General features: G+C 73.1%; 106 protein-coding genes and 1 pseudogene (2 of these 107 cut by a window edge). 39 read left to right on the top strand and 68 right to left on the bottom strand.

Annotation, left to right across the window (positions count from 1 at the left end):
- Positions 1-499, top strand: the 3' portion of a protein-coding gene (locus ACZ514_RS07570) for an NUDIX hydrolase (RefSeq protein WP_468173525.1). 44 nt of this gene lie to the left of the window's left edge; only the last 499 of its 543 coding nucleotides appear in the window; the start codon falls outside the window, past its left edge; the stop codon is at positions 497-499.
- 57 nt (positions 500-556) lie between these two features.
- Here ACZ514_RS07570 and ACZ514_RS07565 read toward each other — a convergent pair whose 3' ends face one another.
- The 4 genes from ACZ514_RS07565 to ACZ514_RS07550 form a co-directional block, all read right to left on the bottom strand.
- Positions 557-1,312: an AIM24 family protein gene (locus ACZ514_RS07565; RefSeq protein WP_468173527.1), complete on the bottom strand. Its 756-nt coding sequence runs from the start codon at positions 1,310-1,312 to the stop codon at positions 557-559.
- Between the two features lie 17 nt (positions 1,313-1,329).
- Positions 1,330-2,010, bottom strand: a complete 681-nt coding sequence (locus tag ACZ514_RS07560) for an AIM24 family protein (protein WP_469124481.1) — start codon at positions 2,008-2,010, stop codon at positions 1,330-1,332.
- A gap of 29 nt (positions 2,011-2,039) precedes the next feature.
- Complete coding sequence (locus tag ACZ514_RS07555; RefSeq protein WP_469124327.1) at positions 2,040-3,770, bottom strand: TerD family protein; 1,731 nt, start codon at positions 3,768-3,770, stop codon at positions 2,040-2,042.
- A 318-nt stretch (positions 3,771-4,088) separates the two neighbouring features.
- On the bottom strand, positions 4,089-4,652 hold the full coding sequence (locus ACZ514_RS07550; RefSeq protein ID WP_469124326.1) for a M48 metallopeptidase family protein: 564 nt from the start codon (positions 4,650-4,652) through the stop codon (positions 4,089-4,091).
- Positions 4,653-4,867: 215 nt separating this feature from the next.
- Here ACZ514_RS07550 and ACZ514_RS07545 point away from each other — a divergent pair, with 215 nt between their 5' ends.
- Positions 4,868-6,019 (top strand): ThiF family adenylyltransferase, encoded by a 1,152-nt coding sequence (locus tag ACZ514_RS07545; RefSeq protein WP_468696242.1) that lies wholly within the window; start codon positions 4,868-4,870, stop codon positions 6,017-6,019.
- 136 nt (positions 6,020-6,155) lie between these two features.
- The gene (locus ACZ514_RS07540) at positions 6,156-7,484 is read left to right on the top strand and encodes an ABC1 kinase family protein (RefSeq protein ID WP_468173535.1); all 1,329 of its coding nucleotides are present in this window, start codon (positions 6,156-6,158) and stop codon (positions 7,482-7,484) included.
- A 28-nt stretch (positions 7,485-7,512) separates the two neighbouring features.
- Here the strand turns inward: ACZ514_RS07540 and ACZ514_RS07535 are convergent, their stop codons facing one another.
- From ACZ514_RS07535 to ACZ514_RS07515, 5 genes are all read right to left on the bottom strand, one after another.
- Positions 7,513-7,725, bottom strand: coding sequence for a hypothetical protein (locus ACZ514_RS07535; protein WP_468173537.1), 213 nt, complete (start codon positions 7,723-7,725; stop codon positions 7,513-7,515).
- A gap of 172 nt (positions 7,726-7,897) precedes the next feature.
- On the bottom strand, positions 7,898-8,230 hold the full coding sequence (locus tag ACZ514_RS07530) for a hypothetical protein (protein ID WP_388933910.1): 333 nt from the start codon (positions 8,228-8,230) through the stop codon (positions 7,898-7,900).
- The gene (locus tag ACZ514_RS07525; RefSeq protein WP_356874535.1) at positions 8,227-8,598 is read right to left on the bottom strand and encodes a WhiB family transcriptional regulator; all 372 of its coding nucleotides are present in this window, start codon (positions 8,596-8,598) and stop codon (positions 8,227-8,229) included. Before ACZ514_RS07525 ends, ACZ514_RS07530 begins: the two co-directional genes overlap by 4 nt.
- A gap of 172 nt (positions 8,599-8,770) precedes the next feature.
- On the bottom strand, positions 8,771-9,076 hold the full coding sequence (locus ACZ514_RS07520; RefSeq protein WP_468173587.1) for a hypothetical protein: 306 nt from the start codon (positions 9,074-9,076) through the stop codon (positions 8,771-8,773).
- Positions 9,077-9,253: 177 nt separating this feature from the next.
- Positions 9,254-11,431, bottom strand: coding sequence for an ATP-dependent DNA helicase UvrD2 (locus tag ACZ514_RS07515; RefSeq protein ID WP_468173539.1), 2,178 nt, complete (start codon positions 11,429-11,431; stop codon positions 9,254-9,256).
- A gap of 244 nt (positions 11,432-11,675) precedes the next feature.
- Here ACZ514_RS07515 and ACZ514_RS07510 point away from each other — a divergent pair, with 244 nt between their 5' ends.
- The 7 genes from ACZ514_RS07510 (at position 11,676) to ACZ514_RS07480 (ending at position 14,868) form a co-directional block, all read left to right on the top strand.
- Positions 11,676-11,936, top strand: coding sequence for a mycoredoxin (locus tag ACZ514_RS07510; protein WP_388933917.1), 261 nt, complete (start codon positions 11,676-11,678; stop codon positions 11,934-11,936).
- Positions 11,937-12,122: 186 nt separating this feature from the next.
- Entirely contained in the window at positions 12,123-12,329 is a 207-nt protein-coding gene (locus ACZ514_RS07505; RefSeq protein WP_385469854.1) for a hypothetical protein, read from the top strand.
- Positions 12,313-12,810 carry a DUF6879 family protein gene (locus ACZ514_RS07500; protein ID WP_469124325.1) on the top strand — a complete coding sequence of 166 codons (498 nt, stop codon included), beginning with the start codon at positions 12,313-12,315 and terminating at the stop codon, positions 12,808-12,810. The genes ACZ514_RS07505 and ACZ514_RS07500 overlap by 17 nt, the downstream gene beginning before the upstream one ends.
- Positions 12,807-13,637, top strand: a complete 831-nt coding sequence (locus ACZ514_RS07495) for a helix-turn-helix domain-containing protein (RefSeq protein ID WP_469124324.1) — start codon at positions 12,807-12,809, stop codon at positions 13,635-13,637. Before ACZ514_RS07500 ends, ACZ514_RS07495 begins: the two co-directional genes overlap by 4 nt.
- Positions 13,638-13,819: 182 nt before the next feature.
- Entirely contained in the window at positions 13,820-14,038 is a 219-nt protein-coding gene (locus ACZ514_RS07490) for a hypothetical protein (RefSeq protein WP_469124323.1), read from the top strand.
- A gap of 49 nt (positions 14,039-14,087) precedes the next feature.
- Positions 14,088-14,312, top strand: coding sequence for a DUF397 domain-containing protein (locus ACZ514_RS07485; protein WP_469124322.1), 225 nt, complete (start codon positions 14,088-14,090; stop codon positions 14,310-14,312).
- 82 nt (positions 14,313-14,394) lie between these two features.
- Positions 14,395-14,868, top strand: coding sequence for a hypothetical protein (locus ACZ514_RS07480; RefSeq protein ID WP_469124480.1), 474 nt, complete (start codon positions 14,395-14,397; stop codon positions 14,866-14,868).
- A gap of 54 nt (positions 14,869-14,922) precedes the next feature.
- On the opposite strand, the gene nudC is transcribed toward ACZ514_RS07480, so the two are convergent.
- From nudC to ACZ514_RS07455, 5 genes are all read right to left on the bottom strand, one after another.
- Complete coding sequence (gene nudC / locus ACZ514_RS07475; protein ID WP_467893982.1) at positions 14,923-15,870, bottom strand: NAD(+) diphosphatase; 948 nt, start codon at positions 15,868-15,870, stop codon at positions 14,923-14,925.
- Between the two features lie 41 nt (positions 15,871-15,911).
- Positions 15,912-17,333, bottom strand: coding sequence for a dipeptidase (locus tag ACZ514_RS07470; RefSeq protein ID WP_469124321.1), 1,422 nt, complete (start codon positions 17,331-17,333; stop codon positions 15,912-15,914).
- Between the two features lie 10 nt (positions 17,334-17,343).
- Positions 17,344-20,916: a UvrD-helicase domain-containing protein gene (locus tag ACZ514_RS07465; RefSeq protein WP_469124320.1), complete on the bottom strand. Its 3,573-nt coding sequence runs from the start codon at positions 20,914-20,916 to the stop codon at positions 17,344-17,346.
- Between the two features lie 43 nt (positions 20,917-20,959).
- Positions 20,960-24,880, bottom strand: a complete 3,921-nt coding sequence (locus tag ACZ514_RS07460) for a UvrD-helicase domain-containing protein (RefSeq protein ID WP_469124479.1) — start codon at positions 24,878-24,880, stop codon at positions 20,960-20,962.
- 285 nt (positions 24,881-25,165) lie between these two features.
- Complete coding sequence (locus tag ACZ514_RS07455) at positions 25,166-25,513, bottom strand: MGMT family protein (protein WP_468696255.1); 348 nt, start codon at positions 25,511-25,513, stop codon at positions 25,166-25,168.
- Positions 25,514-25,632: 119 nt separating this feature from the next.
- On the opposite strand from ACZ514_RS07455, the gene ACZ514_RS07450 reads away from it, so the two are divergent.
- Positions 25,633-28,341, top strand: coding sequence for a lysylphosphatidylglycerol synthase transmembrane domain-containing protein (locus ACZ514_RS07450; protein ID WP_468173549.1), 2,709 nt, complete (start codon positions 25,633-25,635; stop codon positions 28,339-28,341).
- 159 nt (positions 28,342-28,500) lie between these two features.
- On the top strand, positions 28,501-30,051 hold the full coding sequence (locus ACZ514_RS07445; RefSeq protein WP_468173551.1) for an alpha/beta hydrolase: 1,551 nt from the start codon (positions 28,501-28,503) through the stop codon (positions 30,049-30,051).
- Between the two features lie 54 nt (positions 30,052-30,105).
- Here ACZ514_RS07445 and moeZ read toward each other — a convergent pair whose 3' ends face one another.
- The 7 genes from moeZ to ACZ514_RS07410 form a co-directional block, all read right to left on the bottom strand.
- Entirely contained in the window at positions 30,106-31,284 is a 1,179-nt protein-coding gene (gene moeZ, locus ACZ514_RS07440; protein ID WP_468173552.1) for an adenylyltransferase/sulfurtransferase MoeZ, read from the bottom strand.
- A 78-nt stretch (positions 31,285-31,362) separates the two neighbouring features.
- The gene (locus tag ACZ514_RS07435) at positions 31,363-32,118 is read right to left on the bottom strand and encodes a spherulation-specific family 4 protein (protein ID WP_468696260.1); all 756 of its coding nucleotides are present in this window, start codon (positions 32,116-32,118) and stop codon (positions 31,363-31,365) included.
- Positions 32,106-33,113, bottom strand: a complete 1,008-nt coding sequence (locus ACZ514_RS07430) for an NAD-dependent epimerase/dehydratase (protein ID WP_468696262.1) — start codon at positions 33,111-33,113, stop codon at positions 32,106-32,108. The genes ACZ514_RS07435 and ACZ514_RS07430 overlap by 13 nt, the downstream gene beginning before the upstream one ends.
- Before the next feature lie 31 nt (positions 33,114-33,144).
- Complete coding sequence (locus ACZ514_RS07425; RefSeq protein ID WP_469124319.1) at positions 33,145-34,182, bottom strand: hypothetical protein; 1,038 nt, start codon at positions 34,180-34,182, stop codon at positions 33,145-33,147.
- On the bottom strand, positions 34,179-35,801 hold the full coding sequence (pelF, locus tag ACZ514_RS07420) for a GT4 family glycosyltransferase PelF (protein ID WP_469124318.1): 1,623 nt from the start codon (positions 35,799-35,801) through the stop codon (positions 34,179-34,181). The genes ACZ514_RS07425 and pelF overlap by 4 nt, the downstream gene beginning before the upstream one ends.
- A gap of 234 nt (positions 35,802-36,035) precedes the next feature.
- Positions 36,036-37,562, bottom strand: a complete 1,527-nt coding sequence (locus tag ACZ514_RS07415; protein ID WP_469124317.1) for a DUF3152 domain-containing protein — start codon at positions 37,560-37,562, stop codon at positions 36,036-36,038.
- Positions 37,563-37,565: 3 nt separating this feature from the next.
- On the bottom strand, positions 37,566-38,561 hold the full coding sequence (locus ACZ514_RS07410) for an alpha/beta fold hydrolase (protein ID WP_469124316.1): 996 nt from the start codon (positions 38,559-38,561) through the stop codon (positions 37,566-37,568).
- A gap of 134 nt (positions 38,562-38,695) precedes the next feature.
- Here ACZ514_RS07410 and ACZ514_RS07405 point away from each other — a divergent pair, with 134 nt between their 5' ends.
- From ACZ514_RS07405 to ACZ514_RS07390, 4 genes are all read left to right on the top strand, one after another.
- Positions 38,696-38,911, top strand: coding sequence for a hypothetical protein (locus ACZ514_RS07405; protein WP_468173566.1), 216 nt, complete (start codon positions 38,696-38,698; stop codon positions 38,909-38,911).
- A gap of 157 nt (positions 38,912-39,068) precedes the next feature.
- On the top strand, positions 39,069-39,707 hold the full coding sequence (locus ACZ514_RS07400) for a TetR/AcrR family transcriptional regulator (protein ID WP_467894006.1): 639 nt from the start codon (positions 39,069-39,071) through the stop codon (positions 39,705-39,707).
- 120 nt (positions 39,708-39,827) lie between these two features.
- Complete coding sequence (locus tag ACZ514_RS07395) at positions 39,828-40,055, top strand: DUF3107 domain-containing protein (protein ID WP_362467386.1); 228 nt, start codon at positions 39,828-39,830, stop codon at positions 40,053-40,055.
- 126 nt (positions 40,056-40,181) lie between these two features.
- The gene (locus ACZ514_RS07390; protein WP_468696277.1) at positions 40,182-40,484 is read left to right on the top strand and encodes a hypothetical protein; all 303 of its coding nucleotides are present in this window, start codon (positions 40,182-40,184) and stop codon (positions 40,482-40,484) included.
- A gap of 55 nt (positions 40,485-40,539) precedes the next feature.
- Here the strand turns inward: ACZ514_RS07390 and ACZ514_RS07385 are convergent, their stop codons facing one another.
- On the bottom strand, positions 40,540-41,295 hold the full coding sequence (locus ACZ514_RS07385; RefSeq protein WP_468173570.1) for a ferritin-like fold-containing protein: 756 nt from the start codon (positions 41,293-41,295) through the stop codon (positions 40,540-40,542).
- Positions 41,296-41,778: 483 nt separating this feature from the next.
- Between ACZ514_RS07385 and ACZ514_RS07380 the strand changes: the two genes are divergently transcribed.
- From ACZ514_RS07380 to ACZ514_RS07370, 3 genes are all read left to right on the top strand, one after another.
- Positions 41,779-43,719 (top strand): DEAD/DEAH box helicase, encoded by a 1,941-nt coding sequence (locus ACZ514_RS07380; protein WP_469124315.1) that lies wholly within the window; start codon positions 41,779-41,781, stop codon positions 43,717-43,719.
- A gap of 149 nt (positions 43,720-43,868) precedes the next feature.
- Complete coding sequence (locus ACZ514_RS07375) at positions 43,869-44,738, top strand: alpha/beta fold hydrolase (RefSeq protein ID WP_469124314.1); 870 nt, start codon at positions 43,869-43,871, stop codon at positions 44,736-44,738.
- Positions 44,739-44,833: 95 nt separating this feature from the next.
- Complete coding sequence (locus ACZ514_RS07370) at positions 44,834-44,986, top strand: hypothetical protein (RefSeq protein ID WP_183067205.1); 153 nt, start codon at positions 44,834-44,836, stop codon at positions 44,984-44,986.
- Positions 44,987-45,052: 66 nt separating this feature from the next.
- On the opposite strand, the gene ACZ514_RS07365 is transcribed toward ACZ514_RS07370, so the two are convergent.
- The 3 genes and pseudogenes from ACZ514_RS07365 to ACZ514_RS07355 all read right to left on the bottom strand — a co-directional run bounded on the left by ACZ514_RS07365 (position 45,053) and on the right by ACZ514_RS07355 (position 47,399).
- Positions 45,053-45,658 (bottom strand): MarC family protein, encoded by a 606-nt coding sequence (locus ACZ514_RS07365; protein WP_468173576.1) that lies wholly within the window; start codon positions 45,656-45,658, stop codon positions 45,053-45,055.
- A gap of 62 nt (positions 45,659-45,720) precedes the next feature.
- Positions 45,721-46,587 carry a PHP domain-containing protein gene (locus ACZ514_RS07360; RefSeq protein WP_469124313.1) on the bottom strand — a complete coding sequence of 289 codons (867 nt, stop codon included), beginning with the start codon at positions 46,585-46,587 and terminating at the stop codon, positions 45,721-45,723.
- Between the two features lie 615 nt (positions 46,588-47,202).
- Positions 47,203-47,399 (bottom strand): annotated as a pseudogene (locus tag ACZ514_RS07355) (hypothetical protein).
- Positions 47,400-47,468: 69 nt separating this feature from the next.
- Here ACZ514_RS07355 and ACZ514_RS07350 point away from each other — a divergent pair.
- A complete protein-coding gene (locus ACZ514_RS07350) occupies positions 47,469-48,227 on the top strand; it encodes a GntR family transcriptional regulator (RefSeq protein WP_468696290.1) in 759 nt (252 codons plus the stop codon).
- A 441-nt stretch (positions 48,228-48,668) separates the two neighbouring features.
- On the opposite strand, the gene ACZ514_RS07345 is transcribed toward ACZ514_RS07350, so the two are convergent.
- Both ACZ514_RS07345 and ACZ514_RS07340 read right to left on the bottom strand, forming a co-directional pair.
- Positions 48,669-49,310 carry a DUF6758 family protein gene (locus tag ACZ514_RS07345; protein ID WP_468169452.1) on the bottom strand — a complete coding sequence of 214 codons (642 nt, stop codon included), beginning with the start codon at positions 49,308-49,310 and terminating at the stop codon, positions 48,669-48,671.
- Positions 49,311-49,367: 57 nt separating this feature from the next.
- Positions 49,368-49,952 (bottom strand): suppressor of fused domain protein, encoded by a 585-nt coding sequence (locus ACZ514_RS07340; RefSeq protein ID WP_469124312.1) that lies wholly within the window; start codon positions 49,950-49,952, stop codon positions 49,368-49,370.
- A gap of 378 nt (positions 49,953-50,330) precedes the next feature.
- Here ACZ514_RS07340 and ACZ514_RS07335 point away from each other — a divergent pair, with 378 nt between their 5' ends.
- Positions 50,331-51,443 carry a magnesium and cobalt transport protein CorA gene (locus ACZ514_RS07335; protein ID WP_468169458.1) on the top strand — a complete coding sequence of 371 codons (1,113 nt, stop codon included), beginning with the start codon at positions 50,331-50,333 and terminating at the stop codon, positions 51,441-51,443.
- A gap of 56 nt (positions 51,444-51,499) precedes the next feature.
- Positions 51,500-52,012, top strand: a complete 513-nt coding sequence (locus ACZ514_RS07330) for a hypothetical protein (protein WP_469124311.1) — start codon at positions 51,500-51,502, stop codon at positions 52,010-52,012.
- Here ACZ514_RS07330 and ACZ514_RS07325 read toward each other — a convergent pair.
- Positions 52,009-52,809, bottom strand: coding sequence for a hypothetical protein (locus ACZ514_RS07325; RefSeq protein WP_468169461.1), 801 nt, complete (start codon positions 52,807-52,809; stop codon positions 52,009-52,011). The two genes, ACZ514_RS07330 and ACZ514_RS07325, sit on opposite strands and share 4 nt — an antisense overlap.
- A gap of 188 nt (positions 52,810-52,997) precedes the next feature.
- On the opposite strand from ACZ514_RS07325, the gene ACZ514_RS07320 reads away from it, so the two are divergent.
- The 3 genes from ACZ514_RS07320 to ACZ514_RS07310 all read left to right on the top strand — a co-directional run bounded on the left by ACZ514_RS07320 (position 52,998) and on the right by ACZ514_RS07310 (position 56,146).
- Complete coding sequence (locus ACZ514_RS07320) at positions 52,998-54,269, top strand: magnesium transporter MgtE N-terminal domain-containing protein (RefSeq protein WP_467894030.1); 1,272 nt, start codon at positions 52,998-53,000, stop codon at positions 54,267-54,269.
- Positions 54,270-54,366: 97 nt separating this feature from the next.
- Positions 54,367-54,942 (top strand): DUF1003 domain-containing protein, encoded by a 576-nt coding sequence (locus ACZ514_RS07315; RefSeq protein ID WP_468170132.1) that lies wholly within the window; start codon positions 54,367-54,369, stop codon positions 54,940-54,942.
- A 43-nt stretch (positions 54,943-54,985) separates the two neighbouring features.
- Complete coding sequence (locus ACZ514_RS07310) at positions 54,986-56,146, top strand: Mrp/NBP35 family ATP-binding protein (RefSeq protein WP_388933998.1); 1,161 nt, start codon at positions 54,986-54,988, stop codon at positions 56,144-56,146.
- Between the two features lie 99 nt (positions 56,147-56,245).
- Here the strand turns inward: ACZ514_RS07310 and ACZ514_RS07305 are convergent, their stop codons facing one another.
- From ACZ514_RS07305 to sigE, 5 genes are all read right to left on the bottom strand, one after another.
- Positions 56,246-56,983: a hypothetical protein gene (locus ACZ514_RS07305; RefSeq protein WP_469124310.1), complete on the bottom strand. Its 738-nt coding sequence runs from the start codon at positions 56,981-56,983 to the stop codon at positions 56,246-56,248.
- Positions 56,984-57,112: 129 nt separating this feature from the next.
- Positions 57,113-57,562: a sec-independent translocase gene (locus ACZ514_RS07300; RefSeq protein ID WP_468169467.1), complete on the bottom strand. Its 450-nt coding sequence runs from the start codon at positions 57,560-57,562 to the stop codon at positions 57,113-57,115.
- A gap of 159 nt (positions 57,563-57,721) precedes the next feature.
- Positions 57,722-59,044, bottom strand: a complete 1,323-nt coding sequence (locus ACZ514_RS07295; RefSeq protein ID WP_469124309.1) for a S1C family serine protease — start codon at positions 59,042-59,044, stop codon at positions 57,722-57,724.
- Positions 59,045-59,131: 87 nt separating this feature from the next.
- Positions 59,132-59,785, bottom strand: coding sequence for a zf-HC2 domain-containing protein (locus ACZ514_RS07290; protein WP_468169473.1), 654 nt, complete (start codon positions 59,783-59,785; stop codon positions 59,132-59,134).
- Positions 59,782-60,561: an RNA polymerase sigma factor SigE gene (sigE, locus tag ACZ514_RS07285; RefSeq protein ID WP_468696301.1), complete on the bottom strand. Its 780-nt coding sequence runs from the start codon at positions 60,559-60,561 to the stop codon at positions 59,782-59,784. Before sigE ends, ACZ514_RS07290 begins: the two co-directional genes overlap by 4 nt.
- Positions 60,562-60,728: 167 nt before the next feature.
- On the opposite strand from sigE, the gene ACZ514_RS07280 reads away from it, so the two are divergent.
- A complete protein-coding gene (locus ACZ514_RS07280) occupies positions 60,729-61,391 on the top strand; it encodes an O-methyltransferase (protein WP_388934014.1) in 663 nt (220 codons plus the stop codon).
- Positions 61,392-61,506: 115 nt separating this feature from the next.
- Here ACZ514_RS07280 and ACZ514_RS07275 read toward each other — a convergent pair whose 3' ends face one another.
- Complete coding sequence (locus ACZ514_RS07275; RefSeq protein WP_003966491.1) at positions 61,507-61,674, bottom strand: DUF3117 domain-containing protein; 168 nt, start codon at positions 61,672-61,674, stop codon at positions 61,507-61,509.
- 332 nt (positions 61,675-62,006) lie between these two features.
- On the opposite strand from ACZ514_RS07275, the gene chcB reads away from it, so the two are divergent.
- Positions 62,007-62,810 (top strand): 2-cyclohexenylcarbonyl CoA isomerase, encoded by an 804-nt coding sequence (gene chcB, locus ACZ514_RS07270; protein ID WP_468169479.1) that lies wholly within the window; start codon positions 62,007-62,009, stop codon positions 62,808-62,810.
- Positions 62,811-62,814: 4 nt separating this feature from the next.
- On the opposite strand, the gene ACZ514_RS07265 is transcribed toward chcB, so the two are convergent.
- Positions 62,815-63,396 carry a DNA-3-methyladenine glycosylase I gene (locus tag ACZ514_RS07265; protein WP_468169482.1) on the bottom strand — a complete coding sequence of 194 codons (582 nt, stop codon included), beginning with the start codon at positions 63,394-63,396 and terminating at the stop codon, positions 62,815-62,817.
- Positions 63,393-63,728: a DivIVA domain-containing protein gene (locus ACZ514_RS07260; RefSeq protein ID WP_468169485.1), complete on the bottom strand. Its 336-nt coding sequence runs from the start codon at positions 63,726-63,728 to the stop codon at positions 63,393-63,395. The genes ACZ514_RS07265 and ACZ514_RS07260 overlap by 4 nt, the downstream gene beginning before the upstream one ends.
- 76 nt (positions 63,729-63,804) lie before the next feature.
- On the opposite strand from ACZ514_RS07260, the gene folP reads away from it, so the two are divergent.
- The gene (gene folP / locus ACZ514_RS07255) at positions 63,805-64,665 is read left to right on the top strand and encodes a dihydropteroate synthase (protein WP_468169488.1); all 861 of its coding nucleotides are present in this window, start codon (positions 63,805-63,807) and stop codon (positions 64,663-64,665) included.
- 68 nt (positions 64,666-64,733) lie between these two features.
- Here the strand turns inward: folP and ACZ514_RS07250 are convergent, their stop codons facing one another.
- Positions 64,734-65,498, bottom strand: coding sequence for an LOG family protein (locus ACZ514_RS07250; RefSeq protein ID WP_388934025.1), 765 nt, complete (start codon positions 65,496-65,498; stop codon positions 64,734-64,736).
- Between the two features lie 64 nt (positions 65,499-65,562).
- The gene (gene dapE, locus ACZ514_RS07245) at positions 65,563-66,642 is read right to left on the bottom strand and encodes a succinyl-diaminopimelate desuccinylase (protein ID WP_468696305.1); all 1,080 of its coding nucleotides are present in this window, start codon (positions 66,640-66,642) and stop codon (positions 65,563-65,565) included.
- An 87-nt stretch (positions 66,643-66,729) separates the two neighbouring features.
- Between dapE and ACZ514_RS07240 the strand changes: the two genes are divergently transcribed.
- Both ACZ514_RS07240 and ACZ514_RS07235 read left to right on the top strand, forming a co-directional pair.
- A complete protein-coding gene (locus ACZ514_RS07240) occupies positions 66,730-67,725 on the top strand; it encodes a hypothetical protein (RefSeq protein ID WP_468696307.1) in 996 nt (331 codons plus the stop codon).
- Between the two features lie 336 nt (positions 67,726-68,061).
- Entirely contained in the window at positions 68,062-68,340 is a 279-nt protein-coding gene (locus ACZ514_RS07235; RefSeq protein WP_469124308.1) for an ATP-binding protein, read from the top strand.
- An 84-nt stretch (positions 68,341-68,424) separates the two neighbouring features.
- Here the strand turns inward: ACZ514_RS07235 and dapC are convergent, their stop codons facing one another.
- Positions 68,425-69,519: a succinyldiaminopimelate transaminase gene (gene dapC / locus ACZ514_RS07230; protein WP_468696310.1), complete on the bottom strand. Its 1,095-nt coding sequence runs from the start codon at positions 69,517-69,519 to the stop codon at positions 68,425-68,427.
- A 115-nt stretch (positions 69,520-69,634) separates the two neighbouring features.
- Complete coding sequence (gene fdxA, locus ACZ514_RS07225; RefSeq protein WP_007266339.1) at positions 69,635-69,967, bottom strand: ferredoxin; 333 nt, start codon at positions 69,965-69,967, stop codon at positions 69,635-69,637.
- 116 nt (positions 69,968-70,083) lie between these two features.
- Here fdxA and ACZ514_RS07220 point away from each other — a divergent pair, with 116 nt between their 5' ends.
- Positions 70,084-71,067 (top strand): GNAT family N-acetyltransferase, encoded by a 984-nt coding sequence (locus ACZ514_RS07220; RefSeq protein ID WP_469124307.1) that lies wholly within the window; start codon positions 70,084-70,086, stop codon positions 71,065-71,067.
- Complete coding sequence (locus ACZ514_RS07215) at positions 71,064-71,849, top strand: transglutaminase family protein (protein WP_468169506.1); 786 nt, start codon at positions 71,064-71,066, stop codon at positions 71,847-71,849. Before ACZ514_RS07220 ends, ACZ514_RS07215 begins: the two co-directional genes overlap by 4 nt.
- 73 nt (positions 71,850-71,922) lie before the next feature.
- Here the strand turns inward: ACZ514_RS07215 and ACZ514_RS07210 are convergent, their stop codons facing one another.
- The 21 genes from ACZ514_RS07210 to ACZ514_RS07110 all read right to left on the bottom strand — a co-directional run bounded on the left by ACZ514_RS07210 (position 71,923) and on the right by ACZ514_RS07110 (position 97,451).
- A complete protein-coding gene (locus ACZ514_RS07210) occupies positions 71,923-72,549 on the bottom strand; it encodes a response regulator (protein WP_468169509.1) in 627 nt (208 codons plus the stop codon).
- A complete protein-coding gene (locus ACZ514_RS07205; RefSeq protein ID WP_468169512.1) occupies positions 72,546-73,709 on the bottom strand; it encodes a sensor histidine kinase in 1,164 nt (387 codons plus the stop codon). The genes ACZ514_RS07210 and ACZ514_RS07205 overlap by 4 nt, the downstream gene beginning before the upstream one ends.
- A 4-nt stretch (positions 73,710-73,713) precedes the next feature.
- The gene (locus tag ACZ514_RS07200) at positions 73,714-74,478 is read right to left on the bottom strand and encodes an ABC transporter permease (protein WP_468169515.1); all 765 of its coding nucleotides are present in this window, start codon (positions 74,476-74,478) and stop codon (positions 73,714-73,716) included.
- Positions 74,475-75,434, bottom strand: coding sequence for an ABC transporter ATP-binding protein (locus ACZ514_RS07195; RefSeq protein WP_469124306.1), 960 nt, complete (start codon positions 75,432-75,434; stop codon positions 74,475-74,477). The genes ACZ514_RS07200 and ACZ514_RS07195 overlap by 4 nt, the downstream gene beginning before the upstream one ends.
- Positions 75,435-75,613: 179 nt before the next feature.
- The gene (locus tag ACZ514_RS07190) at positions 75,614-77,596 is read right to left on the bottom strand and encodes a hypothetical protein (protein WP_469124305.1); all 1,983 of its coding nucleotides are present in this window, start codon (positions 77,594-77,596) and stop codon (positions 75,614-75,616) included.
- A 205-nt stretch (positions 77,597-77,801) separates the two neighbouring features.
- Positions 77,802-78,185, bottom strand: coding sequence for a DUF6113 family protein (locus ACZ514_RS07185; RefSeq protein ID WP_468169522.1), 384 nt, complete (start codon positions 78,183-78,185; stop codon positions 77,802-77,804).
- Complete coding sequence (gene mshB, locus ACZ514_RS07180) at positions 78,182-79,081, bottom strand: N-acetyl-1-D-myo-inositol-2-amino-2-deoxy-alpha-D-glucopyranoside deacetylase (protein ID WP_468169525.1); 900 nt, start codon at positions 79,079-79,081, stop codon at positions 78,182-78,184. Before mshB ends, ACZ514_RS07185 begins: the two co-directional genes overlap by 4 nt.
- 23 nt (positions 79,082-79,104) lie before the next feature.
- Positions 79,105-79,299, bottom strand: coding sequence for a hypothetical protein (locus tag ACZ514_RS07175; RefSeq protein ID WP_007266329.1), 195 nt, complete (start codon positions 79,297-79,299; stop codon positions 79,105-79,107).
- 446 nt (positions 79,300-79,745) lie between these two features.
- Positions 79,746-80,807 (bottom strand): ABC transporter ATP-binding protein, encoded by a 1,062-nt coding sequence (locus ACZ514_RS07170; protein WP_468169528.1) that lies wholly within the window; start codon positions 80,805-80,807, stop codon positions 79,746-79,748.
- A complete protein-coding gene (locus ACZ514_RS07165; protein WP_468169531.1) occupies positions 80,800-81,774 on the bottom strand; it encodes an ABC transporter ATP-binding protein in 975 nt (324 codons plus the stop codon). The genes ACZ514_RS07170 and ACZ514_RS07165 overlap by 8 nt, the downstream gene beginning before the upstream one ends.
- 15 nt (positions 81,775-81,789) lie before the next feature.
- Positions 81,790-82,833 (bottom strand): ABC transporter permease, encoded by a 1,044-nt coding sequence (locus ACZ514_RS07160; protein WP_469124304.1) that lies wholly within the window; start codon positions 82,831-82,833, stop codon positions 81,790-81,792.
- The gene (locus tag ACZ514_RS07155; protein ID WP_468169537.1) at positions 82,826-83,749 is read right to left on the bottom strand and encodes an ABC transporter permease; all 924 of its coding nucleotides are present in this window, start codon (positions 83,747-83,749) and stop codon (positions 82,826-82,828) included. Before ACZ514_RS07155 ends, ACZ514_RS07160 begins: the two co-directional genes overlap by 8 nt.
- Positions 83,750-83,780: 31 nt before the next feature.
- A complete protein-coding gene (locus ACZ514_RS07150) occupies positions 83,781-85,412 on the bottom strand; it encodes a peptide ABC transporter substrate-binding protein (protein ID WP_468696328.1) in 1,632 nt (543 codons plus the stop codon).
- 105 nt (positions 85,413-85,517) lie between these two features.
- Entirely contained in the window at positions 85,518-86,459 is a 942-nt protein-coding gene (locus ACZ514_RS07145) for a GNAT family N-acetyltransferase (protein WP_469124303.1), read from the bottom strand.
- 137 nt (positions 86,460-86,596) lie between these two features.
- Positions 86,597-87,643, bottom strand: a complete 1,047-nt coding sequence (locus ACZ514_RS07140; protein WP_467891229.1) for an ABC transporter ATP-binding protein — start codon at positions 87,641-87,643, stop codon at positions 86,597-86,599.
- Entirely contained in the window at positions 87,636-88,691 is a 1,056-nt protein-coding gene (locus ACZ514_RS07135; protein WP_469124302.1) for an ABC transporter ATP-binding protein, read from the bottom strand. Before ACZ514_RS07135 ends, ACZ514_RS07140 begins: the two co-directional genes overlap by 8 nt.
- Positions 88,692-88,704: 13 nt before the next feature.
- Positions 88,705-89,670 (bottom strand): ABC transporter permease, encoded by a 966-nt coding sequence (locus tag ACZ514_RS07130; RefSeq protein ID WP_468696331.1) that lies wholly within the window; start codon positions 89,668-89,670, stop codon positions 88,705-88,707.
- Positions 89,663-90,607 (bottom strand): ABC transporter permease, encoded by a 945-nt coding sequence (locus tag ACZ514_RS07125; RefSeq protein ID WP_468696333.1) that lies wholly within the window; start codon positions 90,605-90,607, stop codon positions 89,663-89,665. Before ACZ514_RS07125 ends, ACZ514_RS07130 begins: the two co-directional genes overlap by 8 nt.
- Positions 90,608-90,699: 92 nt before the next feature.
- Positions 90,700-92,322, bottom strand: coding sequence for a peptide ABC transporter substrate-binding protein (locus tag ACZ514_RS07120; protein ID WP_468169548.1), 1,623 nt, complete (start codon positions 92,320-92,322; stop codon positions 90,700-90,702).
- A 426-nt stretch (positions 92,323-92,748) separates the two neighbouring features.
- Positions 92,749-94,653: a translational GTPase TypA gene (typA, locus tag ACZ514_RS07115; RefSeq protein WP_388934096.1), complete on the bottom strand. Its 1,905-nt coding sequence runs from the start codon at positions 94,651-94,653 to the stop codon at positions 92,749-92,751.
- Positions 94,654-95,003: 350 nt separating this feature from the next.
- Positions 95,004-97,451, bottom strand: coding sequence for an ABC transporter family substrate-binding protein (locus ACZ514_RS07110; protein ID WP_469124301.1), 2,448 nt, complete (start codon positions 97,449-97,451; stop codon positions 95,004-95,006).
- Between the two features lie 401 nt (positions 97,452-97,852).
- Here ACZ514_RS07110 and ACZ514_RS07105 point away from each other — a divergent pair, with 401 nt between their 5' ends.
- The 6 genes from ACZ514_RS07105 to ACZ514_RS07080 all read left to right on the top strand — a co-directional run bounded on the left by ACZ514_RS07105 (position 97,853) and on the right by ACZ514_RS07080 (position 104,752).
- The gene (locus ACZ514_RS07105; RefSeq protein ID WP_468169554.1) at positions 97,853-98,077 is read left to right on the top strand and encodes a hypothetical protein; all 225 of its coding nucleotides are present in this window, start codon (positions 97,853-97,855) and stop codon (positions 98,075-98,077) included.
- 176 nt (positions 98,078-98,253) lie between these two features.
- Positions 98,254-99,078 (top strand): hypothetical protein, encoded by an 825-nt coding sequence (locus ACZ514_RS07100; protein WP_468169557.1) that lies wholly within the window; start codon positions 98,254-98,256, stop codon positions 99,076-99,078.
- A gap of 1 nt (position 99,079) precedes the next feature.
- Entirely contained in the window at positions 99,080-101,005 is a 1,926-nt protein-coding gene (locus tag ACZ514_RS07095; protein ID WP_468696339.1) for a fumarate reductase/succinate dehydrogenase flavoprotein subunit, read from the top strand.
- Positions 101,002-101,778 carry a succinate dehydrogenase/fumarate reductase iron-sulfur subunit gene (locus ACZ514_RS07090; protein ID WP_468169563.1) on the top strand — a complete coding sequence of 259 codons (777 nt, stop codon included), beginning with the start codon at positions 101,002-101,004 and terminating at the stop codon, positions 101,776-101,778. Before ACZ514_RS07095 ends, ACZ514_RS07090 begins: the two co-directional genes overlap by 4 nt.
- 99 nt (positions 101,779-101,877) lie before the next feature.
- Complete coding sequence (locus ACZ514_RS07085) at positions 101,878-103,998, top strand: TPM domain-containing protein (RefSeq protein WP_469124300.1); 2,121 nt, start codon at positions 101,878-101,880, stop codon at positions 103,996-103,998.
- Positions 103,999-104,035: 37 nt separating this feature from the next.
- Positions 104,036-104,752 (top strand): PspA/IM30 family protein, encoded by a 717-nt coding sequence (locus ACZ514_RS07080; RefSeq protein WP_468169569.1) that lies wholly within the window; start codon positions 104,036-104,038, stop codon positions 104,750-104,752.
- Positions 104,753-104,780: 28 nt separating this feature from the next.
- Here ACZ514_RS07080 and ACZ514_RS07075 read toward each other — a convergent pair whose 3' ends face one another.
- The 7 genes from ACZ514_RS07075 to ACZ514_RS07045 form a co-directional block, all read right to left on the bottom strand.
- The gene (locus ACZ514_RS07075) at positions 104,781-107,399 is read right to left on the bottom strand and encodes a SpoIIE family protein phosphatase (protein ID WP_468170135.1); all 2,619 of its coding nucleotides are present in this window, start codon (positions 107,397-107,399) and stop codon (positions 104,781-104,783) included.
- A 182-nt stretch (positions 107,400-107,581) separates the two neighbouring features.
- Positions 107,582-108,010, bottom strand: coding sequence for an ATP-binding protein (locus ACZ514_RS07070; protein ID WP_468170138.1), 429 nt, complete (start codon positions 108,008-108,010; stop codon positions 107,582-107,584).
- A gap of 154 nt (positions 108,011-108,164) precedes the next feature.
- Positions 108,165-108,611: a (deoxy)nucleoside triphosphate pyrophosphohydrolase gene (locus tag ACZ514_RS07065; RefSeq protein ID WP_468169572.1), complete on the bottom strand. Its 447-nt coding sequence runs from the start codon at positions 108,609-108,611 to the stop codon at positions 108,165-108,167.
- A gap of 32 nt (positions 108,612-108,643) precedes the next feature.
- Entirely contained in the window at positions 108,644-108,838 is a 195-nt protein-coding gene (locus ACZ514_RS07060; protein WP_468169575.1) for an SPOR domain-containing protein, read from the bottom strand.
- 298 nt (positions 108,839-109,136) lie between these two features.
- Positions 109,137-109,889 carry a GntR family transcriptional regulator gene (locus ACZ514_RS07055; RefSeq protein ID WP_469124299.1) on the bottom strand — a complete coding sequence of 251 codons (753 nt, stop codon included), beginning with the start codon at positions 109,887-109,889 and terminating at the stop codon, positions 109,137-109,139.
- A 137-nt stretch (positions 109,890-110,026) separates the two neighbouring features.
- The gene (locus ACZ514_RS07050; RefSeq protein WP_469124298.1) at positions 110,027-111,184 is read right to left on the bottom strand and encodes a DUF4190 domain-containing protein; all 1,158 of its coding nucleotides are present in this window, start codon (positions 111,182-111,184) and stop codon (positions 110,027-110,029) included.
- A 155-nt stretch (positions 111,185-111,339) separates the two neighbouring features.
- On the bottom strand, positions 111,340-112,911 hold the full coding sequence (locus tag ACZ514_RS07045) for a S8 family peptidase (protein WP_468169583.1): 1,572 nt from the start codon (positions 112,909-112,911) through the stop codon (positions 111,340-111,342).
- A 254-nt stretch (positions 112,912-113,165) separates the two neighbouring features.
- Between ACZ514_RS07045 and ACZ514_RS07040 the strand changes: the two genes are divergently transcribed.
- Positions 113,166-113,293 carry the beginning of a pyridoxal-phosphate dependent enzyme gene (locus ACZ514_RS07040; protein WP_468701490.1) on the top strand. Its footprint extends 1,012 nt past the window's final position, so 128 of the gene's 1,140 nt are visible here — the first part of the coding sequence; the start codon lies at positions 113,166-113,168; the stop codon falls past the right edge of the window.

Genomic DNA, 113,293 nt, shown 5'->3' with positions numbered 1-113,293 from the left:
GGGCCGGGACGCGCAGCAGGACGAGCTGCGCGGGGTCTACCTGGAGCACCTGGCCGCCCATCCGGACGGGGTCTACAAGCCCTGCACGGCCGGGCACGTCACGGGCAGCGCGCTGGTGATCGACCCCGTCGGCGGGCGGGTGCTGCTGACCCTGCACAAGAAGCTCGGCATGTGGCTCCAGATGGGCGGGCACTGCGAGCCCGGCGACACCACCCTCGCCGGTGCGGCGATGCGCGAGGCCGTGGAGGAGTCGGGCATCGGCTCGGGCCTGACCCTGGTGGCGGGCGGTCCGGTCCGCCTGGACCGGCATCCGATCCCCGCGCCGTGCAACTGGCACCTGGACGTGCAGTACGCCGTGCTGGCTCCGGCCGGCGCGGAGGCGGAGATCAGCGACGAGTCCCTCGACCTGCGCTGGTTCCCGTACGCGGAGGTGGCGGCGGTGGCCGACACCTCGGTGGTGCGGCTGCTGGAGGCGACCCGGGCGCGGCTGGGCGCGTGACGGTGCGCGGAGGGGGCGGACCCGTACGGATCCGCCCCCTCCGCCGTGCCGGCCGGCTCAGTTCCAGGCGTTGTTCTGGTTCTGGGCCCGCGCGCCGTGCTGGCCGACGCCGTACTGCGCGGCGACGCCCTGTCCGAGCTGGGCGTTCTGCGGGGGCAGCACCTCGCTGGGCTGCACCAGGGCGAAGCCGGTGCCGAGGAAGCTGAGCTCCCAGCCCTCGCCGGTGTTGCCGCGGCGCCGCCACACGCCGGTGGAGTGGGTCTGGGCCTGCATCTGCACGCGCAGCGAGGTGGACCAGGCGACGATCGCGTCGGCGTCGGCGTTGACGTACTTGTCCGGGGTGACCTGCATCATCAGGGGCTGCCCGGAGGTCATGAGGGCGACCTTGCCGCGGCCGGAGATGTTGAGCTGGTACTTGCCGGTGCCGGAGATCCCGTACTGGCTGTCGACGGCGATGACCTCGGTGTGCAGGGTGGAGTCCATGGCGAGGACGTAGGCGCTGTCGACGGTGAGGCCGTCGTGGTCGACGTCGACGACGTGGACGTACTGGGCGAGGTTGGCGAAGTAGACGGTGCCCTGGCCGGAGCAGCGCATCAGGTCGAGGCCCTCGCCGGTGCGGCGGCGGGCGCCCCGCTGGTTGCCGCTCTGGTACTCGCCGTCGAAGTCGACGATCCCCTGGTAGGCGACCATGGCGCCCTTGCGGGCGAGGACGTCGTCGGAGCCGGTCAGGGTGACCCTCAGGAGCTGGGGGTTCTGGACGGCGTAGCGGTCCTGGGACTGCTGTTCGGCGTGGCCGAAAAGTGAGCTCTGCATGATGTGTCCGCTCCCCCTCAGCCCCGGGTCCGGAGCCGGTCGGTGCTGTCCTCGCTGGGCTGTACGACGACGATCCCCTGGCCGGAGAAGGCCATCTGGTAGGCCTCCCCGCTGCCCCGGCCGATCATCGACGAGGCCTTGAAGCTGCGCTTCCCCTTGACCTTGAGGTTCGGGGACCAGGCGACGAGCGCGTCCGGGTCGACGTACGTCTCGTCCTCGCCGCGGCCGCAGTCGACCACGACCGGGGTGCCGCGGGAGGTGACCGCGACCCAGCCGGTGCCGGCGACCTGGACGTTGAACAGGCCCTGGCCGGCGAACTTGGCCATGCCCTTGACCCGCTCGACGCCCCACTGGAGGTGGGCGTCGAAGGCGAGCAGGTTGGTGCCGTTGACGGAGAGGGCTTCGTTGTTGAGGTTGATGCAGACGACGTCGGCGCCGTAGTCGGCGAGGTAGAGCAGGCCGTCGCCGGTGCACTTCATCAGGGGCGCGCCCTCGCCGGTCAGCCACTGGGAGGCCATCTGGCGGACGGCCGGCGGGTTGGGCTCGTACTGGACGAAGCCCTCGTAGGCGACCATCGATCCGGTGCGGGCGAAGAGGTCCTGGCCGCTCTGCATGGCGACCTTGAGCATGGCGCGGCCGTGGTTCTCCATGCGGGCCGTGACGGGGGTCGGGGCGTAGCCCGCGAGCTGCTGGTTCATTGCGTTCATGGCGTTCATGTGGGGCTCCCTCAGACCTCGTACGGCTGGACGACGATGAAGTTGCCGGGGGCGCCGCGGAACTGGAGGTTCACGGTCTCCCCGCTGTGGCCCGGGTAGGCGTTGCGGCGCAGCCGGACCTGGCTGGAAATGATCACCTGTGAGGCGGCCGACCAGGCGACGATGGCGTTGCTGTCCGCGAAGGTGGTGGGGGTCACGGGCAGGACGACGGGCACGCCGTGCGTCTTGACGACGACGGTGCCGGTGCCCTGGAACAGCATGGTGAACAGGGCGCCGCCGGGGATGCCGTGGCCCTCGATGCGGCGGACCTCGTGCTGGAGGGACTCGTCGAAGGCGAGGACGCTCTCGGCGGACACGCAGATGCCGTCGCCCTGGAGCTCGATGGCGTGCAGGTGGGCGCCGTTCTCGGCGAGGAAGACCTGGCCACGGCCGGTGCAGCGCATCAGCTGCATCTCCTGGCCGGTGGCGTTGCCGACGATGCGGCCGGCGAAGCCCGCCCCCTTGTAGCTGAAGTCGACCTTGCCCTGGTACAGGACCATGCTGCCCTGGCGGGCGAGGACGGCCTGACCGCCCATCGCGAGGTCGACCCGCATGAGCTGCTGGTTCTGCGGGGTCCAGCGGGCGCCGGTGGGGGCCTCCTTGTACGGCTGGAGGGCGGCGGCGAGGCCGGGGCCGGCCGCGGTGGGCTGCGGGGCGTGGCCGTAGGGGGCCTGCTGGCCGTACGGCGGCTGCTGGCCGTAGGGCGCCTGCGGAGCGCCGGGCTGCTGGCCCGGGATCTGGCCGTACGAGGGCTGCGGCTGCTGTCCGTAGGGCGCGGGCGCGGGGGCCTGCGGCGGGAGCTGGCCGCCGTACGAGGGCTGCGGCTGCTGCCCGTACGCGGGCTGGCCGGGCTGCTGCGGCGGGTGGGGCGGCTGGCCGTACGGGGCCGCCGGGGCGGGCGCGCCGAGCGGGGCGACCATGGTGGGGGCGGAGTACACGGGCGCGGGGGCCGGGGGCTGCTGCTGCGGCTGCGGGGCCGGCGGCTGCTGGGCCGGGGGCTGCTGCTGCGGCGGGGCGAACGGAGCGGGGGCGGGCGGCTGCTGGACCGGGGCGCCGAAGGAGGGGGCCGGGGCCTGCGGAGCAGGCGCGGCGGCCTGCGGCGGCGGGGCGAATCCGGGCGCGGCGGCCTGCGGCTGGGCCGGGGCCTGGGCCTGCGGCTCGGGCTGCGCCGCCTCCTCGGCGACCTCGCCGCCGAAGTTCTGCAGCAGCGCGGCGAGCCCGCCGTCGAAGCCCTGGCCGACGGCGGCGAAGCGCCACACGTCCTTGCGGTAGAAGTCGCCGATCATCAGCGCGCGTTCGGTGCTGAACTCCGCGCCGGTGAACGAGTACCGGACGACTTCCTCGCCGCCGGCCACGATCCGGATGTAGCCGGGGCCGATCTGCGACATCTGGCCGGGGCCGTCGAGGGTGGCGCTGAAGGACAGCTTGTGGATGGACGCGGGCACCTGGTCGAGGGTCACCCGGAAGGATTCGGTGTCCCCGGCCTGCGGGCCGAGCTGCTGGATCGACTCCTCGGGCGACTTCGGCTGGTTGTAGAAGACGAAGTAGCGGTCGTCCGACAGCCGCTCGTCGGCGTCGAGGCCGAAGCAGCTGATGTCGAAGGTGAGTCCGGGCCCGGCGATCTGGACGCCCACGTACAGATCGGTGCCCGCCGTCAGATCACTGATCTTGGCCTTGTGGCCGCGTTGGAATTCCCTGGCCATGTGTCCGACCGTCCCCCATCCCGACTCCGACTGCGTGCGCCGCCGGCTGCGCGCTGCCCGGTTGAATGCGTGAGTGCTGTTAGTTCTGTCAGTGCTGTCAGTGCTGCGTGTCCTGCGAACGCCGTGTCCAGCGCGAACGCCGGTGTCCACCGCGAACGCCGTGTCCAGCGCGAACGCCGTGTCCAGCGCGAACGCCGTGGGTGCCGTGCGCCGGCCGCTCGATGCGTGCCGCTCAGGCTAGCGGCTCCTGCCGACATCCGGCCAAGCCGGAACCGACCCGGTACCGACCCGGTACACACGGCCTCCCGCGACGGCGGGTCATTCCTCGCGGGCGGCCGGAACGCGGGGCATGCGCTCCGCCGCGGCCACTCCCTCGAGGAATCCGCGGGCGCGCTCGGTCCTCGGATACGCCTCCAGCAGCTCCCAGAAGCGGGGGCCGTGCCCGGGCACCAGGAGGTGCGCCAGCTCGTGCAGCAGCACGTAGTCGACGACGTACTCCGGCATCCCCTGGATCCGGTGGGACAGCCGGATGCTGCCCTCGGCGGGGGTGCAGGAGCCCCAGCGGGTGTTCTGGTTGGTGACCCAGCGGACCGAGCGGGGCCGCGCCCGGCCGCTGAAGTACTGCTCGGACAGACGCTCGGCGCGCGCGATCAGTTCCGCGTCGCCGAGGGTGCGCCTGCTCTCCTGGGCGGCGAGCTTGTCGAGCATGACGCCCACCCAGCGCCGTTCCTCCGCCTCGGACATCCGGGCGGGGATCAGGACGACCGTCCGCTCGCCCTCCCGGTAGGCGGACACGGTCCTGCGGCGGCGCGCGCTCCGGCGGACTTCGACGGCGCTCTGTGGCGGGTCGGCTGGCACGCCCCGACCGTACCCGGTCGCCATGGCGGAAGTCCCGCCCGTCCGCGCTTCGAGCACGATCGGTTCGCCGCGGGGAGGTGCACACACCCTTTCTTCATCTCATATGCCTCATACCCCTTGCCTGTGGACAAACTTCCGCGTCCGGTCCGGCACTCGGGCATCGTGGCGAAGACGCGGAGGACTCGGGAGAGCCGGCCGCGTCCGTGGGGATCGGGAAAACGGAGAACGGGGAGGCCGCGATGTATCCGAAGGTGAAGCCGGCGCTGGCGCGGGCGTGGCGGGATCTGCAGACGGTGCAGTTCGGGGTGACGCCCGCCCACGCGGTGGTGCTCGGACCGCTGGACACGGCCACCGGGTCCCTCATCGACCGGATCGACGGGACGCGGAGCATGGAGTTGCTGCGCGCCGAGGGCGCCGGGATGGGGCTGCCGGAGGGGCAGGTGGACGGGCTGGTCCGGCACCTCGCCGGGGCCGGGCTGCTCGACGACCTCACCGCCGGCGGGCCCCGGGCCCAGGCCGTACGGCGCAGGCCGGAGGTGCTGGAGCGGCTGGGGCCCGATCTGGGCTCGCTCTCGCTGGTGCACCGGGAGCCGGGCGGTGACCTGCTGGGGGTCGCGGCGCGCCGGGCGTTACGGGTGCAGGTGCGCGGGAGCGGCCGGGTGGGAGCGGTGATCGCCTCCGTACTGGCGGGGGCCGGGGTGGGCCGGGTCGAGGTGCTCGACGGGGGCCGGGTGGAAGCGGCCGACGTGGCCCCGGGCGGCCTGGATCCGGGGAGCGTGGGCAGGCCGCGGGCCGAGGCCGCGGGGGCGCTGGTGCGGGAGTCGGCCCCGGGGCGGGTTCCGCGTGCCGGCGACCCCGGGGGCCCGGGGCCGGAGCTGGCCCTGGTGGTGGTCGCGCCCCGGGACGGGCTCCAGGCCTGGGCCCCCGATCCGGCGACGGCCGCCGACTGGGTGGCGACGGGCACCCCGCACCTGTACGCGGGGGTGCTGGAGGGGACGGGGCTGGTCGGGCCGCTGGTGCTGCCCGGGTCCACGGCCTGCGCGGGGTGCATGGAGCGCGACCGCGTCGACCGGGATCCGGCCTGGCCCCGGATGCTGGTCCAGTGGCGCTCGGCACACCGCCGCCGGGGGACGGCGGCCTGCGACCTGGGGCTGTCGACGGCGGTGGCCGGCCTGGCCGCGGCACACGCCCTGGCCTTCCTCGACGGGCAGCTGCCCGCCTCGACGGCCGCCCGCTGGGAGACCGCCCTGCCCGCCCTGCACTGGGCCCGGTCCGCGCTGCGCCCGCATCCGGACTGCCCCTGCGCGGCGGCGGAGCCGGTGGCGGCGCAGACCCCGGGCGGGGCGGCGGCGGAGCGTGCGGGGGCGGACTCCCGGGCGGTGCGGTCGTGAGCCGCCGGACTCCCGCCGGACCCGGGGCAGGTGCCCCGGTCCGGGCTCCAGGGGGGTCATGGCAGGATGCGACGGGGGCCGCGCCGCGCCTCGAACCGCCGCTTGCGGCAGAGCGGTCTGGGAACTGGAGGGACTCATGTCTGATCTTCCCCGGAAGGCGGTCACGCGCACCGTCAAGCTGGCCGCGCTACCGCTCGGCATCGCCGGCCGGGCAACGTGGGGGCTGGGCAAGCGGATCGGCGGCAAGTCCGCCGAGATCGTGGCGCGCGAACTCCAGCAGCGCACCGCCGAGCAGCTGTTCCGCACGCTCGGGGAGCTGAAGGGGGGCGCGATGAAGGTCGGGCAGGCCCTTTCGGTCTTCGAGTCGGCGCTTCCCGAGGAGGTCGCCGGGCCCTACCGGGCCGCGCTGACGAAGCTCCAGGAGGCGGCTCCTCCGCTGCCCGCGGAGCGGGTGCACGAGGTGCTGGCGGAGCGGCTCGGCGCCGACTGGCGGGAGCTCTTCGAGGAGTTCGAGGACAAGCCTTCGGCGGCCGCCTCGATCGGGCAGGTGCACCGGGCGGTGTGGCACGACGGACGGCGGGTGGCGGTCAAGGTCCAGTACCCGGGGGCCGGTGAGGCGCTGCTGTCGGACCTCAAGCAGCTGGGCCGGTTCGCCGGTCTGCTGGGTCCGCTGGTGCCGGGCATGGACATCAAGCCGCTGATCACGGAGCTGCGCGACCGGGTCGCGGAGGAACTGGACTACGAGCTGGAGGCCGAGGCCCAGCGCACCCACGCCGACGCCTTCGACGACGACGGCGACGTGGTCGTCCCGGACGTCGTGCACCAGGGCGACCAGGTGCTGGTGACCGAGTGGATGGAGGGCACCCCGCTGTCCGAGGTGATAGCCGACGGGACGCGGGAGGAGCGTGACCGCGCCGGGCAGTTGCTGGCCCGGTTCCTCTTCTCGGGGCCCGCGCGCACCGGGCTGCTGCACGCCGATCCGCACCCGGGGAACTTCCGGCTGATCACGGGGGCGGACGGCCGGATGCGGCTGGGGGTGCTGGACTTCGGAACGGTGGACCGGCTGCCGGGCGGCTGGCCCAAGCCGATCGGCCGGTCGCTGCGGATGACGCTGGACGGGGACGCCGAGGGGGTCTACGGGCACCTGCGCGCGGAGGGGTTCGTCAAGGAGAGCGTCGAACTGGATCCGGACGCGGTGCTGGACTACCTCAAGCCCATCATCGAGCCCGCCGAGGCCGAGGAGTTCACCTTCACCCGGCCGTGGCTGCGCGGGCAGGCGGCGCGGATCGCCGATCCGCGCTCCCCCGCCCACCAGTTGGGCCGGCAGATCAACCTGCCGCCGTCCTACCTGCTGATCCACCGGGTGTCACTGAGCACCATTGGCGTCCTTTGCCAGCTCGGGGCGACGGTGCGGCTGCGCGACGAACTGGAGTCCTGGCTGCCGGGGTTCCTGCCGGAGGACTGACCGGCGCAGGCCGGCGCCGGGGCGGGAGTCACCACCAGGAGGAGTCGAGCCGGCCCTCGATCGCCCTGAGGTTGGCGCGCGCGCAGTCGACGCAGAAGTACTGTCTGGTCCCGTTCTCCACCGAGCACGTCCAGGTGGGCGGCGGCGGGGCGCCTTCCGGGGAGCGGGCACCGCAGCGCGCGCAGACGACGGGCTGGGCCGCGGGCCCGGGCGGGGTGGGGCGGGGGGTCTGCTGGTCCACCACCAGACGATATCCCCGACGGGTCGTGCGGGACCCCGCAACGCACCCGGGGGGACCGGTCCGTTCGGACCGGTCCCCCCGGGTGCTGCCGCCGCCGGCCCCGTTCAGCCGGGTCCGGCGGCGTTCGCGTCGCCTTCGAGCCGCTTCCGAGCCCCGTGGGCTCGTCGCGTGCTCAGTGCATGACGGCCATGGCCAGCGCGCGCCGGGCGCGCATGGAGACGCGCTCGGCCTTTCGCTGCATGCGCCGTGCGGCGACCAGGCGCAGGGCGTGACGCTCGGCGTCCACCTCGCGCATGCGGTCGTCCATATGGGCACGGGCCAGGGCTTCTGGGATGAGTTGCATTTCGCGGGTCCTGTTCTGGCGCGAGGTGATCGCGCCGGCGGTGATGAAGTCTGCGGTGGCGGAGCCGTGCGGCTGCTCGCTCGTGGTGGCGTAGGGGGACATGGGGGCCTGCTTCAGGGGGTCGTGCGTGAGGGGGCGGTCGATGGTTCCGGTGGCGGTCATGCCGCTGCGACCGGGTTCTTGCGCGGACGGCCGCGGGGCCGCTTGCGGGCCACGACCACGCCCTGGACGAAGAGCTCGCCGCCCCAGACGCCCCAGGGCTCGCGGCGCTCCTTGGCGCCGGCGAGGCAGGCCTCGACCAGCGGGCAGGTGCCGCAGAGGGACTTGGCGTACTCGACGTCGGCCGGGGACTCGGCGAAGAAGACCTCGGGGTCGAAGGTGCGGCAGGGGACGGGCACGCCGAGGTTCTCGATCGCGTCGTCGAGCGCGGTGAGCGCGGTGAGGGGGGTCAAGGTGGAGTCCTCCGGGACTGCGGGCGGGGAGATCGTTTGGGTCTGCGGTACGGACGGGGCGTGCGCTTCGAGTTGCACGGTGTTTTCTTCCTCGTCTTGTTCGGCTAGTCGTTCCGGCCGGTCGGCCGGATGGCGGCTGGTCCAGTCCCGAGGCCCCTTCGCTCCGTCGTCCCCGTTCGGGGACAAACAGAAGGGCCGCGGATCCCGGGTGGGGTTCCGCGGCCCTGAAGGCGCCGGCCTGATCATGCGATCAGGCTGGATCACTCCAGGGTTCGAGCCCACGGAAGGCCCACATCAGGTGGTGCTGCTGCTTCGTCTGCGTCGTGTATCCGGCACCGGCCGCGGCCGCGAAGCCATAGGCGCCGTGCGCCTGCGGGGCTTCCGCTACTGCCACCAGTGCCTTGGTCGGTCGCTCATTGCGCTCGCTGACCGGAAGGGTCGCCAGCAGGGCGGGGCTGTCAGCGCAAATCGCGGACAGACCGGTGCCCCGGAGGGAGACGGAACCGAGCAGGCAGGAAGCGTCGACCGAGCGATCGGTCATTTTGGTGAAGGTCATGAAGCTGGTCACTGGTCTCGCCTCCTCTCGGCGTCTCGGGGACCGGGCCCGGGGGCCTGTCCCATCTATTCGGATAAGTACAGCACGGATCCAGGGCTTCGGAGAAGCCACCGTTTCCGTTGCTAAGAACCTATGGGGCTGTGACGGGCATGTGCAAACTATTTTTCCGACGAGTTTCTACGCGTCGTCAGGATCGCCGCCCTCGGGCTCCTGACCAGTGCAGATGGCCAGGACATCGGTGCCGTAGCGCTCGAGCTTGCGGCCGCCCACCCCGGAGATCATCGCGAGCTCCCCGGGCTCGGAGGGTGCCGCCTCCGCGATCGCCATGAGGGTTTTGTCCGTGAACACGCAGTACGCGGGCAATCCCTGGAGCTTCGCCTGGCCGGCGCGCCACTCGCGCAGCCGCTCGTAGAGGCCCTCGTCCATGTCCGACGGGCAGTCCGCGCAGCGCATCAGCTTGATGTCCCCGGCCTCGGTCAGCGTCCTGCCGCAGACCCGGCACAGCACCGGCCCCCGGCGGCCGCGCTTGCGCGGTGCGCCGTCGGCCGCGGCACCCGGCCGGCTCGCGGGAGCCGCGGAGCCCGGCCGCAGCCCGTTCAGGAAACGGCTGGGGCGGCGGGAGGCCCGGCCGCCGGGAGCCCGGGAGAGGGCCCAGGAGAGGGTCAGGTGGAGCCGGGCCCGGGTGACGCCGACGTACAGCAGCCGGCGCTCCTCCTCGACCTGCTCGTCGGTCTTGGCGTATGTGATCGGCATCATGCCGTCGGTGAGGCCGGCCAGGAACACGGCGTCCCATTCCAGGCCCTTCGCGGCGTGCAGCGAGGCGAGGGTGACGCCCTGGACGGTCGGCGCGTGCTGCGCGGCCTTGCGCTCGTCCAGCTCGACGGTGAGCTCGGCCAGCCCGGCACCGGGGCGGCCGCGGGCGAAGTCCTCGGCGAGGCGGACCAGCGCGGCCACCGATTCCCACTGGTCGCGCACCGCGCCGGAGCCGGCGGGCGGCTCGGCGGTCCAGCCGGTGGAGCTGAGCACGGCCCGGACCTGGGCACCCAGCTCGACGACGTCGTCCAGCAGCGGGTCGTTGCCCGCGGAGCGGGCGGCCCCGCGCAGCGCGAGGACCGCCTTCTGCACCTCGGCCCGCTCGAAGAAGCGCTCCGCGCCGCGCAGCTGGTACGGGACGCCGGCGTCGGCGAGGGCCTGCTCGTACACCTCGGACTGGGCGTTGATGCGGTAGAGGACGGCGATCTCGCCGGCCGGGACCCCGGCCGCGATCAGGTCGCGGATGCGGCGGGCCACGCCCTCGGCCTCGGCGGGCTCGTCGGGGTACTCGGCGTAGACCGGGTCGGGGCCGGGTTCGCGCTGGGAGACGAGCTCCAGCCGGTGCTCGGCGGCGCGGCCGCGGGCCTGGTTCAGCAGACCGTTGGCGAGGTGGACCACCTGGGGGGTGGAGCGGTAGTCGCGGACCAGCTTGACCACGGTGGCCTGCGGGTAGCGGGTGCGGAAGTTCAGCAGGTGGTCGGGGGTCGCGCCGGTGAAGGAGTAGATCGTCTGGCTGGCGTCGCCGACGACGCAGAGGCTGTCGCGGTCACCGAGCCACAGTTCCAGCAGGCGCTGCTGGAGCGGGCTGACGTCCTGGTACTCGTCCACCACGAAGTGCTGGTACTGGGTGCGGATCTGTTCGGCGATGTCGTGGCGGTCCTGGAGGATGCCGACGGTGAGGAGCAGCACGTCCTCGAAGTCGATCATGCCGCGGTCCCGCTTGAGCTGCTCGTACGTGCCGTAGATCTGGGCGATCTCCGCCATGTCCCGGGGGGCCTCGCGGCCCGCCTTGAGGGCGGCGGCCGGGTAGTCGGCGGGCACGGTCTGGGTGACCTTGGCCCACTCGATCTCGCCGGTGACGTCGCGCAGCTCGTTGCGGTCGAGGCGGACCCGGCAGCGCGCTCCGGCCTCGGCCACGAACTGGATCTTGCGCTCCAGGAGCCGGGGCACCTCCCCGCCGATCGCCCGGGGCCAGAAGTACTGGAGCTGGCGGAGGGCGGCGGAGTGGAAGGTGCGGGCCTGGACCCCGCCCGCGCCGAGGGCGCGCAGGCGGCCGCGCATCTCTCCGGCGGCGCGGTTGGTGAAGGTGACGGCCAGCACGCTGGCCGGCATGAGCTGGCCCGAGCGGACCCCGTAGGCGATGCGGTGGGTGATCGCACGGGTCTTTCCGGTGCCGGCGCCGGCCAGCACGCACACCGGTCCGCGCAGGGTCGTGGCGACCTCGCGCTGCTCAGGGTCGAGGCCCTGGAGCACGGCGTCGGCGTCGACGTCGGGCGCGCCGCCACCGGCCGGTACCGATGAGGAGTGCGTTGCTGCTGTCACCCCGCCATGCTGCCAGGTCCGGTGGGCCGGACGGGAAACCCGTCCACAGGGCCGCGGGATCCGTCATACCGGTGGCGACCGCCGGACCGGCGGGTATGCCGGGAGCGGACCGGCCGCAGTCGGATCGGTCACACCGGTCACCGGCGCGGGAATGGCACGGCGGGGCGGGACGTTCGACTCCTCGGATCATCCGGCTCGGATCGACCGGCATCGCGATCCACCGAGACCTCACAGAGGAGCGAGCATGCAGGACACGGGCACCGTCACGATGTACAGCACCACCTGGTGCGGCTACTGCCGTCGGCTGAAGACCCAGCTGGACCGGGAAGGCATCGCGTACAACGAGATCAACATCGAGCTCGACCCGGAGTCCGCGGCGTTCGTGGAGAAGGCCAACAACGGCAACCAGACGGTTCCAACCGTGCTCGTGAAGTCCTCCGCCGGCAACGAGTCCGTCATGACGAACCCGAGCCTGGCCCAGGTCAAGCAGGCCCTCGCCGTCTGATCCCCCTCCTCGCCCGCGAACGGCCCCCGCCCCGGCGGGGGCCTTCTGCTGTCCCGTCCCAGGACGCTCGGGCAGGTTTATGCGAAGACGCGCATAGTCGCGTTCGCGCATGGACGGCCTCGCCCGTCGCTCCGTACGGTCATGGTCATCAGGTCCAGCGGGGGCCTGGCACCGAGGGGGCTCCACATGGCACGTGAGGAACTGACCCGGCTCACAGGCAACGGAAACGGCGAGTGCGGACAGGGTGACTGCCCGAACGTCTACCAGACCGCGTCCGGCTCGTTCATCGTCCAGGGCGACGTATCCGAAGCCTTCACCCCGCCCACCGGCGAGGGACTCGTAGAGATTCCCGAAGCAGTGCTGCGGGAGGCGTTCCGTGCTCTTGGATGGTGACGACTGGGCGTCGAAGTTCAAGACGTTCCAGACGGAGGCCTGGCGGCTTGAGACCCTGCCGCAGTACCGCGTACCGCAGGAAGCGGAGGAGTTCGCGGCCTTCAAGGCGGGGGCCCGGTTCCCCGGTCCGTACGAGGACTCGTGGACGGAGATGGTGCGTACCCGGAACGTCGGGCGGGTGCACGTCCTCACGCGGCCGCTGAGTGACTACCTGCGGTTCGAGTTCGAGCGGTACTACCAGCACCAGGCCCCGGCCGGAGAAGACATCCGCATCCTCGACGTGACCGACCGACCGAACCCTCTGCCGGACGTCGAAGACTTCTGGATGTTCGACCGCTCCACGATCGTCCTCATGCACTACGAGGCGGACGGCAAGCAGATCAGCCGGGAACTGTACGAGGGCGACCCAGCCCCGTTCGTCGAGTACCAGCGCATCGCCGTAGCCGCGTCCGTGCCGTTCCTGGAGTACGTCGGTACGTGAGTGTCGATCCCGAGGAGCTTGGCCAGTCAGGCGAGGAACTGGCGGCCCTGCTGAAAGCGGTACGCAAGCGGTCCGGGCTCTCAGGGGCTCGGGCCGCTGCCCGCTGCAACATGTCCCAGTCGAAGGTCAGCCGGATCGAGAACGGCAAGGTGCGCCCCTCCCTCGTGGACGTAGAGCAACTCCTGAGGGCCTGCGATGCCGCCCCCGCTCTGGTCACGCAGGTCATGACCCTGGCTCGTCTGGCGAACACGGAGTGGCAGGGCGCCCGGGGCATGCGGCGCAAGGGCCTGGACAAGAAGCAGCTGGAGTTGGCCGGCCTGGAAGCATCGTCGGCGGAGTTCCGGTTCTTCCTGCTGTCGATGATCACGGGCTTGCTCTCGACACCGGAGTACGTCCGGGCGAGCCTCGCCCACATCCCCGGTGACCACTCGAAGACCATCGCCAGGAAGCTGGAACGGCAGCAGGTCCTGTACGACCGCTCGAAGCGCTTCACGTTCATACTCACTGAGCAGGCAGTCCGCTGGCCCCTCGTCGGCCCGGACGCGCTCGCGGTGCAGATCGACCACCTGGCCTCGCTCACGCACCTGCCGAACGTACGGCTCGGGATCATCCCGCTGACCGTCTCCACGGGGCCCGCACCGCTGAACACCTTCACGGTCTACGACGACCGCATCGCCACGGTCGAGCTGTCCACGGGCGTCATGGTCTTCCGGGACCCTCGGGACGTGGCAAGCCACCGCGAGGAGTTTTCTCACCTTGAGGACCGGGCCGTCTTCGGAGAGGACGCACGGGCCTTCCTGGCAGCGTGCGCGACCGCCCTCCGATGATCTTTAGTCCATGACGCGCATGATCGCGCCACGCCCCTGCGAAGCGGTGAAGGATTGCCCCGCAGCGACGGCGAACGCGAGGGGTGCGACATGGCAAAGGCGGAGCAGGCGGGTGCACCCGCCGTCGTCCACCGGCACAACAAGTGCCCCAGCGCTCAGAGCGCGGCGGTCTGACTGTGGACATGCAGACCTGGCGAGACGGCCGCACCAAGGCCTCCGACGCCGCCGAGTCCCTGCGCGCCCCTCTGGCCGCCCTCGGCATCCCGGAAGCCGCATGGAGCGGCATACGCCCCACGGTCACCCACAACGGGCTCGCCCACGTGCACCTGGGGATACTCCCCGCCGACGTGGCGGCGCGGATGGCCGAGGCCATGAGGGTCACGGAGACTTCCGCCCACTGAGGGCGGGAGACGGCCCCACGGGGCCGTCAGATGATCAGGAAGGGCAACGATGACCGACCTGTACGCGCTCGACATCGACACGGCCGCCTTCTCCAAGGCGTGCGGCGGCAGCACCCACCCGGACGGCGAGGCGTGCGTGACACTCGCCAAGATCGGCCCGGACGCGTGGGCCATGGGTGACAGCAAGCGGCCCGACGCGGAACCGCTCCGGTTCACCACGGCGGAACTGGACGCGGCGGGCATCGACCCCGCACGCTTCACCCTCTCCGCCTGAACCCTGCGCACCACCCGAACCGACGGCCCCGCCCGTGTCGCCGACGGGTGGGGCCGTCGACATCTCCCGGAACGGAGCACCGGTGCACCACCACGGCTACGCATGGCTCGGAGAGAAGAAGGACTTCGACAAGGAAGGCGTCCGCCGTCCCCCGGGGGAACCTCCGACCGCCGGGAGCCCGCAGGAGGTCATCGACCGGTACCGGCAATCGGCGTCGGAGTTCCCCACGAGCGGTACGCCGCCGATCCAGACGGCGCACTGGCTTCTGAAGCCCCCCTCCACGGTCCGGGGCACGTGGGAGGAGCCGAAGGAGGCCGGCGCATGGCTGGGCCTGCAACTCGCCCAGTTCGCACCCCGGTTCGCCATCGCGGCGGAGCGCGAAGTGACCCGGCTCGTGGTCCTGGTGAAGAACGCCGTAGAGCGGCTGACGTGGGGCGGCGACGTGTCACTGGGCCACTACCTGAGCGGCACCGTGTTCCACTCCGTCGCCGTGGTGACCTGCTCCCCGAACCGCGCGGAACCAAGGGCGCCCTGCCCGCTCTCCAGAACGGGTTGAGACCCCTCCTCGCCCGCAGAACGGCCCCCGCCCCGGCGGGGGCCTTCCGGGTTCTCAGACGGTGGCCGGGCCCTTGGGGAGCGGCTGGCCGTACCAGAGCTCGACCAGGCGGGCCGCGATGGAGATGCCCGACGGGGGCAGGACCTCGCCGGCCTCTATCGCGGCGCGGTAGTCCTCGCGGGAGAACCAGCGGGCCTCCTGGATCTCCTCGCCGTCGACCGTGATCTCCGAGCTGACGGCGCGGGCGTTGAAGCCCAGCATCAGGCTGTACGGGAACGGCCAGGGCTGGCTGGCGACGTACTCGACCGCGCCGATGCGCACCCCCGCCTCCTCCCACACCTCGCGGATCACCGACTGCTCGATCGACTCGCCCGGCTCCACGAAGCCGGCCAGCGTGGAGAAGCGGCCCTCCGGCCAGTGCACCTGGCGGCCCAGCAGCGCGCGGTCGTGCTCGTCGGTGACCAGCATGATCACGGCCGGGTCGGTGCGCGGGTAGTGCTCGGCACCGCAGCCGGGGCAGCGGCGGATGTGGCCGGCCGCGGCGACGACGGTGCGCTCGCCGCAGCGGGAGCAGAAGCGGTGCATGCGCTGCCAGTTCTCCAGCGCCACCGCGTGCACCATCAGGCCGGCGTCGCGCGGGTTCAGCAGCAGCCCGGCCTCGCGGAGCCCGGCCGGGCGGGCCGACTGGTCCATGCGGCCCGGCAGGGAGTCCTTCTGCAGCGCGAAGTACCGTACGCCGTCCTCGTCGGTGCCCAGGAAGTACCGGTGCGTCTCGGTGACCGGGGCCTCGAAGGCGGGGGTCATCACGATGCCCGTCCCGCCGTCGGGGGTGTCGTCGATCAGCACCTGGCCGCCGGATACGACGAAGACGCGGGTCGTCGGGTGGCTCCAGGCCGCGGCGAGCCACGCCTCGTCGAGGCGGTGGTGCGCGGCGCGGTCGATCCCGCTGGGCGCGGTGAGCGAGAGAGGGCGCTCGGTATGGGTGCTCACTGGTACTTCCAACTCCCCCGGTGGTGGGACAAGGCAGGCGTACGGAACGGTTGTCAGGTGGTGGCGGCGGGGGCGGTTCCCGGCGACCAGTTCGCGGCGAGGTCGCCCCACAGGTAGGCGGTGGTCTCCACGCCCTTGAGGAGCAGGTCGAGCTCGACCTTCTCGTTCGGCGCGTGCCAGCCGTCGGAGGGTACGGAGATCCCCAGGAACAGCACCGGGGCGCCCAGCACGTCCTGGAGGTCGGCCGCCGGCCCGGAGCCGCCCTCTCGGGTGAAGCGGACCTGCTGCCCGAAGGCGCGGCCCATGGCGCGGACCACGGACCGCAGCGCGGGGTGGTCCAGCGGGGTGAGGCAGGGGCGGGTGGGCGCGCCGAAGGTGATGCTGTGCCGGATCCCGTCGGGCACCCGGGCCGCGACCCAGTCCCGGACGGCCGCCTCGACCTCGTACGGGTCCTGCCCGGAGACCAGGCGGAACGAGAGCTTCAGGTGGGCGGAGGCGGGCACGATGGTCTTGCCGCCGGGGCCCTGGTAGCCGCCGCCGATGCCGTTGACCTCGGCGGTCGGGCGGGCCCAGACCCGCTCCAGGGTGGAGTAGCCCGCCTCGCCCGCGGTGGCGTGGGACTTGGCCGTACGCAGCCACTCGGCCTCGTCGAAGGGCAGCTCGGAGATCAGCCGGCGCTCGGCCCCGGTCAGCTCGGCGATGCCGTCGTAGAAGCCGGGGATCGTGACCCGCCCGTCCTCGTCGTGCAGCGCCGCGACGACGCGGGCGGCGACGGTGGCCGGGTTGGGCACGGCCCCGCCGAAGGCGCCCGAGTGGATGTCCTGGTCGGGGCCGTGGAAGTCGATCTCGCAGTCGGCGACGCCGCGCATGCCGGTGCAGACGGTGGGGGTGGTCTCGGACCACATGCCGGTGTCGGACACGATCACGACGTCGGCGGCGAGCGCGGCGGCGCGGTCCTCGACGAGGGCGCGGAAGTGCGGCGAACCGGACTCCTCCTCGCCCTCGACGAGCAGCTTGAGGTGCACGGCGGGGGCCCCGGCGCCGGTCGCCGCGAGGTGGGCGCGCAGGCCGAGCGTGTGGAAGAACACCTGGCCCTTGTCGTCGGCCGCGCCCCGCCCGTACATCCGGCCCTCCTTGACGACCGGCTCGAAGGGCTCGGTGTGCCAGCCGTCGGAGAGGGCGGCGGGCTGGACGTCGTGGTGCCCGTACACGAGGACGGTGGGGGCGGCGGGGTCGGCCGCCGGCCAGTGGGCGAACACGGCGGGGGCGCCGGCGGTCTCCCAGACCTCGGTGACGGGGAAGCCGGTCTCCTTGAGCTTCGCGGCGAGCCAGTCGGCGCTGCGGCGTACGTCGTCCGCGTGCTCGGGCTGGGCCGAGACGGAGGGGATGCGGAGCCACTCGGCGAGGTCGTCGAGGAAGGCGGCGCGGTGGGTCTCGATGTACGTGCGGACGACGCTGTCCGGGGTTTCGCTCATGGCCACGAGCCTAACCGTCCGCCTGGTGGGCACCGTCCGTGCCCGATTCGCCTTGGAGGATCCGCTCAAGGCGCTCCCGGCCAGGGAGACCGCGGGGCCGGACCACCCGGCCGCTGCGGACGTGCAGGAAGGCGGCCGAGACCTGCTCGAGGGGGGTGCCGGTGGCTTCGGCCCAGGCCAGGCGGTACACGGCGAGCTGGAGGGGGTCGGCCTGGGTGGTGCGGCCGGTCTTCCAGTCGACCACCTCGTACGAGCCGTCGGGGTTGCGGTAGACGGCGTCGATCCGGCCGCGGATCACCCGGCCGGCGAGGGTGAGCTGGACCGGGGCCTCCATCCGGTACGGGGTGCGCTCGGCGTACTCGCTGCGTTCGAAGGCGGCCTTGAGGGCGGCGAGGTCGGCCTCGTCGGCGACCTCCTGGCCGGAGCCGGGGAGGTCGGTCGCCGGGTCGAGGAGGTCGTCGAGGAACGGCAGGGGCAGTTCGTCGAAGCGGGACTCGACCCAGGCGTGGAAACGGGTGCCCTGGCGGGCCGCGGGCTGCGGCGGCTTGGGCATGGGGCGGGCGAGATCGCGTACGAAGCCCTGCTCGTCGGCGGCGAGGCGCAGGAGCTGGCTCGCGGACAGGGCGGAGGGCAGCTCGACGTCCCGTACGGCTGCGCGGGCGCGGCGGAGTTCGCCCTCGAGGGCGTCGAGGTCACGGTCCCAGGAGGCCACCGTCCGGGCCTCCTCGGGGGTCAGCCCGCCGCCGGGGGCGGGGCGCGGGCCGCCCCCGGCGTGCGGGTACGGGAGCGCCGGGCCCGCCTGCCGGGGGACGACGGCCTCGCCGGCCCGGGGGCCGGGGCCGGCGGCAGCGGCGGCGGGGCGGGCGGCTTCGCCGGCCCAGAGGTCCTCCGGCGGGGCGGCGGCCCCCGGCGGAGCCCACGGGCCGGCCGGTAGCGCTTCGCCGGCCCACGGGTCGTCCTCCGCGGGGGCGTCGGGCGCGCCGGCCGGGGGTTCGTCGTCGTAGGACGGGTCCTCGCAGTCCGGGGGCCAGAGGTAGGGGTCCTCCTCGGCCGGGTCCTGGGGGCGGGGGGCGGCGAGGTGGGCCTCGACCAGGGCGGCCGCCTCGCGGCGCAGGACCAGGGAGGCCGGGTCCAGGGGCAGCGGCCAGGTGTGGTCGGCGTCGGCGTCGGCCGCCAGGGCCGGGTTCTCGGCGTCGGGGGCCGGTTCGTCCGCCCAGGCTTCGATCTCGCCGTAGCCGGCGGCGCAGTGGTCGTGGAGGGCCTGGAGGAAGGCGGAAGGGCCCCGGCGGCGCTTCTGGGTGGGGCCCCACCAGTGGCCCGAGGCCAGCAGGAGGGAGCGGGGACGGGTGAAGGTCACGTAGCCGAGGCGGAGTTCTTCCGTCTCCTTGTGGGCCTTCAGGGAGGCCTTGAAGGACTTCAGGCCCGCCGCGGTCCACTCCGGGTCGCCGGGCAGGGTCGGGGCGTCGCCGCGCAGGGCGTACGGGAGGACCTTCGGGTACGAGGTCCAGGCCTCGGGGGCCTTCTCCTTCGGGAAGGAGCCCGCGCAGAGGCCGGGGACGACCACCACGTCCCACTCCAGGCCCTTGGACTTGTGGGCCGTCAGCACCTTGACCGTGTTCTCCCCGCCGGGCAGCGCGTGGTCGAGGCCCTTCTCGTACTGGGCGGCCGTGCGCAGGAAGCCCAGGAACGCCAGCAGGGTCGCCTCGCCGTCCAGCGCGGCGAAGCCGGCCGCGACGTCGAGGAAGCCGGAGAGCGTCTCGCGCCGGCGGGCGGCCAGGGCGTGCGGGGAGGCGGACAGTTCCACGTCGAGGCCCGTCGTGGCCAGGACCCGGTGCAGGACGTCCATCAGGGGGTCGGCGAGGGCGCGGCGCAGGTCCCGCAGCTCCTGGGCGAGGTGGGCGAAGCGGACCCGGGCGGCGGCGGAGAAGGGCAGCTCCTCGGCGGCCCCGCCGTCGAGGAAGGTCTCCAGCGCGTCGGCCAGGGAGACGACCTCCGCCGGGTCGACCCCCTCGACCGCCGCGGCGAGCCGTCCGTCGGGACCCCGGTCGGCGCCGGGCCGGGCGACCAGCTGACGGGCCAGGCGTCCGAGCAGGGCCAGGTCGCGGGCGCCGATGCGCCAGCGGGGGCCGATGAGCAGGCGTACGAGGGCGGCGTTGGCTCCGGGGTCCTGGAGCACCTCGCAGACGGAGACGAGGTCGGCCACTTCCGGGAGGTGCAGCAGGCCGGACAGGCCCACGACCTCCACCGGGACGTCCCGGGCGACCAGGACCGCCTGGATGCGGGCGAAGTCGGCGGCGGAGCGGCACAGCACCGCGATCTCGCCCGGCTCGGTGCCCGTGCGCACCAGGTGCGCGACGGAGTCGCCGAGCCACTCGAGCTCCTCGGCGTGGGTGTTCAGCAGGGCGCAGCGGACGACGCCGTCACGCTCGGCTCCGGGGCCGGGGCGCAGCGCCTCGACGCCCTCGTGGAGGGCGCGCAGCGGGGCGGCGAGGCCGTTGGCCAGGGCGAGGAGGCGGCCGCCGCTGCGGCGGTTCTCGCTGAGGGAGAGCCGGGCCGCGGGGCTGCCGTCGGCGTGCGGGAAGTGCTCGGGGAAGTCGTCGAGGTTGGCGACGGACGCGCCGCGCCAGCCGTAGATGGCCTGGCAGGGGTCGCCGACGGCGGTCACGGCGTGCCCGGTGCCCCCGCCGAAGAGGCCGGACAGCAGCAGCCGCTGGGCGACGGAGGTGTCCTGGTACTCGTCGAGGAGGACCACCCGGGACTCCTCCCGCAGCAGGGCTCCGACCTCCGGGCGGGTGGTGGCGAGCCGCGCGGACAGGGCGATCTGGTCGCCGAAGTCGAAGAGGTCGCGGGAGCGTTTGGCGGCGCGGTAGCGGGAGACCAGTTCGAGCAGCTCCAGGCGGCCGCGTACCGCTTCGGGGACTTTGCGCAGGTCGTCGTTGGTGAGCTTGGCGCCGGCGAGCCCGTCGAGCAGGGCGGTGTCGTACGCGCGCAGCGCGGCCGGCTCGACGAGGTGTTCGGAGAGTTCCGCGTCGAGCGCGAGGAGGTCGCTGACCAGGTCGGGCACGGACTTGGTGAGGGACGGGTAGGGGCCGGGGGCCTCGCGGAGCACCTTCGCGGCGAGCTGGAAGCGGGTGGCGTCGGCGAGGAGGCGGGCGCTGGGCTCGAGGCCGATGCGCAGCCCGTGGTCCTTGAGGAGCCGGCCGGCGAAGGCGTGGTAGGTGGAGATGCGGGGCTCGCCGCCGGCCGTCCCGGCCTCGACGTCGGCCGGGGAGGGGTCGGGGTCGGTGATGCCGGCCCGGGCGAGGGCCTTGCGCACCCGCTCGGCCAGTTCGCCGGCGGCCTTGTTGGTGAAGGTCAGGCCGAGGACCTGTTCGGGGGCGACGGTGCCGGTGCCCACCAGCCAGACGACGCGGGCGGCCATGACGGTGGTCTTGCCGGAGCCGGCGCCCGCGACGATCACCTGGGGGGCGGCGGGGGCGGTGACGCAGGCCAGCTGTTCGGGCGTGAAGGGGATCCCGAGGAGCTCCTTGAGCTGCTCGGGATCGTCGAGGACGGGGGTGCGCCCGGACACGTACGCGGTCACCTCAAAAGGCTAGCCGCAGCCGCCGACACTCCCCGCCGCCGTCTCATTCCACGGTCTGGCGGCCCTCGGGCAGGGCGCTGCACGCGCTGCGGAAGGCGCAGCGGGTGCAGTGTTCACCGGTGGCGGGGGCGAACCGCTCGTCCAGGACCCGTCCGGCGGCGGTGGCCAGCAGGTCGCCGACCCACGCGCCGGAGCTGCCGCCGGACAGCGGCTCCTGCGCCTGGATCTTCGGGACGGCGTCGCCGCCGTCGCGTTTCGCGGCGCCCTGGCGCAGCTGGACGAGTTCGGCGCCGCCCGGTTCGGGGCGGCGGCCGTCGAAGACCTCGTCGACGGCTCCCTGGCGGACGGCCAGCTGGTAGACGGCGAGCTGCGGGTGGCGGGCGACCTCCTCCCGGGTCGGGGCGCCCTTGCCGGTCTTGAAGTCGACGACGTACGCGCGGCCCTGCGGGTCGGCCTCGACGCGGTCCATGGAGCCGCGGATCCGTACGGCGTACTCGCCCGCCTCGAGGGTGACGTCGAAGTCGTGCTCGGTGGCGACGGCGGTGCGGCCGCCGCGGTCGGTGGTGTGCCAGCGCAGGAAGCGTTCGAGGGCGGCGCGGGCGTTGTCCTTCTCCTGGCGGGACTTCCAGGGGGCGTCGAAGGCGAGGGCGTCCCAGACGGAGTCGAGGCGTTCCATGAGGACGGCGAGGTCGGCGGGGGTGCGGCCGGAGGCGACCTCGTCGGCGAGGACGTGGACGACGTTGCCGAAGCCCTGGGCGGCGGTGGAGGGGGCGTCGGCCTTGACCTCGCGGCCCAGGAACCACTGGAGGGAACAGGTGGTGGCGAGCTGCTCCAGGGCGCTGCCGGAGAGGGCGACGGGCCGGTCCCGGTCGCGGAGCGGGGCGGGCGCGCGGGTCGGCTCGTACAGGCCCCACCAGCGCTGCGGGTGCGCGGCGGGGACCAGCGGGCGGTCGTCGTCGTCGGTGAGCGCGGCGAGGCGGGCCAGGCGGCGGGCGGCGGCGTCGCGCAGGGCGGGCGAGGCGTCGGGGTCGACGGTGGTGGCGCGCAGCTCGGCGACGAGGGCGGGAACGGCGAGGGGGCGGCGGGGGCGGCCGGTGACGTCCTTGGGGGTGACGCCGAGTTCGGTGAGGAAGCGGGAGGGCTGGTCGCCGTCCTCGGCGGGGGCCTTGACGGCGGTGACGACGAGCCGGTGGCGGGCGCGGGTGGCGGCGACGTAGAAGAGCCGCCGTTCCTCGGCGAGGAGGGCGCCGGGGGTGAGGGGTTCGGCGAGGCCGTCGCGGCCGATCCGGTCGGCCTCCAGGAGGGAGCCGCGGCGGCGCAGGTCGGGCCAGAGCCCTTCCTGCACCCCGGCGACGACGACGAGTCCCCACTCCAGGCCCTTGGAGCGGTGCGCGGTCATGAGGCGTACGGCGTCGGTGCGTACGGCGCGTCCGGTGAGGGTGTCGGCGGCGATGTCCTCGGCCTCCAGCTGCTCGAGGAAGTTGAGCGCCCCGCGGCCGCCGGTGCGTTCCTCCGCGCGGGCGGCGTTGTCGAAGAGGGCGCAGACCGCGTCGAGGTCGCGGTCGGCGTTGCGGCCGGCGGTGCCGCCGCGGCGGGCCCGGCGTTCGAGGCGCTGCGGCCAGGGGGTGCCGTCCCAGAGGGCCCACAGGGCCTCCTCGGCGGTGCCGCCGCCCTGGAGCAGCTCGCGGGTCTTGCGCAGCAGCAGGCCGAGGCGCTGCGCTCCGCGGGCGTAGGCGGGGTCGTGGGCGGTGAGCCGCTCCGGTTCGGCGAGGGCACGGGCCAGCAGGACGTCGGAGGGCGCGGGTACGACGACCCCGGCGGCCCGCTCCTCGTCGCGCAGCGCCCGCCCGAGCCGGCGCAGGTCGGCGGCGTCCATCCCGCCGAGCGGCGAGGTGAGCAGCGCGAGGGCGTCCTCGACCCCGACCCACGTCTCGCCCGCGGCGGCGGTACCGGGGGGAAGGCCCCGCCCACCCGCCCCGAAGCCCGGGGCGGACTCCCGCTCCCCGGCATCCGGGCCGGCGGGGGCGGCCGGGACTGCCGGGGCCGTGGGGTCCGCGGGGTCGGCAGGGACCACGGGGGACGCCGGGACAGCAGGAATCGCCGGGGCTGCCGGGGCTGCCGGGTCGCCAGAGGCCACCGGGGTCGCCGGGGTCGCCGGGTCGGCAGGGGTCACCAGGTCGGTCGGGCCCATCGGGCCCGCTGCGTGGGCAGGAGCCGCCGGGGCGGCCTCGGCGGAGCCGGACCCCGACGGGTCCGGTGCGAGGGCCGGCGCGGCGCCTGCCGGCCCACCAGCCTCCAGGGTGCGGGGCTGCGGAAGGGTCACCGACACGGTGGCGCTGCCCGGCTGGGCAGCGCCCGACACGGCGGCGGCCGGCTCCGCGCCGGGCGGGGCGGCGTCCGGCAGTCCGGCGCCGCCCGGCACGTCGGAGGTGCCCGGCACGGCGACGGCGTCCGCGTCACCGGCCGCCGCGTCGGCGGGGCCCGGCAACGCGGCGCCGCTCGCCACCGCGTCCGGGGCCGCGTCCGGAGACGGGTTCGCACCCGGGCCCGCCGGGGCCTCCCGCCCGTCGAGCGGCAGCGGCGCGGAGGGGGGATCACCCGCGGCCTCCCCGCCCTCGGGCGGCAGCGGCGCCGGCGCGGACGCCGCGGCCTCGCCCCCGCCGTCCTCGAGCGCCAGCGTCCCGGCGGCCGCGGTGGCGGTGAGGCGGAGGGCCGTCAGGAGGGGGGCGACGGCGGGTTCGTGGCGCAGGGGGGTGGACGCCGCGTCGGTCTCGGCGGGGACTCCCGCCGCGATCAGGGCGCGGCGCATCGCCGGGAGGGTGCGGCCGCCCGCGCGGACCAGGACGGCCATGTCCCGCCAGGGCACGCCGTCCTCCAGGTGGGCCCGGCGCAGGATGTCGGCGATGTTGTCGAGCTCGGCGCCCGCCGTCGGGTAGGTGTACACCTCGACCCGGCCGCCCTCCCGCGCGGGCGCGAGGTCGCGGTGGGCCCGGACCGCGGCGGCGGGCAGGCGCGGCAGCGGCATCCGGGTGGTGAGGAGGCGGGTGGCGGCGAGCAGGGCCGAGCCCGAGCGGCGGCCGACCGTCAGCGCCCGGACCCGCGCGCCGGGGAAGGCCGAGTCGAAGTCGAGGACGTTGTTGATGTCGGCGCCCCGGAAGGCGTAGATCGACTGGTCGGGGTCGCCGAAGGCCACCAGCGTCCCGGCGGGGCCGTTCAGCGCGCGCAGCAGCCGCAGCTGGGAGGCGTCGGTGTCCTGGTACTCGTCCACGTAGATCACGTCGTACGCGGAGGCCAGCGACGGGGTGCCCTCGGCCAGGAGGACGGCGCGGTGGAGGAGTTCCGCGTAGTCCAGGGAGCCCTGGAGGTCGAGGACGTCGAGGTACTCGGAGAGGAAGGCGGCGGCCGCCTTCCAGTCGGGGCGCCCGATGCGCTCGGCGAAGGCGGCGAGGGCCTCCGGGCCCAGGCCCAGCTCGCGGGCGCGGGCCAGGACGGCGCGGACCTCGTCCGCGAACCCGCGGGTGGTCAGCGCGGCCCGCAGGTCGTCCGGCCAGCGGATGGTCCGCAGCCGCCGCTGGCCCTCCAGCAGGGTGCGGACCATCACGTCCTGTTCCGGGCCGGACAGCAGCCGCAGCGGGTCCGCGAACAGCTCGTGGTCCTGGTGGGCGCGGACCAGGCCGTAGCAGAAGGAGTGGAAGGTGGTGGCCTGCGGGGCGCGGGCGCCGCCGAGCCGCAGGGCGGCGCGGTCGCGCAGCTCCACGGCAGCCTTCCGGCTGAAGGTGAGGATCAGGATGCGGGCGGGGTCGGTGCCGGCCTCGACCCGGGCGGCGGCCGCCTCGACGAGGGTGGTGGTCTTGCCGGTGCCCGGTCCGGCGAGCACGAGGAGCGGCCCGCCGGTGTGATCAACCACCGCGCGCTGCGCTGCGTCCAGCACAGGGACGGCCACCTGCCGCGGCCCGGTCCGCACCAGGCGGTACGCGTCAGGTGTCCGCGTACGCCGCTCCGAGCGGCCGGGAGAAGAGGTGATCACGTGGGGTGCCGGTCCTGGTGGGTCTGCGGTTGCTGCGGTCTGGCCGGCGGCCGCGGTGGCCGGGAGACCCCCGGCCGCGTACGCCGAAGAGGCAACGCTACGCCAACCGCGGCGGCCCCCGCAGTCCGTCCCGCCGGGGGCGGGCGTCGCCCCGGAGGTCTTCGGCCTCGTCCTCCGTACGGGCCTTCGACCCTCCGTCCGCGTCTCGTATGCCGGAAGCTGTCAGATGTGAGACTCGTCGCCCCCGCGTCCTTCCCCGCGGCCGTCCCAGCGCGCCCTGCGCATCGCCAGCCGCGGCTCGCCGGAGGCGGTCTCGCGCAGCGGGGTGCCCTCGGACCGGTAGTGCGCGAGGGCCCGCCGCTCGCTGCCGGGCAGGGGCACGCCGTCCGCCCGCACCACGCGCCACCAGGGCACGGCTCCTCCGTACAGGGCCATGACACGCCCGACTTGGCGCGGTCCTCCCTCGCCGAGCCACTCGGCGACGTCCCCGTACGTCATCACCCGGCCGGGCGGAATCCGCTCGGCGACCTCCAGTACCCGCTCCGCGTAGGCGGGCAGCTCTTCGCTCATTCGGCACATGGTGCCGGATGTTCCGGGCGGCCCGGTGGAAGCCTTCCTTCCGTACCGGCGCGCACCCTGCTGCCCCGCTCGGCCGCCGGTCCGTGCCACCATCTTCCGGGCGGTGACTGGTGATACGTGATCAAGAAGAGACGGATGTGACGGCGAAGGAGCGGGTTGTGAGCCCTCCGGACGGCGCGGCGAGGGGCGATGACGCGCGCCCCGACGAGGCGCACCCCGACGACCCGCCCGGCCACACGCCGACGGCGGCCGACCGCGTCGAGGTGGACGAGCCGCTGCTCGCCGCCCGCGTGCACCGGCCCTCCGACCTGGTCCGCCTGCTCGCCGGGATCCTCGGCATCGCCGTCGTCCTCGGCATCGCCGCCTTCGCCCACGGCACCACCGCGGGCCTGGAGCAGGACATCACGCAGGGCACCGGCCAGGCGCCGGACCTGCTGATCAAGGTCGCGGGGCTGGTGTCCAGCATCGCCGTGCTCCTCGTACCGGTGGCCTTCGCCATCGAGCGGCTGATCAAACGCGACGGGCTGCGCATCGCCGACGGCGTCCTCGCGGCCGTCCTCGCGCACGGGGTGACGCTGGCCACCGACCTGTGGGTGTCCCAGGGCGCCCCCGGGACCATCCAGGACGCCCTCACCCGGGCCACGGGCACGGCCGGCGCCTCCACGGACCCGGTGCACGGGTACCTCGCGCCCGTGATCGCGTACATGACCGCCGTAGGGATGACCCGGCGGCCGCGCTGGCGGGTCGCGCTGTGGGTGGTCCTGCTGCTGGACGCCTTCGCGATGCTGGTCAGCGGGTACACCACACCGTTCTCGATCATCCTGACGGTGCTGATCGGCTGGAGCGTCGCGTACGGAACCCTGTACGCGGTCGGCTCGCCGAACGTCCGGCCCACCGGGCAGAACCTCCTCGCCGGGCTGCGCCGCGTCGGCTTCCAGCCGGTCAGCGCGATGCGCGCGGAGGCCCCGGACGGGGACGGCACGGAGATCGGCGACCGCGGCCGCCGCTACCACGTCACGCTGGAGGACGGTCCTCCGCTGGACGTGACCGTCGTGGACCGCGAACAGCAGGCGCAGGGCTTCTTCTACCGGGTCTGGCGGCGGATGACCCTGCGCGGGATCACCACCCGGCGCAGCATCCAGTCCCTGCGCCAGGCGCTGGAGCAGGAGGCCCTCCTCGCGTACGCCGCCATCGCGGCCGGTGCGAACGCGCCGAAGCTGATCGCCACCTCCGAGCTGGGCCCCGACGCCGTGATGCTCGTCTACGAGCACCTGGGCGGCCGCAACCTGGACGCCCTCGCCGACGAGGAGATCACCGACGAGCTGATCCGCAGCGCGTGGGAGCAGGTACGGGCCCTGCAGTCGCGGCGGATCGCGCACCGCCGGCTCACGGGGGACGCGCTGGTGGTGGATCGTTCCGGCAAGGTGATCCTCACGGACCTGCGGGGCGGTGAGATCGCGGCCGGTGACCTGGTGCTGCGGATGGACATCGCGCAGCTGCTGACCACGCTCGGCCTGCGCGTCGGCGCGGAACGGTCGGTGGCCTCGGCGGTGTCGGTGCTCGGCCCGGACGCGGTGGCGGACTGCCTGCCGCTGCTCCAGCCGATCGCGCTGAGCCGGTCCACCCGGGCGACCCTGCGCAAACTGGCCCGGGAGCGGGCCGACCGGCAGCGGGAAGCCGTCCTGGAGTCCTCGCGGGCGGCGAAGGCCGCGCGCGAGGCGGGCGACGGCGCCGCACCGGCGGCACCCAGTCCGGCCGCCGGCCGCAAGGCCGAGAAGAGGGCGCTGGACGACGCGCTGGAGGGGGCGCGGGAGGAGGACCTGCTCAGCCAGATCCGCCGGCAGGTGCTGCTGATCCGCCCGCAGGCGCCGGTGGAGCCGGCCCGGCTGGAACGGATCCGGCCGCGCACGCTGGTGTCCTTCATCGCGGGTGCCTTCGGCGCGTACTTCCTGCTCACGCAGCTGGCGCACGTCGACTTCGCGACCATCGTCGGCCAGGCGCAGTGGGGCTGGGTCGGGGCGGCGCTCGCCTTCTCGGCGCTGACGTACTTCGCGGCGGCGATGAGCCTGCTGGGCTTCGTCCCGGAACGGGTGTCCTTCCTGCGGACGGTGGTCGCGCAGGTCGCGGGGTCGTTCGTGAAGCTGGTCGCCCCGGCGGCGGTGGGCGGGGTCGCGCTGAACACCCGGTTCCTGCAACGGGCGGGCGTCCGGCCGGGCCTGGCGGTGGCGAGCGTCGGCGCCTCGCAGCTCTTCGGGCTGGCCAGCCACATCCTGCTGCTGCTGGCCTTCGGCTACCTGACGGGCACGGAGAAGACCCCGGAGATGACCCCGTCGAGGACGGTCATCGCCGGCCTGCTGACGGTGGCGGTGCTGGTGCTGGTCGTCACGGCGGTGCCGTTCCTGCGGAAGTTCGTGGTGACGCGGGTGCGGGCGCTGTTCGCGGGCGTGGTGCCGCGCATGCTGGACGTGCTCCAGCGGCCGCAGAAGCTGATGACCGGCATCGGCGGCATGCTGCTGCTGACCGGCTGCTTCGTGATGTGCCTGGACGCCTCGATCCGTGCCTTCGGGGGCGGGGAGGCCATCAGCTACGCGAGCATCGCGGTGGTGTTCCTGGCGGGCAACGCGCTCGGCTCGGCGGCGCCGACGCCGGGCGGCATCGGGGCGGTGGAGACCACCCTGACGCTGGGTCTGATCGCGGCGGGACTGGAGAAGGAGGTCGCGATCTCGGCGGTGCTGCTGTTCCGTCTGATGACCTTCTGGCTGCCGGTGCTGCCGGGGTGGGTGTCGTTCAACTTCCTGACCCGCAAGGAAGCGATCTAGCTCCGCGGGGCGGGGGCCGGGCCGTGGACGCGGCGCGTGGCCGCGCACGGCCCCCCGGCCGGGGCTCTCCGCGCCACCGGCCGCCGCCCGCACGGCGCTCCGTCCCCCGGACGGGTCAGCGCGCGGGCGGGGGCGGGGGCGGGCGCACAGGATGGGGACATGCCGAGAAACGTCCTTCGGGCCACCACCGCCGCCGCGCTCGCCGCCGCGCTGCTCACCACCGGCGCCTGTTCCGGCGGTGACGGCGGCGGCCGGAGAACCGGGTCCGGCGCCGCCGAGCCGGCCAAGCCCCTCTCCTGGGGCGCGTGCGACGCCCCGACGGCCGCCCAGGGCGGCGGGCAGGCACCCGGCCGGGACTGGCAGTGCGCCACGCTCGACGTACCGCTCGACTACGCGGAGCCGGAGGGCGAGACCATCCCCCTCGCCCTGATCCGCGCGAAGGCCCGCCGCCCGGCCGAGCGGCTGGGCTCGCTGGTGTTCAACTTCGGCGGGCCCGGCGGGTCCGGGATCGCCACGCTGCCGGGCGCCGCCAAGGAGTACGAGGCCCTGCGCGCCCGGTACGACCTGGTGAGCTTCGACCCCCGCGGGGTCGGTGGCAGCGCCCCCGTCCGCTGCGAGGACGACAGGCAGCTGGACGCCTACTACGCGCAGGACTCCTCCCCGGACACCCCGCAGGAGGAGAAGGCCTACGTCGAGGGGATCCGCACGTACCAGAAGGCCTGCCGGGCCAAGTCCGGCAAGGTGCTCCCGTACGTGGGCACCGAGAACGCCGCCCGCGACCTGGACCGGATCCGCCAGGCCCTCGGCGACGGGAAACTGAACTACTTCGGGATCTCCTACGGCACCGAACTCGGCGGGGTCTACGCCCACCTCTTCCCGAAGAACGTCGGACGGGCCGTCTTCGACGCCGTCGTGGACCCCACCAAGGACGCCGAGCAGGGCGCGCTCGGCCAGGCGAAGGGCTTCCAGCTGGCCCTCGGCAACTTCGCCCAGGACTGCGTCGACCGCGGCGACCAGTGCCGGATCCAGGGCAGCACCGCCAAGGAGATCGAGGCGAACGTCATCAAGCTGCAGAAGGACCTGGGAGCCAAGCCGATCCCCGGCATCGGCGACCGGCAGCTGACCGAGTCCCAGGCGACCAACGGCATCGCCCAGGCCCTGTACTCCAAGGAGCTGTGGCCGCTGCTGGAACAGGGGCTGGACGAGGCCGAGGGCGGCCAGGGGCAGTTGCTCATGGCGCTGTCCGACGCGCTCAACGGCCGCGACCAGAACGGCCGTTACAGCAACATCGGCGCGGCCAACACCGCCATCAACTGCGCCGACTCCAAGGAGCGCTACACGCTGGAGGAGACCAAGGCCCGGCTGCCCCGCTTCCGTTCGGCCTCCCCCGTCTTCGGGGACTTCCTCGGCTGGGCCCTGCTGAGCTGCACGGACTGGCCGGTGCCCGGCGCCTGGCGGACCCCGGACGTCTCCGCGCCCGGCTCCGCGCCGATCCTGGTGATCGGCAACACCGGTGACCCGGCGACCCCGTACGAGGGCGCGCGCAAGATGGCCGAGCGGCTCGGGAAGGGCGTGGGCGTGGAGCTGACGTACAAGGGCGAGGGGCACGGCGCGTACAACAGCGGCGACACGTGCGTGCAGCGCGCGGTGAACGCGTACCTGCTCGACGGGAAGGTGCCGGGCGCGGGCACCGTCTGCGCGGCGGCATGAGGAAGGGGCCGTACCCGCCGGGCGGGTACGGCCCCCGTGTCCGGTGGACCGGGCCTAGTAGACCGGCTTCTCGGGCTCGATCTGGTGGACCCAGCCGATGACGCCGCCGCCGACGTGCACCGCGTCGGAGAAGCCCGCGGACTTCAGCACCGCGAGGACTTCCGCACTGCGGACACCCGTCTTGCAGTGCAAGACGATCCGCTTGTCCTGCGGGAGGTCCTGGAGGGCGGTGCCCATCAGGAACTCGCCCTTGGGGATCAGCTTGGCGCCGGGGATCGAGACGATCTCGTACTCGTTCTTCTCGCGGACGTCGATGATCTCGATCTTCTCGTCCGCGTCGATCCACTCCTTGAGCTGCTGGGGAGTGATCGTGGAGCCCGCGGCGGCCTCCTGGGCCTCCTCCGACACGACGCCGCAGAAGGCCTCGTAGTCGATGAGCTCGGTGACGGTCGCGTTCGGGCCGCAGACCGCGCAGTCCGGGTCCTTGCGGACCTTGACCTGGCGGTACTGCATCTCCAGGGCGTCGTAGATCATCAGGCGGCCGACGAGCGGCTCGCCGACGCCGGTGAGGACCTTGATGGCCTCGGTGACCTGGATCGAGCCGATGGACGCGCAGAGCACGCCCAGCACGCCGCCCTCGGCGCAGCTCGGGACCATGCCCGGCGGCGGGGGCTCCGGGTACAGGCAGCGGTAGCAGGGGCCGTGCTCGGACCAGAAGACGGAGGCCTGGCCGTCGAAGCGGTAGATGGAGCCCCACACGTACGGCTTGTTCAGCAGCACGCAGGCGTCGTTGACCAGGTAACGGGTGGCGAAGTTGTCCGTGCCGTCGACGATCAGGTCGTACTGGCTGAAGATCTCCATCACGTTGTCGGCTTCGAGCCGCTCTTCGTGCAGGACCACGTTCACGTACGGGTTGATGCCCAGCACGCTGTCGCGGGCGGACTCGGCCTTGGAACGGCCGATGTCCGCCTGGCTGTGGATGATCTGGCGCTGCAGGTTCGACTCGTCGACCTCGTCGAACTCCACGATGCCCAGCGTGCCGACGCCCGCCGCGGCCAGGTACATCAGGGCGGGCGAGCCGAGACCGCCGGCGCCCACGGCGAGCACCTTGGCGTTCTTCAGGCGCTTCTGCCCGTCCATCCCGACATCGGGGATGATCAGGTGACGCGAGTACCGACGGACCTCGTCAACGGTGAGCTCAGCGGCTGGCTCGACCAGGGGTGGCAGCGACACGGGGACTCCAGGGTCATCCCCGCGGGCGCGGGGAGCATTTAAGGGTTGTTCTATCCCGTAACAGTGCCACGCCCGTCTTCATTCCAAGACACCCGTCCCGATCCGCGAGACGATTTCGTCCCAGTACGCGGGCATGGAGGCCCAGGGGTCGCGGCCGGCCGCGCCGGCCCGGTCGGTGAACCAGATGGTGCCCGCTCCCTGCCAGCGGGCGATCCGCACGGCCTCCTCCAGGTGGGTGCGCGGCACCCCGTGGACGAGGTGGCAGAACCGCTCCGGCGGATGGTCGGCGGTCCACTCCGCCACCTGCGACCAGCGGTAGTCGGCCCAGGCCCCGGAGAAGGTGACCAGCTGGTCGGCGGCCTCCGCGTAGCCCTCGTAGGGGTGCGTTCCGTGGCCCAGCACGATCCGCATGCCCTCCCCGAGCCCCCTCAGCGCGTCGGTCACCCGGCGGACGGCGGGCAGGTCCGCCCGGCTGGCAGGGGCGCCGGCCAGGTAGAAACCGCTGACGCCGTACCAGTCGCGGAACCGGTGCGCGTCGGAGAGCAGCTCCCCGAAGGAGCGGGCACCGTCCCGTACGGCGAGGTGCCCGAGGACGGTCCCGCCCGCGCCCCGCAGCTTCGCCGCCGCCTCCGTGCAGTGCGGGTCCGGCCGGCCGCCGGGGCCGGCCGCGACGTTGAGCACCGCCCAGTGCAGGGGCGTCCCGGGGCGGGTCAGCTCGGCCCACTCCACCGGGGCGACCAGCGGGTGCGCGTAGCCGGGGATGCCCAGGCCGAGCCGGCCGGCCTCGGTCGCGGCCGTCGCCGTGGACCCGGGCGGGGTGGTCAGATGCGGCACGCCGCCTCCATCCAGATGTCCGCGAGGGACTCCTCCAGGTTGATCCGGGGCCGCCAGCCGAGCCGGTCGCGGGCGGTGCGGACGTCGGCCTGCTGCCAGGCGCCGCAGCCGTCGGGGTACGGGTACGCCTGGGGGGCCGCGGCGAGCTGCTCGGGCGTGGCCTCGGAGCGGGGGGAGCCGATGGCGGACAGCCCCGGCGGCCGGCCGCCGTGCCCGTGCCCGTGCCGGCCTTCGCCGTGCGGTACGTCCAGCTCGTGCAGGGCGCCGCCGTAGCCGGCGACCCGGGCCAGGACGGCCGCCGCGTCGCGCAGCCGCACCGCGCGGCCGGTGCCGATGTTCACCACGCCCTGGGCGGCGGACAGGGACGCGGCGTGCACCGCCCGCGCGACGTCCCGTACGTCGACGAAGTCGCGCTGCACCCCGAGGCCGCTCAGCTTGAGCTCGCCGTCCCCGGACTGCATGGCCCGCCGCATCGCCTCGGCGAGCCGGCCGAGCGGGGAGCCGGCCGGGGTGCCCGGGCCGACGGGCGAGAAGACGCGCAGGACGACGGCGTCCAGTCCCGAGCCGAGGACCAGCTCGGTGGCGGCGAGTTTGCTGACGCCGTACGGCCCGCCGGGTCTCGGGACGGCGTCCTCGGCCGTGGAGGAGCCGGGCTGGCTGGGCCCGTACTCGGCGGCGCAGCCGAGCTGGACGAGACGGGCCCCGCAGCCGCTGCGGCGCAGGGACTCGCAGATGGTCGCGACGGCGACGGTGTTGTGCCGGGTCAGTTCCCGGGCACCGCCGCGGGTGGCGCCCGCGCAGTTGATGACGACGCCCGGGTGGACGGCGTCCAGGAACCGGGTGAGCGCGCCGGGGCTGCCGGTGGCGAGGTCGAACCGGACGTCGGCGTCGTCGCCGCGGCCGAGCGCGGTGAGCTGTACGGCGGGGTCGGCGAGCAGCCGGTCCGCGACGTAGCGCCCGAGGTATCCGTTGGCTCCGATCAGCAGCACCCTCATCGCGCAACCCCTTGGTCGATTGGCTGGCCGGTCATCCTGTTTCTCCTTGGTGTCGCTGGGGTCGGTGACGCGCGTGTGCGGAGGCACGGGACAGCGCGAGGAAGGCGTGTACGAGGAGTCCCGCGGCGGCGGCGGCGACCGCCGCCGGGGCCGGGACCAGGGCGAGCGCCAGGGCCGCGGCCACCGGCGGGCGGCGGGCCCCGTGCCGGAGCAGCAGCCGGGCCAGGAACAGCAGCACCGCGAGCGGTACGGCCGTCCCCGGGGCGGCCCCCGTGAGCGCGGCGGCCCCCGTGGCGGCCGCGGCGAACAGCAGGAGGGTCCCGGCGAGCAGCGGCCGCGCCCCGGCGGCGAAGTCCTCCAGGGCCCGGCTCCCGGCGAGCCGGCGGCGCGCCCGGGCGGCGTAGAGGACCGCGGCGAGGTGCCCGGGGGCGACGGCCAGGGCGAGGGCCGCGCCGAGGGCGGGGCCGTGCCGGTGGACGGCCCAGCCGACGGCGGCCGCCGCCGGCAGGTGGACGGCCCAGGGGAAGCGGCCCCGGGCGCTGCGCCCGGGCCACACCAGCGCGGCGGCGGTGAGGAGCGCCGCGAGGGGCCCGGCCCCCGGGGTCCCGGTGGCGGCCGCGCCGAGGGCGAGGGCGCCGGGCAGCAGGGCGTACCCGAAGCCGCGTACCGCCCGGGCGGGTGCCGGGGGCCGTGCGGGCGCGGGGCCGGGCGCGTCGCCGCGCGGGGTCCGCGCGTACAGCTCCTCGGCGAGGGTGAAGACGTCCCGGTGCCGGAACCGTGCGGCGGTGCGGTCGGTGAGGCCGTGCGCCTCCAGTCCGGCGGCGATCTCCAGCGGGTCGACGGCCCGCTCGCAGAGCTCCCGGTGCCGGTGCAGCAGCGCCTTGACGGGGTCTCCGCCGGTCCTGCGGCGGGCCTTCTCCGGTCCGCCCGCCCCGGCGGCGCCCGTCCCGGCGGCGCCCGTCCCGGCGGCGCTGGTCCCGGCGGTGCCCGCCCCGGCGGGAGCCGGGGCGGGGTCCGCGGGCAGGGCCCCGGGCGGCGGCGCCGCGCCCGCGATGTCCGAGGTCGTCACGCCATCGCCTCCGAAGCCAGTCCCGTGGCCGGTCCCGGCCCGGCCGGGCGGGCCACCCACGGCCCCGGCACCCGCGCCTCCGCCGGACAGTCGAACGGCACCTCCCCCTCGGGCCGCGCCGAACCGGTGGCCAGCAGCCGCAGGTAGCTCTCGCGGAAGGCCGCCACGTTCTGCTCGACGGTGAAGAGTTCCAGCGCCCTCGCCCGCGCCGCGGCGCCCAGCCGCTGGGCCCGCTCGGGGTCCTCCAGCAGCGCGAGGCAGGCCTCGGCCAGGGCGCGGGGGTTGCGCGGGGGGACGACGAGTCCGGTGCCGCCGATGACCTCGCGGACGGCTCCGACGTCGGTGGAGACGGTGGCCCGGCCGCAGAACATGGCCTCGGCCAGGGTGATGGGGAAGCCCTCGATCACCGAGGACAGCAGCACGATCCGCCCGGCCCCGTACGCGTCGGCGGGCGTGGGCGCCTCGGGGCCGCCGATCTCCTCGAAGGTGACGGGGTTCTCCCCCGCCGTCCGCGCGTCGGCGGCCTCGTCGGGGAAGAGCTGCGCGGCGAGCGAGCGGCAGTCGGCCAGGTATCCGGGGGCGGCCGCCGAGGCGAAGATCCGCAGCCGGGTGTGCGGTGCGGCCCGGCGGACCTCCGCGAAGGCGTGCAGCAGGGCGATCAGGTCCTTGGCCGGCTCGACCCGTCCGGCCCACACCAGGGTGTCCGGGTCTCCGCGGCCGGGGTCCTCGCCGACGGTGGCGAATCGGTCCGCCTCCATGCCCGGGTAGACCGTCCGCAGCCGCTCCCGGGGCGCCCCGCACCGCTCCTGCCAGCGGCGGGCGTGCGCGTTGCCGGGGGTGAGCAGGTCGGCGCGGGCGTAGATCTCCCCGGCGAGGCGGATGTGGAAGGCGGCCAGCAGGGCGCGTACGGCGGGCCGGGTCTCCTCGCGCTGTTCCAGATAGCGGGCGCGGAGCTGGACGCCGTACTCGGTGACCAGCAGCGGGACCCCGAAGAAGCGTTTGGCCAGCAGTCCGGGGACGGCCGCCACCCCGCCGGCGGCGGCGTGGCACACGTCGGCCCGGCCGAGGCCCTCGTCCTCGTACCAGTCGAGGGACAGCGGGCGCAGGGCGCGCTCCAGTTCGTCGACGAACTGGAGCAGGTCGGGGACCGCCGCCGTCCGCACGGCGCGGCTCGCGCCCCGGGCGCGGCAGCCGGCCTCCACCACCCGCACGGCGGTCTCGGAGCGCAGCGCCGCGTACATCCCGCCCTGCTCGCCGGCGAGTCCGGCGAGCCCGTACAGTCCGGCGGCGAAGGCCTCGGCGCCGTCCGCGGTCCCGCCCTCGGGGCCGTCCTGGCAGATGCCCCGGACCAGCTCCGCGAGGTCCTCGGCGAAGCGCCGCCGCTCGCGGCGGGAGTACGTCCGCCCGTCGTCGGCGGGGGCCCACAGCGGGGCGGTGCGCACGTGGGTGACGTGCGGCGGGAGCGTGACCCGGCCGCGTTCCTCCTGGCCGGCGGTGCGGCTCAGCGCGTAGAGCTCGAACTCGTGCTGCGGCAGTCCGCGCACGAGCCGGTCGCACCAGGGCCCGGTCTCTCCCGCCGCATACGGATAACCACCTTCCGTGACCAGTCCGATCCGCACGAGTGGCACCCCCGATCTCCCGTTCCGGGCGGTCGCCGTCGGTCCGGCGACCCGCCGCGGGAAACTCAAGCGGATGCGCCGGTGGCGCGGCGGACGGTTGTCCGTCGCGCCACCGGAAGGGGTGAAGAGTCGTAACTTTCCCGTACGGTTCGCGTTCGAGCACGCTAGGAAGGGCGTGACGCGGAGGCCCCCCGGGGCCCGGCGCCGCGGGCCGGCCGGAGGCCGTGGGGCCGGTCAATTACCGGGGTACACCCAGGGGTTGGCCTTGCAGGGGATGTTGTCGATGTTCAGGGACTTCGTCTGCTGCTGCATGATCGGCGCGAGGGCGCCCGGGGTCTGGCAGCTGACGTGTCCGTGGCCGAGCCGGTGTCCGACCTCGTGGTTGATGAGCATCTGCCGGTAGGCGAGCATCTGGTCGGGGCCGTAGGTCTGCGAGCCCTGGCCCCACCGGTAGGCGTTGATCATCACGCGCTCGGTGGCGGCGGAGTCGCAGGAGACGTTGTCGACGGTGGTGTCCAGCCCGGACTTCGCGCACCAGACGCCGGTGGTCCCGGGACTGGCCAGGGTGATCACGAAGTCGGCCTCGCCGCCCGGCACCCGCTCGAAGGTCATCGCACCGTCGTGGGCCCAGCTGCGCGGGTCGTTGAGGGTGCGCTGCACGGCGTCGGCGAACAGTTGCGGGTCCATGCCGAGGCCCTGTTCCACATCGACCCGGTAGCGCACCCGCTTCCCCTTGCCCGGGGCCTTGTCGACGCCGGGCACGGTGTCGAAGGTCCCCGGGCCGGTGAGCTTGGCGTCGACGGGCAGCTGGCGCGCCATCCGCTCCTCGTACGTGACCGGCTGTGCGGCCACGGCCGGCGGGACGGACGGGGTGGGGCGGCCGTCGGAGCGGGAGGCGGGCGAGCGGTCGCTCTGGGTGCGCGGGAGGGAATCGTCCCCGGCGGCGCGGGTGGCGGCGGCGTCGGAATCGCCGTCGGTGGCCACCTGCCCGGCGACGACGACGGCGAGCACGGTGGTGACGGCCGCCGCGGCCATCCCGGTGTACGTACGGATCTTCGCGCCGCGGCCTCCGGCGGGGGCGGCGGGCGCTCCGGGCGTGCGGGGCCCGGGCACCCGGCGGTGGGAGCCGGTCGAGCCGAGGGGGTCTCGCGGGCCGGGGCCCGCCGCGGGCCGGACCACCGCCGGCGCGGGCGCGGCGGTGGCGGTGGCGGTCCGGGGGGCGCCGAGCCGGTCGCCGTGGACGGCACCCGCCCCGGGGGCCCGTCCGGCGCCGCCGCCCTCGTGCTGCTCGGGGTGGCCGCCGGGGCGCGCGCCGCGGGGTGCGGGGCGGGCCTGGGGCGCGTACCCCTGGTGGACGACGGTGGGCTCGGCGTCCCGGTGCGCGCCGCCGGCGGGCCCGGTGCGGGGCGCGGGCTCGTACGGGTCGTGGGTGTACGGCCGGTGCGCGGAGGTCTCGTGGGACGCGGGCTCGTACCGGTCGTGTACGTACGGCCGTTGCGCGGGGGTCTCGTGGGGCGCCGGCTCGTACGCGTACGGCCGTTGCGCGGGGGTCTCGTGGGGCGCCGGCTCGTACCGGTCGTGTACGTACGGCCCGTGCGCGGGGGCCCCGGGCTCGTACGGGTCGGGGGTGTACAGCCCGTCCGTGTGGGAACCGGCGTAGGGACCGGCCGCGTACCCCTGCGGCTCGTACGCGGCCGCCGGCTGCCCGGACTCCGCCGGCGGGCGGACCGGGGCGGGGGCCTTGCGACTATGTCGTCCCACGTCTCAGCCCTTGCCGTCTTCGGTACTTCGGTCGGATGCCCGCTCGGCGGTGTCACGCAGCAGGTCCCGGAAGGCCACCGCGACCACCTCCGGGTACTCCATCATCGCCACGTGCCCGGCCTCGGGCAGGCACAGCAGCCGCGAACCCCGGAAGGACGCGGCGGCCTTGCGCGCCATACGGTACGAGACCAGTTGGTCGCGCCCACCGTAGACGAGCAGGGTCGGCGCGAGCACGCGCTGCGCCTGGCGCCACAGCCCGTGTTGCCCGCCGAGGGTGTACGCGTCGACGATCCCGCGCGAGGAGCGGGTCATCGCGTCCCAGAAGTAGGGCAGCGCCATGCGCCGCTCCATCTCCTCGACGGCGGCGCCGAAGCTCTCCGCCGTCACCCGTGAGGGGTCTCCGTAACAGAGGGCCGTCACTCCCCGGGTGCGCTGTTCGGCCGTCATTCCGTGCGTGAGCCGGCCGAACATCGCGGCGACGCCCGGGAGGGCCAGCAGCGCGGTGGGCACGGCCGCCCTCTGCACGCGCAGCTCCGGCAGCGCGGGCGAGACGAGCGTCAGGGTGCGCACCAGGTCGGGGCGGACGGCCGCGACGCGGGTGGAGACGGCCCCGCCGAGGGAGTTCCCGAAGAGGTGCACCGGTCCGCGCCCGGCGGCGTCGAGGTGGCGGATGACGGCGCGGGCGAGCGCGGTCACCGAGTAGTCCCGGTCGGCGGGCGGCGGCGACCAGCCGAATCCGGGCAGGTCCAGGGCCTCGCCGTCGACGCTTCCGGCCAGCTGCTCCATGAGGGCCGACCAGTTCTGGGAGGAACCGCCGAGCCCGTGGACGAAGAGCGCGGGAGGCAGGCCCGCCCGCTGCGGCGGCCGGAAACGTACGTTCATTTCCAGGCCCGGCAGCGCGACGGTGCGCAGCTGCTCCCCGTCGGCCACCCGGACGGCACCCGCCTGGGAAGCCGGTCCGGCGGTGGACCGTACGCCCGGCGGCTCGGTCGAAGACATGGGCCAATGTTACGAGACGATCACGCCCGGCCCCTTGCGTTCGCTTGTGTTCGCGGTCACAGGACCGTCTGGCGGCGGGCTCCCGATCCTCCTAGGCTCGTAGAGGGATGACGAGTGAAGGCGAGGGGAGCGGAATGACTGTGGACCCTGCGGAGCCGGACACCTTCCGGGAAGACGAGCGGGACGGCCTCGGCACCGAGGCGCCGGAAGCGGACGCCGCCGAGCAGCACACCGAGATCCAGCCGCAGGAGGACGATCCGCTCGTCGGCCTGGATCCGGACGAGGCGCCGGTGGCGGACGCCGCCGAGCAGGCCCGGGTGGTCCCGCTGGACGAGGAGGACTACCGCTGACCCGCTCCCACGGGCGCTGACCAGCGTGTCAGGCACGTGTCCAAGCGGTCCGTACCGCGAGAAAACTCGGCTTGAACCCACCAGATTCGGTTACCGAAAAGTACGATGGCGGCGCGGCGCAGAGCGCACTGTGTTCTTAGAGAAAGTGGGAGGCGGCGTGACAGCCATCGAGCAGACCGAGGCAGCGCGTCCGCGGGGCACGCGACTGCCGCGCCGGGCCCGGCGCAACCAGCTGCTGGGCGCGGCCCAGGAGGTTTTCGTCGCGCAGGGCTACCACGCGGCCGCGATGGATGACATCGCCGAGCGCGCCGGCGTCAGCAAGCCGGTGCTCTACCAGCACTTTCCCGGCAAGCTCGACCTGTACCTGGCCCTGCTGGACCAGCACTGCGAGAGCCTGCTCCAGGCCGTGCGCGGGGCGCTGGCGTCGACCAGCGACAACAAGCTGCGCGTGGCGGCGACGATGGACGCCTACTTCGCGTACGTCGAGGACGAGGGGGGCGCGTTCCGGCTGGTGTTCGAGTCGGACCTGACGAACGAGCCGGCGGTGCGCGAGCGCGTCGACCGGGTCTCGCTCCAGTGCGCGGAGGCCATCTCGGACGTCATCGCCGAGGACACGGGCCTGTCGAAGGACGAGTCGATGCTGCTGGCCGTGGGCCTGGGCGGCGTCTCGCAGGTCGTCGCCCGGTACTGGCTCTCCAGCGAGAGCCCGGTCGCCCGTGACACGGCGGTGGGCCTGCTGACCTCGCTGGCGTGGCGCGGCATCGCCGGTTTCCCGCTGCACGGCACGGAGGCCTGACCGGCGGTTGTTCGCTGCCAGCGTGTCCGCCGCGAGCCGATCGTGTCCCCTCTCCGGGCTAATGTGGACCGGGTACGGCGCGGCTGATCGCGCGAACCGGACCGTCGGAGGGACAAAGCCGTGGAGGTCAAGATCGGCGTGCAGCACGCACCCCGGGAGATCGTGCTGGAGAGCGACCTGAGCGCCGAGGAGCTGGAGGCCATCGTGGCCGCCGCGCTGTCCGGTACGGCGCCGCTGCTCAGCCTGACCGACGTCAAGGGCCGCAAGGTCCTCGTGCCGTCCGACCGCCTGTCGTACGTCGACCTGGGCGAGCCGAGCGTGCGCAAGGTCGGTTTCGGGGCGCTCTGACGCTCTTCGAGGCACCGAGGACGAAGGAAACGGCCCGGCGGATGGTTCCGCCGGGCCGTTTCCCTTTCTTCCGCTTCGGGTAGGGAGCGCTGTGACCCGTTTGCCCTGACGCATGGGAGTGACCAGATGCTGCTGATGGAGGCGCTCGGCTCAGGTCTGCTGGGCCTCGCACTGTCCGGTGCTGCCTCGCGGGTCCTCGCGAGGCGACTGCCCTCCACGAGAACGGTGCTGGTCAGCGGGGTGGCCGGGGCTCTCTTCGGGGCCTATCTGACGCACATGTCGCTGGGCCCGGGGCACAACACCCTGTTCGCGACCCTGCTGGGGGGCGTCGGCGTGTCCGCCGTCGTGCTCTCCCTGCTGCTGCGCCCCGCCGCCCGCTCCCGGAGGTCCCCCCGGCGCGCTCCGTTTTCGCTCTCGTCGGGGGGCTGAGCGCGGCTCGCGTCCCGCTGGAGCGGGGTGCGCGCCGGGAGGGGTCCCGGGACCGTCAGGCCGCGAGGCCCAGGGCGGCCATGCGCTTGGTGTGCGCCTTGGTGATCCGGGTGAACATCTCGCCCACGGCCGCCAGGTCGAAGCCGGCCGCCATTCCGTCGACGCCGCCCACGAGCATGGTGGACAGCGCGTCGCGCTCGGCGACCACGCGCTGCGCCTGCGAGAGGGCCTCGCCCATCAGCCGGCGGGCCCACAGCGCGAGCCGCCCGCCGCAGCGGGGGTCGGCCTCGATGGCGGCGCGGACCTTCTCGACGGCGAAGCCGCCGTGGCCGGTGTCGTCGAGGACGCCGACGACCAGGGCGCGGGTGTCGGTGTCGAGGTGGCTGGCGACCTCGCGGTAGAAGTCACTGGCGATCGAGTCGCCGACGTACGCCTTGACCAGGCCCTCGAGCCAGTCGGAGGGGGCGGTCTGGCGGTGGAAGTCGTCCACACCCTTGGCGAAGGGCTCCATCGCGGCGGTCGGCTCGGCGTCGATGGCCGCGAGGCGGTCGCGCAGCCGCTCGAAGTGGTGGAATTCGGCGGAGGCCATCTTCGCCAGCTCGGCCTTGTCGCCGAGGGTGGGGGCGAGCTTCGCGTCCTCCGCGAGGCGCTCGAAGGCCGCGAGTTCCCCGTACGCCAGCGCGCCGAGCAGGTCCACGACGGCGGCCCGGTACTGGGGCGAGGCGGAGGCCGTCGCCCAGTCCTGGGCGGCGATGCCCTGGGCCTCCGGGGTGTCGTCGTCGGCGGGAGATGCGTTTTCTACGGTCGACATGCTCCGCACAATAGCCCGCCGAAAGGGCGCACAACTCACCACTCCCGCGCACTGCCGCTCCGTGTAAACACGCCTACGTGGTGAATTCACCCGACACACCTGCGCGATTCCGGGGTACAGTGGTAATGCGCCTGCCGGATACTCGGCGGGCCATCCGAATGAGGATGCCCGGTCGGTGGCCCGATCGGCTCCACCCGACCGCCCTCGGTGTGGTGGTGCGCCCATGCGTACCGGCCCGCACGAGGGGCCCCCTCAGCGGCAGAAGCGCTTGAGCGAAGGCCAGTGGTCCCGCGCAGCTTTGTACGGCTCGCCCGAACGTGGGCAGTACTACAGGCCCGGCACGGTAAGACCCCCTCGCCGCCTCGCGCCGCGTCTCACAGAAGAGGCAGCACCCTGACTACTTTCCGTGACCTCGGGATCTTCCCCGAGACGGCCGAGGCCCTCGAAGCCGTCGGCATCGTGACCCCCTTCCCCATCCAGGAGATGACCCTCCCCGTAGCGCTCTCCGGCTCGGACGTCATCGGCCAGGCGAAGACCGGAACCGGCAAGACGCTCGGTTTCGGCCTTCCGCTGCTGGAGCGGGTCGTCGTCCCCGCGGACGTCGAGGCCGGCCGGGCCAGGCCCGAGCAGCTGACCGACGCTCCGCAGGCACTCGTGGTGGTTCCCACCCGCGAGCTCTGCACCCAGGTCACCAACGACCTGCTCACCGCGGGCAAGGTCCGCAACGTCCGCGTCCTCGCCATATACGGCGGCCGTGCGTACGAGCCCCAGGTCGAGGCGCTCAAGAAGGGCGTCGACGTGATCGTCGGCACCCCGGGCCGCCTGCTGGACCTGGCGGGGCAGAAGAAGCTCGACCTGTCGCACGTCCGGGCTCTCGTCCTGGACGAGGCCGACGAGATGCTCGACCTGGGCTTCCTGCCCGACGTCGAGAAGATCATGAACCTGCTGCCCGCACGGCGCCAGACCATGCTGTTCTCGGCGACCATGCCGGGCGCGGTCATCGGCCTGGCCCGCCGGTACATGTCGCAGCCGACGCACATCCGCGCCACCTCGCCCGAGGGCGAGGGCGTGACCGTCGCCAACATCACGCAGCACGTCTTCCGTGCGCACAACATGGACAAGCCGGAGCTCGTCTCCCGCATCCTGCAGGCCGAGGGCCGCGGCCTGGCCATGATCTTCTGCCGTACCAAGCGCACGGCGGCCGACATCGCCGAGCAGCTGGAGAAGCGCGGCTTCGCCTCGGGCGCCGTCCACGGCGACCTGGGCCAGGGCGCCCGCGAGCAGGCGCTGCGCGCGTTCCGCAACGGCAAGGTCGACGTGCTGGTGTGCACCGACGTCGCCGCGCGCGGCATCGACGTCGAGGGCGTGACGCACGTCATCAACTACCAGACGCCCGAGGACGAGAAGACCTTCCTGCACCGTGTGGGCCGCACCGGCCGCGCGGGCAACAAGGGCATCGCCGTCACCCTGGTCGACTGGGACGACATCCCGCGCTGGCAGCTGATCAACAAGGCGCTGGAGCTGGACTTCCACGACCCGGTCGAGACGTACTCCACGTCCCCGCACCTGTACGAGCAGCTGAACATCCCGGCCGGCACCAAGGGCATCCTGCCGCGCGCCGAGCGCACGCGGGCCGGCCTGAAGGCCGAGGACCTCGAGGACCTGGGCGAGACCGGCGGGCGTGGTGGCCGTGGCGGCCGCGGCGCTGCCGCCGCCGCCGTGGTGACCGAGGAGCGTCCCCCGCGTACCCGGACGCCGCGCCAGCGCCGCCGGACCCGTGGCGGTGCCGAGCTGGACGCGGAGACGGGCGTCGAGTCCGCCGCCGTGTCCGAGGCCCCGGCCGCCGAGGCCGCCGGTACGGACGAGCCGCGCCGGCCGCGCCGTCGCCGGACCCGGGTGAGCGCTTCGGCCGTCGCCGCGGTGGCCGAGGCCGCCGTCGCCGAGGCTCCGGTCGCGGTCGCCGCTCCGGCGGCGGTCGTGGTCGAGACCCCGGCCGTGGTGGAGGCCCCCGTGGCCGAGGCCCCGGCCGTGGCCGAGGAGGCCCCGGCCAAGCCGAAGCGGACGCGGACCCGCAAGGCCGCCGTCGCCGACGCCGTGGAGGCTCCCGTGGCCGAGGCCCCGGCCGTGGCCGAGGAGGCCCCGGCCAAGCCGAAGCGGACGCGGACCCGCAAGGCCGCCGTCGCCGACGCCGCCCCCGCCGTGGAGGCTCCGGCCGCCGAGGCGGCCCCGGTCAAGCCGCGCCGGGTGCCGACGCGCAAGGCCGCGCCGACCCCCATCCCCGACGTGGTCAAGGGTGCCGTCGCCGACGCCCCCGCGCCGCGCCGGACCCGGACCCGGAAGGCGGCCGTGGCCGCGGCTCCGGAGCCGGACTTCCAGATGGCCCCGCCGGTCGAGCCGGCCAGGACGACCCGCCGGTTCCGCTGACCCGGCCGGGCAGACGCCCGCACGACGGCCCCGGTCCCCTTTCGAGGGGGCCGGGGCCGTCGCCGTACCGGGGTCGCACTCGGGTCACACGACGGCCCGACCACGGGTCGGACCACCGGCCGGGCTACGGGCCGGTAACCTCGGGTGCCATGAGCAAGCCGCCGCGCCTCACCCTGCCCCCCGTCGCCCGCGCGTACCGCCTGCACACCGCCCGCGGCGAGTTCGCCGTCCACGAGGCGGGCGAGCCCGCGCGCGGAACGGCCCTGCTGGTCCCCGGGTTCACGGGCAGCAAGGAGGACTTCATCGCCCTGCTGGAGCCGCTCGCCGCCGCCGGCTACCGGGTGGTCGCCGTCGACGGGCGCGGCCAGTACGAGAGCCCCGGCCCGCGCGAGGAGGCCGCGTACGAACTCCCGGAGCTGGCGCTGGACGTGCTGGCGCAGGCCCGCGCCCTGGGCGCGGGCCCGGGAGGAGAACCGCTGCACCTGGTCGGCCACTCCCTGGGCGGGCTCGTCGCGCGTGCCGCGGTGCTCCGCGACGCCGCGCCCTTCGCCTCCCTCACCCTGCTGAGCAGCGGGCCGGCCGCCATCGCGGAGGAGCAGCAGGCCCGTACGAAGCTGCTGGTCATGGCGCTGGAGGAGCTGCGGGAGGACATGGGGGCCGTATGGGCGGCGATGCGCGCCCAGGATCCGCCGGACGCCGAGCCCGACTCCGCCGAGCTGGCGGCGTTCCTGCGCGAGCGGTGGCTGCGCACGGTTCCCGAGCAGCTGATCACCACGGGGCGGGTGCTGATCTCGGAGCCCGACCGGGTCGCGGAACTGGCGGCGGTGCCGCTGCCCAAGCTGGTCCTGTCCGGGGTGGCCGACTACGCCTGGCCGGTGCCGCTGATGGACGAGATGGCCGTCCGTCTGGCTGCTTCCCGCGTGGTGGTCGAGGACGCGGAGCACTCCCCCAACGCGGAGAACCCGCAGGTCACGGCGGGTGCTCTAGTGGACTTCTGGCGATCCTCTAGCGGCCGGTAGTTAGGTAGGGAAAAAATTTCCTTAGCGTAGGGAATGTTTCTCGCGCGGCACCTGTTGACCCCTGTGCAAGGAGAACACCGACGAAGGGAGAAGCCGTGCGCTTCGAGATTCTGCGCCTGGACGACGTCGACGGAACCGCCGTGGACAGCACCGTCGTGGACGCGGCCTCCGTCAACCGGATCGTGCAGCAGGCGGCCTCGATCGGCCAGCGCATCCTGATCCGACCGGCCGAGAGTGCGTCCTCCTGATGCTTTCGAAACGCCCCCGCACCGATCAGGTGCGGGGGCGTTTCGCATGCGTGGGGGCGGGCGCCGTCAGGCGCCGCGGATGACCTGGAGCACGCCGTTGATGATCTGCTGGACCGCGATGGCCGACAGCATCATGCCGGCGAGCCGGGTGACGAGGACGACGCCGCCGTCCTTGATGACGCGGATGATCACCAGCGAGTAGCGCATGGTCAGCCACAGCACGACGTGCATGGCGGCGATCGCCAGCCAGACGGAGACCTGGCCGCTCACGCCGTCGGCCTTCTGCACGGCCAGGATGACGGAGACGATCGCACCGGGACCGGCCAGCAGCGGCATGCCCAGCGGGACGAGCGCGACGTTGACGTCCTTGGTCTGCTTGGGCTCGTCCGTCTTGCCGGTGAGCAGGTCGAGCGCGATCAGCAGGAGCAGCAGACCGCCGGCGATCATCAGGGCCGGGACGGAGACGTGCAGGTAGTCCAGGATCTGCTGGCCGCAGATGCCGAAGACGGCGATGACGCCGAAGGCCACGCAGACGGCCTGCCAGGCCATGCGGCGCTGGACCTTCGCGGGACGGCCGGAGGTCAGGGCGAGGAAGATCGGCGTGATCCCCGGGGGGTCCATAATCACAAAAAGCGTGAGAAAAAGGGATCCGAAGACGGCGAAATCAAACACAGTGATGCCTTGCAGTGAGGGGTGTTACCGAAAAGCGGGAGGGGGAGGTGTGGGCGCGGCGCTTACGCGCGGGCGTCTCCACCGGCACCGGGCACGGGGAAGGCCCCCGCCGCGCGGCGCGTGATCTCGCCGTAGATCTCGGGGTCCGTGGTGTACTCCCCGAGACGACAGGTCTTGCGGCTGCCGTGGTAGTCGCTGGACCCGGTCGTCAGCAGACCGAGGTCCCCGGCCAGTCCGCGCAGCCGGGCGCGGGTGGCGGTGTCGTGGTCCATGTGGTCCACCTCGATGCCGTCCAGGCCCGCGGCCGCGAGGGCGGCTATCGCGGACTCGGGCACGCACTCGCCGCGCTTGACGGCGGCGGGGTGCGCGAAGACGGTGACCCCGCCGGCCGCCTTGACCAGGCGGATGGCGTCGAAGGGGTCGAGCTCGTGCTTCTCGGCGTACGCGCGGCCGCCGTCGGCGAGCCAGTCCGCGGTGAACGCGTCGGACACGGTGGGGACGACGCCCAGCTCGACCATGGCGGTGGCGATGTGCGGCCGGCCCACGGAGCCGTCGCCGGCGATCCGGGCCACCTGCTCCCAGGTGACGTCCACCCCGAGCGCCTGGAGCTTGCCCACCATGGACTGGGCGCGGGGGGTGCGGTCGTCCCGTACGAGTTCCCGCTCGCGGGCGAGCTCGGGCTCCTCGGGGTCGAAGAGGTACGCCAGCATGTGCATCCCGACGCCGTCGAGGCGGCAGGACAGCTCGGCGCCGGTGACCAGCGTCAGCCCGGCCGGCACCGCGGCGATGGCCTCGGCGTATCCCCCGACGGTGTCGTGGTCGGTCAGCGCGACCACGTCCAGCCCGGCCGCGGCGGCGTTGCGCACCAGCTCGGCGGGGGTGTCGGTGCCGTCGGAGGCCGTGGAGTGGGCGTGCAGGTCGATGCGCACAGCCGGACTCCAGGGTTCACGCGGACGGGGGACACTCCAGGGTACCGCTCACGACGCCCACGCCGACCCCACGGGGCGGGGGCCGGGCGGGTCGCTGGGGGCGGGGTCCCAGCGGGGCCGCCTCAGGGCTGGTTTGGGGGTTTCCCGTCAGTCCCATCGTCCTTCCGTGTCGGGCCGGCCCGTCAAGGGCGCTCCTTCGTCGCGTCGCTACGCGATGGCCTTCGGCCACCCTTGACCGACCGTCCCGCCCCGGAAAGACAAGGACTGCCGAGAACCCCCCAAAGAAACGGGACGGCCCAGAGGAGAAGCACTCCCGCATCAGCGATGAGACGGGGCGGGCCGGCCCTGACCGTGTCCTGCATCCGGGCCCCCAGAGACCCCTGGCGGTTCCACCCCCACGCGCCAGATCGCTACACGCTCCTCCCGGCATAGCGTCCGACGACCGTCCGGGGCCGATCCCTGCACGAAATGTTGACCATTGCCCCATCAGGGACCGGTGGGCGCGTCAGATCGCTACGCGCTCCTCATTGCATAGCGTCCGACGACCGTCCGGGCCGTTACCTGCACGAAACGTCGATCAGGACCCCATTCGGGAGCGGCAGGCGCGCCAAATCGCTACACGCTCCTCTGGTCTCGGCGTCCGCTGGCCGTCCGGAGCTGCTCAAAAGCGGGCTCGACGTTTCCCACAGCGGGGTGAACTCACGACCCGAAGCGTTGCGGATGTACGCGAGCTCCATCCAACGCTCGACACCGCTGTCCGAGACGTTCTCGTTGATCACCGCCATGAGGATGCCCTCGACGCCCGAGGCGATGTCGCCGACGCGGCGGAGGAGGAGCGCCTGGGCCTAGGGTGTCTAGAGACGGGAAGGGGTGATCGTTTCGTGAGCAGCCAGGGCGGCACTCGCCAGCCGAAGTACCAGCGGATTGCTGACGCGCTGAGGGCAGCGATCCGGTCCGGCGAGTACGGCCCGGGTGACCGTCTGCCGGGCGAGAACGACCTCATGGCCACCTACGACGTCGCGCGGATGACCGCACGGCAGGCCCTCGGCGTGCTCCAGAGCGAAGGCCTCACGGAAGCGCGCAAGGGTGCCGGTGTCTTCGTCCGGGCTTTCAGGCCTCTGCGACGGCATGGCATCCAGCGGCTCGCGCGGGAGCAGTGGAGTGCGGGACGTTCCATCTGGTCGACGGACAGCGAAGATCGAGAACTCGTCGTCGATCAGGTCCAGGTGCACGAAGAGACTGCGAGTGACGCGATCGCCGCCGCTCTCGGCATTCCCGACGAGTCTCCGGTCTGGGTGCGCAGCCGCCGGTTCGTACTGGACGGCAAGCCGGTGCTCTTCGCGACGTCCCATCTGCCGTCAGACATCGTGGCAGCCTCTGCCATCACCCGATCCGACACTGGGCCCGGTGGGACATACGCAAGGCTGGCCGAGCTGGGCCACGAGCCCGTTCACTTCCGTGAGGAGGTTCGGTGCCGGATGCCTTCCGCCGACGAGGCCGAACGTCTCGCCCTCGCCCTCGGAACGCCCGTCATCCAGATCGTCCGCACCGCGTTCGCGGGGGACGGGCGGGCCGTTGAGGTCAACGAGATGACTCTGGACTCTGCTTCCTACGTCCTGGAATACGACTTCGACGCCTAGTGCTCGCGCCCACCGGTCCCTGAGGGGGCTCTGATCGACATGTGGTGCGGGTATCGGCCCCGGACGGTCGTCGGACGCTAAGCCAGGGGGAGCGCGTAGCGATCTGGCGCGTGGGCGTGGCCCGCCGAGGGTCTCTGAGCGGCCCGCATGGGGACACGGTCAGGGCCCCGCCCCACCCCGTCTCATCGCTGATACGGGAGTCCTTCCCCTCTGGACCGTCCCGTTTCTTTGGGGGGTTCTCGGCAGTCCTTGTCTTTCCGGGGCGGGACGGTCGGTCAAGGGTGGAGCGCAGCGACATCGCGTAGCGACGCGACGAAGGAGCGCCCTTGAGGGACCGGCCCGACACGGAAGGACGATGGGACTGACGGGAAACCCCCAAACCGACTGTGACACCGCCCCGCCAAGACTCCGCCCCCAGCGACCCGCCCGGCCCCCGCCCCCTCACGGCCCCAGGATGCGTGGGCTCAGGGCTCCGCAGGGGAGGAGTTCGACTTCCGAGCCCGCGTCGCGGAGGTCCGTGAGGACCAGCTCGTCGTACATCAGGAGGCCCGTCTGTTCCGGCCAGACGATGGCCCACAGCCACAGCCCGCGCGCCTCCCCCGCGAAGACGGCGCGGTCGTCCGGGGCGCCGTTGAGGTGCCACAGCGGGGTCGGCCGGCCCGCGGCGACGACCTTGGTGTGCGGCGGGGAGGAGACGTCGATGTACGGACCCGGGTCGGGGGCGTCGATGCCGGCGAAGCGGGAGCCGAGGCCGACGCCCAGCTCCTCCGCGATCAGGACGAGCTCCCCGAGGCCGCCGAGCGGTCCCGGGCCGGTGCAGGCGACGGCGGTGGCCCGGCCGCCGCTGCGGTCGTCACCGGCGCTGGCGACGCCCGTGAACAGCCAGCCGACCGGCAGCGGCCACGGCATCCACACGGGCACGTTCGCCCGGTTGACGACCACCTCCAGCCCCTCGACGCTGGGCGGGATCACAGGCTGTAGCGGGTGGACGGCGCCGTGCACCGCGCACTGCCACGAGTCGGAGAAGAGGCCGGGCGCACGGACCCGGCCACCGCACTTCGGGCAACTCGGTTCGCCCCTCATAAGAAGCACGCTCCTCCCCGCCCGGGGCGTCGTCAAGACGCGGTCACCCGTCCGGGCTCAGTCCAGTGCGACGGCCGTACGCAGAGGGTCCCGCAGATCCGTGCCGCGCGCGAGCCAGCGCTCCTGGAGGGCGGCGGCTCCGTGCACCCGCTTCCAGGCGGCCTCGTTCGGCGTCATGGGGAGGAGGGGCAGGAAGCGGACGGGCTCCATGGGCGGGTCGAGTTCCAGGTCCTCGACCAGTCCGCCGGGCTCGGCGACGAGGACGGAGCTGAACGGCGCCCCGTCCCAGAGCGGTTCGCCGACGTCGAGCGAGGCGCCGGGGGCCACGACCAGCCCCTCGACCATCGGGGAGGCCGCCAGTACCGCCAGCGGCCGCAGCAGTTTGTCGGTGGGCGCGAGGCCCGCCCGTACGGTCAGGACCAGTTCGGCGCGCGGGCCGCGCACCGCGTCGGCGACGGCGGCGGTGGGGTCGGTCATCGGGTGGGCGGACATGCCGAGGGTCGCGTACCGGACGAGGTCGCCCTCGGCGAAGCGGAGGACCTCGATGCGGTCGGTGCCAAGGAAGGTGACGGAGGCGCGGGCGTCGGGTTCGCCGAGCGTGCTGCGCAGCCGGGCTTCGACGAGGGCCAGAATTTCTGCCATGCAGCGAGCATAGAACTCGTATCCGGCGGGTAAAGGGCGGGTCTTGACCATCCGTCGGCTGATAGTGTGGACAGCTGGTCGGGGCCGCACTCAGAAGAGTTGTTTCAGGGCTCCGGCGACAGGACGTCCCCCACGGGGGACCGGCCGGAGGAGGTGGGGCTGCGATGGACCGAAGTCGATCGTGCAGTACCAATCGCTCTTCGGCGTCCGTCAAGGGCGGCTCCAGCCACCTTTGATCTTCTGATCAGCAGAAGAGCGACGGCAGAACTTTGTCCTCCCGTCCTGTTTCCCTCCGTCGGCCCCGGGCTGCCCGCCCCCGGTCCGCAGAGGGCCTCCCACCCGTACGGTCCAGCGGCCGTGCGCGAGAAGGAGCCTGCCATGTCGATGCTGCCCTACCTCCGTGCCGCCGTCCGCCCGGCGCTGCGCAAGCCCACCCCCGTACAGCCCGGCTACGACACCACCCGCGACCCCTCCGCCAGCAGCGCGGTGGTCGACTGCGCCGTCTACCGCGACGGCCGGCGGGCGCAGGGGGACTGCCTGACGCCCCGTGAGGCGCTGCGACGGGTGCGCGAGGACGGGGGCTTCGCCTGGATCGGTCTGCACGAGCCCACGCATGACGAGTTCGCCGGGATCGCCGCCACCTTCGGCCTGCACCCGCTCGCCGTGGAGGACGCGGTGCACGCCCACCAGCGGCCGAAGCTGGAGCGCTACGACGAGACCCTCTTCACCGTCTTCAAGACGATCCACTACGTGGAGCACGCCGAACTCACGGCCACCAGCGAGGTGGTGGAGACGGGTGAGGTGATGTGCTTCACCGGCCCGGACTTCGTCATCACCGTCCGGCACGGCGGACAGGGTTCCCTGCGGAGCCTGCGCCACCGCCTCCAGGACGACCCGGAGCTGCTCTCGCGCGGCCCCTCGGCCGTGCTGCACTCCATCGCCGACCACGTGGTCGACGGGTACATCGCGGTCGCGGCGGCCGTGCAGGACGACATCGACGAGGTGGAGAGCGCGGTCTTCGCCGCTCCCGCCAAGGGGGTCGCCCGGGGCGGTGACGCGGGCCGCATCTACCAGCTCAAGCGCGAGGTGCTGGAGTTCAAGCGGGCGGTCTCGCCGCTGCTGCGCCCGATGGAGCTGCTGAGCGAGCGGCCCATGCGGCTGGTGGACCCCGACATCCAGAAGTACTTCCGGGACGTGGCCGACCACCTCGCGCGGGTGCACGAGCAGGTCATCGGCTTCGACGAACTGCTGAACTCGATCCTCCAGGCCAACCTCGCGCAGGCCTCGGTCGCGCAGAACGAGGACATGCGCAAGATCACCTCCTGGGCGGCGATCATCGCCGTGCCGACGATGATCTGCGGCGTGTACGGGATGAACTTCGAGCACATGCCGGAGCTGCACTGGCGCTACGGCTATCCGCTGGTGATGGCCGCGATCGTGGGCAGCTGTTTCGCCATCCACCGGACCCTGCGCCGCAACGGCTGGCTGTAGACCCTCCGGGTGCCGCCGGTCTCACCGGCCGGGCGGGCACCGCCTACCCTGTGCGCATGACTCTCAGCGCGCTCGACCTGGCCCTCGTCGAGGAGGCCTCCAAGAAGTCCGGCCTGATCTGGGTCCGCGGCACCGGTGCCGACCGGGCCCTGTGGCACGCCTGGGTGGACGGCGCCGCGCACGTGCTCGGCGACGGGCCCGGCGAGCAGCCGTTCCCCGGGCTCACCGACGGCGCCTCGGCCGAGGTGACCGTGCGCAGCAAGGACAAGGGCGGCCGGCTGGTGGCCTGGACCGCGGCCGTACGGGAGCTCGTACCCGGCAGCGAGTCCTGGGAGGCCGCCGTCGCCGAGCTGAAGGGGAAGCGGCTGAACGCGCCCGACTCCGAGGAGATGACGCGGCGCTGGGCGCGCGAGTGCCGGCTGCTGCGCCTGGAGCCGGTGGCGGTGGCCGACCGGCTGCCGGCCGGTTCGCTGGCCGCCCGGCCGCTGGGCTCTCCGGCCGTCACCCGCGCGCCGGTCCCCGCGGGCCTGCCGAAGCTGCTGCTGAAGCGGAAGAGGGCCGCCCGCTAGCGGGCGGGGTCCGAGCCCTGGCCCGGCTTCGAGGGGGCCGGGGAGGCGGTGGGGGCGGTGCCCTTGCCGTCCTTGGTGGTGGGCAGCTGGCTGCCGTAGTCCACGGTCTGGTCCTGCGCGGGCGCCTCCAGCGGGAAGGGTTTGCCCCACTCGGAGAGCTCCACGCGGCCGGCGCCGCCCGCGCGCTCCATCAGCAGCGGGTACGGGGTCCCCTCCAGGGACACCGACAGCTTGCCGCCCTTGCCGGCGTCCGCCGATACGGGGACCGCGCGGGTGTGCCCGACCGTGGTGTAGGCGCCCTTGCTGAGCTTGCCCTGGAGGCCCAGCAGCCCGTCCAGCAGGACGTGCATGTCGGTGAAGCCGCGGAACTGCTTGTACGAGGGGTCCCCTTCGGGCACCTTCACGTACTTGTCGCCGAGCTTGCCCGCCGAGTCGGACTTCCCCCAGAAGGCCGCGCTGGCCTTCAGGTACAGCTGTTCGCCGACCCGCAGCAGCTGGAAGGTGTCCTCGGCGGACTTCACCTCGCCCGAGCCGCCGTCCGCCTTCAGCCGCATGTCGAGGGTGAAGGTCTTGCCGCCGGTGACGAGCGTGCCCGAGAGGTGGACCGAGTTCGCCGCGGTCGCGGCGGCCTTCGCCTGGCCCTCGATCTTGTCGGCAGCGAGCTTGCCGACGCCGTTCGTCCCCTTGTCCGGGTCCTTCTTCTCCGCGCAGCCCGTCCCGGCGACGGTGAGGCCCGCGCACAGGGCGCCGATGAAGGCGGCCCGGCGCAACCGTACGGCGGAGGTGTAGGCGGTCACGGGCGGGTGCCTCTCGTCGGGGGTCTGCGGGCAGCAGGCAGCGTACCCGCCCCCGGGCGCGGCCCCGCCGGGCCCCCGCACACCCCGGTCCGGCCCCGGCCGGACGGCCCCACCAGGACGCCTTCCCCCGGCACGGGCTAGCCTGAGGCTCGGCACGACTGTTGATGGACGCTCTAGGAGGCGCACGGATGGCTGCAGGCGCCCCGCGGATCTTCGTCTCGCATCTGTCGGGTGTGCCCGTCTTCGATCCCAACGGCGACCAGGTCGGCCGTGTCCGCGACATCGTCGCGATGCTGCGGGTCGGCGGCCGCCCTCCCCGGCTGCTGGGCCTGGTGGTCGAGGTGGTCAGCCGGCGGCGGATCTTCCTGCCGATGACCCGGGTGACGGGTGTGGAGTCCGGCCAGGTCATCACCACCGGGGTCGTCAACATGCGCCGCTTCGAGCAGCGCCCCACCGAGCGGCTGGTCCTGGGTGAACTGCTGGACCGCCGGGTGACGCTGGTCGCCACGGGCGAGGAGGTCACCGTCCTGGACGTGGCCATCCAGCAGCTGCCGGCGCGCCGTGACTGGGAGATCGACCGGATCTTCGTGCGCAAGGGCAAGGGCGGTGCGCTGCGCCGGCGCGGCGAGACGCTGACGGTGGAGTGGTCGGCGGTCACCGGCTTCTCCCTGGAGGAGGAGGGCCAGGGCGCCGAGAACCTGGTCGCGACCTTCGAGCAGATGCGTCCGGCGGACCTGGCGAACGTCCTGCACCACCTGACGCCGAAGCGGCGCGCCGAGGTGGCCAACGCCCTCGACGACGACCGGCTCGCGGACGTCCTGGAGGAGCTGCCCGAGGACGACCAGGTGGAGATCCTCGGCAAGCTGAAGGAGGAGCGCGCCGCCGACGTCCTGGAGGCCATGGACCCGGACGACGCGGCCGACCTGCTCTCGGAGCTGCCGGAGGAGGAGAAGGAGCGGCTGCTGACGCTGATGCAGCCGGACGACGCGGCCGACGTGCGCAGGCTGCTGTCGTACGAGGAGAACACGGCGGGCGGTCTGATGACGACCGAGCCGATCGTGCTGCGCCCGGACGCGACGGTCGCGGACGCGCTGGCCCGCGTGCGCAAGTCGGACCTGTCTCCGGCGCTGGCGGCGCAGGTCTACGTGTGCCGGCCGCCGGACGAGACGCCGACGGGCAAGTACCTGGGGACGGTGCACTTCCAGCGGCTGCTGCGCGACCCCCCGTTCACCCTGGTCAGTTCCCTCGTGGACGCCGACCTGCCGCCGCTGCGCCCGGACGCCTCGCTGCCGGCGGTGACGAGCTACCTGGCCGCGTACAACATGGTCGCGGCGCCCGTCGTGGACGAAAGCGGCTCCCTGCTGGGTGCGGTCACCGTCGACGACGTACTGGACCACCTGCTGCCCGACGACTGGCGGGAGACGGACTTCCACTCCGAGGAGGCCCTGCGTGGGCACTGAACGCGGGCGTGGCGATGCGGCGCGGGAGCGGCGCCGGGAGCGGCGCGAGCATGCCCGGGAAGGGCTCTCGGAGCGGCTGGAGGAGGCCGCGGAGCGGCTGCGCCACGAGCGGACGGAACGTTCCGGCGAACGCGCGAGGAGCGCGGCGCCCGCCGGGGCGAGCGCGCTGACGCGTTCGCGCGTACGGCTCGACCAGCCGCGTGCGGCGCGCCGCAGGCTGCTGCCGGAGTACGACCCGGAGGCCTTCGGGCGGCTGTCGGAGCGGGTCGCGCGGTTCCTCGGCACGGGCCGGTTCATCGTCTGGATGACCCTGGTCATCGTGGTGTGGGTGCTGTGGAACATCTTCGCGCCGAAGGACATGCGCTGGGACGAGTACCCCTTCATCTTCCTGACGCTGATGCTGTCCCTCCAGGCCTCGTACGCGGCCCCGCTGATCCTGCTCGCGCAGAACCGGCAGGACGACCGGGACCGGGTCAACCTGGAGCAGGACCGCAAGCAGAACGAGCGCTCCATCGCCGACACGGAGTACCTGACGCGGGAGATCGCGGCACTGCGGATGGGCCTGGGCGAGGTCGCCACCCGCGACTGGATCAGGTCGGAGTTCCAGGACCTGATCAAGGAGATGGACGAGCGGCGTCTATTCCCCGGGGAAAGTGACGAAGGCGACCGCTGAACGGCTTACCCGAGCCCTGCCGCCGAGCCGTACCATCGGGGACATGGCTACCGAGACACCCTCCGCCGCCGTGCCGGAGCAGGACGCGATCCTGGACGCGCTGGCGACGGTCAACGACCCCGAGATCCACCGGCCGATCACCGAGCTCGGCATGGTCAAATCGGTGGAGATCGGTGAGGGCGGCGCCGTCGCCGTCACGGTCTACCTCACGGTGTCGGGCTGCCCCATGCGCGAGACCATCACGAAGAACGTGACCGAGGCCGTGGAGAAGGTCGCGGGCGTCACCTCCGTCGCCGTCTCCCTGGACGTGATGAGCGACGAGCAGCGCAAGGAGCTGGCGGCCACGCTGCGCGGCGGCACCGCCGAGCGGGAGGTGCCCTTCGCCAAGCCGGGTTCGCTGACCCGTGTCTACGCGGTCGCCTCCGGCAAGGGCGGCGTCGGCAAGTCCTCCGTGACGGTCAACCTGGCCGCGGCGATGGCGGCCGACGGTCTGAAGGTCGGCGTGGTCGACGCCGACATCTACGGGCACAGCGTGCCGCGGATGCTCGGCGTGGAGGGCAAGCCCACCCAGGTCGAGAACATGATCATGCCGCCTTCCGCCAACGGTGTGAAGGTCATCTCCATCGGCATGTTCACCCCGGGCAACACTCCCGTGGTGTGGCGCGGTCCGATGCTGCACCGTGCCCTCCAGCAGTTCCTGGCGGACGTGTTCTGGGGCGACCTGGACGTGCTGCTGCTGGACCTGCCGCCGGGCACCGGTGACATCGCGATCTCCGTGGCGCAGCTGGTGCCGAACGCCGAGATCCTCGTCGTGACCACCCCGCAGCAGGCGGCCGCCGAGGTCGCGGAGCGGGCCGGCTCGATCGCGGTGCAGACGCACCAGAAGATCGTGGGCGTCGTGGAGAACATGTCGGGCCTGCCGTGCCCGCACTGCGACGAGATGGTGGACGTGTTCGGTTCGGGCGGCGGCCAGAAGGTCGCCGACGGCCTGACGAGGACGGTCGGTTCGACGGTTCCCGTGCTCGGCACGATCCCGATCGACGTGCGGCTGCGCGAGGGCGGCGACGACGGCAAGCCGGTCGTGCTGTCCGACCCCGACTCCCCGGCGGGTGCGGCCCTGCGCACCATCGCGGGCAAGCTGGGCGGCCGCGCGCGCGGCCTGTCGGGCATGTCCCTGGGGATCACCCCCCGCAACAAGTTCTAGCCGGAGCCGCGCCCGGCCCGCGTCGAGGGGCACCGCCTGTGAGGCGGTGCCCTTTCGCGTACCCGGTGCCCTTTCGCGTACCCGGTGCGCGCGCCGGGTCTACTCGTACGCCCCGAGGTCGGCGATCGCGGAGAAGCCCAGCCCGTAGGCGCTCATCCCCCGCCCGTAGGCCCCGAGGTGGACCCCGTTGCGGGTGGATCCGGCGAGCACCCATCCGAATTCCGACTCGCGGTAGTGGAACGGCGTCGGCTCGCCGTCCACCGGCAGGGACAGCGTCGACCAGTCCGGCCCGGTGAGGTCGTCGGCGAGTTCCCAGGCGGCCTCGGTCTGCTGGTCCAGCCAGTCGTCGCGCCGGGTGTGGTCCATCTGCGGCGGCCAGCTGTAGGTGAGCAGCCCCGAGCCGGCCAGCCAGGCGGCCGAGGAGACCGAGGTGGCCTCCAGGACGCCGGTGCCGTCGCCGCTGCGGCGCAGGGGGTTGCAGGCGACGGTGACCACCACGGCGAAGCGGTCCTTCTCGCCGGTGGCGATCTCGCCTCGGGCGGACGGTTCGTCGCCGTGGCCGGTGGAGCCGTGCTCGACCGTGCCGTCGGCTCCGGTGCCGACCTGCATGAGCCAGCGGGGGCCGGTGAAGGCCCCGTCCAGCCCGTACCAGGGGAACGCCGCGTTCAGGTAGCCCGCCGCCGCCCGGCGGGCCGCCGGGACGGGTGCGGCGGCCTCGAGGGGCTGCCCGGGGGCGGCCTGGCCGGTGTGTTCCGCGGGCTCGGTCAGCGCGGGCGGTGCGTCTTCGGGGGCTTCGGCAGGCTGCGCGCCTACGCGGCTACTGCTCGTCGTCTCCATGGGTGGCCTCTCGTTCCGTGGGGTCCGGAACGGCCCTCGCTGCGCTGGGGTGCCCCCCACCGCGGGCGGCCCGGGTCCGGACAGATGGAGGATAGCCATCCGGCCCCGGATCGACGGGCAGGCTGCGGCTCAGGTGGCGTCGGCGTCGAAGGGAGTGCGCGGCTCCGGGGCGGGGGGCGCGGGCTTCTTCAGCAGGTCCGGGCCGGTGCCGGCGGCGGGCGCGGCGGACGGCGCCGCGGCGGCCCGGGGCTCGTCGGCGTCGCGGCCGTTGACCGCGTCGGTGACCTCGTTCAGCTCCTTGCGGAGGTCGAAGCTGGTGCGCAGTTCCCGCAGGTCCTCGTTCTCGGTCAGCTGCTTGCGGATGAAGGTCTTCGGGTTCAGGTCCTCGAACTCGAAGTCCTTGAACTCCGGGCCCAGTTCGGAGCGGATGTCCTGCTTGGCGCTGTCCGAGAACGCGCGGATCTTCCTGATGAAGCCCGAGACGTCCTGGATCACCTTCGGCAGCTTGTCCGGGCCGAAGACGAGGATGGCGAGCACCACGATGGTGACCAGCTCGAGTGCGCCTATGTCGTTGAACACCTTGCCGCTCCTCGGCTCTCTCCACATCCGGCCCGGTCAACGGTACCCGGCGTTCCTTGCCCGTCCCTACGCCGGTGCGGGACCCTTCGCGGATTCACCCGGGCGTCATCCGGTATTCGTGTGGCGGACCGCGCTACCCACCGGCGCCCCGGGGGCGGCTCAGGAGCCGCTCGCCGAGCCGAGGACCACGGTCAGGGTGCGTTCCGCGCCGGCGCGCAGCACGGTCAGGCCGAGGCGGTCGCCGGGCCGGTGCGCCCTGATCTTGACGATCAGCTCGTCGCCGCCGTGGACGCGTACGCCGTCGACCTTGGTGATCACGTCGCCGGGCCTGATCCCGGCGCGGGCGCCGGGCCCGCCGGCCACCACGGAGGGCTTGCCGCCCTCGCCCTCGGAGTCGACCCGGGCTCCGTCGCCCTTGTACTCCATGTCCAGGGTGACGCCGATGACGGGGTGGGTGGCGCGGCCGGTGCGGATGAGTTCCTCGGCGACCCGCTTGCCCTGGTTGACGGGGATGGCGAAGCCGAGGCCGATGCTGCCGCTCTGGCGGGTGGGGTCGTCGCCGTCCTCGCCCTTGTCGGCGCCGCGGATGGCGCTGTTGATGCCGATCACGTGGGCGCGGGAGTCGAGGAGGGGGCCGCCGGAGTTGCCGGGGTTGATGGGGGCGTCGGTCTGGAGGGCGTCGACGTAGCTGATGTCGCTGCCGTCGCGCTTGCCCCCGCCCGCGGTGATGGGGCGGCCGGTGGCGCTGATGATGCCCGAGGTGACGGTGTTGGAGAGGTCGAAGGGGGCGCCGATGGCCACCACGGGGTCGCCGACGCGGACGTTCTCGGAGTTGCCGAGGGACAGCGGGCGCAGGCCGCGGACACCGCTGACCTTGACCACGGCCAGGTCGTAGCCGCTGTCGTGGCCGACCGGCTCGGCGGGGACGCTGTCGCCGGTGCTGAAGGTGACGGTGATGTCCCGGGCGTCGGCGACGACGTGGTTGTTCGTCAGGATGTGGCCCTGCTCGTCGAGGACGAAGCCGGTTCCGGTGCCGCTGCCGCCTCCCCCGCTGACGTGCAGGGTGACCACGCCGGGCAGTGCGGTGGCCGCGATGCCGGCCACGCTGTCGGGGGCCCGGCCCTTGTCGTCGGCGGCGGCCTGCGGGAGCTCCAGCCGGGTGCTCGTGCGGCGCTCGGCGAGGATGCCGAGGTAGCCGCCCGCGCACCCCGCGAGGAGGGCGATGACGGTGCCGAGCAGGGTCAGCGTCCACAGCCCGGGGGCGCGGCGCGTCCCGCCGCGGTCGACGACCTGGAGCGGGGCGGCGGCCCAGGGGTCGTAGCCGGGGCGTCCGGTCCCGGTCTCGGGGGCGGCGGCCGGAGCGGGCTCGGAGGCGGGAAGGGGCGGGGCCCCGGTGGTGTCCGCCCGAGGTCCGGGCTCCGGGGCGTCCGCGGGCCGGCTCCACCACGCCGGAGCCGGACCGTTCTGCTGGCTGTCGGACATGGGCGCTCCCCCGCGGGCCTGGCGCACCGCGGGGCGGCGCGTGTGCCGCAGATTCAACCAGGTGCCCGGGCCCCCGGGGGGCCCGGGTCAGCGGGAGAGCGAGACCGGTTCGGCCGTCACCGGGACCGAGGGAGCCACCGAGGGCGCCCGCCCCGCCGGGACCGGGCCGGTCGGCGCCACGGGGGTGGGGACGCGGTCACGGACGAAGGCGTCGGTGAGCGGCACGGAGGGTCCGGGCCGGGTCGCGGGCGCCTCGCCCCGGGCCTTCGGCTCGAGCCCGTCCAGCGGCAGCGAGCCGCCGAGCGCGATCGCGGCCAGCGACACGGCCCCCGCCGCCACGAAGGCGAAGCGGCGTCTGGGCCGGCCCACCTCGTGGATACGGAAACCCTCGCGCGGGGCGGCCGGGGCGGAGTACCCGAACGAGGAGAAGGGGTCGACGCCCGGAGCCGGGGGCGCGAGCGGAGCCCCCGGTCCGCCGCCCGGCCCGGCGGGCCCTTCCGGGCCCGCTCCCGGCAGCCCCTGGAGCCGGGCCAGCAGCCCGGCGGACAGCGGCGGCGGGGCGCTCTCCACGAAGAGGGTCTTCAGCCGGCGCTGGGCGTCGGCCTCGGCCTTGCACTTGGCGCAGGTCGCCAGGTGCGCCAGCACCCGCTCGCGCGCGTCGTGCTTCAGCTCCCCGTCCACCAGGGCGGCGAGCCGGTCGCCCAAGTGCTGTTCGGCGGGGGAGGGACTGGCTCCGCTCACTCGGCTCCGCCCTCTCCGCCGGCACCCGGCGCGCCCACCGACACGCCCGCCAGCGCGCGCTGCTCGGCGCGGGCCGCGGGAGAGCGGTGCTTGAGCGCCTTGCGCAGGTGCGAGCGGCCGCGGTGGATCCGGCTGCGGACCGTGCCGAGCTTCACCCCGAGGGTGGCGGCGATCTCCTCGTAGGACAGGCCCTCGATGTCGCAGAGCACCACGGCGGCACGGAACTCGGGCGCGAGGGTGTCCAGCGCCTGCTGCACGTCGGCGTCGAAGTGGGTGTCGTGGAGCACCTGCTGGGGGGACGGCTCACGGCTCGGCAGCCGCTCGGCGGCGTCGTCGCCCAGCGCGTCGAAGCGGATCCGCTGCTTGCGGCGCACCATGTCCAGGAACAGGTTGGTGGTGATGCGGTGCAGCCAGCCCTCGAAGGTGCCGGGCGTGTAGGTGGACAGCGAGCGGAAGACGCGGACGAAGACCTCCTGCGTCAGGTCCTCGGCGTCGTGCTGGTTGCCCGTCAGGCGGTAGGCGAGGCGGTAGACCCGCGCGCTGTGCGTGCTGACGATCTCCTCCCAGGTGGGAGGGGTCCACGCCTGGGAGCCCGCATCGGCGGCGAAGGTCGCGGTGGTCGCGGTGTGGGCGGTGTGGAAACGGTCAGCAGTGTAGGTCACGGATTTCGGCTCACCCGCCGACCAGAAGAGACGTCTCAGGACGCCTCCACGATCCACAAGCGCAGCCGCACCTCCCCTGTCGGCTCTGGTGGTGTCCAGTGGAGCCCCTACCATAGCCACCCCTCCCGTCAGCTCTGGATAAGCGTTTTTGCACGAACTTTGCACGAGCCTCGGGGGCCGGACCGCCGATCTGCCCACAGCCGTCCCCTCTATCCCGCCTCTCACCCTCCCAACGCCCGGTCCCATCTGCGGGTTCCCGACGCCAGCGGATACAGTCACCGTTGCGCCAACTATGGGGACAGGAGAGGGTCATTAGCGGCAACCGGCAGACGAGCTGGGCGTTCGCCGACGCGTTCGTCGCCGAGGACGACGCTCTGCGATGGGCCCGAGACCGGTCCAGGGAAGCGGGCCTGCGGTCCGTGTCCCCCGGCACCGGGGCCGCGCTGCGCCTGCTCGCCGCCACCGCCGACGCCAAGGCCGTCGCCGAGATCGGTACGGGCACCGGCGTCTCGGGGATCCACCTGCTGCACGGGATGCGGCCGGACGGGGTCCTGACCACCGTGGATCCCGAAGCCGACCGGCAGGCCTTCGCCCGCCAGGCGTTCCGCGCCGCCGGCTTCGCGGGCAACCGGGCCCGCTTCATCCCGGGCCGCGCCCTGGACGTCCTGCCCCGGCTCGCCGACGGCGGGTACGACCTGGTCTTCTGCGACGGCGACCCCGCCGAGTCCCTCGACTACCTCGCGGAATCGTTGCGCCTGCTGAGGCCGGGCGGGCTGGTGTGCTTCGAGGGGGTCTTCGCCGACGGGCGCACCGTCGACTCCGCCGCGCAGCCGGTGGAGGTCATCCGGGTGCGCGAGCTGCTGCGCAGCGTCCGGGAGAGCCCGGCCCTGGAGGCGGCCCTGCTCCCGGTGGGCGACGGGCTGCTCTGCGCGGTCCGCCGCTGACCGCCGGCCACCCCGCGGGAGGCGGGCGGGCGGCCCCGCCCGGGCCCCGGGGAACGCGAGACCGCCCCCGCCGCGGAGCGGTGGGGGCGGTCTCAGGATCTGGTGGTGCCGAGGCTCAGCCGACGACCTTCTTCAGGGCGTCACCCAGGGCGTCCGCCTCGTCCGGGGTCAGCTCGACGACGAGCCGACCACCGCCTTCGAGCGGTACGCGCATGACGATGCCTCGCCCCTCCTTGGTGACCTCGAGCGGGCCGTCGCCCGTCCGCGGCTTCATGGCCGCCATGCTCGTTCCCCTTCCTGAAACCAGCTCATCGTCAGCCGACGGCCCCGTTCAGGCGCCTAGTACCCGGCATCGAACACATTGCTTCCCGGCCATTATCCCGCATGTCAGGACCCGATGACCAACATCGGAAGGGAACGCTTGCGCAACGCGCTCGGCCAAAACCACTCATTTCGGGGATCCGCCTGCGATACTTCGCCGCTGCCCCCCGTGGCGGGCCTCCGCTTTGTTTGACGCACATCACATGACCGCCTCCGGTCCCGTCCGCCATGCTGGCCTCTGCACCGGCCGGTACCGGCCGGTAGCCAAGCCCGCGACGAAGGGGGACCCCCGCCATGGCCGACAGCGTGCTCTACGAAGTCACCGACGGACTCGCGACCGTCACGATCAACCGGCCCGACGCGATGAACGCCATGAACACGGAGGCCAAGGTCGCCCTGCGCGACGCCGTCCGGGCGGCGGCCGCGGACACCGCCGTACGGGCGGTGCTGCTCACCGCGGCCGGGAACCGGGCCTTCTGCGTGGGCCAGGACCTCAAGGAGCACATCGGGAACCTGGCGGCGGACCGCGAGAGCGGCTCGACGCTCACGATGAGCACCGTCTCCGAGCACTACAACCCGATCGTGCGGGCCCTGACGGAGATGCCCAAGCCCGTCGTGGCCGGGGTCAACGGCGTCGCCGCGGGGGCCGGCTTCGGCTTCGCGCTCGCGGCCGACTACCGCGTCGTCGCGGAGACGGCGTCCTTCAATACGTCCTTCGCCGGGGTCGCGCTGACCGCCGACTCGGGGGTGTCGTGGACGCTGCCCCGCCTGATCGGGGCCTCCCGGGCCTCCGACCTGCTGCTGTTCCCCCGCTCCGTCAAGGCGCAGGAGGCCTACGAGCTGGGCATCGCGAACCGCCTGGTCCCCGCCGAGTCCCTGCACGCCGAGGCCGAGGCGGTCGCCCGTGCCCTCGCCGAGGGCCCCACGGTGGCCTACGCGGCCCTGAAGGAGTCCCTGGCGTACGGTGCCTCGCACACCCTCTCCGAGGCCCTGGAGCGGGAGGACGTCCTGCAGACCCGGGCGGGCGCCTCCGAGGACCACTCCATCGCCGTCGAGGCCTTCCTCGCGAAGCGGCCGCCGCGGTACCTCGGCCGCTGACGCCTCAGCCCCCGCGGGAGACGCACCCCTCGAGGTGGTCGTTGACCAGGCCGCACGCCTGCATCAGGGCGTAGGCCGTGGTCGGCCCGACGAAGCGGATGCCCGCCTTCTTGAGGGCCTTGGCCAGGGCCGTGGACTCCGGGGTCACCGCCGGCACGTCGGCGGTGCTCCTCGGGGCCCGTCCCGGCTCCTCGGGGGCGTGCGACCAGATCAGCCGGTCCAGCTCCCCCGCCTCCCATCCGGCCAGCACCTTCGCGTTGGCGAGGGTGGCCTCGATCTTGGCCCGGTTGCGGATGATCCCCTCGTCTCCCATGAGCCGCTCCGCGTCGGCGGGGCCGAACTCCGCGACCGCGGCGATCCTGAAGTCCGAGAACGCCTTGCGGAAGCCCTCGCGCCGGCGCAGGATCGTCAGCCACGACAGCCCGGACTGGAAGGCCTCCAGGCACAGCCGCTCGTACAGCGCGTCGTCCCCGTGGACGGGCCTGCCCCATTCGGTGTCGTGGTAGCGGACGTAGTCCTCCGTGGACAGCCCCCAGGGACAGCGCAGACCGCCGTCCGGGCCCGCCAGCGGTCCGGCGCCGCTCACCGCTCGTCCTTCGTGAGGTCGACCCGCTCCGCCGGTGCCTGGGCGCGCGCCGCCGTCAGCTCCGCGATGCGCGCGTCCCGCTCGGCCAGCTCGGCGGCGAGCCGGTCCAGTACGTCGTCCACCTCGGCCATCCGGTAGCCGCGCGGGGCGACCGGCAGGCGCAGGGCGTCGATGTCCGCCCGTACGACCGGCCGGCTCTCCGGGAGCGCGTCGGCCACCCGGTCCGGCTCGGCCTCGGGCAGCACGGCCTCCGTGCCCGCGCCGACCACCGCGAGGGTGACCGCGGCCACGACCACGACCAGCGCGATCAGCAAGAACCAGAACACGATCAACTCCCCTGAGAGACTCCGGCCACCAGGTTAAGGTCGCAGACGAGGCGCGAGGGTCGCCGAAGGAGGAAAGAGCAGGATGCTGCGACTGGGCACGCGCGAGTTCGACACCCACGAGCCGGTGATCATGGCCATCGTGAACCGCACCCCGGACTCCTTCTACGACCAGGGCGCGACCTTCCGCGACGAGCCGGCCCTCGAGCGGGTGGAACGGGCCGTCGCCGAGGGCGCGGCGATCATCGACGTCGGCGGGGTCAAGGCGGGCCCGGGCGAGCACGTGGACGCGGCGGAGGAGGCCCGGCGCACGGTCGGCTTCGTGGCGGAGGTCCGCCGCCGCCACCCGGACGTGGTGATCAGCGTGGACACCTGGCGGCACGAGGTCGGCGAGGCGGTCTGCGAGGCCGGGGCGGACGTGCTGAACGACGCGTGGGGCGGGGTGGACCCCCGGCTGGCGGAGGTCGCGGCGCGCTACGGCGCGGGCATCGTGTGCACCCACGCGGGCGGGGTCGAGCCGCGCACGCGGCCGCACCGGACCTCGTACGAGGACGTGATGGAGGACGTCCTGCGCGTCACGGTCGGGCTCGCGGAGCGGGCCGAGGCCCTCGGGGTGCCCCGGGAGTCCATCATGATCGACCCGGGTCACGACTTCGGGAAGAACACCCGGCACTCATTGGAAGCCACCCGCCGCCTCGCGGAGATGACCGGAACCGGCTGGCCGGTGCTGGTCTCCCTGTCCAACAAGGACTTCGTCGGCGAGACCCTCGACAAGCCGGTCAAGGAGCGCCTGCTGGGCACCCTGGCGACCACCGCCGTCTCGGCCTGGCTCGGCGCGCAGGTCTACCGCGTCCACGAGGTCGCGGAGACCCGGCAGGTCCTCGACATGGTCCGCTCGATCCAGGGCCACCGGCCGCCGGCCGTCGCCCGCCGCGGACTGGCCTGACCCCCGTCGGCCGCGGGACGCCGGGGGCGGCCGGGCCGCGGCGCCGGGGGCGGCGCGGCCCGCCGTCCCTACTTGCCGACTTCCTTCGTCACCAGCGCGATGGCCTCCTCCACGTCGTCGGTGACGTGGAAGAGGTAGAGGTCCTTCTCCGAGGCCTTGCCCTGGGCGATGACCGTGTTGCGCAGCCAGTCGACCAGACCGCCCCAGTACTCCGTGCCGAAGAGCACGATGGGGAACCTGGTGATCTTCTGCGTCTGCACCAGGGTCAGCGCCTCGAACATCTCGTCGAGGGTGCCCAGTCCGCCCGGCAGCACCACGAAGCCCTGGCTGTACTTCACGAACATCGTCTTGCGGACGAAGAAGTACCGGAAGTTCAGCCCGAGGTCCACGTGCTGGTTGAGCCCCTGCTCGAAGGGGAGCTCGATGCCCAGGCCGACGGAGATGCCGTTCGCCTCGCGGGCGCCCTTGTTGGCGGCCTCCATGGCCCCCGGACCGCCGCCGGTGATCACCGCGAAGCCGGCCTCGACGAGCGCGCTGCCGATCCGTACGCCCGCCTCGTACTCCGGAGAGTCCGCCGGCGTACGGGCCGAGCCGAACACGCTGATCGCGGGCGGCAGCTCCGCCAGGGTGCCGAAGCCCTCGATGAACTCCGACTGGATGCGCAGGACCCGCCAGGGATCGGTGTGCACCCACTCGGAGGGTCCGGCCGAGTCCAGCAGCCTCTGGTCCGTCGTGCTGCCCGCCTGCACCTGGCCGCGTCTGCGCAGCACCGGCCCGAGCTGCTGCTCCTCGGGCCGACGAGCGGACCCTTCGGCACTGCCGTGGTTGCCCATGATGTGCTCCCTCCAGCTGATCGTTGGATCAGGTTAGGCGCACAAAAGTGACGGGAGGGGGAATTTACGAGGTCAGCCAGGCGCGGAGTCGTTCCTCGCAGTGCAGGATCGCCTTCGTCTCGACGCGTTCGTCGACCTTGTGCGCCAGCAGCGCGTCACCCGGCCCGTAGTTGACCGCCGGCACGCCGAGCGCGCTGAAGCGCGAGACGTCCGTCCAGCCGAACTTGGGCATCGGCCGGCCGCCGACCGCCTCCATGAAGGCCGCCGCGGCCGGGTGGGACAGGCCCGGCAGGGCGCCGCCGGAGGAGTCGTCGACCACGAACTCGGCGATGTCGCAGTCCGCGAAGACCTCCCGTACGTGGGCCAGCGCGTCCGCCTCGCTGCGGTCGGGGGCGTAGCGGAAGTTCACGGTCACGGTGCAGGAGTCCGGGATGACGTTGTTGGCGACGCCGCCCTCGATGCGGACCGCGTTGAGGCCCTCGTGGTACTCCAGGCCGTCGATGACCGGCTTGCGGGGCTCGTAGGCGGCCAGCTTCGCCAGGATCGGGCTCGCGGTGTGGATGGCGTTGGAGCCCATCCAGCTGCGCGCGGAGTGGGCGCGCTCGCCCTTGGTGCGCAGCAGCACGCGCAGGGTGCCCTGGCAGCCGCCCTCGACCTCCGCGTTGGAGGGTTCCAGCAGGACGGCGAAGTCGCCGGTGAGCCAGTCGGGGCGGGCGGCCGCGACCTTGCCGAGGCCGTTGAGGTCGGCGGCGACCTCCTCCTGGTCGTAGAAGACGAAGGTGAGGTCGCGGTTGGGTTCGGGGACCGTCGCGGCGATCCTCAGCTGCACGGCCACTCCCGACTTCATGTCCGTCGTGCCGCAGCCCCACAGCACGTCGTTCTCGTCCAGGCGGGACGGTACGTTGTCGGCGATCGGCACGGTGTCGAGGTGGCCGGCCAGGACGACGCGCTCGGCGCGGCCGAGGTGCGTACGGGCCACCACGTTGTTGCCGAGGCGGTCGACGGTGAGGTGCGGGAGGGCGCGCAGCGCGTCTTCCACGAGGTCGGCGAGGACCTTCTCGTCGCCGCTCACGGAGGGGATGTCGACGAGCCGGGCGGTCAGCTCGGCAGCGTCCAGGGTGAGGTCCAGCTCGGATTCGGACATGGAACTGACCCTAACGCCCCGGGATGGGCGGGAAGCGGGAGCGTCCGGCCGGTGGACGGACAATCGGCCTCAAGTACGGTGGGCCGCGTGTCCGAGACCGATCGCTCCCGCCCCCGTTCCCGTCGGCCGTTGCGCAAGGCCGTGGGCCTGGTCGTCCTGCTCGGGGTGATCGGGTACTTCGCCGTCCAGCGCGACTCCAACAACGGCGCCTCCTACTGCACGGCCACGGCGACGGGGGCGGGGTCCGCGGGCGCGGGGACCGTCCAGACGTACGAGATGACCCACGAGCAGGCGGCGAACGCGGCGACGATAGCCGCCGTCGGGATCTCCAAGGGGCTCCCGGACCGGGCGGTGACCATCGCGCTGGCGACGGCGATGCAGGAGTCGGCGCTGCGCAACCTCGACCACGGCGACCGCGATTCGCTGGGGCTCTTCCAGCAGCGGCCCTCGCAGGGGTGGGGCACCCCGGAGCAGATCATGGACCCGGTGTACTCGGCGGGGATCTTCTACGACCGGCTCGCGGAGATCAAGGGCTACACCCGGCTGCCGCTGACGGTGGCCGCGCAGAAGGTGCAGCTCAGCGGTTTCCCGCAGGCGTACGCGAAGCACGAGCCGGACGCGGCGGTGCTGACGGCCGCCTTCGGCGAGAACGGCGTGCCGGCCTCCCTGGCCTGCTCCGGCCCGGCGCCCTCGGCGGGGGATCCGGAGAAGGTGCGGGCGGAGCTGACGCGGGCCTTCGGCCCCGCGGCGCGGGACGCGCTGGGCGCGGGCCGGGCGGGCGCTCCGGCGGGGCGGTCGGCGCCGGGCGGGGCGGTCCCGGAGCCCGAGGTGGGGCTGCGGCTCAAGGAGGGCGGCGGCCCGGCGGAGGCGCGGCGGGGCCGGGCGATGGCCCACTGGGCGGTGGCCCGGTCGAAGGAGCTGGGCATCGCCAGGGTGTCGTACGACGGCTCCTCGTGGGTGGCCGGCCGGGACGGCGGCGCGTGGCGGGGCGAGGGCGGCGGCCGCAAGGGCGGCTCGGGGGACCCGCACGACGCGGCTCCGGGCCAGGTGCGGATCTTCCTGGCCCGCGCCGCGGCCCGCTGACCGCCCGGGCCGCGGCGCGGGCGCCGGGGCCGTCGGCCGGTTCCGCGCGGCCGCGTGCCGCCCGGCCCGGCGTGCGCCCCCGGCGCGCGGGCGAGCCGGCAGGATGCGCCGGCGGCACGGTCAGACGTACGGGCCGTCACCCGGGCGGGGTGTCCGCGCGTTCGGGCCGTACACCCGGTGGGCGGGCAGAAGCGCAGGTCGGCGGGGGTCCGGTGCTCTTGTCACGGAAGCCGATTAAACGATGCGTTACCGATCCTTTACCCGGCCCGTCCGCAACTCCCCCCACCCCGGGAGCGGTTGTACAGGCGTACTCAGCCGCTACCGCTTAGGAGCATCATGACCCTCCCCCTGACCCGTCGGATCGCCCGCGCCGCGCTTCTCCTCGCAGCCGGTACCGCTCCCGTGGTCGGTGCGGCAGGCGCCGCCAGCGCGGCCGACGCCGTGGGCCTGGAGTCCCTGCCGAAGCTGAACACGCTCACCGCCCCCGTCGCCGGTCCCGCCTCCGAGGTCGTCGGCAGCGCGGGCGCGGCCGGCCAGACGCTGGGCGGCCTGCCGGTCGCCGGCCAGCTGCCGACGGGCCAGCTGCCCCTGGGGGGCCTGCCGCTGGGCGGCTGATCCACCGCTGGACGCGCAAACGCCCGAGGGGGCCGGGAGCTGCTGCTCCCGGCCCCCTCGGGCCGTCGTCCGCGCGCCGCCGGCTCAGCCGAGGCGCTTGACCGCGGCCGCGACCCGCTCGTCGGTGGCCGTGAAGGCGACGCGGACGAACGTCGCGCCCGCCTCGCCGTAGAAGTCGCCCGGCGCGACCAGGATGCCGAGTCCGGCGAGGTGCGCGACGGTGTCCCAGCAGGGCTCGTCACGGGTCGCCCACAGGTAGAGGCTGGCCTCGCTGTGCTCGATGCGGAAGCCGTGCGCCTCCAGGGCCGTGCGCAGCGCCCCGCGGCGGGCGGCGTAGCGGGCGCGCTGGTCCTCGACGTGGGCGTCGTCGCCGAGGGCCGCCACCGTGGCCGCCTGGACCGGGGCGGGGGTCATCATGCCGCCGTGCTTGCGGATCTCCAGCAGTTCCCCGAGCACGGCCGCGTCGCCGGCGATGAACGCGGCCCGGTAGCCGGCCAGGTTGGACCGCTTGGAGAGGGAGTGCACCGCCACGAGGCCCTCGTAGGAGCCCCCGCACACGTCGTCGTGGAGGACGGAGACGGGCTCGGCCTCCCAGCCCAGCTCCAGGTAGCACTCGTCGCTGAAGAGCAGGACGCCGTGCTCGCGCGCCCAGGCGACGATCCGGACCAGCTCTTCCTTCGGGATGACCTTCCCGGTGGGGTTCGACGGGGAGTTGAGCCACAGCAGCTTCACGCCCGCCGGGTCCAGCTCCGTCGGGTCGTCGTACACGACGGCCTCGGCGCCGCACAGCCGCGCGCCGACCTCGTACGTCGGGTACGCGAGCCGCGGGTAGGCCACCTTGTCGCCGGCGCCCAGGCCCAGCTGGGTCGGCAGCCAGGCCACCAGTTCCTTGGAGCCGACCACCGGCAGGACGTTGCGGTGGCCGGCGGCGCTCGCGCCGAGCCGGCCACGCAGCCAGCCGGTGATCGCGTCGCGCAGCGCGGGCGTCCCCCACACCGTCGGGTAGCCCGGGGAGTCCGCGGCGGCGACGAGGGCGCGCTGGATCAGGTCGGGCACCGGGTCCACGGGGGTGCCGACCGACAGGTCGACGATGCCGTCAGCGTGGGCCGCCGCCGTGGCCTTGTACGGCTCCAGCTTGTCCCAGGGAAAGGCGGGAAGACGGTCGGAAACTGCGGCCACGGTGCTCTCTGCTCTCTCTGGGCTGCTGCGGGGGCGGTGTCGTACGGGGAAACGGCTCGGTCCCGCGCGGCAGCGGGGCCGTACGGGACCGAGGGGCGCGTCTGCCGTGGGACGGTCAGTGCTCGCCGGCGTTGATGTCGGCCGGCAGCGCGGCGACGAAGGGGTGGTCGCGCTCGATCAGGCCGAGCTTGGAGGCACCACCGGGCGAACCGAGCTCGTCGAAGAACTCGACGTTCGCCTTGTAGTAGTCCTTCCACTCCTCCGGGGTGTCGTCCTCGTAGAAGATGGCCTCGACCGGGCAGACCGGCTCACACGCGCCGCAGTCGACGCACTCGTCCGGGTGGATGTACAAGGACCGCTGGCCCTCGTAGATGCAGTCGACGGGGCACTCTTCGATGCATGCCTTGTCCTTGACGTCGACACAAGGCTCCGCGATGACGTAGGTCACGCTCTCGTTCCTCCTCGGTAGGGCTTTCCATTCGCGCGGGAGCGCGGCGTCGTCGATGCCCGCACCTAGTATCTCCGTTCCCGGGCACGATCCGAACAGGAGGGGCGGACAGAGCTGTGGAAATCACTGCCGGTGGACTGCTGGAGATCCGTATCACCCCCGCTGACGTGGGTAAACGAGTCTCTGTACGACGGGTGGAGGACGGGGGGAGCGCCACCCCGTCGTTCGCGGACGCGGTCGGGGTTCTCACATCCTGGACCGGGGGTGTGCTGACGATCACACGCAAGGACGGCGTGTCCGTCCACATCGCGGAATCGTCGCTGGTGGCGGGCAAGGTGGTGCCTCCGGCTCCGGCCCGTCGCAGGGGTCCCGCGGCCTCCTTCGAGGAGCTGGCACGGGTCACGGCGCGGGCCTGGCCGCCGCTGGAGAGCGAGCGGCTGGGCGAGTGGACCTTGCGGGCCGCCGCCGGGTTCACCCGGCGGGCCAACTCCGTGCTCGCGCTCGGCGACCCGGGGATACCCGTCGGCGAAGCACTCGCCCGGGTGACCGCCTGGTACACGGAACGCAACCTTCCGGCGTATGTGCAGGCCGCGACCGGGGCCGTCGGGACGCAGGAACCGCTCTGCGCGGAGCTGGAACGGCACGGCTGGGTGAGGGAGGTCTCCGCGGAGGTGCGCGTCGCGGCGCTGGCCCCGGTGGCCGACGCCGACGCGGACGTGGCGGACGTGCGGCTCGCGCGCGAGCCGGACGAACGGTGGCTGGAGCGCTACGGCAGGGTCCGGGACCCGGAGTCGGCCCGGCGGGTGCTGGTCGGGGGCCCGTCGGTGTGGTTCGCCTCCCTGGGCGGCGGCCGGGCCGTCGGGCGGTGCGTGGTCGACGGCCGCTGGGCCGGTTTCGCGGCCGTCACCGTCGCGCCGGAGGACCGCCGCCGGGGGCTCGCGACGGCGGTGATGACGGCGCTGGCCCGGCGGGCCCTGGAGGAGGGCGCGTCCGCGGCGTGGCTCCAGGTGGAGACGGACAATGCGCCGGCGCGGGCCCTGTACGACGGGATGGGTTTCGCCGCGCACCACGCCTACCACCACTTCCGGGCGGCGCGGTGAACACCCGGGACCTCTTCGCCGAGGAGGCCCGCTCGGAGCGCCCCGACCTGGCCCGGATGTGCCTGCTGCTGGCCGCGGAGGCGGACCCGGAGCTCGACGAACGGGCCATGGACGCGGCCGAGATCGAGCTGGACCGGCTCGCGGGGATGCTGCCGTACGGGCTGCGGGACGCGCGGGCGTGGGCCTCGGCGGTGACGGAGCTGCTGGGAGGCCGGCTGGGCTTCCACGGCACCCCGAACGACTACGACCGGCTGTCGTCCTCCCTGCTGCACGAGGTGCTGCGGCGGAGGCGCGGCCTGCCGATCCTGCTCTCGGTGGTGTGGCTGGAGGTGGCCCGGCGGGCGGGCGCGCCGGTGTACGGGCTGGGGCTGCCGGGGCACTTCGTGGTGGGTTTCGGGGACCCGGAGGAGTCGGTGGTGGTGGACCCCTTCGCCGGCGGCGCCTCGCTGGGCACGGGCCCGGCGGAGTCGGCCTCCTCCCCCAAGACCCCGGCCCGGACCCTGGACATCGTGCTGCGGATCCTGAACAACATCCGCGCCTGGGCCTCCTCCCGCCCGGAGCAGTCGGGGGTCGCGCTGTGGGCCCTGGAGCTGTCGCTGCTGCTGCCCTCCCACCCGGCGTCGCTGCGGTACGAGCGGGCGCGGCTGCTGGTGGAACGGGGCGCGTTCCGCGAGGGCGCGGCCGAACTGGAGGCGTACGCGGAGGTCATGGACGCGGTGGACGCCGCCACCGCGGCCCGCATCCGCGGCGAGGCCGTCGCCGCCCGGGCGCTGCTGAACTGACGTCGCCGCACCGCGCGCGGGCAGGGGCGCGCGGGGCCGGGGCGCGCGGGGCCGGGGCGCGCGGGAGCGGCGGCTACAGCCAGCCCTTCTCGCGGGCCACGCGGACCGCTTCGGTGCGGTTGCGGGCGGCGAGCTTCTGGATGGCCGTCGAGAGGTAGTTGCGGACGGTGCCCTGGGAGAGGCCGAGGCCGGCCGCCAGTTCGGCGTTGGTCGCGCCGGATTCCGCCGCCCGCAGGACCTCCCGCTCGCGGTCCGTCAGCGGGTTCGCCCCCTCCGCCAGGGCCGCCGCCGCGAGGGTGGGGTCGATGACCCGCTCCCCCGCCAGGACCCTGCGTACCGCGTCGGCGAGCTGGGCCGCCGGGGCGTCCTTGACCAGGAAGGCCGAGGCGCCCGCCTCCATCGCGCCCCGGAGGTAGCCGGGGCGGCCGAAGGTGGTCAGGATGACGATCCTGAGGTCGGGGAGGGCGGCCCGCAGCTGCGCCGCCGCCTCGATGCCCGTCATTCCGGGCATCTCGATGTCCAGCAGCGCGACGTTCACGTCATGGGTCCGAGCCGCCTCCAGCACCTCGTCGCCGCGGGCCGCCTGGGCCAGCACCTCGATGTCGGGCTCCAGCCCCAGGAGGGCCGCGAGGGCTTCGCGCACCATCGACTGGTCCTCGGCCAGCAGGATCCGGATGGGTGCGGCGTCGGCTTCGCTCATGATCCGGATCCTAGGGGGACCCGCGCCAGCAGGCGGAAGCCGGTCCGGCCCGACGGGCCCGCCGACAGGCTGCCGCCGACCGCCTCCAGGCGTTCGGCCAGGCCGGTCAGTCCGTTGCCGGGTACGGCGGGGCCGCCCGTGCCGTCGTCGGACACCGTCAGCTCCACGACCGGGCCCGCCAGGGTCTGGCGGGTGGCCAGGGTGACCGTGCACCGCCGGGCCCCGCTGTGCCGGACCACGTTCGTCACCGCCTCGCGCAGCGACCACGCCAGGGCGGACTCCGCCTCGTCCGCGAGCGGAACCTCCTCGGACCCGGCCGGGAGTTCCGCCGCCACGCCCGCGGCGGCCAGCGCCGTGCGCGCGCCGGCGAGTTCGCCGGGCAGCGTCGGCCGCCGGTATCCGCTGACGGCCTCCCGTACGTCGACCAGCGCCTGGCGGCTGACCCGCTCGATGTCCGCCACCTGCCGGGCGGCCCGCTCGGGCTGCCCGGGCAGCATCCGGCCGGCCAGCTCGCTCTTGAGCGTGATCAGCGACAGCGAGTGGCCCAGCAGGTCGTGGAGGTCGCGGGCCATCCGCAGGCGCTCCTCGTTGGCCGCGAGCTGGGCCACCGTCGCCCGGGCCTCGCGCAGTTCCACGGTCGTCCGGATCATCGCCCGGACCCCGACCATCGCGAAGCCGCCCATCAGGGCCGGGATCAGCAGCCCTGCCAGGTACTGGGTGCCGCCCGGCACCGCGAAGGCCACGGCCGTCAGCAGGGCGGTGGCGCCCGGCACGGTCCAGCGGGAGACCTCCCCCGGCAGGGCGGCACCGGAGGAGATGGACACGTACACGAAGAGCACCAGCCATTCGCGGCCCAGGGTCAGCGACAGTACGGCGGCCTGCGCGGCGAGCACCGCCAGGGAGAGCAGGACCCTGGGCACCGGCATCGGCCTGACGGTGCGGAAGACCAGCACCAGGTACCAGGAGGTGAAGGCCAGCAGGCCCAGGCCGCCGAGCAGGCGGGCCCGGGTGCCGTGCCCGCCGCCGATCAGGTCGGTGACGGGGGCGCTGAGGTAGAAGAGCCAGATGCCGATCCACAGGCTCTTCACCACCTTGTGGGTGGTGGTCTGCGGCGTCCGGCCGATCTGGAGCGGTACGTCGGCCTCCTGTGTCAGCGTCACTGCCTCATGCCTTCAGCGAGTCCTTGCGGTACAGCCAGGCGGCCGCACCGGTGAACAGTACGAAGTACACGGCGAGGACCGCCACGTCCCGGGCGTGCGGCGCGTCCCCGAGCTCGATGGCCTGGCCGAGACCGGCGTACGCGTGGGTCGGCAGCCACGCGCAGATGTCGCGGAGCCACCCGGGGAAGTTCGCGGTGGGCATCCACAGCCCGCCGAGGATGGACAGGCCGAAGTAGAACAGCATGGTGACGGGGCGGACGTTGTCCCCCGTCGCGAGGTATCCGATGGCCACGCCGAGGGCGGCGAAGACCAGGCTGCCGGCCCATATCGCACCGGTGAGGGCGAACCACTGCCAGGCGTCGAACCGTACGCCCTTGGCCGCCGCGGCGACGGCGAAGACGACCAGGATGGAGGGCAGCGACAGGACGCCCGCGCTGGCGGTCTTGGCGAGGACGTAGCCGTGTCCCGGCAGGGCGGTCAGCCGCAGCTGGCGCACCCAGCCCTTCTCGCGTTCCTTGGCGATGCGCTCGCTGTTGCCCATCAGGACGGCGGTCAGCGCGCCGAAGGAGGCCATGGCGACCATGTAGAAGGCGGGCATGGTCAGTTCGGTGCCCATGACCCTCGTCGTGCCGTCCAGGGTGCCGCCGAGCATCAGGAAGAGCGCGGCCGGGTACATGACGGTGAAGAAGAGGTACTTCTTGTTGCGCAGGGCGCGGGAGATCTCCAGCCCGGCCAGCCGCAGGGTGCCGGTGTTGACCGAGTTCGTCATCGGGTGGCCTCCTCGGCCTCGGTGAGGGCGATGAAGGCCTGTTCCAGGCCGAGGCCCGCGACCTCCAGGTTGCGGGGGCGGAGCCCCAGCGCGTACACGGCGTGCACGGTGGCGTCGGCGTCGCGCGACTGGAGCCGTACGGTCGAGCCGGTCAGGCCGAAGGAGGTCAGGCCGGGCAGGGCGCGCAGCGCCCGCTCGTCGATCCCGCCGTCGAGGTCGAAGGCGATCGTGCGGGCACCGGCCCTGGCCTTGATCTCGGCGGCGGTGCCGTCGGCGAGGAGCCGGCCCCTGTTGAGGACCAGGACGCGGTCGGCGATCGCGTCCGCCTCCTCCAGGTAGTGGGTGGCGAACAGGACGGTGCGGCCCTGGGCGGCCTGCTCCCGCATGGTGGCCCAGAAGGCCTGGCGTGAGGTGACGTCCATGCCGGTGGTCGGCTCGTCGAGGACGATCAGGTCGTTGTGGCCGGCGGTGGCGAGCGCGAAGCGCACGCGCTGCTCCTGACCGCCGGAGAGCTTGTTGACCACGCGGCCGGCGATGTCCTCGACGCCGGCGCGGGAGAGCACCTCCTCCACCGGGTACGGGCGGGGGTGCAGGGCGCAGCCCAGGGACACGAGTTCGCGTACGGTCACGTCCTCCATGAGGCCGCCGCTCTGGAGCATGGCGCCGACCCGGCCGGCGGCGACGGCCTCGCGGGGGGTGGTGCCGAAGAGGCGGACGGTGCCGGAGTCGGCGGGGCGCAGGCCGAGGAGGAGGTCGAGGGTGGAGGACTTGCCGGCGCCGTTGGGGCCGAGCAGCGCGACCGTCTCCCCCGGGTGGAGGGCGAGGGAGAGGCCGTCGACCGCCCGGACCCGGCCGTAGCTCTTGGTCACGTCCTGGAAGCTCACCACGGTGCCGGTGCCGCCGGATCCGCCCGCGGGGCCCGGCGCGGCGGGGTGTGCCGCTGTCGTCGTCGTCATGGCTCAAGGTTCGCCCGCACGGGGGTGGGCGCGGCAGTGCCGCCCGTCGTGACTCCCGCATGACGGATGTCATGCGGGAGGGGTGACGGGCCCGGCCGGACGGGGTGCCGGGAAGGCGCGAAGCCCCTTCCCGGAGCGGGAAGGGGCTTCGCGTGCGGGCCGGGCGGGTGGCGGGCCGGTCAGCTCGCGTTGGTGTCGATGGTGACGGTCCGCTCGGCGGGGGTCTTGCCGATCAGGGCCCGGCCGAGGGCGCCCGCGACGTCCTGCGGGGTCACCGGGGTCTTGGCGCCGGTGCCCCGGGTGATCAGGATGCCGTCGAAGGTGTTCCCGTAGGTCGCCTTGAGGGCTTCCAGGTCGTACTTCTCGACGAGGCGTCCGTCCACGGCCGACATGCTGAGGATCTTCGGCAGGGACTTGGCGCCGAAGGCGATGGACTTGGTGCCCGCCTTGACCGTGGCGTTGCCGGACATGGCGGGCTCCGCGAACTCCTTCATGGCCCGGTCCAGTTCGGCCTGGGTGACCGTGGGTTCCTTCTTGGCGACGGGGAGTTCGACGGTGGGGGCCTTGCCGTTGGCGACGAGCTCCCGGAAGGCCTTGGTGACCTTGTCCACGGAGCCGTCTACGTCGAGGCCTTCACCGGACTTGCCGGGGACGGCGACGGCCTTGCCGGTGTCGAACTTGATGGTGGCCTCGGAGGCCGATCCGGCGGCGCCGGCCAGCTCCTGGAGGGAGACCCGCAGCTTCTCCTCGTCGACCGGCATGACGGCGGTGGCCGTGCGCTCGACCCCGAAGAGGGAGCCGATGACGGTCACGGGGTTGTAGTCACTGCCGGTGGCGTTGCGGACGGTGGTCTGGCTGTCGAGGGTCAGGCCGGCCTTCTCGGGCTTCAGCTCGACCGTCTTGCCGCCGACGCTGAGCTGGAGCGGGGCGGCGGCGCGCTTGCCGAAGGCGGTCTGGAGCTTGGCGACGGCGTCGTCACGGGTGCCGCCGATGTCGACGCCGAGGACGGTGGTGCCCTTGGGGACGTCGGAGTGGTTCATCAGCAGACCGGCGCCGTAGGCCACGCCCGCGAGGAGGACGACGCCGCCGCCCAGCATGACCAGCTTGGAGCGGCCCTTCTTGGCGGGCTTGCCGGCCGGGGCGCCCTTGCCGGACTTGCCCGACGGGGCGGGCGCCGGGCGGGCCTGGCGCGGCGGCTGCGGGCCGGGCGGCGGGGCGGCCGGCCCGGGGGCGGGCACCGGGGTGGGGGCCGGGGCGTCGAAGGCCTCCGGGCCGGGCCAGCTCGGGGTCTCCTCGGCGCCGACGGGTACGGTGCCCAGCGCGGGTCCGCCGGTCGGCCCGGCCGGCCCGGTCGGCCCGGTCGGCTCCGCGTAGGCGGGGAAGGCCTCCGTCGCGGGGCCGTTGTCGTACCCGGCGTACCCCTGGGGCGCGCCCGCGCCGGGGCCGCCCACGGCGGGGGCCGGAGCGAAGCCGGCTCCGCTGCCGTACGCGGCCGGGGGCTGCGGGCGCCCGGGGTCGGCCGGGGGCGCGAAGCCGGCACCGGTGCCGGCGGGCGCGGCGGAGCCGTAGCCGGCGCCGGGAGCACCGGGCGCGGGAGCACCCGGCCCGGGGGCGGGCGCGGGAGGCACGTCGGGCGCGGGCGTCGCCGCCGGCGGGGGCGTCGCGGCCTTGCGCGGGGCGAACCAGTCGCTGGCCGGCTCTTCGGCGGGCGCGGGGGCCGGCTCCGGCGCGGGGGCGGACTGCCCGCGGGCCGGGGCCGGGGCCGCGGGGAGCGCGGGGGCCGGGGCCGCGGGCCGTGCCTGCGCGGCGGGACGGCGCTCGGGCGGGCGCGGGGCCTCGGCCCGGTCCGGCCCGGCGGCGGCCGGGGACGCGTCCTGGCCGCCGTCCTTCACGGGTTTGCGTACGACCACGGGCGGGATGGGCCGGGAACCGGGGATGTTGATCCGGATCCGGGTCGTCAGGTGGGTCTCTGTCTTCGGCCCGTCGGTGTCGGGCGTGGACGGGTTCGAGGTCACAGGGTTCTCCTCCGGGACGGTCGCGGCGCCGGGACCGGGTGGCACGGACGGATACTGGCCGGTTCCATACGGCGGCGTACCCGAGGGGTAGGCGGCTCCACCGTGCCCTTGGGGCCCGGGGGACGAACTGTCGGTTTCACGACTCAAGGCAGGTTCTCCCGGTTGGCTCCGCCGCCCGTCATTCCGTGCGCGGGCAGCTCGGCGGCCCGTCCACCATACTGGCCGCCGCCCGCGCGCAACTGTCGGCCAGGAATCCCGGGTTCCTCTTCTGCTTCCGAGTGCCCCGGTGCGAGGGCCCGTCAAACCCCCGCAACACGTCCCCGATCGGCGGGTGCGGGAGTTCGGGGGCCCGCTATCCGCGGGACTTGGCGGCCGGAACCGGCCCCTGCGCGGAGTCGCGCATCGTGGCGCAGATCACAGCGGCCGCACTTCCGCCCAAAAGGTACGCGTACATGCCGATCCCGGAGGAACCGAGCAGGAAGTCCCCTTCGGGGCGGGGGAGGCTGAGGACGACGTAGGAAAGGAACCAGCCGGCAGCGCCCGCGCCCACGCCGGGCCCCGCGCCGACGGTGATCCGGCCCGCGAGGAACACCCCGCAGAGGGCGAGCAGCGCCAGCAGCAGACCGGCCGGGAACCAGAGGTCGACCACGAGCCAGCCGGCCGCGCCGGTGAGCGCGCCCGCGACGAGGAGGCCGAGCAGGGCGGCGATGCGCCCCGGGGTCAGCGCCGCGGTCACGCCTCCACCCCCGCGAAGAGGTCCCGCTCGCGCTCGCCGGCCGGTGCGCCGGAGCGGCCCGCGGCCAACTCGTAGTACTCCCGGGCGAACAGCGGCTGCCCCAGGTCGTTGGAGAGCGCGAAGAAGGGGCCGTCCACCGCGATCTGGGTGACGTGGGCCCGCATGGCGGCCGCCTTCGCCGCCACCAGGACGGTGGCGTCGCCCTCGTCGCCGATCTCGGCGGTGATCCGCTCGTCGGGGACCACCCCGGGCACGTCCCCGGGGGCCGCGACGCCCGGGAAGGCGGTGCCCGCGGCGCGCAGCCGCTCGAAGCCCGCCTCGACCACCGAGACGGGTACGCGGTTCCAGTAGACCTTCGCGATGGCGTGCGGGGCGCCGAGCCCGGGCCGGTACGCGGCGTCGGCGGCCAGCTCCGCGCCGCGCATGGCGACCCGGTGGGCCTGGATGTGGTCGGGGTGGCCGTAGCCGCCGTCGGGGTCGTAGGTGACCAGGACCTGCGGACGCAGCTCCCGGATCACCTCCACCAGGTACCCGGCCGCCTCGTCCACGCCGGCCGACCAGAAGGAGCCGGGGCGGGCGTTCTGCGGGGCGCCCATCATCCCCGAGTCCCGGAAGCGGCCCGCGCCGCCCAGGAAGCGGTGGTCGGCGACCCCGAGTTCCTTCATGGCGGCGGCGAGTTCGCCGGCCCGGAAGGGGCCGAGGGCGTCGTCGCGGTCCGGCGCCAGATGGGCCAGTTCCGCGGGGATGACCTCACCCTCCTCGCCGAGGGTGCAGGTCACCAGCGTGACGTGGGCACCCTCGGCCGCGTACTTGGCCATGGTGACGCCGTTGTTGATCGACTCGTCGTCCGGGTGCGCGTGCACGAGGAGCAGACGACGGGCGGGAAGACCGTTCATGGCCCCCAGCCTACGAGCACCGCCTACAGCTTGAGGCCACTGATCATGCTGGCCACGTTGGACGTCAGCTGGCTGAGGGTCGGCGCGACCGTGGAACTCGCCAGGTAGAACCCGAGCAGTACGCAGACGAACGCGTGCCCCGCCTTCAGACCCGACTTCCGGACCAGCAGGAAGACGACGATCGCCAGCAGCACCACGGCCGAGATCGAGAGTGCCACGGCGTTTCACCTCCACGTCGAGCGGACATCGGTATGCGTACTCGTGCTCGGCGCATTCATACCCACCGTGCGCTACGGATCATAACTATCCGTACCAGCGCATCGATCGAATTCCGGCAGCACGAGGGGCGCATGCCGCGCACGGCGGGGGCACACGGGGACCGGCCGGGAGGGCTGCACGCCCTCCCGGCCGGCTGTCGGCACCCGCACGGCCGTACGCGCCCCAGACTGCACGCCTCAGATCTCGGGGCAGAAACGGTCAAGTTGCCTCCGTGTTACGCCGGTTGGTTCGCGCGCGGCCCGGGCGGACCTCCCCGCGCGGGGTGGCTGGAAATGATCGCTCGCCGGCCTCCCCGACCGTGCGCTTCCAGCCGGAGCGGGCCGGCCGGCGGGGCCCGTCGTCCGGCCGCCACGGGCCGGCACGGGCCGGCGTGCCGGGCCGGTGGCTACCGCCCCGTCAGCGGTGCCGGCGGCGGCGGGAGTTCGCCGGGAGCCGGTACCACCTGCTTCTCGGCCGCGAAGTGGCAGGCCGAGGGGTGGGCGGCCGGGCCCACGGGGAACGCCGCCGGGACGGCCAGCGGCGGGACCTCCGTCGCACAGCGGGTTTCGGCCTTCCAGCAGCGGGTGCGGAAGCGGCAGCCCGACGGCGGATTGGCCGGGGAGGGCACGTCGCCGGAGAGGATGATGCGCTCCCGGTGGGCGCGGGCCAGCGGGTCGGGCACGGGCACGGCGGAGAGCAGTGCCTGGGTGTACGGGTGGGTGGGGTGGTCGTAGATCTCGGTGTCGGTGCCGATCTCGACGACGCGGCCCAGGTACATGACCCCGACCCGGTCGGAGATGTGCCGGACGATCGAGAGGTCGTGCGCGATGAACACGTACGAGAGGCCGAACTCGTCCTGCAGGCGCGCCAGCAGGTTGACGACCTGGGCCTGGACGGAGACGTCGAGGGCGGACACCGGCTCGTCCGCGACGATGACCTCCGGCCGCAGCGCGAGGCCGCGGGCGATGCCGATGCGCTGGCGCTGGCCGCCGGAGAACTGGTGCGGGTAGCGGTTGATGTACTCCGGGTTCAGGCCCACCACGTCCAGGAGCTCCTGGACCTTGCGGCGCCGGTCGCCCTTCGGAGCCACCTCGGGGTGGATCTCGTACGGCTCGCCGATGATGTCGCCGACCGTCATGCGCGGGTTCAGCGAGGTGTACGGGTCCTGGAACACCATCTGGATGTTGCGGCGGACCGCCTTCAGGGCGCGGCCCGACAGCTTGGTGATGTCCTCGCCCTTGTACGAGATCGCGCCGGCGGTGGGGCGTTCGAGGTTGACCAGCATCCGGGCGACGGTGGACTTCCCGCAGCCGGACTCGCCGACGATGCCGAGGGTCTCCCCGGGGGCGAGGGAGAAGGAGACCCCGTCGACGGCCTTGACCGCGCCGACCTGCTTCTTGAAGAGGATGCCCCGGGTCAGCGGGTAGTGCTTGACCAGGTCGCGGACCTCCAGGATGGGCTCAGGCACCGAGGCACTCCTTCCAGAAGAAGCAGGCACTGGCCCGCTCCGGGGCGACCTCCGCGAGCGGCGGCACCTCGGTCCGGCAGACGGGCCGGGCCATGGGGCAGCGCGGGTTGAAGGCGCAGCCGGGCGGGATCGCCAGCAGGTTCGGCGGCAGGCCCTTGATGGCGTAGAGCTCCTGGCCCTTCTGGTCCAGGCGCGGGATCGAGTCGAGCAGGCCCCGGGTGTACGGGTGGGCGGGGGCCCTGTAGATCTCGTGGACGGGGGCCGCCTCGACGATCCGGCCCGCGTACATGACGGCGATCTTGTCGGCGACGTCGGCGACGACGCCGAGGTCGTGGGTGATCAGGATCAGGCCCATGTTCATCTCGCGCTGGAGCTCGGCGAGCAGGTCCATCACCTGGGCCTGGACGGTGACGTCGAGGGCCGTGGTCGGCTCGTCGGCGATGATCAGTGAGGGTTCCAGGGCCAGCGCCATCGCGATCATGATGCGCTGGCGCATCCCGCCGGAGAACTGGTGCGGGTAGTCGCCCACCCGCTGTTTCGCGGCCGGGATCCTGACCCGGTCCATGAGCTCCACGGCCTTGGCGCGGGCGTCCCTGCGGGACGTCCCGCGGTGGACCTCGAACATCTCGCCGAGCTGGGCGCCGACGCTGAGGACAGGATTGAGGGAGGACAGGGCGTCCTGGAAGATCATCGCCATGTCGGCGCCGCGGATCCGGCGGCGCTCCTCCTCCTTCATCCTCAGGAGGTCCTTGCCCTTGAAGAGGATCTCGCCGCCCGCGATCCGGCCCGGCGGGACGTCGAGGATCCCCATCACGGCCTGGGCGGTGACCGACTTGCCGGAGCCGGACTCGCCGAGCACGGCGAGGGTCTCGCCCTCGTCCACCGAGTAGTTCACCCCGTTGACGGCCTTGGCGACTCCGTCGCGGGTGGTGAACTCCACGTGGAGGTCGCGGACTTCGAGCAGCATCTGGCGGCTCACTCCCTAGCGCAGCTTGGGGTCGAGGGCGTCGCGCACCGCGTCGCCGAGCATGATGAAGGCGAGCACCGTCAGGCTCAGGGCGCCCGCCGGCCAGAGCAGCATGTGCGGGGCGTTGCGGATCTGGGTGGCGGCGTTGGAGATGTCGATGCCCCAGGAGACGGTGGGCGGGCGCAGGCCGACGCCGAGGAAGGACAGGGTGGCCTCGAGGGCGATGTAGGTGCCCAGCGCGATGGTGGCGACGACGATGACGGGGGCGACGGCGTTGGGGGCCACGTGGCGCAGCAGCATGCGGGCGTTGCCGGCGCCGAGGGCCCGGGCGGCCTGGACGTAGTCGTTCTGCTTGGCGGTGATCACCGATCCGCGGGCGATGCGGGCGAGCTGCGGCCAGCCGAGCAGCACGATGAAGCCGACGACGGGCCACACGGTGGTGCTGGTGACCACGGACAGGAAGACCAGGCCGCCGAGGACGACGGGGATCCCGAAGAAGACGTCGGCCACCCGGGAGAGCAGGGCGTCGCCCCAGCCGCCGAAGAAGCCGGCGAGTCCGCCGAGCACGGATCCCAGCAGGGCGGCGCCGACGGTGGCGCAGACGCCGACGGTGATGGAGGCGCGGGCGCCGTGGACGGTGCGGGTGTAGACGTCGCAGCCCTGGGTGTCGTACCCGAAGGGGTGTCCGGGGGCGGAGCCCTGCTGCGATTTGGACAGGTCGCACTGGAGGGGGTCGCCGCTCGCGATGAGCTGGGGCCACACGGCGATGGCGACGAGGAAGAGGATGAGCAGGGCGGAGACGATGAAGACGGGGTTGCGGCGCAGCTGGTGCCAGGCGTCGGACCACAGGGAGCGGGCCTTCTCCCGGGGGCCGGCGGATCCGGCGGAGTCGGCCGGTCCGGATCCCTTGCCGACGCCTTCCACGCTCTCGGCCTCCTGGAGGGCCAGGTCCATGGCGCCGCCCTGGCCGGTGGGTGACATCGCCTCGCGGGGGCGGGGGCCCACCGGGTCGTAGCCGCCGGGGCCGCCGGGGCGGTCGGGGCTCTCGGGCTCAGGCATAACGGATCCTCGGGTCCAGGACCGCGTAGAGCAGGTCGACGAGCAGGTTCGCCACCAGGAAGACGATGACGAGGATGGTGACGAAGCCGACCACGGTGGGCGAGTTGTTGCGCAGGATGCCCTGGTAGAGCTGGTAGCCGACGCCGTGGATGTTGAAGATCCGCTCGGTGACGATGGCGCCGCCCATCAGGGCGCCGATGTCGGTGCCGATGAAGGTGACCACCGGGATCAGGGAGTTGCGCAGCAGGTGGCGGGTGATGACCCGGCCGCGCGGCAGGCCCTTGGCGACGGCGGTGCGGACGTAGTCGGCCTTGACGTTCTCGGCGATGGAGGTCCGCGAGAGCCGGGTGACGTACGCGAGGGAGACCAGGGCGAGGACGACGCCGGGCAGGATCAGCTCGGCGAAGGGGGCGTCCGGGGAGACGGTGGGGCGTACCCAGCCCCAGGTGACGCCGAAGAGGAACTGGAGCAGGTAGCCGGTGACGAAGGTGGGCACGGAGATGACGACGAGGGTGAGCACCAGCAGGGTGGTGTCGACGGCCCTGCCCCGGCGCAGTCCGCTGACCACGCCGAGGGTGATGCCGACGAGGATCTCGATGGCGATGGCGACCAGGGTCAGGCGCAGGGTGACGGGGAAGGCGGTGGCCATCAGGTCGGTGACCCGCTGGCCGTTGAAGGCCGTGCCGAAGTCGCCCTTGAAGATCTGCCCCATGTAGTGGACGTACTGCTCCCACAGCGGGCGGTCGAGGTAGAGGTCCTTGCGGATCCGCGCGGCCGTGGCGGGGTCGGGGGCCTTGTCCCCGAAGAGGGCCGCGACCGGGTCGCCGAGCGCGTAGACCATGATGAAGATCAGGAAGGTGCTGCCGATGAACACGGGGATCATCTGGAGCAGCCGCCGGATCACGTAACGTCCCATGGACTGCTCCAGGATCGATCCGTCGGAGTGGTCAGCTGACCTTGATCTCGTTGTAGACCGGGACGCTGAACTGGTTCAGGGCGACGTCGGAGATCCGCTCGGAGTGCCCCGCGCTGCCGTTCTGGTACCAGAGGGGGATGGACGGCATCTGTTCGGCGAGGATCTTCTCCGCGTCCTGGAAGGAGCCGATGGCCTTGGCGGCGTCGGTCTCCTGGTTGGCCTGGTCGACGAGCCGGTCGAAGTCCGGGTTGCTGAACTTGCCGTAGTTGGAGGAGGCGCCGGTGTAGTACAGCGGCTGGAGGAAGTTCTGGATCAGCGGGTAGTCGGCCTGCCAGCCGGAGCGGAAGGGGCCGGTGAGCTTGTAGGAGCTCTGCTGGTTGCGGAAGTCGGCGAAGGTTCCGACGGGGTTGACCGTGCAGACCGGGCCCTCGCCGAGGGCGTTGTTGACGCTGTTGCAGACGGCGTCCATCCAGTCGCGGTGCGAGCCGGTGTCCACGTTCGAGGTGAGGGTCATCTTGCCGCCGGGCAGGCCGCCGCCCTCCTGGATGAGCTTCTTGGCCTGGGCGGGGTCGTACGTGCAGGCGTCGCCGCAGAGGGTGGACGCGAAGCCGCCCTTGTCGCCGAGGGCCGGGGAGGTCCAGTCCTTGGCGGGGGTGCGGGTCTCGCGGAAGATCTGCTGGGTGATCTCCTCGCGGTTGATCGCCATCGAGATGCCCCGGCGGACCTTCTCCATGCCCTCCTTGCCCCACTGGGCGTCGTACAGGGGGAAGGTGAGGGTCTGGATGATGAGGGCCGGCTGGTTGATGTAGCGGTCGCCGAGGTCGTTCTTGACGTTCTTCAGCTGCTGCGCCGGAACGTCGTCGACGAGGTCGAGGTTGCCGGAGATCAGGTCCGTGTAGGCGGTGTTGTTGTCGGTGTAGACCTTGAGGTCCACGCCGCCGTTCTGCGCCTTGTCCTCCCCGGGGTAGCCCTCCCACTTGCGCAGCTTCATGCCGGTGCCCTTGGTGTACGAGTCCACCGTGTACGGGCCGTTGCCGACGGGCTTGTCCAGCCAGGCGGAGTGGTCGGTGAAGAAGGCCTTGGGCAGCGGGGAGAAGGCCTGGTAGCCGAGGGTTTCGGGCCAGGTGGAGAACTTGGACTTCAGGGCGACGGTGAAGGTCCTGGGGTCCTTGACGACCAGGCCCGACATGGTTTTGGCCTTCGGTTCGCCGCCGGCGGGGTGCACGTCGGCGTAGCCGACGATGTCGGCGAAGAAGGGCGCGTTGTTCTGCTTGTTGCGCACGTCCGCCGCGTAGTTCCAGGCGTCGACGAAGGACTGGGCGGTGACCGGCTCGTCGTTGCTGAACTTCCAGCCGTCCTTCAGGGTGATCGTGAAGTTCTGGCCGTCGGTGGTCTCGATCTTCTCGGCGACCATGTTCCTGGCCTCGCCGGTCTTGGCGTCGTAGCGCTTGAGGCCCCGGAAGAGCATGTCGAGCACCTTGCCGCCCTGCACCTCGTTGGTGTTGGCGGGCTCCAGCGGGTTCTGCGGGTCACCCCAGGAGGAGCTGACGATCCCGTCCGCGCCACCGCCCCCGCCGCTGTCGCTCCCGCCGCCGCAGGCCGTCGCCGCGAGGGCGACGGCCACCGCACATGCGGCCCACTTGGCGTGGGTGGCTCCGCGCATGGACTGCCTCCTAGGGGTACCGGGACTCACTAGGGGCAATGTCACCGCATGTGAGCCCGCGCGCACGCCCGGTTGGACCGATTGCACCCCCGCGTCCCCCGCCTGTCACCCCTGCGAGTGCAACGGCAGCTCCCAGGTGTCGACCGCGTAGTGCAGGCCCATGCCGTGCGCCTCGTAGAGCGCCAGGGCCCCGGTCTCGTTGAGGGTGTCCACGCCGAGGCCCAGGGTGCGGCGGCCGCGGGCGGCGTAGGCGGCGAAGCCGTGGCGCAGGAGGTGGGTGCCGATGCCGCGGCCTCGCAGGTCCTCGCGTACGCCCAGGTGGCTGACCCACCCCATGCTGGTGCGGTCGTCGCGGGTGACGAGGACGGCCGCGTCGCCCTTCCCGGGCAGGCTCGCGATCCACACCAGCGACCAGTCCAGGGCGCGGCCGTCGATGTGGTCGAGCCAGGCCTCGTACGGGCGGTGCGCGTGCCCGAAGTGGGCGGCGAAGGTCTCCTCCACGAGGGCGTGGGCGCGGCGGCGGTCGGCCTCGTCGGCGGCGCAGTCGCGCAGGACGAGGCCCTCGGGCGGGGCGGGCGGGAGGTCCGCGGCGGGCGAGAGCCGGCGGGTCATCACCTGGTGGCGCCGGACGCCGCGGTAGCTGCGGCCGGTGAGGAGGGTGAGGTCGAGGGTGGGCCGGACGTTGAGCTGGATGCGCAGCCGGGCACCGGCGGCGGTGCCGGCGGCCATCGCGCGGGCCCGCGCCTCCATCAGCCGCAGCAGGTGCAGGGCGGCCTCGTCGTGGCCGGGCAGGACGTAGTGGTCGCCGTCGATCCGGCCGGGTCCGGAGTCGGCCCAGACGAGGGCGTACGCGAGGAGCCGGCCGCGCCGGAAGGCGAGCCAGGAGTCGGTGGCCAGGTCCACCCCGGGGTGGTTGAGGTCGGCCTCGACGGCGCCCAGGCCGGTCTCGGGTCTGCCGATCTCGATGACGTCGACGGCGTTGAGCAGTGCGCAGATGTCGGCGGCGTCCCCGGGCCCGGCCGGGCGGACGGTCAGCGTGTCGGTCATCCGCCCACTGTCGGCGGCGCGGGGGCGCGGCCGCAACGGACTTCGGACCCCGGGTACGGGCGGGAAACGCCCGGGCGCCCGGGACGGAGCCTCTGCTCCGTCCCGGGCGCCCGGGATACGCGTACGCCTCGCGGGGGTCAGACGGCCAGGACGGCCTTCTCCTCCGCGAAGTGGCAGGCGGACTCGTGCGCGGCCGGGCTGGCGGAGCCCACGAAGCGCGTCGGGATCGCCAGCAGCGGCTCCTCCGTGGCGCACTTCTCCTCGGCCTTCCAGCAGCGGGTGCGGAAGCGGCAGCCCGACGGCGGGTTGGCCGGGGAGGGGACGTCACCGGTGAGGATGATCCGCTCGCGGCCCTCGCGGGCGTCCGGGTCCGGCACCGGCACGGCGGACAGCAGCGCCTGGGTGTACGGGTGGGTGGGGTGGTCGTAGATCTCGGCGTCGGTGCCGATCTCGGCCATCTTGCCCAGGTACATGACGCCCACGCGGTCCGAGATGTGCCGGACGATGGACAGGTCGTGCGCGATGAACACGTAGGAGAGGTCGAACTCGTCCTGGAGCTTGCCCATCAGGTTGATGACCTGTGCCTGCACCGACACGTCGAGCGCGGAGACCGGCTCGTCGCAGATGATGATCTCCGGGTTCAGCGCGAGGCCGCGGGCGATGCCGATGCGCTGGCGCTGGCCGCCGGAGAACTGGTGCGGGTAGCGGTTGATGTACTCCGGGTTCAGGCCCACCACGTCCAGGAGCTCCTGGACCTTGCGGCGCCGGTCGCCCTTCGGAGCCACCTCGGGGTGGATCTCGTACGGCTCGCCGATGATGTCGCCGACCGTCATGCGCGGGTTCAGCGAGGTGTACGGGTCCTGGAACACCATCTGGATGTTGCGGCGGACCGCCTTCAGGGCGGCGCCGGACAGCTTGGTGATGTCCTGGCCCTTGTAGAAGACCTCGCCGGCGGTGGCCTTCTCCAGGCTCATCAGCAGCTTGGCGACGGTGGACTTGCCGCAGCCGGACTCGCCGACGATGCCGAGGGTCTCGCCCCGGTAGAGGTCGAAGGAGACGCCGTCGACGGCCTTGACCGCGCCGATCTGCTTCTTGAACAGGATGCCCTGGGTCAGCGGGAAGTGCTTGACCAGGTTGCGCACCTGGAGGATCGGCTCGCCCCGGTCCTTGGTGAGGTCAGCCATGGATCTGCTCCTTCCAGAAGTGGCACGCGCTGCCGCGGCCGGGCAGCTCGGTGCCGTCCTGCTCGGTCACCTGGTGCAGGACCGGCACGTCGGTGCGGCAGACGTCCTGCGCCTTGGGGCAGCGCGGGTTGAAGGCGCAGCCCGGGGGGATGTTGAGCAGGTTGGGCGGCAGGCCCTTGATCGCGTAGAGCTCCTGGCCCTTCTGGTCCAGGCGCGGGATCGAGTCGAGCAGGCCGCGGGTGTACGGGTGGGCCGGGCGGCTGTAGATCTCGTGGACCGGGGCGGTCTCGACGATCCGGCCGCCGTACATGACGGCGATCTTGTCCGCGACGTCGGCGACGACGCCGAGGTCGTGGGTGATCAGGATCAGGCCCATGTTCATCTCGCGCTGGAGTTCCGCGAGCAGGTCCATCACCTGGGCCTGGACCGTGACGTCGAGGGCCGTGGTCGGCTCGTCGGCGATGATCAGGTCCGGCTCCAGGGCCATCGCCATGGCGATCATGATGCGCTGGCGCATGCCGCCGGAGAACTGGTGCGGGTAGTCGCCCACGCGCGCCTTGGCGGCGGGGATCTTCACCCGGTCCATGAGCTCGACGGCCTTGGTGAGGGAGTCCTTCTTGGACATGCCCCGGTGGACCCGGAACATCTCGCCGAGCTGGGCGCCGACGGTGTGCACCGGGTTCAGCGAGGAGAGCGCGTCCTGGAAGATCATGGCGATCTTCGAGCCGCGGACCTTGCGGAACTCCTCGGCCGGGAGCTTCAGCAGGTCCTGGCCCTGGAAGAGGATCTCACCGGAGGGGATCTTGCCGGGCGGCATGTCGAGGATGCCCATGATGGCCTGCGCCGTCACGGACTTGCCCGAGCCGGACTCGCCGAGCACGGCGAGGGTCTCGCCGGCGTCCACGGAGTACGAGACTCCGTTGACGGCCTTGGCGACTCCGTCGCGGGTGTGGAACTCGACGTGCAGGTCGCGCACTTCGAGCAGGGGGGTCCCCTCCGGCGCCGAACGGGGCGCGGGGACGTTCGAGGTCTTGTCGATGGTGGTCAACGTACGCCCTTCCTCAGCGCAGCTTCGGGTCGAGGGCGTCGCGTACCGCGTCGCCGACCATGATGAACGCGAGCACGGTGATGCTCAGCGCGGCGGCCGGGAACAGCAGCACGTGGGGTGCCTGGAGCCAGCGGTCCTTGGCGTCGCTGACCATCAGGCCCCAGGAGATCTCAGGGGGCTGGACACCGATGCCCAGGAAGGACAGCGCCGCCTCGGCGGAGATGTAGACGCCCAGGCTGATCGCACCGACCACGATCACGGGGGCCACGGCGTTCGGCAGGATGTGCCGGGTCGTGATCCGCAGAGTGCCGGCACCCAGTGCGCGGGCCGCCACCACGTAGTCGTTGTTCTTGTTCTGCAGCACCGAGGACCGCATGATGCGGAAGATCTGCGGCCAGCCGAGGGTCGCGAGTACGACGGACACGGTCCAGGCGTTGCCCTGGCCGAGGCCCGACATGATCAGCATGCCGCCGAGCAGCAGCGGGATCGCGAAGAAGATCTCGGTGAAGCGGGACAGGACGCTGTCGACGAAGCCGCCGATCCAGCCGGCGATCAGGCCGAGGACACCGCCGACGAGCAGCACGATCGTCGTGGTGACGACACCGACGATGATCGAGTTCCGGGCGGCCCACACGGTACGCGTGTAGACGTCGCAGCCCTGGACGTCGAAGCCGAACCAGTGGTCGGCGCTCGGCTTCTTCAGTGTGTCCTGCAGCTTGCAGGCGCCCGCCTCGAACGGGCTGCCGGAGGTGAACCACTGCGGCACAGCGGACACCAGGACCAGAAGGACGACCAGTACGGCACCGATCAGGAAGATCGGGTTGCGGCGCAGGTCGGAGACGGCGTCTGACCAGAGGCTGGCCTCGCGCGCCTTCTTCTCCTTGCCCTTGCCGGCCTTGGCGGACGGACCACCGACGGAAGGGGCTCCGGGGGTCTGGGTGCTGGTCAACTCGTCCCCCACCGTAGTTGTGTCACGCATAGCGGATCCTCGGGTCGAGCACTGCGTAGAGCAGGTCCACGATCAGGTTGGCGACGAGGTACACGATGATCAGGAGCGAGACGACGCCCACGATCACGGTGCCCTCCTTCCGGTACACCGACTCGGCCAGCAGACCGCCGATCCCGTGGATGTTGAAGATCTTCTCGGTGATGACCGCACCGCCCATCAGCGCGCCGAGGTCGGCGCCGAGGAAGGTGACGATCGGGATGAGCGCGTTGCGCAGTGCGTGGTTGACGACGACGCGGCGGCGCGGCAGGCCCTTCGCGGTCGCGGTGCGCACGTAGTCGGCACGCATCGTTTCCATCATCGACGTACGGGTCAGTCGAGCCACGTACGCGAGCGAGGTCGAGGCGAGCACCAGCGCCGGGAGGAGGTAGGCGCGGAGACCGTCGTTCTCGTTGAAGGAAACGGAGAAGAAGTCGATGCCCCAGCTGTTCTTGAGCTGGACGCCCAGCGTCAGCTGAAGGATGAACCCGCTCACGAAGACCGGGATCGAGATGACGAACAGGGTGGAGAGCAGGACCAGCTGGTCGAGGAACTTGCCGCGGCGCAGCGCGGCCATGATGCCGGCCAGGACACCCACGGCGGCCTCGATGACGAAGGCGACGAGGGCGAGGTTCACGGTGTACGGGAACGCCTCGGTGATCTTGTCCCAGACCCTGCGCCCGGTCAGCGTCTCGCCGAGGTCGAACTGGAACAGGTTGGTGATGTAGTTCCAGTACTGGGACAGGAAGGAGTCGTTGAGGTGGTACTTCGCCCGAAGCATCTCCGCGACGAGCGGGTCTGCCTTCTTCTCACCGGCCAGAGCCTGCACCGGGTCGCCCGGGAGTTTGAAGGCCAGGAAGTAAATCAGGAACGTGGCACCGAGCAGGACAGGGATCGCCTGTATGAGTCGGCGGATGAGGTAGCGGCCCATCAGACCTCCAGCAAAGAACAGGGGGAAAGGGCGGGCGGACGGAAACCTGATTCCGTCTGCCCGCCCCCGAAGCCCCTAAGTGACGAGGGGTGTTAGTTGCGCTCGACGTTGGCCAGGTCCATGCGGCCCTGGGCGTCGACCTCGACGTTCTTCACGGACTTGGAGTAGGCCGCGGAGGACATGTACGTGAACACCGGGATGTACGGAAGGTCGCGGATGACGATGTCATCGGCCTTCTGGTACAGCTTCAGACCCTCGGCCGCATCGGTGGCCTTGTCGGCCTCCGCCATGACCTTCTCGAACTCGTCGTTACGGTAGTGGCCGTAGTTGGAGCCCTGCTCGATCGCGACCTTCGAGAAGACCGGACGCAGGTAGTTCTCGGCCGCCGGGTAGTCCATGGACCACGCCATGCGGAACGCGCCCTTGTACTTCGACGCCTGGAGGTCGTCCAGCATGTCACCGAACTTGGCGTACGGCTTGGCGGTGACCTCGATGCCGAGGTTCGCCTTCAGCTGGTTGGCGACGGCCTCGATCCACTCCTTGTGGCCGCCGTCGGCGTTGTAGCCGAGCTCGATCTTGTTGCCGGGGACACCGCCGGCCTTGTCGAAGAGCTCCTTGGCCTTGGTCGGGTTGTACTGGCCGAACTCGCCCAGCGCGCCCTTGCGGTAGCCCGGGATGATGGGGCTGATGAAGTCGTCGGCCGGCTTGCGGGTGCCGTTGAAGATGGTCTTCGTCAGCGTGTCCCGGTCGATGGCCATGGAGATGGCCTGACGGATCTCCAGCTTGCCGAACGCCTCGGGGTTCGTCTCGAGCGGGAGGCCGAGGTAGCCGACGGCCGACTCGGGCTTGTAGATGTAGCGGTCGCCGAACTCCTGCGAGACGGTGGCCATCGCGGAGATCGGGAGCTTGTCGACGATCTGGATGTTGTCGGCGCGCAGGTCGTTGTACGCCGTGTCCATGTTGTCGTAGATCTTGAAGGTGACGTTCGCGAGCTTCGCGCGGCCCTCGGCCGGGTACTTCTCGAAGCGCTTGACCTTGATCTGCTTGTTGTGCTCCCAGGAACCGTCCATCTGGAAGGGTCCGTTGCCGATCGGGTTGTCACCGAACTTCTTCAGGTCGGTGGTCTCGAAGGCCTTCGGCAGCGGGTAGAAGGCGTTGTAGCCCAGCATGGTCTTGAACTGGGAGAACGGCTCCTTCAGCGTGACGGTGAAGGTGTTCTCGTCAACGATCTTGAGGCCCTTGAGCTCCGTGGCGGTGGGCTTCTTGCCCTTGCCCGGCGCGAGCTCGTCGGAGCCCTCGATCTTGGAGAAGAACGGGAGGCCCTCGGCCGCGTTCTCCTGGTTGGCGCCCCAGTTCCAGGCACGGACGAAGGACTGGGCGTCGACCTTCTCACCGTTGTGGAAGGTGCGGCCCTGCTTGACCTTGATGGTCCAGGTCTTCGAGTCCGTGGTCTCGATGGACTCGGCGGCGTCGAGCTTCGGCTCGTTGGTCTTGGTGTCGTAGTCGACCAGACCGTCGAAGAGCGCGTTGAGGACCTCGGCGCCCTCGGACTCGGCCGTGTTCTGACCGACCAGCTCGTGCTGCGGCTCGCCGAGCACAACCGTGATGCTGCCGCCCTTGCCACCGGCGTCGTTGCTACCGGTGCTGCAGGCCGTCGCGGCCATGGCCACGATCACGGCACCCGCGACCCACTTGGCGCTCGTTGCTCCGCGCATGGGTATTTGCCTCCTCAGGAGTCACTGTCGATTCGTGAAGGACCCGGTTCCCGCTGACACCCCTGACAGCGAAATCCGGTCCCATCGTGTGTGCTCGTGAGTCGACGCTCCCCACAGCGTGTGACCCATTGACCCGAGCTCAATGGAGCCATCCTCAGGGACTGCCAGGCCGTAAACCACACTTAAGTGGTCTCGTTTTCACAACATCACCGCAGGGCCAAAACCCGAAATCCGGACAAACGGATAGGAGACAGACACGTGCGAAACGGACGGTTAGCTCATCATCCGGAGCGTCACGGTCGGTATGCGGACATCAGAACGCAATAATCCGTTTGACAAACGCGAACGGCCCCTCCCCGCACCGGTCCGGTGGGGGGAGGGGCCGCTGTCGGCCGTACTGCTTTCGGCCAGAGTCCGACTCGCGTACTACTTGGCGGACTTGGCGCGCGACGCGGTGCGCGAGCGCTCCTTCTGGTCGAGGACGACCTTGCGGATGCGCACGGCCTCCGGGGTCACCTCGACGCACTCGTCGTCGCGGCAGAACTCCAGGGACTGCTCCAGGGAGAGCTTGCGCGGCGGGATCACGTTCTCCGTGTTGTCCGCCGAAGCCGCACGCATGTTGGTGAGCTTCTTCTCCTTGGTGATGTTCACGTCCATGTCGTCGGAGCGCGAGTTCTCGCCGACGATCATGCCCTCGTACACCTCGGTGCCGGGCTCGGTGAACAGGACGCCGCGCTCCTGCAGGTTGATCATCGCGAACGGCGTGACCGCACCGGCGCGGTCGGCGACCAGCGAACCGTTGTTACGGGTGACCAGCGGGCCGAACCACGGCTCGTGGCCCTCGTGGATCGAGTGGGCGATGCCCGTACCGCGGGTGTTGGTCAGGAACTCCGTACGGAAGCCGATGAGGCCGCGCGACGGGACGACGAACTCCATGCGGACCCAGCCGGAGCCGTGGTTCGACATGTTGTCCATGCGGCCCTTGCGGACGCCCATGAGCTGCGTGACCGCGCCCATGTGCTCCTCGGGCACGTCGATGGTCATGCGCTCGACCGGCTCGTGCACCTTGCCGTCGATCTCCTGCGTGACGACCTGCGGCTTGCCGATGGTCAGCTCGAAGCCCTCGCGGCGCATCTGCTCGACCAGGATGGCGAGCGCGAGCTCACCACGCCCCTGGACCTCCCAGGCGTCCGGACGCTCGGTGTCCAGGACGCGCAGCGAGACGTTGCCGATCAGCTCGCGGTCGAGGCGGTCCTTGACCTGGCGGGCGGTGACCTTGCGGTCCTTGACCGCGGACTTCGCGTCCGCGCCCTTGCCCGTGCCGCCGCGGCCGACCATCGGGGAGGTGTTCGTGCCGATGGTCATGGAGATCGCCGGCTCGTCGACCGAGATCAGCGGAAGCGCGATCGGGTTCTCCGGGTCGGCGAGGGTCTCGCCGATCATGATGTCGGGGATGCCGGCGACGGCGCAGATGTCACCGGGACCGGCGACCTCGGCGGGCTTGCGGGTGAGCGCCTCGGTCATCATCAGCTCGGTGATGCGGACGTTGGAGATCGTCCCGTCGCGCTTGATCCAGGCCACGGTCTGGCCCTTGCGCAGCTCGCCCTGCTCGACGCGCAGCAGTGCGATGCGGCCGAGGAAGTTGTCGGCGTCCAGGTTGGTGACGTGGGCCTGGAGGGGGGCCTCCTCGTCGTACACCGGGGCCGGGACGTGCTCCAGGATGGTGGAGAAGAACGGCTCCAGGTTGTCGCTGTCCGCGGGGACGGTGCCGTCCTCCGGCTTGGTCAGCGAGGCGACGCCGTCACGGCCGCAGGCGTAGACGATCGGGAACTCGATCTGGTCCTCGTCGGCGTCCAGGTCCAGGAAGAGGTCGTACGTCTCGTTGACGACCTCGTCGATCCGGGAGTCCGGGCGGTCCGTCTTGTTGATGCAGAGGATGACGGGCATCCGGGCCTGGAGGGCCTTGCGGAGCACGAAGCGGGTCTGGGGCAGCGGACCCTCGGAGGCGTCCACCAGCAGGACGACGGCGTCCACCATCGACAGACCGCGCTCGACCTCGCCACCGAAGTCGGCGTGGCCGGGGGTGTCGATGATGTTGATCGTGATCGGGGCCCCACCGTCCTTGGGGTGGTACTTCACCGCCGTGTTCTTGGCGAGGATCGTGATGCCCTTCTCACGCTCCAGGTCGTTCGAGTCCATCATGCGGTCGTCGAGCTGCTGGTGGGCGGCGAAGGCACCGGCCTGCTTGAGCATGGCATCGACGATGGTCGTCTTTCCATGGTCGACGTGGGCGACGATGGCGACGTTACGGATGTCGTGGCGCGTGGGCACTTCGGCGCTTCTCCCGGGATCGTGGATGGCGACGCGTACGGTCCGGCACGCGCGCCTCGACCGGGCGGAAAACCTGCCACGGCCTTACCCCATGGTACGTCGAATGGCGGGAACCGCCCGCCGGGGGCTGTCAAGGGGCCGGACGACTGAGGACGGCCGGGCTCGGGGTGGGGGGTCCCGGCTGTCGGTGGGGCCAGTGTTCGTGCGGGTCAATGGGTGTGGGCACGACCTTGCCCGCCGGGAATCCGGCGGGCAAGGAAATTGAGTCACTTCTGAGCTTGCCGCTCCGGGGTCAACCTGACAGGCCCCGTTTTTTCACCACTTCTTCTCCCCCGCGCCTCCCGCCGGGACTACTTCTTCTTCTCCTTCCCGGCGTCCTCGGCCCGCGGCGGCTTCTTCCAGCCGATGTCCTGGTAGCGGGGCGTCCCGAGACCGAAGGCGCCCGCGTTGACCAGGCCCGGCTTGACGGCGACCAGCTCGGGGCGCTGGTAGAGCGGGATGGAGCCGGCCGCCGCCCAGATCCGGGCGTCCGCCTTGCGCATCAGCTCGCGGGCCCGGTTCTCGTCCAGCTCGCCGGCCGCCTGGTCGAAGAGCTGGTCGATGTGGTCGGTGCCGACCCTGGTGTAGTTCTGCTCGACGAGGAGCGAGCCGTCCGCGGCCGGCTCCGGCTTGGCGAAGATGGGCCGGGCGTCGGTGGCCGGGAAGGCCGTCGCGGGCCAGGAGTAGAGGGCCAGGTCGTACTGGCCCGAGGCGATGTGGTCCTTGAAGAAGCTCTCGTCGGCGACCTTCTTGATCTCGGTGCCGATGCCGACCTTCTGGAGCATCTGGGCGATCCGCTCGCCGACCGAGCGCAGGGCCTCCGAGCCGGGGCCCGACGGGAGGACGAAGCGCAGGCTGAGCGCCTTGCCGTCCTTGGCGAGCAGCGAGCCGGAGGTGCGGGCGGCCTGCTTGGCGGGCACGGGGGCCGGGCTGGCGGCGGGACCCTTGCCGCCCTCGTCCGCGGCCGGGGCGGCCTTGGCGTCGTCGCCCTCCGCGGGGCCCTTGCCGTCGTCACCCGCGGCCGGGGCCGCCTTCGCCGCCGCGAGGGCCTCCGCCTGGGCGAGGAGCGCCTCCTCCTGCTGCGCGGCGAGGGAGGCCGGGGCCAGGGCCGGCGAGGGCAGGCCCGTGCGGCCGAAGGCGGCGAGCCCGTCGGCCGGGTCCGCCCCGAAGCCGTGCGGGGAGCCCTCCGGCAGGACGCGCAGCCCCGCCGCGGGGGCGCCGGGCAGGCCCGGGCGGATGCCCAGGCCGGCGGTGGCGGAGCGCAGGTCGCCGTTGCGTCCGTCGTCGTCGCCCACGATGTAGAGGCCGTCGTCGCCGGTGCCGTCACCGGGAGCGGGCTTCGCCCCCGCCGGGGTCTTGGAGTCGTCCTGCTCGCCCCCGGCGCTCTCGGCCCCCGCCTTCGCCCCGGCCGGCTCGTTCAGCTTGCCGCCCCTGCGCCAGCCCGCGTCCGCGAGCAGGGCCTGGGCCGCCTGGGTGTCCTGGCCGCCGAGGGCCTGGCTGTTGTCGGCGTACGCCTGCTGGCCGGCCAGCGCCAGGTGGCTGCCGACCGGCTTGGCGGGCAGTCCCAGGGGCTTGAGGACCGTCTCGGCCAGCGTCCTGCGGTCCAGGGCGCGGGCGACCGCCCGGCGGACCCGCTCGTCGGACAGCGGGCCGGAGGCCCCGTTCATGGCCAGCTGCGTGTAGGCGGGCTCCAGGGACTTGCGGACGGTGAAGCGGCGCAGGGCCGCCTGCTCCTCGGCGTACTTCTTGACGGCCGCGGCCTTCTGCTGCCGGGCCTCCTGTTCCTCCCTGGCCCGGTCCTCGTCGGCGCCGTGGGCCAGTGCCCAGGAGAGGGTGGCCTGCGCGGGGGTGAGGGAGGCGGCCGGGCCGTGCGTACCGTCCACGCGTCCGGCGTCCCGGTGCGCGAGGGCGATGCGGTCCGCGCCCGCGCGGTCGATCTCGCCCAGGTCGATCTTCCCGGCGGCCAGCGCGGCCGGGCGGCCCGCCCGGGGCACGGCCGTCAGGACGAGCGTGTCCAGCTTGGCGGGACGGCCCCACCAGCGGGGGTTGCGGGTGAGGGCGGCGGTGCCGGTCTTCTTGTCGACGGTCCCCAGTCCGAAGGGCCCGGCGGTGACCTTCAGGGCGTTGCGGGCGCCCTCGTTGAAGGCCTCGGGGGTGCCCATGACCTGCTTGGGGTAGAGCGGGCTGAACAGGGAGCGCCAGTCGCCGTACGGCCTGGCGAAGGTGACCCTGACCTCCAGGTCGTTCTTGCCGCGCTCGATCTTCTCGATCCGGTCGTAGCCGGCGTTGCGGGCGGTCCAGTACGCCGAGTCCTTGCCGTTCAGGGCCCGCCACTGGGCGACGAAGTCGGCGGCCCCGATCTCGCGCCCGTCGCTCCACACCGCCTGCTGGTTCAGCTTGTACAGGACGACCTGCTTGGGCTCGCGCTCGACGACCTCGGCCTTCTCCAGGTAGTCGGGATCGGCCACCGGCCGGCCCTTGGCGTCCAGGGTGAACAGGTGGGGCAGGACCGCGCCGGCGATCCGGTGGGTGGCGGCGTCGGCGTCGGCCTGGAAGGTGTTCAGGGTCTGCGGCAGGGAGTCCACGGCCCAGCGCAGCACACCGCCGTCGGCGACCTGCTCGCGGGCGGTCGCCGCGATGTCCGGCCCGGCGGCGGCCGGGCCGCCCTCGTCCTCGCCCGCCCCGCACCCCGCGAGGAGCGGCAGTGCGAGGACTCCCGAGGTGAGGAGCGCCAAGGACCTGCGCCTTCTCTGGGTCATGGGTGGTACCTCCGGGGCGGGGCGCGAGGGCCGTGAAAAAGGGTCTTGATCACGTTCGGCGGTATATGGAGCTGATCACACCGGTGTGGAAACCCACTGAAATCGACCACCGCCCGCGGGGATCGCAGGGGCCGCTCGCCACGCCGCGAACCCCACCCGTGCGGACCAATCCGGCTTGCGCCCGCGGCCGCGGGCCCCGGCCCGGGGGCCGCCGCCGGGCGCGGCGGCCAGGCGCGCGGTCCCTCGTTCGAGGGATGAAAATAGGGGCAGGGAGGGGCGCACGGTTTGCGCCTGCGCGCCCGGAATCGCTGCACGTCCCTTCACAACCGGGGACGGGAGGCGCGACACTCGCAGGCGCCCGTGAGCGTTGCCACCGCACCCTGCGGAAGTGAGGGCAAGTCATGTCCCTGCAAGACGATCTGACCGCCGTACGGCGCAACCTCGACCAGCTGGTCCGCTCGGTGGAGCAGCTGGAGAAGGACGTCGCCCGGCAGGTGCCGGCCGCCGGCTCCCGGCCGCCGGAGAACTCCGGGATGGTGACCATCCCGGACACCCCGTACGACAACGCGCTGTGGACGGACACCGACGACGAGGGGCTCGGCGCCCGCGACCGCCGCGCCCCCTAGCCACCGGGCCGTCCAGGCGTCCAGCCGTCCAGGCGTCCAGCCGTCCCGTCCGGACGTTCATCAGGCCGGCCGTTCACCCGGCCGGCCGTCCGGCGCACGGCATCCCCATCTGGCCCGGCCGCCGCGGCGGCCGGGCCTCCTGGGCCACCCCCCGTCCACTCCACCCGGAGTTCCCCTTGGCCACAGGCACGGAACCACCCCAGCAACGGCCCGGCGGGGTCCACGGCCCCTCCCGGGCCGCGATCGCGGCCCGGCACCTGCGCACCGACCGGTGGTGGCTGTCGCCCGCCGGCACCGCGGCCGGGCTGCTCGCCTTCATCGCGTACTCGACCTGGCGGGCCTTCGCCAACGACCACTACTACGCGGCCCCGTACGTCTCCCCGTTCTACTCGCCCTGCCTGGCGGAGAACTGCCGGCCGATGCGGGACGGCCCGAACCTCGACCTGTTCGGCAGCTGGTGGGGGCTGTCGCCCGCCCTGCTGATCCTGGTCTTCCCGCTCGGCTTCCGGCTGACCTGCTACTACTACCGCAAGGCCTACTACCGGGGCTTCTGGGCCTCGCCGCCCGCCTGCGCCGTCGCCGAGCCGCACGCCGCGTACACCGGTGAGACCCGCTTCCCGCTGGTCCTGCAGAACCTGCACCGGTACTTCTTCTACGCGGCGGTGCCGGTGGCGGGCATCCTCACGTACGACACCGTGCTGACCTTCCGCGACGAGCACTACGCGTGGGGCCACATGGGGCTGGGCACCCTGGTCTTCCTCGCCAACATCGTGCTGATCTGGGCCTACACCCTCTCCTGCCACTCCTGCCGGCACATCGTGGGCGGCCGCCTCAGGCACTTCTCGAAGCATCCGGTGCGCTACCGGCTGTGGGGCTGGGTCAGCCGGCTCAACGCCCGCCACATGCAGCTCGCCTGGGCCTCCCTGATCAGCGTGGCCCTGTGCGACTTCTACGTGTACCTGCTGGCCAGCGGCACCATCACCGACCCGAGGATCTTCTGAGATGGCTCAAGTGGAACGGCAGCAGTGGGACGTGGTCGTGGTCGGCGCGGGCGGTGCCGGGCTGCGGGCCGCGATCGAGGCCCGCGAGCGCGGCGCCCGCACGGCCGTGATCTGCAAGTCCCTCTTCGGCAAGGCCCACACGGTGATGGCGGAGGGCGGGATCGCCGCCTCCATGGGCAACGTCAACGAGGGCGACAACTGGCAGGTCCACTTCCGCGACACCATGCGCGGCGGGAAGTTCCTCAACCAGTGGCGGATGGCCGAGCTGCACGCCAAGGAGGCCCCGGACCGGGTGTGGGAGCTGGAGACCTGGGGCGCGCTCTTCGACCGCACCCCCGACGGCCGGATCTCCCAGCGCAACTTCGGCGGGCACGAGTACCCGCGCCTCGCGCACGTCGGCGACCGGACCGGCCTGGAGCTGATCCGCACCCTCCAGCAGAAGATCGTCGCCCTCCAGCAGGAGGACTTCCAGGAGTACGGGGACTACGAGGCCCGCCTGAAGGTCTTCCAGGAGTGCACGGTCACCAGGGTCCTCACGACCGGGTCCGGCAGCGGCTCCGCCGCGGACTCCCGCGTCTCGGGGACCTTCTGCTACGAGCGCGAGTCCGGCCGCTTCTTCGTCCTGGAGGCCCCGGCGGTGGTGCTGGCCACCGGCGGGATCGGCAAGTCCTTCAAGACCACCTCCAACTCCTGGGAGTACACCGGCGACGGACACGCGCTGGCCCTGCTCGCCGGCGCCCCGCTGCTGAACATGGAGTTCGTGCAGTTCCACCCCACGGGCATGGTCTGGCCGCCCTCGGTGAAGGGGATCCTCGTCACGGAGTCCGTGCGCGGCGACGGCGGGGTGCTGCGCGACTCCGAGGGCCGGCGGTTCATGTTCGACTACGTCCCCGACGTCTTCAAGGACAAGTACGCCGAGTCGGAGGAGGAGGGCGACCGCTGGTACGAGGACCCGGACCACAACCGCCGTCCTCCCGAACTGCTGCCCCGCGACGAAGTGGCCCGCGCCATCAACGCGGAGGTCAAGGCCGGCCGCGGTTCCCCGCACGGCGGGGTGTTCCTCGACGTGTCCACCCGGATGCCGGCGGAGAAGATCAAACGCCGGCTGCCGTCCATGTACCACCAGTTCAAGGAGCTGGCGGACGTGGACATCACCGCCGAGCCCATGGAGGTCGGCCCGACCTGCCACTACGTGATGGGCGGCATCGCGGTCGACTCCGACACCGCCGCCACGGTCGGCGTACCGGGGCTGTTCGCCGCCGGCGAGGTGGCGGGCGGCATGCACGGCTCGAACCGGCTCGGCGGCAACTCCCTCTCCGACCTGCTGGTCTTCGGCCGGCGGGCCGGGCTGCACGCGGCCCGGTACGCGGCCGCCCCGGGCCGGCGGCCCGAGGTGTCCCAGGCGCAGATCGACGCGGCGGCCGCAGAGGCGCTGGCCCCCTTCCACGCGGACGAGGGCGCGGAGAACCCGTACACCCTCCACCAGGAGCTCCAGACGACGATGAACGATCTGGTCGGCATCATCCGCCGGGCGGGCGAGATGGCCGAGGCACTGGAGCGGCTGGCGGTCCTGCGCGTACGGGCGGCCCGCGCCGGGGTCGAGGGGCACCGGCAGTTCAACCCGGGCTGGCACCTGGCGCTGGACCTGCGCAACATGCTGCTGGTCAGCGAGTGCGTGGCCCGCGCCGCCCTGGAGCGCACCGAGAGCCGGGGCGGGCACACCCGCGAGGACTGCCCGGCGATGGAGCGGCAGTGGCGTCCGGTGAACCTGCTGTGCCGCCCGGTCGATCCGGCCCCCGCCGATCCCGCCGCGGCGCGGATCGCGCTGGAGCGGGTCCGTACCGAGCCGATCCGGCCCGACCTGCTCGCGCTCTTCGAGAAGGAAGAGCTGGCCAAGTACCTCGCCGAAGAGGAGCTCTACGGGTGACCACATACGACGCACGCTTCCGGGTCTGGCGGGGCGACGCGGAGGGCGGGGAACTGCGGGACTTCACGGTCGAGGTGCACGACGGCGAGGTGGTGCTGGACATCGTGCACCGGCTCCAGGCGACGCAGGCGTCCGACCTCGCGGTCCGCTGGAACTGCAAGGCGGGCAAGTGCGGCTCGTGCAGCGCGGAGATCAACGGCCGGCCGCGGCTGATGTGCATGACGCGGATGTCCGTCTTCGAGCGGGACGAGACGGTCACGATCACCCCGCTGCGCGCCTTCCCGGTGATCCGCGACCTGGTCACGGACGTGTCCTTCAACTACGCCAAGGCCCGGGAGGTGCCGGCCTTCGTGCCCCCGCCGGGGGTGGCGGCGGGCGACTACCGCATGCGGCAGGTGGACGTGGAGCGCTCGCAGGAGTTCCGCAAGTGCATCGAGTGCTTCCTGTGCCAGGACACCTGCCACGTGGTGCGCGACCACGAGGAGAACAAGGCGGCCTTCGCCGGCCCGCGCTTCCTGATGCGGGTCGCGGAACTGGACATGCACCCGCTGGACGCGGCCGAGGGCGCCGGCCTGGACCGCAAGCGCACCGCCCAGGAGGAACACGGGCTGGGCTACTGCAACATCACCAAGTGCTGCACGGAGGTCTGCCCCGAGGGCATCAAGATCACCGACAACGCCCTGATCCCGTTGAAGGAGCGGGCCGTGGACCGCGCGTACGACCCCCTGGTGTGGCTGGGGAACAAGATCCGGCGCCGCCCGGACCCCCGCTAGCCCGCACGCCGGGGCGGCGGCCGGCGCGGCGCTGCGGGTGCGGCGGCCGGGGCGGCGCTCCGGGTGCGGGGGCGCCGCCGGCGCCCTAACGTCCCCCCTGTGCACCCCCCGAGACGCGGGACGCTCCCCCGCACCCCCACCCCCGGGCTGCTCCTCGCCGCCGCCCTGCTCGCGCTCGCGCTCGGCGGGCTCGGGCTGGCCGGCGCGGGGCCGGCCCGCGCCGAGGACCCCGTCACGCTGTCGCGGCAGGGCCAGGTCACCGACCGCGTCGGCGCCCTCGGGGACCGCGCCCCCGCCGTGACGGCGGCCCTCGACCGGCTCTACGCCGACCGCCGGATCCAGCTCTTCGTCACGTACGTGCACGACTTCTCCGACCGGTCCCCCCAGAGCTGGGCCGACGCCACCGCCCGCAAGAACGGCCTGGGCCGGGACGACGTCCTGCTCGCGGTGGCGACCGGCAGCCGCCAGTACGCCCATTCGGCCGATGTGGACTCCGGTTTCACCCAGGAGCAGCTCGACGCCGTCGCCCGTACCGCCGTCGAACCGGCACTGCGCCAGAACGACTGGGCGGGCGCCGCGATCGGCGCGGCGAACGGCTACGACGCCGTGCTGGGCGGGCGGCCCGTCCCCGTGCCCGCGATCACCCCCGGGGCGGCCGACCCCGGCGGCGGGACCGGCGGGGGCGGCGGGGCCGGGGACTTCGTGCTGCCGGTGGTCGCCGTCGGCGCGGCCGGGGCGCTCGGGGTGTACGCGTACCGGCGCCGCGGGAAGCGCGGCGGGCCGGGCAGGGGCACCACCACCGGTCACGCCGGCTGGGACGGCGCCCGGGCCGCGCCGGCCCCGCTGCCCGAGCTCGACGCCCGGGCGAGGACCCTGCTGGTGGAGACGGACGACGCCGTCCGCACCAGCACCGAGGAACTGGGTTTCGCCACGGCCCAGTTCGGCGATGACGCGGTCGGCCCCTTCACCGAGGCGGTGCGGTACGCGGGGAACGAGCTGACGCACGCCTTCCGGCTGCGCCAGCAGCTGGACGACGCCTACCCGGAGGACGAGGCCACCCGGCGCCGGATGCTGGAGGAGATCGTCTCCCGCTGCGCGGAGGCGAACCGCAGGCTCGACGCCGAGTCGGCCGGCTTCGACCGGCTGCGGGACCTGGAGAGGAACGCTCCGCAGGCCCTCGCCACGGTGGAGGCGCACCTCCGGGCGCTGAGCGGCCGTACGGCCACCGCCGGGGCGACCCTGACCGCGCTGACGGGACGGTACGCGGACTCCGCGTCCGCGCCGGTGGCCGGCAACCCCGTACGGGCCGAGGACCGGCTCCTCTTCGCGGAGACCAGTCTCGGCGAGGCGCGGGCGGCCCTGGCCGCCGGGGACAACGGCCGGGCCGCCGTGCACGTCCGGGCCGCCGAGGGCGCGGTGGACCAGGCCGCGACCCTGGTGGACGCGGTCGAGCGGCGGGCGCGGGAGCTGGCGGAGGCGGCCGGGAAGCTGCCGGGCGCCCTCACCGAGACGGAGACGGACCTCGCCGACGCGCGCGGCCTGCTCACCGGTGCCGCGGCGGGCTCCCCGACGGGCGACCTGCGCGGCCGGATCGGCCGGGCGGAGTCCGTACTGGCGGACGTGCGCCGGGAGCAGGCGGCGGGCCGGTACGACCCGATCGACGCCCTGCGCCGGGTCGAGGAGGCGGACGCGGCCCTCGACGGGGCCCTGGCGGGGGCGCGGGAGCAGGAGTCGGGACGGCGGCGCGCGGCGGCGCTGCTGGACCAGGCCCAGCTGTCGGCCCGCAGCGCGATCGGCGCGGCGACGGACTACGTGACCACCAGCCGGGGCGCGGTCGGCAGCCAGGCCCGGACCCGGCTGGCGGAGGCGCAGCGGCACCTGGAGCGGTCGGTGTCGCTGGCCGGCCGGGACCCGGCGGGCGCGCTGGCGGAGGCGCAGCGGGCGGATTCCCTCGCCCGGGAGGCGCAGCGGCTGGCGGAGCAGGACGTGGGGGCGTACCGGAACCCGTACGCGGGTCAGCGCGGCCGGGGCGGTGCCGTGCTCGGCGGGATCATCCTCGGCGAGATCCTCCGGGGCGGGGGCGGCCGGGGCGGCTTCGGCGGAGGCGGCTTCGGCGGCTTCGGCGGAGGCGGAGGAGGCGGCGGGGCGTTCGGCGGGGGGCCCGGCTCCTACGGGGGCGGCGGCACCCGCGGCCGCATGGGCGGCGGCGGCCGCTTCTGAACGACGAGGCACCAGACCCCACCAGAAAGGGACCCCCATGGGCAAGCAGACCGTCCTCGGCCGTGTCACCCAGCTCGCGAAGGCCAACATCAACGCGCTGCTGGACCAGGCGGAGGACCCGCGGAAGATGCTCGACCAGCTGATCCGCGACTACGCGAACAACATCGCGGAGGCCGAGCAGGCGGTGGCGACGACCATCGGCAACCTGCGGATGCTGGAGGCCGACCACAAGGAGGACGTGGACGCGGCCGCCGAGTGGGGCGGCAAGGCCCTCGCGGCCAGTCGCAAGGCGGACGAGCTGCGCGCCTCGGGCGCGGCGGCGGACGCGGACCGGTTCGACAACCTGGCGAAGGTGGCCCTGGGCCGGCAGCTGCGGTCGGAGAAGGAGGCGGCGACGGCGGAGCCGGTGATCGCCGCCCAGACGGAGGTGGTGGACCGGCTGCGGGAGGGCCTGGCCTCGATGAAGGACAAGCTGACGGAGCTCCAGGCCAAGCGGGACGAGCTGGTGGCGCGGGCGAGGACGGCGCGGGCGCAGAACACGATGCTGGACGCGGTCAAGAGCATCGACGTGCTGGACCCGACGAGCGACCTGAGCCGCTTCGAGGAGAAGGTCCGGCGGGAGGAGGCGATGGCCATGGGCAAGTCGGAGCTGGCGGCCTCCTCCCTGGACGCGCAGTTCGAGTCGCTGGAGGACCTCGGCAGGGCCGCGGAGGTCGAGGCCCGCCTGGCCGCCCTGAAGTCCCGGGCGGCCTGAGCCCGGGCGGCGGCCCCGCCCGGCCCGCTCATCCGTACATGCTCAGCAGCTGTTCCGCGGACAGTTCGGTGACCGCCTCTCCCGGTGCTCCGCCCGGCATGGGGAGGGGCAGCTCGAACCACACGGTCTTGCCCCGGTGGGTGCGGCGGGTGCCCCAGCCGGCCGAGAGCAGGCCGACGAGCTGGAGGCCGCGGCCGCCCTCGTCGGTGTCCCGGGCGCGGCGGCGCCTCGGCTGGGCGAGGTTGCCGTCCCAGACCTCGCACACCAGGGTCCGGTCCAGCAGCAGCCGCAGCCGGATGTCCCCCTCCCCGTACCGCAGGGCGTTGGTGACGAGTTCGCTGACGAGCAGTTCCGTGGTGTCGAGCAGGCCTTCCAGGCCCCATGCGGGAAGCTTCGCCCGCGCCAGTTCCCGGGCCTTGCCCACCGAGCGCGCCTCGCGGGGCAGCTGCCAGTCGCCGACGGCGTCGACGGGCAGCCCCTGGACCCGCGCCATCAGCAGGGCGATGTCGTCCTCGCCGTGCCCGGTGTGGAGGGTGTTCAGGACGTGGTCGCAGACCTCCTCCAGCGGGCGGGACGGATCGGCGACCGCCCCGCGCAGGCCGCGCAGGCCCTCTTCGAGCGGGTGGTCGCGGGACTCGACCAGCCCGTCGGTGTAGAGGGCGAGCAGCGCGCCTTCGGGGAGTTCCACCTCGACCTCCTCGAAGGGTTCGCCGCCCACCCCGAGCGGCATCCCGGTCGGGATCTCCAGCAGCAGCCCGGGGGGCGGGGCGGCGCCGTCCTCGGCGGGTTCGACGAGGACGGGCGGCATGTGGCCGGCGTTGGCGATGGTGCAGCGCCGGGTGACCGGGTCGTAGACGGCGTACACGCAGGTGGCGAGGTACACCTCGGAGCGGTCGGCGTCGCGGGAGTGGAGGGCGGCGCGGGAGGCCTGCTGGGCGCCGCCGGGGGCGCCGAGGCCGCGGGCGACCTCGTCGAGGGCGGTGAGCACCTCGGCGGGTTCCAGGTCCAGCAGCGCGAGGGTGCGTACGGCGGTCCGCAGCTCGCCCATGGCGACGGCGGCGCGCAGGCCGCGGCCCATGACGTCGCCGACGACCAGGGCGGTGCGGTGTCCGGGCAGTTCGATGACGTCGAACCAGTCGCCGCCGACCTCGGTGGCGGCGTTGCCCGGGAGGTAGCGGCAGGCGATGTCGAGGCCGGCCGCCTCCGGGTCGCCGGGGGGCAGCAGGCTGCGCTGGAGGATCAGCGCCCGCTCGTGCTCCCGCCGGTAGAGGCGGGCGTTGTCGATGCACACGGCGGCCCGCGCGGCCAGTTCCACGGCGACGGCCCGGTCGCGTTCGCCGAAGGGTTCGCTGCCCTTCGTCCGGGAGAACTGGGCGAGGCCGACGACGGTGTCGTGGGCGACCATCGGGACGATCAGCGTGGACTGGACGAGGGCGTCCGGGTCGACGCCGGAGACCAGCCGGGGCCGTGCCGTGCGCAGGGCGAGCGCTCCGGGGGAGGCGGCCGGGTAGCGGTGCGTCTCCCCCACGGAAACCAGTGCGCCGGGTCCCGACAGCGGGGCGTCGGACACGGCGGAGGCGAAGGCCACCCGCCGCAGCGGTGCGGAGGGGGCGCGGCCGGCCCCCTGCCCGGGCAGGGAGGGGACGCCGGGGCCCTGGGGGCGGGCGGGCCGGTCGTCGTCGCCGAGGAGCAGTCCCTGGTAGAGGTCGACGGCGGCCAGGTCGCAGAAGCCGGGGACGGTGACGTCGAGCAGTTCCCGGGCGGTGGTCTCCAGGTCGAGGGAGTTGCCGATGCGGTGCCCGGCCTCGTTGAGGAGGGCGAGGTTGCGGCGGACCCCGGCGGCCTCGCGGGCGGCGAGGTGGCGGCGGGTGACGTCGGTGCCGAGGCCGGCGATGCCGATGGGGCGGCCGGCGCCGTCGTGCACCCGGTAGAGGTTGATGGACCAGTGGCGGTCGTCGCGGCTGCGGGGCGTGGCTCCGGTGATCCGCAGGTCGGTGACGGACTCGCCGGTCTCCAGGACCCGGCGCAGGGCTTCGGCCATCCGGTCGGCCTCGCGGGGCGGCAGGTAGTCGTGCACCGTGCGGCCGCGGTGCTCCTCGGCCGCTCCGCCGAAGACGGTCGCGAAGCGGCGGTTGGCGCGCTGCACGGTGAGGTCGGTGCCGAAGAGCAGGAACCCGAAGGGGGATTGGCCGAATATGGCCTGTGAAGCGGCGAGGTCGGATTCGATGCGCCGGAGCGCGCGCACGTCCACGACGACGCACAGCGCGGCGCGCTCGGCGCTCTCGGTCTGGGTCGGCATCACGTAGATCTCGGCCACGCCGTGCGCGCCGTCCCCGCCGGGGATCCGGAAGGGGATCAGGCCGGTCCACTCCTTGCCGTCGAGGATCTCGGCGACCTTGCGGTGGCCGCCTTCGCGCAGTTCGGGCGGCATGAAGGCCTCGACCGGGTCGCGGCCGACCGCCTGGGCCGCACGCAGCCCGAACAGTTCCTCGGCGCGCAGGCTCCACTGGTCGATGAGCCCGTCAGGGCCGATCGAGAAGGAAGCCACCTTGATGTGGTCGTATATCGAGCCAGGCGGACTGCTGTGCCACAGGGAGTCGCGCAAGGGCTCCCCGGGCACGCGGGCCTGATGTGTCTGCGCAGGTATCTCGCTCACGCGACCGTCCCCTCCAGCTCACCGCAACCGGACCGGCCATGACCGAAGTATTCAGCACCACGGCCCCGTACGGCACGGCGTTCACGATCACAAAAGGGTCCCGTTGTTTTCCGGCCACGTCCGGTGGTCTCCCCAGACGCCGCCCGGGAGACCCACTGCCACCCTTCTCCTTGTTACTCACCAGGAAGAGCCAACTCGAACCACACGGTCTTGCCCGTTTTCCCGTGCCGGGTTCCCCAGCGGCGCGCGGAGACGGCGACGAGGTGCAGGCCGCGCCCTCCCTCGTCGTCCGGCTGCGCGAGGCGCTCGCGGGGCGGATCCGGAAGCGGATCCGAGACTTCCACGAGGAGGGCCGGGCCGCCGCCGTGGCCGGGGGCGGCCGGATCGCGGCGCACCAGGCGCACCCCGATGGGGCCGGAGGCGTAGCGCAGGGAGTTGGTCACCAGCTCACTGACCAGCAGGACGGTCACATCGCCGACGGCGTCCAGGCCCCAGGAGCGCAGGGTCCCGCGCACGGCGTGGCGTGCGGTGCGGACGGCACCGGGCTCGGCGGGAAAGGCCCACTCGGCGCATTCACCGTCTGTGTCCATCACGCCGATCACTTCCCGGGCCACCAGCGACCCCAGTCAGGTTCGTCGGGGACGAAAGGGGGACGAGATAGGGACTAATAGCGACATACCCGATATTTGGGGCGCCGTACCACCGGATCCCCCGCGCACCGGCGCACTGTGGCGCGGACGGCCTAGAGCGGCAGCCTCACGCGCCCCGGTGCGCCCCGCCGTGCGACTCGGTGCCCACCGCGCCGCCCGCTCCGGCGCGCAGCCGGCGGCCGGCCTCCTCGACGAAGGGCCGGTCCTGGTCGAGCCAGTCCACCGAGTCCAGCTCGTGCGGGGCGAGCCAGCGCAGCTCGTCGTGGTCCTCCAGCGGGGCGGGCTCCCCCGAGACCAGCCGGGCGGTCCACACGTGCAGGACCAGGCCGGGCCTCACCGGCCACTCCCCCGGGATCCGCTCCACGGCCTCGGTCTCGACGCCGAGTTCCTCGCGCAGTTCGCGCACCAGCGCCTCGGGCACCGTCTCCCCCGGTTCGGCCTTGCCGCCCGGGAGTTCCCACCGGCCGGCCAGCTCGGGCGGCGCGCTGCGGCGGGCGGCCAGCAGGCGTCCGTCATGACAGAGGGCTCCGCCCACGACCACGCGTACAGTCATGGACGGAGCCTATGCCAGCGCCTCCGGCCGGTTCAGCCGGTGGTGGCGGTCTGGCTTTCCTGTCCGATCCGCTCGACCCAGTAGAGCTGCTTGGGTCCCCGGTCGTCGAGGCTGTCGACGACCTTCTGGGCCTCGGCCCGGGTGGGATAGCGGCCCACCCGGTAGCGGTTGCCGTTGTCGTCCTGACGTATGACCAGCCATGGAAGCAGGGCACCGCTGTCGGTCATCGCGCTCCACCCTCCGCCGCCGTACCTGCCCAGGAAACCGCATTGCGCATATGCCGGAGCTTACGCCCGACCTTTACTGAGCGGATACGGTTTTTCACGAAGAGGTACCCGGGGGGCGTACGCATCCGGCCAGGCGTACGAGCGGGCCGTGCGCGCCGGTCCGCGCCCGGCGCACGGGGCGGACCCGCGCGTGACGACGCGGAAGCCGTCCGCCGTGCCGCCGGGGGGCGGATCGAACAAGGGTCCGGGGCGCGCCCCGGACCCTTGCGATACGACCGAAAACCCGGCCCGTGCCCCGTTACCGGACGGGCAGGTGGTACGAGAGGCGGTAACGGTCGGCGGGGACGACCACGTCCGCGGTCTCCACCGCGCGGCCCGAGGCGAAGTACGTACGGTTCACCACCAGCACCACGTGTCCCGGGACCCCGCCCAGCAACGTGATCTCCTCGGCCAGTCCGGGCCTGGCCCCGACCTCCTCGACCACGTTGTCCACGACCACGTCGATGGCGGCCATCCGGTCCACCACCCCCGAGCCCCCCAGGGGCCCTTCCTCCGGCAGCATCACCGGGGTCCGGCCGGTCACCGCGAGGGGCTCCCAGGAGGTGGAGAGCATCATGGCCTCCCCCGCGTCACGGAAGACGTACCGGGTGCGCATCACCCGGTCACCCGGCTCGATGCCCAGCCGCTCGGCGATCCGCTCCGGCGCGGGCGTCTGCTCGCTGTGGGAGTCCCACGTGCCGCGCGCGCCCGCCTCGGCCTGCTCCTGGCGGAAGGGCGTCGACCCCCCGGCCGACCGGTAGCCGGAGCGGGCGACCCGGCGCGGCACGGGCTGCTCGCGGACGTACGTACCGGACCCGGAGCGGCCCTCGACCAGGCCCTCCGCCATCAGGACCTTGCGCGCCTCCAGCGCCACGGTATCGGAGACCCCGTACTCCTCGCGGATCCGGGCCTGGGAAGGGAGCCGGGCGTGCGGGGGCAGGGACCCATTGACGATCTTCTGTCGCAGATCCCCGGCGACGCGGAGATAGGCCGGCTGCTCACCGAAAGTCACGAGCCACTCCCATCAGGTTGACAGACAGCCACACCCTGGCAACCGACGGTTGAGCAGCGCAAGCACGGGCCAGAGTTTCACCCGATGTGATGAACGCAGGTCACTCAAACCCCTTACCGCGCGTTACCCACAGGACCTCAGACGGATTCCGCCGACGGCCCGCGCCCGGAACCGGCCCCCGGCCCTCCCGGGTCCGACCGCAGCCACTCCGGCACCCGCGTCGAGAGCCCGTACGCCCCCCGCAGCGCCTTCTCCGTGTCGACCGCCAGCGACGACAGCGCCGCGTCCCACGCCCGCTGGAAATCGGCCGGCCGCGTCGCCCGGGCCGCCCGCTGCCACTGACCGCGCGCGGCCGCGACCTCCTTGAGCTGTGCACCCGCCGCCGGTCCCGTGCCCTCGCGGGAGGTCACGCCCTGGAGCATCCGTTCCTCCGCCGCCAGCGCCTCGTCGACCGCCCGCGCCCACGCCCGGTACTCGGGCAGCGCCTCGTCCAGGTCCTCGTCGGGGGCGCGCCCCAGCGCCTGGTCCGCCGTGTTCAGCGCGCTCAGCAGGGTCACCTGGTCCGGCGTCAGCATGCCCGCATCCTTGCGCAGACTGCCCCGGTGCTCCTCCGCCGACGTGCCGATGACGCACAGGAGCCGCCGGTCGCCGCCCTGCCAGCTCTCCGCGGTGGGGCTGAAGTAGAACATCTCCGCGTACCCGGGCAGCGCCCACGTGTCCATCGCGTACGCGTCCTGCGCCTTCCAGCAGGTGTCCGTGGCGGTCTCCTTGAGCCTCCCCTTGCCGGGGAAGCCGCCGGGGCCGAGCACCGTCGTGGAGGTCACCTCCGCGTCGTGCACCTGGTCGCAGCCCACCCGGTAGGTGAAGCGGGCCTCGTCCAGGAGGTCGCCGCCCGGCACGTTGAAGCAGTCGCCCTGACGCAGTTCGTCCATCCCCGTCAGCCGGCCCTCGACGTTCTCGAGCTCCCGCCCCTCGCCGAGCCGGCCCAGGAAGTGCTCCGCGTACCGGGACACGCCGGTCACGAGGACGGCGGTCGTCAGCACCGAGACCACCAGGCCCACGATCGCCAGCGCCCGGCCCCGCTCCCCCTTGCGCGCGATCTGCACCAGCGCCACGATCCCGAAGACGATCCCGAGCGGCGGGAAGCACAGCAGCCCGACCAGCAGGGAGGCCAGCGCGAAGCCGTTGAGCGCGGGCGGGTGCCCGGGGGCGGGCGGCCCCCACAGCGGCGGCGACGGCGGGGGCCAGGAGGGGCCCGGGCCGGCGGGAGGAGGCTGCGGGGGCGGGATGCTCACGGGGTGAGGTGCTCCATGACGGGGGGCGCGAACGAATGCGCGAAATAGTACGCAGCGGGGGCGACCGAGCAGTCGGTCGCCCCCGCGTTCATCGCGCGATCCAGCCTGTTATCGCGCCCCTCGCCACCCGGTCGCCCGGGCGGAGGCCTCGGGCGTCAGAACTGCAGCGCCCAGGAATCGATCTTGCCGGTGTCGAGGTTGGCGTTGTCGTTCACCCGCAGCTTCCACACACCGTTGGCCACCTCGGCCGAGGCGTTGACCGAGTAGGTCTTGATGATGTTGTCGGCGCTGCCGCCGCTGCGGTTGTGCAGGTTGTAGACCGTGCCGTCGGGGGCGACCAGGTCGACCTTCAGGTCACCGATGTAGGTGTGCTTGATGTCGACCGAGACGCTCAGCGCCGCCGGGGCGTTGCCGGAGATCCCGCTGACGGTCACCGGCGACTCGACGGTGGCGTTGTCGTTGACCGCGTAGTCCGCCGTGTTCTCGAACCGGGTGCCCGGGTTCGGCGGCGTGGTGCTCCCGCCCACGTTCAGCAGGCGGTTGGGGGAGCCGGTGCCGGGGCTGGTCACCACGTTCGGGGTGGAGGCCGCGACCAGGGCGTCGCGGATCTGCGCCGGGGTGCTCGCCGGGTTCTGCGAGAGGTACAGGGCCGCCGCGCCCGCGACGTGCGGCGAGGCCATCGAGGTGCCGGAGATGGTGTTGGTGGCGGTGTCGCCCGTGCCCCACGAGGAGGTGATCGAGGAGCCCGGCGCGAAGACGTCCAGGACGGTGCCGTAGTTGGAGTAGCTGGCCTTCGCGTCGGTGCTGGTGGTGGCGCCGACCGTGATGGCCTCGGCGACGCGCGCGGGCGACTTGGTGGAGGCGTCGGTGGACTCGTTGCCCGCCGCGACCGCGTAGGTGATGCCGGCGGCTATGGAGTTGCGTACGGCGGTGTCGAGCGCGGAGTCCGCGCCGCCGCCGAGGGACATGTTGGCCACGGCCGGCTTCACGGCGTTGCGGGTCACCCAGTCGATGCCGGCGACGACCTGGGCGGTCGTGCCCGAGCCCTGGTCGTTGAGCACGCGGACGCCGACGATCTTGACCTTCTTGGCCACGCCGTACGCGCCGCCGCCGACCGTGCCGGCCACGTGCGTGCCGTGGCCGTGGCCGTCCTGGGCGGTGTTGTCGTTGTCGATCGCGTCGTAGCCGTCGGCGGCACGGCCGCCGAAGTCCTGGTGCGTCTTGCGGACGCCGGTGTCGATGATGTACGCGGTGACGCCCTCGCCGGCCTTGTCCGGGTAGGTGTAGCTCTGGTCGAGCGGGAGGGCCCGCTGGTCGATGCGGTCCAGGCCCCAGGACGGCGGGCTCGGCTGGGTGGCGTCCACGGTGAAGGTCCGGTTCTGCACGACCGACCGCACGGCCGGGTCGGCGGCGAGCTTCCTGGCCTGCGCCTCGGAGACCTCGACGGAGTAGCCGTTGAGGGCCGCGCTGTAGACCCGGTCGATCTTCGCCCCGTACCGCTTGGCGACGGCCTTTCCGCTGTCGGCGGTGGACCGGGCGGCGGAGTCCTCCAGGGTCACGATGTAGCTGCCGGGGACGGCCCCGGGAGCTCCGGCGTTCTCGATGACGCCCTGGGGGCCGTCGGCGGCGGACGCGGGCAGGGCGGCGGCCGCGCCGAGCGCGAGGGCCACGACGGCGGTCGCGCTGACGCCGGCGAGCCTGCGGCGGGTGTGACGCGTCACGGACATGTGGGGGGTCCTCCTCGTAGGGGGTGGGTGCGACGGCGTGCGGCGGTGCGGGGTGCGGGGTGCGGCGGTGCCCGGACACGCGGGGGATTTTCTTGTTTTCTGCATGTCCATGACAACGAATCCGCCCCAACGGGCCGTCGTCCCGCAAAGGTTGACCCACCCGTGCCGCATCCCACAAGAGCACAACGGAGGCACAACGGACGCGTAACATCTGCGCCATACAACGGCCATGAACGAGCAAAGGCGCTCCGCACATGACGCACGCACTTCCTGGTTACGTCTGTCCCGAGGACGGCACGCGCGCGGACGTGCGGACCGCCCCGTGGTGCTGCCCCCTCTGCGGCGGCCCCTGGGACCTCGACTTCACACCCGATCCGGCCAC

The organism is Streptomyces sp. NPDC034086, from assembly GCF_055575515.1.
Note: the sequence above shows the minus strand (reverse complement) of the source record. Positions and strands in the feature narration are given on the sequence as shown.

Excerpts from the sequence above, each read along its gene's own strand:
- ACZ514_RS07110 (WP_469124301.1), bottom strand. The coding sequence starts at position 97,451 with ATGACCCAGAGAAGGCGCAGGTCCTTGGCGCTCCTCACCTCGGGAGTC.
- ACZ514_RS07530 (WP_388933910.1), bottom strand. The coding sequence starts at position 8,230 with ATGACCGCCACCGGAACCATCGACCGCCCCCTCACGCACGACCCCCTG.
- ACZ514_RS07145 (WP_469124303.1), bottom strand. The coding sequence starts at position 86,459 with ATGACCGACACGCTGACCGTCCGCCCGGCCGGGCCCGGGGACGCCGCC.
- ACZ514_RS07410 (WP_469124316.1), bottom strand. The coding sequence starts at position 38,561 with ATGTCTTCGACCGAGCCGCCGGGCGTACGGTCCACCGCCGGACCGGCT.
- ACZ514_RS07305 (WP_469124310.1), bottom strand. The coding sequence starts at position 56,983 with ATGGAGACGACGAGCAGTAGCCGCGTAGGCGCGCAGCCTGCCGAAGCC.
- ACZ514_RS07545 (WP_468696242.1), top strand. The coding sequence starts at position 4,868 with ATGTATCCGAAGGTGAAGCCGGCGCTGGCGCGGGCGTGGCGGGATCTG.
- ACZ514_RS07235 (WP_469124308.1), top strand. The coding sequence starts at position 68,062 with ATGACCCTCCCCCTGACCCGTCGGATCGCCCGCGCCGCGCTTCTCCTC.
- ACZ514_RS07455 (WP_468696255.1), bottom strand. The coding sequence starts at position 25,513 with ATGAGCGAAGAGCTGCCCGCCTACGCGGAGCGGGTACTGGAGGTCGCC.
- ACZ514_RS07060 (WP_468169575.1), bottom strand. The coding sequence starts at position 108,838 with ATGACCGACAGCGGTGCCCTGCTTCCATGGCTGGTCATACGTCAGGAC.
- ACZ514_RS07275 (WP_003966491.1), bottom strand. The coding sequence starts at position 61,674 with ATGGCGGCCATGAAGCCGCGGACGGGCGACGGCCCGCTCGAGGTCACC.
- sigE (WP_468696301.1), bottom strand. The coding sequence starts at position 60,561 with ATGGTAGGGGCTCCACTGGACACCACCAGAGCCGACAGGGGAGGTGCG.
- ACZ514_RS07375 (WP_469124314.1), top strand. The coding sequence starts at position 43,869 with ATGAGCAAGCCGCCGCGCCTCACCCTGCCCCCCGTCGCCCGCGCGTAC.
- ACZ514_RS07470 (WP_469124321.1), bottom strand. The coding sequence starts at position 17,333 with ATGAGCGAAACCCCGGACAGCGTCGTCCGCACGTACATCGAGACCCAC.
- ACZ514_RS07385 (WP_468173570.1), bottom strand. The coding sequence starts at position 41,295 with ATGTCGACCGTAGAAAACGCATCTCCCGCCGACGACGACACCCCGGAG.
- ACZ514_RS07550 (WP_469124326.1), bottom strand. The coding sequence starts at position 4,652 with ATGGCGACCGGGTACGGTCGGGGCGTGCCAGCCGACCCGCCACAGAGC.
- ACZ514_RS07510 (WP_388933917.1), top strand. The coding sequence starts at position 11,676 with ATGCAGGACACGGGCACCGTCACGATGTACAGCACCACCTGGTGCGGC.
- ACZ514_RS07125 (WP_468696333.1), bottom strand. The coding sequence starts at position 90,607 with ATGGGCCGCTACCTCATCCGCCGACTCATACAGGCGATCCCTGTCCTG.
- ACZ514_RS07310 (WP_388933998.1), top strand. The coding sequence starts at position 54,986 with ATGGCTACCGAGACACCCTCCGCCGCCGTGCCGGAGCAGGACGCGATC.
- ACZ514_RS07095 (WP_468696339.1), top strand. The coding sequence starts at position 99,080 with ATGGCTCAAGTGGAACGGCAGCAGTGGGACGTGGTCGTGGTCGGCGCG.
- ACZ514_RS07485 (WP_469124322.1), top strand. The coding sequence starts at position 14,088 with ATGACCGACCTGTACGCGCTCGACATCGACACGGCCGCCTTCTCCAAG.
- ACZ514_RS07140 (WP_467891229.1), bottom strand. The coding sequence starts at position 87,643 with ATGGCTGACCTCACCAAGGACCGGGGCGAGCCGATCCTCCAGGTGCGC.
- ACZ514_RS07250 (WP_388934025.1), bottom strand. The coding sequence starts at position 65,498 with ATGGGCAACCACGGCAGTGCCGAAGGGTCCGCTCGTCGGCCCGAGGAG.
- ACZ514_RS07520 (WP_468173587.1), bottom strand. The coding sequence starts at position 9,076 with ATGACCTTCACCAAAATGACCGATCGCTCGGTCGACGCTTCCTGCCTG.
- ACZ514_RS07540 (WP_468173535.1), top strand. The coding sequence starts at position 6,156 with ATGTCTGATCTTCCCCGGAAGGCGGTCACGCGCACCGTCAAGCTGGCC.
- ACZ514_RS07065 (WP_468169572.1), bottom strand. The coding sequence starts at position 108,611 with ATGACTGTACGCGTGGTCGTGGGCGGAGCCCTCTGTCATGACGGACGC.
- dapE (WP_468696305.1), bottom strand. The coding sequence starts at position 66,642 with ATGTCCGAATCCGAGCTGGACCTCACCCTGGACGCTGCCGAGCTGACC.
- ACZ514_RS07160 (WP_469124304.1), bottom strand. The coding sequence starts at position 82,833 with ATGCCTGAGCCCGAGAGCCCCGACCGCCCCGGCGGCCCCGGCGGCTAC.
- ACZ514_RS07335 (WP_468169458.1), top strand. The coding sequence starts at position 50,331 with ATGTCGATGCTGCCCTACCTCCGTGCCGCCGTCCGCCCGGCGCTGCGC.
- mshB (WP_468169525.1), bottom strand. The coding sequence starts at position 79,081 with ATGAACGGTCTTCCCGCCCGTCGTCTGCTCCTCGTGCACGCGCACCCG.
- ACZ514_RS07380 (WP_469124315.1), top strand. The coding sequence starts at position 41,779 with ATGACCCTCCCCGTAGCGCTCTCCGGCTCGGACGTCATCGGCCAGGCG.
- ACZ514_RS07165 (WP_468169531.1), bottom strand. The coding sequence starts at position 81,774 with ATGCTGCTCGAAGTCCGCGACCTCCACGTGGAGTTCACCACCCGCGAC.
- ACZ514_RS07045 (WP_468169583.1), bottom strand. The coding sequence starts at position 112,911 with ATGTCCGTGACGCGTCACACCCGCCGCAGGCTCGCCGGCGTCAGCGCG.
- ACZ514_RS07130 (WP_468696331.1), bottom strand. The coding sequence starts at position 89,670 with ATGCGTGACACAACTACGGTGGGGGACGAGTTGACCAGCACCCAGACC.
- ACZ514_RS07405 (WP_468173566.1), top strand. The coding sequence starts at position 38,696 with ATGACTGTGGACCCTGCGGAGCCGGACACCTTCCGGGAAGACGAGCGG.
- ACZ514_RS07105 (WP_468169554.1), top strand. The coding sequence starts at position 97,853 with ATGTCCCTGCAAGACGATCTGACCGCCGTACGGCGCAACCTCGACCAG.
- ACZ514_RS07560 (WP_469124481.1), bottom strand. The coding sequence starts at position 2,010 with ATGAACCAGCAGCTCGCGGGCTACGCCCCGACCCCCGTCACGGCCCGC.
- ACZ514_RS07345 (WP_468169452.1), bottom strand. The coding sequence starts at position 49,310 with ATGAGGGGCGAACCGAGTTGCCCGAAGTGCGGTGGCCGGGTCCGTGCG.
- ACZ514_RS07195 (WP_469124306.1), bottom strand. The coding sequence starts at position 75,434 with ATGACGACGACGACAGCGGCACACCCCGCCGCGCCGGGCCCCGCGGGC.
- ACZ514_RS07340 (WP_469124312.1), bottom strand. The coding sequence starts at position 49,952 with ATGGCAGAAATTCTGGCCCTCGTCGAAGCCCGGCTGCGCAGCACGCTC.
- chcB (WP_468169479.1), top strand. The coding sequence starts at position 62,007 with ATGGCCGACAGCGTGCTCTACGAAGTCACCGACGGACTCGCGACCGTC.
- ACZ514_RS07295 (WP_469124309.1), bottom strand. The coding sequence starts at position 59,044 with ATGTCCGACAGCCAGCAGAACGGTCCGGCTCCGGCGTGGTGGAGCCGG.
- ACZ514_RS07445 (WP_468173551.1), top strand. The coding sequence starts at position 28,501 with ATGCCGAGAAACGTCCTTCGGGCCACCACCGCCGCCGCGCTCGCCGCC.
- ACZ514_RS07565 (WP_468173527.1), bottom strand. The coding sequence starts at position 1,312 with ATGCAGAGCTCACTTTTCGGCCACGCCGAACAGCAGTCCCAGGACCGC.
- ACZ514_RS07080 (WP_468169569.1), top strand. The coding sequence starts at position 104,036 with ATGGGCAAGCAGACCGTCCTCGGCCGTGTCACCCAGCTCGCGAAGGCC.
- ACZ514_RS07320 (WP_467894030.1), top strand. The coding sequence starts at position 52,998 with ATGGCTGCAGGCGCCCCGCGGATCTTCGTCTCGCATCTGTCGGGTGTG.
- ACZ514_RS07505 (WP_385469854.1), top strand. The coding sequence starts at position 12,123 with ATGGCACGTGAGGAACTGACCCGGCTCACAGGCAACGGAAACGGCGAG.
- ACZ514_RS07555 (WP_469124327.1), bottom strand. The coding sequence starts at position 3,770 with ATGGCCAGGGAATTCCAACGCGGCCACAAGGCCAAGATCAGTGATCTG.
- ACZ514_RS07155 (WP_468169537.1), bottom strand. The coding sequence starts at position 83,749 with ATGGGACGTTACGTGATCCGGCGGCTGCTCCAGATGATCCCCGTGTTC.
- ACZ514_RS07330 (WP_469124311.1), top strand. The coding sequence starts at position 51,500 with ATGACTCTCAGCGCGCTCGACCTGGCCCTCGTCGAGGAGGCCTCCAAG.
- ACZ514_RS07150 (WP_468696328.1), bottom strand. The coding sequence starts at position 85,412 with ATGCGCGGAGCCACCCACGCCAAGTGGGCCGCATGTGCGGTGGCCGTC.
- ACZ514_RS07200 (WP_468169515.1), bottom strand. The coding sequence starts at position 74,478 with ATGACGAACTCGGTCAACACCGGCACCCTGCGGCTGGCCGGGCTGGAG.
- ACZ514_RS07120 (WP_468169548.1), bottom strand. The coding sequence starts at position 92,322 with ATGCGCGGAGCAACGAGCGCCAAGTGGGTCGCGGGTGCCGTGATCGTG.
- ACZ514_RS07390 (WP_468696277.1), top strand. The coding sequence starts at position 40,182 with ATGCTGCTGATGGAGGCGCTCGGCTCAGGTCTGCTGGGCCTCGCACTG.
- folP (WP_468169488.1), top strand. The coding sequence starts at position 63,805 with ATGCTGCGACTGGGCACGCGCGAGTTCGACACCCACGAGCCGGTGATC.
- ACZ514_RS07490 (WP_469124323.1), top strand. The coding sequence starts at position 13,820 with ATGCAGACCTGGCGAGACGGCCGCACCAAGGCCTCCGACGCCGCCGAG.
- ACZ514_RS07210 (WP_468169509.1), bottom strand. The coding sequence starts at position 72,549 with ATGAGCGAAGCCGACGCCGCACCCATCCGGATCCTGCTGGCCGAGGAC.
- ACZ514_RS07430 (WP_468696262.1), bottom strand. The coding sequence starts at position 33,113 with ATGAGGGTGCTGCTGATCGGAGCCAACGGATACCTCGGGCGCTACGTC.